Origin of the sequence: Nocardia camponoti (genome assembly GCF_014646135.1) — a bacterium.
Taxonomy (GTDB): domain Bacteria; phylum Actinomycetota; class Actinomycetes; order Mycobacteriales; family Mycobacteriaceae; genus Nocardia; species Nocardia camponoti.
On record NZ_BMMW01000001.1, the window covers coordinates 767913 to 882015 of the forward strand.

Sequence of the window (114103 nt, forward strand, 5' to 3'; positions counted from 1 at the left end):
GGCATCGGCGACGTGCACGAAGGCGACCTCTTCGCCGCCCTTCCACCGCACCTGCGCGGCCACATCGACCTGCTCCTCGCGAATACCCCGTACGTGCCAACCGCCCACCTCGCCGCCCTGCCGCCCGAAGCGCGCGATCACGAGCCACCCCACGCGCTCGACGGCGGCATCGACGGCCTCGCGATTTTTCGCAGGGTGATCGACGGCGCGGTCGACTGGCTCGCCCCCGGGGGCCGCGTGCTTGTCGAAATGAGCGCCGACCAGGGTGAACTCGCGGCCGACGTGATTACCCGCGCAGGCATGCGCGCACGCATCGAGCGTTCGGCCGAGTACTACGCGACCGTCGTCGTCGGAACCCGTTGACCGACAACACAAATCCCCGCCGCCGACACCTACGCGCCGACGACGGGAATCTGGGTCAACCGAACTACTTACGCCCGGTGAAGTGGTCCATCGAGTGGTACACCCCAACCGCGTTGAGGTAGAAGTCGCGTACCTTGATCGGCAGCAAACCGGTGAGTGCCCGGTTCATCCGCGACGTCCACGGCAGCACGACAAGCGCGCCACCCTTCTTCATCTCGTCCCACGACGTGTCGACCACTTCGTTCTGGTCGAGCATCGGGGTGAACAGGATCCCCTTGGCCCCTTCGAACATGCCGGTGTTGATGTAGGTGGGGCAGACCGTCGTGACCTTCACGTGGTCGTGACCGGCCTGTTCCAACTCGATACGCACCGAATCCGACCAACCGAGCGCGCCCCACTTCGACGCCGCGTACACGGCCATGCGCGGGTTGGCGACGAGGCCGGCCGACGACGCGATGTTGAGCACGCGCGCCTCACCAGCACCGGCGACCATGCCAGGCAGGAATTCGAGCGTCACATACATCGGCGCGAGGGTGTTGATCGCCATCGTCTTGTCGATGTCGGTGCGGTTCTCGGTTTCCCAGAAGTAGGTGTTGCCGCGCACGATGCCCGCGTTGTTCACGAGGATGTCGATGCCACCGATCTCCTTGCGCACCTGCTCGGCGGCTTCGCGGATGCTGTCGGGCGACGACACATCGACGATGTGGGTGTGCACCTTGCCGCCTTCGGCGGTGAGCTGCGCCGCGGTGTCACGCAACGCCAATTCGTTGATGTCCCACAGCACAACAGCGTCGGCGCCCTCGCGCACAGCGTGCTCGGCGAACAACCGGCCGAGGCCCATGGCCGCGCCGGTGACGAGCACTCGTTTGCCCGCGACAGTTTCCAACTTCATACGTCGATCCCCTGCTCTGGTTTTTCGCTACGCGCTCGGTTACTTCTGGCGCAGCGTCTTCATGACGCCGAAGACCAGCGTCATCGTCTTGGCCCACGTCTGCTCGGACATGCCGGGCAGCGGCGCGAGTGGCAGCACACGCTGAGTCGCCACCGTCTGGGTGTCGACGTACTTGAGCAGGCCCTCGGGACCGTGGCGACGGCCCTGACCGGAGATGCCGAGCCCGCCCGACGGCGCGTCGATGCTGCCCCACGCGGCCGAGAAACCCTCGTTGACGTTGACCGAACCGGCGTTGATGCGGGCGGCGACGGCGCGACCACGCTCGGTGTCGCGGCTCCACACACTGGCGTTGAGACCGTAGGCGGTGTCGTTGGCGGCTTCGATCGCGTCTTCATCGGAGTCGACCTTGTACACCGAAACGACGGGGCCGAAGGTCTCTTCGCGGTAGAGCGTCATGCCAGGGGCCACGTCGACGAGGACGGTCGGCTCGTAGAAGTACGGGCCAAGATCGGGACGCGCACGGCCGCCAGCGAGCACCTTCGCGCCCTTGGCGACGGCGTCGTCGACGTGGGCGCGCACAGTGTCGAGCTGACGCTGGAAGGTGAGCGAACCCATGTCGCGGCTGTAGTCGAGCTCGCCGCCGAGCGACATGTTCTTGACGTTGCCAACGAATTCGGCGACGAACTGGTCGTAGACCTTGGCGTCGACGTAGATGCGTTCCATCGACTCACACAGCTGGCCTGCCGACGAGAAGCACGCGCGCACAGCGAGTTTCGCGGCTTTGGACACGTCAGCGTCGTCGAGGACGAGCAGCGGATTCTTGCCGCCAAGCTCAAGCGAGTAGCCAATGAGACGCTCGCCAGCCTGCTGGGCGATCGTGCGGCCGGTGGCCGACGAACCGGTGTAGTCGACGTAGTCGGCGCGGGCGATCACGTCGCCACCGATCTCGCGACCACGACCAAGGACGGCCTGCCACACACCACGCGGGAGGCCAGCGCGCTCAGCGGCGTCGAGTGCCCACAGCGTGGTGAGCGCGGTCTGGTTGTCGGGACGCGCGATGACGGCGTTGCCCGCGATCAGGGCGGGAAGCGCGTCGGAGACGGCGAGCGCGAGCGGGTAGTTCCACGGCGAGATCACCGCGACGACGCCCTTGGGCCGGTTGTGCACCTCGACCGACGTGAGCACCGGCAGCACGCCGCGAGGCTTGCGGTCGGCGAGCAGCTTCGGCGCGACGGTTGCGTAGTAGCGGGCGTTCAACGCGACGTCGGCGATTTCGTCGAAGGCGTGCGGGCGCGACTTGCCGGTTTCGGTCTGGATGATGTCTAGGATCGCGTCCTGCTCGGCAAGCACGATGTCGTGGAAGCGGCGCACGATCTCAACGCGCTGCTTGACCGGCACCTTGGCCCAGTCGCGCTGCGCGTGGCGCGCGACCTTGAACGCGCGCTCGATGTCTTCGATCGACGACTGCGGCAGGTCACCGATCTTGTGACCGGTGGCGGGCGCGAGGACCGGAACCGAGGGCGCGCCACCGGCGACGGCGCGTTCGAACAGCGGCCGAACCAGCGCGGTCGGCAGGGCGGTGGGTTCGGCGGTCAGCTCGGGGGCTGTCGTCATTGTCGGCCCTTCCTAAAAGAGAGGATGGCATGGCTTTCAGCTATTTGCTGAACACTAGTGTTAGATTAATAGCTGAGTCCGGTCCTGTGTCAAGCTTTCCGCCCAAAAGCGGCAACGGTGAGGAAAGGTGTGGCAGCAGTGGTGTCAGGGGAAACCGCCGCGGTGCGTCGTGGACGTCCTCCGCAAACCGTTGAACAGGCCGAAGAAGTGCGCCAGCGCATCATCGACGCGACGGCCGCTGTTTTCGCCCGTTCCGGGTCACGTGGGCTGTCGGTGGCGTCGATCATCGAGCAGGCAGGCTTGGCGCGGCCCACCTTTTATCGCTACTTCCCGAACGCGACCGAGCCGCTGAACGTGGTACTCGACGCATCGAACGATGGCCTGGTCAGCGCTATCGCGACGGCGCTGAGCGGGTCGGACGAGCCGGTGCAGTTGGGCATTCGGCTGATCGACGCCTACATGGACTGGGCGCGCGGGCACGGCACGATGCTGCGGCCGCTGTTCGCCGAGCTGCACGACCCTGGCTCGCCGGTGTCGGCCTATCGCGAGCGAGCCCTCGACGACATCCGCGCGCTTGTCCGCAAAGCGTTCGCCGAATTAGGCAGGCGAGCGCCGTCCCCCCTTGACATGGACGCCGCGTTGCACGTGTGCGAGTACCTGGTTTATCGCCTCGCGATTGGCACCGAACCCGCGACCCAGCCCGACGCCGCGTTGACCGCGGAAGCGCGCCTGGTGATGATTCGCGTCCTGTTGGTCACGCTCGGCACCCGCGACGACCTCGCGTATGCGATGGAACTGCCCGGGCTGATCGCCGAATAAGGCAGTGGTGGAGATCCACACAGAATCTCCACAACTGCCGCCCGAGCTCTCCACAGTCGCTGGTTAGGGTCAACGCATGGAACCCAGCCCCAACCGCCGCATCCTGGTCGTTGATGACGACGTGACGATCGCCGCGTCGGTTGCCGCGCGGTTGGCGGCGTCGGGCTTCACCGTCGAGACCGCACACGATGGACCGTCGGCAGTCGCCGCGGTCCTGGCCGACGCCCCCGACCTCGTCGTGCTCGACGTGATGCTGCCCGGTTTCGATGGGCTTGAGGTGTGTCGGCGGATTCAGGCTGATCGGCCGATTCCGGTGTTGATGCTCACCGCGCGCACTGACGAAACCGATCAGTTGGTCGGGCTCGGGGTCGGTGCTGACGACTATCTGACGAAGCCGTTTTCGATGCGGGTGCTTGCGGCGCGGGTGCAGGCGTTGTTGCGGCGGGTTGAGCGGTCGAGCGAGCAGGACGCGCCCGGGATTGTGGTTGGCGATTTGCGGATCGACCTCACCGAACGTCGGGTGTGGCGGGGTAACGCTGAAGCGCGCCTGACGCCGCTTGAGTTCGATTTGCTGGTGCGGCTTGCCCGTCGGCCGCGTGCGGTGTTGGCGCGGGAACGGTTGCTTTCCGATATTTGGGAGTGGTCGGATGCGGCGGGATCGCGGGCGGTGGACAGTCACGTGAAAGCGTTGCGGCGCAAGCTCGGTGCCGATCTGATCAGGACTGTGCACGGGGTCGGTTACGCGTTGGACGCGCGCTCATGAGGTGGCTTCCCCGTCCGCTTGACCCGGTGAGTTCGATCAAGGTGAAACTCGCACTGCTGATGGTGTTTTCGGGCGCGGTCGCGTTTGGGTACTTCTGGTTGCGGATCGGCTGGCTGCCGCTGTTCACCACGCTCACCGCGATGCTGATCGCACTCGTGCTGTCGCAGGTGCTCGCACATGGGATTACGAGCCCGCTGCGGGAAATGACGGCGGCCGCGCGTCGAATGACCCACGGCGACTACAGCTTTCAGGTGCGTGCCACCTCGCGCGACGAGGTTGGTCAGCTCGCTGTCGCGTTCAATCAGATGGCAGCCGACCTCGCCTTCGCCGATCGTGCTCGCCGAGAGTTGATCGCGAACGTGTCGCATGAGTTGCGCACGCCGGTCACCGCGCTGCATGCCGTGCTGGAGAACCTTGTTGATGGGGTGTCGCAGCCGGACCCGGCCACCCTTCGTACCGCGCTTGCCCAGACCGAGCGGCTTGGGCTGCTTGTCTCGGAATTACTTGACCTGTCCAGCATTGAGGCTGGTGCGCGCCCGCTCGACCGGGAGCTGGTGCCGGTCGCGCCGTTGTTCGCCGAGGTGATTGCCGAAGCGGAAGTGATGACGGCCGCGCTGGGACGTGGGGTGCGGTTCACGACGTCGGTGGAGCCCGCTGACGCGGTGGTTCCCGCCGACCGCGCCCGCCTGCATCAGGTGCTGTTCAACCTGCTCGATAACGCGGCGCGTCACGGGCCGAGCGGCGGTGAGGTGCGGGTGTCGGCGTGCGCGGAGGCCGACCACATCGTGCTGGAGATCGCCGACGACGGCCCTGGCATCCCCGAAGCCGAACGCGCGAAAGTGTTCGACCGCTTCACCCAGGGTGGCCGCGCGGGCGACGGCGGGACCGGCCTCGGCCTGGCCATCGCCCGGTGGGTGGTTGAACTGCACGGCGGAACGATCGCCGTCGCCGCTCCCGGCTCCCGCATCCGCGTCACGTTGCCTAGCCCCGCTTAGCTCCCATACCCAACCAACCTGTAACCGCTCGCCAAGGTGGCCGAGTGAGGATCACGCATACCTACATGAGGGGAAGAACATGCCTGAGCAGACTCCCGAGAGTCGGGACGAGTCACCAACGGTCGACGAAAACGTCGTGCCTGCCGCTGCTGGCGACGACTCTTCGTCGGCCGGTTCCGCAACGAATTCCGGGGAAGCGCAGTCTGATTCGCCTACTGCGGCCAGCGTTGGAGCGCCCTCTGCGGCGGCTGATAGTCCCGCCGGGGCGCAAGCTGATTCGACTGGCGAGGCGCGGACCGAAGCGGCGCCACAGGGCGCGGCGCCTAGTCAGGTCGCCACGCTCGTTAAGGCGATGGAGGCGCGCTCAACTCCGTCGCCGGTGAGCCCGTGGGTGCCGAGTTGGCGGTTGCCGGAGGGCGGCGACGCGGACGCGGCGACGTCTGCGGGGGTGGGGCCGATGCCGCCGATCCCAAGAGGGCCGCGCCCGATCCCGACTTTGCCTGTCGCACAACCTGCTTGGCGGCGTGTAGCGCGCCCGGCTGGGGTGCTGCCCGCAGCGCTCGCGGTCGGCGCGATCGGCGCGACCGTCGTTCCGCTCGACCGCCCCGGTATCGGCTGGTTGATCGCGGGAGGTGCGGCCCTGACGGGGCTGACGATTGTCGACCGCCGCGCACGCAAGTCGCAATTGGCAAGCAGCGCAACGACTTCCGATGTGCGCGAAGATAACGAGCTTTCGGCGACCGCCGATGCGTCCGCTGTCGCGGAGGCAGTGTCGGACAACCCCAACCCCGCAGCCACCGACTCAGCGTCGGACAGCCAGGCCGACCCGGCACCGTCGCCCGTCGCTCATTCCGATGACGCGGTAGCAACCGCGAAGCGCGCGTGGTGGGCCGGGTCTCGGGTCTGGTGGACGCTTGCGGCGCTCGTGTTGCTCGGCGTCGGAACGGTTCGGGCTGCCGGGTGGCTGTTCGCGCTCTGTGTTCTCGCCGCCGGTGTCGCCGGGTCGCTCGCGGTGCTCGGGCGGCCCACTGCGCGCGGGATCGCGCATGACCTCTTCGCCGTTCCGCTCGCCACTTTCTCCGCAGCGCCGTGGGCCGTCGCCGGGGTGCGGGATCGGCAAGTGTCGGAAAGTTCCGCCGCCCGCAAGTACGGGGTGTCGCTCGCGGCCACCGTGCTCGTGCTGCTGATCTTCGTTCCGCTGCTCGGCGGTGCCGACGCCACGTTCGCGAAGATGCTCACTAACCTTGTGCCGAAGGTTGATTCGGCGCTGGTGTGGCAGTGGGTCATCCTCTTCGCTGTTCTCGTCACCACCACGCTCGGCGCGCTGTTTCTCCTCGCCGGGCCGCCCGCTGCCGCGCGTGCTGGCGTGAAGCCAAGCCGGGTGTGGGCGCGCAGCGAGTGGGTGCTTCCGGTCGGCGCGCTCACCGTGCTGTTCGCGGTGTTCCTCGCCGCGCAAGCCGTCGCGCTCTTCGGCGGCGATGACTACGTCCAGGAAACCGCCGGGCTCACCTACGCCGAGTACGCGCGAAGTGGGTTCTGGCAACTGTCGGCCGTCAGCGTCCTGACTCTCGCGGTGATCTTGAGTGTGCTGCGCTGGGCGTCGCGCGAAAGCGTCGCCGATCGGCTCTGGTTGCGGGTGCTGCTCTGCGTCGCGAGCGCGCTTTCGCTGGTGATCGTGTGCTCGGCGCTTGGTCGCATGTGGACCTACCAGCAGGCGTACGGGTTCACCGTGCTGCGGCTGCTTGTCGCCACCTGCGAGCTATGGATCGGGTTGCTTTACCTGCTCACGATCGCGGCCGTGCTTCGACTGCGGTGGAGTTGGCTGCCGCGCGCTGCCGTTGGCACCGCGATGGTGACGCTGATCGGTCTCGCGATTCTGAACCCGGAATACGTTATCGCCCAACGCAATATTGACCGCTGGGCCGACCAGGGCCCGACCGTCGTACCTACCGAGTCCTACGACGCGCGCACCGGTCGCTCGCATCAGGCGCTCGACATCGACTACCTGCGCCGCCTTTCGACCGACATTCTCCCGGCCCTCGATCGACTCCCGGAAGAGAAGCGCCGCGAGATCGCCGACGCGGTCCGCGCCGACCTGAACGACGACACGTGGCGCTCGTGGAACTGGTCGCGCTCGCGCTAGTTTTCCGGCATCGCCCGCGACAACCCGCTCGCGCGCAACACGCGCCGACCAATGGCCGCGCGAATGGATTCTTCGCCTCCGATCACCCGCACGTGCGAGCGCGCGCGGGTGATCGCCGTGTAGAGCAATTCCCTGGTGAGCAAAGTCGATTCGGGGTCGGGCAGGACCACCGACACCGTGTCGTACTGACTGCCCTGGCTTCGGTGGATCGTCATCGCGAAAACTGTGACCACGGAAGGGAATTGGGTCGGGTGCACCAAATACGGTTCACTGCCCCGCTGCACCGCCGCCCGTAAACTCCCGTCCGGTTGGCGCACGATCACGCCGGTGTCGCCGTTGTAGATCCGCGCCTCATGATCATTGGCCGTCACCAGCAGCGGTTGGCCCGGATACCACACGCCCGCACCGGTTTCCGGCCCCGCGCCTGCCGCAGCGGCCCACTCCCCCGCGAGCCGATCCCACTGCGCGACACCAAAGGGGCCCTGGCGATGCGCGCACAGCAATCGGTGCGACTCCAGTGCGGTCAACGCGCCAACGGCGTCGCCCGCGACCGCCGCTTCGGTGACCGCACGCGCGGCGGCAACGACATCGGCACGCACCGCCGCCACTTCATCGGCCCCGCACAACGACACCTCGTCGCCGCCCGCGCGCAGGATCTCAACGGCCGCATCGGCGTCACCGGCCCTGACCGCGACGGCCAAATCCGCGATGCGACCACCAAAGCGACGACCGCGCGTCAGTCGCACGATGCCCCCACTCAACCGATGTTGCTCCAGCGCGGTCAATCCCTGATCGGGTTCGTCGAGCAACGCGCTGAGCGCGGGATTGGGTGTGGTGCTCACCGGCCCGGCGACGAGGTCGGCGAGCACCGCTCCCGCGTCGACCGACGCCAACTGATCGGGGTCGCCCACGAGCACGAGCCGCGTATCGGGCCGCAGCGCGGCGAAAAGGTGACTCATCATCGTCAGCGAAACCATCGACGTTTCATCGACAACAACCACGTCATAGGGCAGCCGGTTGTGCTCGTGATGCTTGAACCGCGTGCCGCGCCCGCGCTGCCACCCAAGCAGACGATGCAACGTCGACGCGGTCAGCTCGGGCAAGCCAACCTCGGCCGCCTGCTCGCGCACCGCTTCCTGTAGTCGCGCGGCGGCTTTGCCGGTGGGCGCGGCCAACGCGATCCGCAACGGGGGCAGTTTCGGGGTCGCCTTGGCGCGGTGGGCGGTGAGTAGGGCGAGGATGCGCGCGATTGTGTGGGTTTTGCCGGTGCCGGGACCGCCCGCGACGACGGTGGTCCAGTGGGTCGCGGCGAGCGCGGCGGCGACGCGTTGCCGATCGGGGCCGTCGCCGAGCGGGGTGGCGAAGAGGCGGTCGAGTTCGGCGCGGGCGATGTCAACGTTCACGAGCGGATGGGTGGTCGCCCGCTCAGTGAGCACCCGGCGCAACACCTGTTCTTGCTGGAAATAGCGATCCAGATACAGCAGCGGACCGCCGGAGGCATCGGCCTCGACCAGCCGGAGCGGGCGCAACGGACCGGCTTGTCCGCCGGTAATGAGCGGACTCTTCCGCAGCGCGACGAGCACCTGGTCGAGGTCAGGCCACGGCAGCATCGCCGGGTCGATACCCGTTGCGGTGTCCCGGTTTTCGTCGACGTCGACGCCGATCTCGCGCATCCGTGCCAGTTCGAGGCACACCGAGCCGGACCGGATCGCGCGCACGGCGAGCGCGGTCGCGAACAGCACGTCGTCGTTGGTTTCGCGGCCGAGTCGACCGAGCCGGACCGCGACGTGCACGTCGGCAGCCGACAGCACCCCGGCTTCGTTGAATTCCCGCAGCCGTCCGGTGCCGCGCTGCGCCACTTGAATCGACGTCATCGCGACTCCCCCGCAAGCAAATCCGACAGTGCGACAACAAGTTCCGCTGATGGCTGCCAGTCGAACGACCCCACCCCGGCCGGTGTCGATGGCCCGACCATGCCACGGACGAACAGGTAGCGCGCGCCGCCGAGGTGTTTCGCCGGGTCATAGCCGGGCAGCCGCCACCGCAAATACCGGTGCAGCGCAACCGAATACAGCAATGCCTGCAACGGGTAGTGCGAGCGAATCATCTCGGCGATGAGGTGTTCGCGCCGATAGTGGTCGACGGTGAGGTCGCCCGCGCCGAGGCGATTCGTTTTGTAGTCGACAATCAGAAAGCGTTGTCCACCAACGGCATCGGGCACGCGCAGCACCGCGTCGATGCTGCCGGTGAGGAATCCGCGCAGCGCGGTATCGGGCAGCGCCGCCACGTGCGCGGGGTAGGTAACGAGGTCGTCGTCGGCGGGCAGATGCTCGCGCAGCAGTGTCGCGATCGCGTGCACTCCGGCGCTTGGCCCAGGCGTTTCGCCGCCGCCGAGAGGGAGTTCGAATTCGAGTTCGTTGAGTCGGTCGCGGGTCGGGATGGCGGCGAGTGACCCGAAATCCGTTGGGGTGCGCAGAACTTCGGTGAGCGCGTGCGCGAGAACGTCGATGTCGAGGTCGGCCATCGTGTGCGCGACCGCGTCCACGCACCGCGCACGCACTTCGGCGCCCAGATCATCGACTGAGGTGTCGACGGTTTCCAGCACGCTATGCACGAGGGTGCCGAATTCCGCGCCGTACGGGAGCGCGTTCATCAGCGACGGCGCGGCCTCTGTAGTCACGGGCGCGGGCGGCGTGAGGGGCACTTCGGTCGGTTCGTCGTCGGGGCCGGGTCCTTCTTCGGGTTCACTGTCGACAACGCCGACGGTGTCGTGCGCGCTCGCGGTGAGTGCCGAATACGACGTGCGTCGCCACTGATGATCGATGGGACGATCGAAAATGGCGGCGGCGAGGTCGCCGGTTGTCGGCTCGGTCCGCAGCCTGCGCGGCGCGACAGCTACTTCGCCACCCAACTCAACGGGCTTCACCGAAACCACGTCGGCCACCGGCGCCGCCCAGTCGGTGAGTGCGCGCAGCAGCGCGGTGTCGCTCGGCACATCAGCGGTGCGCGCGACCGCGCCTTCGCCAGGTCGACGGCCCAGCAGGAGTCGATGCAGTGGTGCGGTGCGGGTGCTCGCCGACGGCGCCCACCACGCGACAACCTGGCACATCGCCCGGGTGAGCGCGACGTAAAGCAGTCGCAGTTCCTCGCCCGCTTCCTCGGCTTCGCTGCGCGCTTTGCGTTCGGCGTACCCGGGCGCTTCTTTGCCGCCGATGTCGAGCACGCGGGTGCCGTTGTCGTCGTGGAAGAGCAGTGTCGCCGGGTAGGGGTTTTTCGCGCTGTCCCACGCGAAAGGCAGGTAGACGAGCGGGAATTCGAGTCCTTTGCTCGCGTGGACGGTCGCGATTTGCACGGCTTCGGCGTCGCGATCGAGTCGACGTGACCGGCTCGCGACGCTGCCCGTTTCGGGTTTACGCACCCGGTCGGCGAGCCAGCGGGTGAGCGCGGTGAGGCCCATGCTTTCGGTGTGCGCGGCCTCGTCGAGTAGTTGGGCGACGTGGCGCAGGTCGGTGAGGTCGCGTTCGCCGTTGTCGCGGGCAAGTAAACGCGGCGCGAGGTCGGTCGCGGTGGCGAGGTCGTCGAACATGGACGCGAAGCCCGCGCGGGCGAAAAGGCGTGCGGCGTCACGTAATCGGGTGGAGATGCGGCCGACGAGGTCCGCGCCGCCCGCGTCGAGGTCGGCGAGGGTGTAGCCAAGCAGGGGGGTGGTCGCGGCGAGTCGCACGCGGTCGCCCCGGTGCGGCTGCTCCAACGCACGCAGCACCCAGAGCCAGTCCGTGGCCGACGCGGTGCTGAAAACGCTTGTGCCACCGGCTAATACGGAGGCGACACCAACCTGATCGAGGGCGGCGCGCACGATGTCGAGTTGCGTGCGGGTGCGGACGAGGACGGCGATGTCGCCGGGGCTGACGGGCCGACCGACGCGGCCGTCACCCAGGTCGGTCAGTGGCTGGCCTGCCGCGCGGCGCGGGTCGACTTCGATGAGCGTGCCCGATTCGAGCAGGGTGACGAGGTCGGCGGCCAGGTCGGCGGCCACGGCCGCGCGCTGCACTCCGACGGTCGGGTATTTCTTGCCGCGCGCCGCACCCTGATTGGGCAGCACGCGCAGGCGCAGTGGCGTGATCACCTCGGCGGGACCGCGCAGTCGCGATTCGCCGCGCGTGGCGGTGATCGGGTACACCGCGATGTCGGGGTGGCCGAGTTCCGCACCGCCGTAGACGTGGTCGAGCGCGCGCAGCAGCCCGGCGTCGCTGCGCCAGTTGCGGGTCAGTTCGCGGCGGGTGCCTGCCACGCGGACCGCATCGAGGTAGCTGAGGACTTCCGCGCCCCGGAACGCGTAAATGGCTTGTTTCGGGTCGCCGACCAGCACGAGCGTCGCCGCGTCGCGGAATGCGAGGCGCAGGATGTCCCATTGTAGGGGGTCGGTGTCTTGGAATTCGTCGACGAGCGCGACCTGGTAGCGCGCCTGAATGCGGGCACGGGCGCGAGCGCCGTGAACGGGATCGGCGAGGACCGCGTGCAGGAGGACGAGCAGGTCGTCGAAGTCGCGCAGGCCGTCGCGGCGTTTGCGGCGTTCGGTTTCGGCGCGCACGGCCGTCGCGAAACTGACGCGTTCCCCGATCGCGCCGTCGGTGCGGGGCGCGAGTTCGGCGTGGGGGTCACCGACGGCGGCGAGCGCGATGGCGTGGGCGTCGCGCAAGCTGACGGGCGGCCGTTCGCCGACCCCGAGCCGCGCGTAGCGGGCGAGGTAGAGGTCGTCGACAACGGTGGCGACGACGTCATCGACGGATTCGACAAGTCGCGCACGCGGGTCATGTTCACCGGCGATGCCGAGTTCGTCGAGCATCCGTTGGCAGAAGGAGTGCGTGGTGGCGATGGTGCCCGCGTCGAATTCGGCGAGGGCGGTAAGCAGGCGGTGGCGACGCAGGCGGACTGTGGCTGGGTCGGCGTCGGCGAGGAGCGCGACCACCTCGTCGGCGTTGTCGCGCGCTTGCTCCGGCGACGCCAAAGCTGTTGCGACAGAAACGAATCGGTCGCGGGTACGCTCGCGCAGCTCTAGGGTCGCCGCGCGACTGAAGGTGACGAGCAGCAGTTGCGAGAGGGGAATCCCGGCTTCGGCGACGTAGCGCACGGCGAGCCCGACGATGGCATGGGTTTTCCCGGTCCCCGCACTGGCTTCGAGCACGGTGGTGCCGGTGGGCAGCGGCCCTGCGGCGTCGAACGCGAATGTGGTTGTAGCGGAAAGAGTCCCGGTCATCGTCGCCCCCGCTTCACTTGACCCGCGATCATGGGCGCGGTCGAGAAACGACGCCCGACCATCGTTCCCACCGCGGCAGCCGCAGTCGGCTCCACCAGACTGCGCTGCACCAAGTTCCAGCCAGTCGACGCGCAAACACGGCCGATGCTGCTCGTTGGCGCCAACCCACTCATCCCTGTCCCCGATCCGCTTGTTCGCCCGCGCGCTCGGCCGCTAGCGGGGCGGCCCAAAGGCGGCGGGCGATGGCGCCGAAGTGCGTCGTTTCGGGGGCGCCCGGTGGGGGCGGGGCGGCGGCGAGGGTGGCGAAGCGGGGGGTGCGGCCCCAGATGAAGCGGAGGTAGCGGTCGGTGTGGTCGCCGAACTTGTCGGGGCCGTTGGCACCGCCGTCGAAGGCATGTTCAGCGGCAATGAGGGCGTCGGCGACGCTGTCGTTGCGGAAGCGGCGGTCCGCGTAGTCGGCCGTCGCGGTCGCGGCGACGGGCAACGGCGCGCACAGACCCTCGTCACGCAGGCGGACGAGGTCGCGCAAAAGCTCACGCGCACTGGGCGGCTCGGGGGCGACGAGCACGCTGCGTTTCACCGGGCGCGACCGGAAACCACCCCGCCCAGTGCTGACCGCTCGCCACGAACGGTCCTCTGTCGCCGCGAGGGCGAGCAGCGAAACCCACGCTGCCAGTCGATGTTTCGGGGCGAGACGCGAATACGTCGCACGGACAAGGGTTTCCCCACGCACCTCGGGCACCGTCCCCACCAGCGTGCGGCCGTTGCCGAGGTCAACGGCGACGTCCACCGCGCGTGGCGTGCCCTCGTAGTCGGGCTGCGCTGCCCGCGTCAGCAATTCGACATTCTCTTCGATCTCATCGAGCACCTTCGCACCAAACCCAAACGGCGGCAACGTCCCTCGACGCCATTCGGCCGCACGCAACGTCGCGGGATCGGTGCCGGTAAGCCGAGCACTCAACATCCGTTCGCCCAGCGCCCATTTGGCGAGACCATCGAGTTCGATAGGCAGTTGGTCGGCGATCTCGTCGGCTTCTTCGGGAATCCGCAGACCGAGGCGCTGCCAGAGGAACGCGCGCACGGGGTGTTCAACGAAGGCGATGAGATCAGTAAGCGCGACCTCCCCACTCAACACGGGCGGTAGCGGCTCAACCAAAAGTGGTTTAGCTCTTAATGATTCAGCGGCCGCGGCACGTGCACCGGCCAGCGCGCCGAGGTCGAAGCTGCGCGGGCGCGCCGGTTCGAAGTTGCGGCGATCGAAGGGCTGCAAGGGATGTCGGATCGCAACGGCACCCATCGCCTCCGCCCCCACATGCGCGGCGAGCGTCTCCCGCAGCTCCGCGACCGGAACGGCAGGCGGTCGACGCGTGCCGGTGACCGGGTCCGCGCCCGTATGCAGCACGATCAGCCGCTCAGTGGTCGCCATGATCGCGTCAAGCAGCAGCTGCCGGTCTTCGCTGCGGGCGTCGCGCTCACCGAGCTGCGGGTCGCGCGCGAGCAGGTCATCGCCGTCGACGCTGCCGGGGCGCGGGAAAACGTCGTCGTCGAGTCCGAGCAGCACCGTCACGCGATGCGGAACCGAACGCATCGGGACGAGCCCGCAGACGGTGATATCGCCGGTGCGGAAGTTCGCGCGACCGGGTGCGGCGGCAAGGCCACTGGTCAGCAACGCGGCCACGTCGGCGAGCCGCAACGGTGTTTCGCCCGCGCGTTCGGTGGCCGCGACCAGGTCGCGCCGCGCCTGGGCGAGCACCCACGATTGGCTGGGCGGAACGTCGGTGAGCAGGTCGACCGCACGCAACAGGACGGTGGTCCATTCGGTCGCTGGACGCGGACCGCGCAGGTCACGCAGGCAGACCGCGAGCCGATCGACGAACTCGGCGAAACGGCCAGCGAGGTCGACGTCGTTGGAGTCGACATCATCGAGCGGCAGGACCAAGTCGAGCCAGTCGTCAGCCGACTCGTCAGCGGTCACGCCGAGCAGGATGCGGTCGACCGCGCCGTTGAGCGTGTTTTGCGGGAAGTCGGCGAGCCCGAACGCTTCGCGTTGACGTTGACCGATCCCCCACCGCGCGCCGGTTTCGGCGGCCCATTCGCGGAGGCGTTCGATGTCGTCGTCATCGAATCCGCAACGGCGACGGACGGTTTCGCTCGCGACAAGGTCGAGCACCTGGGTGACGGTGACGCGACCGTCGGCGAGGTCGAGCAGTTCGATGATCACCGCGAGCACCGGGTTCGTCACCGCGCGCCCCCGATCAGCGAGCCGCACGCGCAACTCGTGCGCGGGGTGCGTGCCCGGCTCGGGCGCTTCGCCCGCCGCCCGTCGCCCGAAGGCGGCGCGGATGAGCGGCGCGTACGCCTCGACGTCGGGGCACATTATGACGACATCGCGCGGTTCGATGGTGTCGTCGGCGGCGAACGCGGCGAGCAGGACGTCACGCAGCACTTCGACCTGGCGTGGGCTGCCGTGGCAGGAATGGATTTCGACGCTGCCGTCGGCTTCGGCGGGATAGTCGGCAGGGTCGCCATCGTCGCGGATCGCGCGTTGGAGGGTGTGTAGGAGCGAGTCGGTCGAGGCTGGGCTAGACGGCAGGTACTGGTCGCTGTCGATCAGCGGCGAGATGCGCTGCTGAAGTTCACGGACATCGCGCGCGAGGCCGGCGAGGAGCGGATGCGTGACGAGATCGGTGGTGCGGTCGGCGCTGCGATGCGGTGAATCACTCTGTCCCCCAGACACTTTCGCCCACATCGCCGCGCTCGGGTGCGCCAAAAACAGGTGCACGTCGCGGTGTTCGGCTAGGGCGGCGATGACCGCTTCCTGGTCGGCGGTGAGGCGCGTGAGGCCGAAGATCACCACGCGGTCCGGCAAATCGACCAGCGACCGGTCGGCGCGCAGCCGCGCGCAGGTGTCAACGAGTCGTTCGGCTGGGCTCGGTGTCCCTATCGCCTCGCGCACCGCACGCCACAGCGGCGGCTGCCATGCCAAGTCGGGTGGGATCGGCGCGCCAACACCGTCGGTGTCACTGCCTGCTGACCAGTCGCGCAACACCTGCGGCCGCTGCGCGGAGTAGGAATCGAACAGCGCGGCAAGGTGCGCGGCTGTGGCATACCGGCGACCGCGCCGCACGTCGTCGGCGGGCACGCCAAGGTGACGCGCGAGCACGGCCGCCCACGGCTCGTCGGCGGTTTCATCGAGCACGCGCAACACCGTCCACACGAGCGCGTCGGCCGCCCATGCGTCGTCAGCGTCGGGCCGAGTTACTTGCGCGACCAGCGCGGCAGGCGACGGGAACGCGATATTCGCGGCGATGCCGTCGACGCCAGCACCGGCCCCGAGCGACCCAGACAACCGCTGCGCCAACCACCGCTCGATGCCTTTCGCCCCGACAGCAACCACGTCCGGTGTGAACGGATCGGCGGGAGTGTCGGCGAGCAATGTCGCCAAATGCGCCGCTAACGCGTCAGCGCGCTCGGCGCGGTGCAGATACAGCGGCATCCGTTACTTATACGCCCAGCGACCGGCCCGCAATCATTCGGCCCCAAAGTGAAATACACCACACTGCAACTAAGTCGCGACGCGCCTGCAATAAACCGGCCTCACCTCGTGCGATGGTGAAACGCATGGCGCAGGTGATTCCTCTTGTTCCGCGCGGCGGGTTCATCGTTCGCCGCGCGGGTAGCCGCTGGGATCTGGTGAACTCACGTCGCTACGGCCCAGCCACAGTGTTGCACTCATGGCCCGCGGATAAACACACCGAGGCCTTCGAACACTGTCATCGCCTCAACGGCTGCACGATCGCCACCCCGCACGCCGCGCATCACTAAAACCCAAATCGCCTGGACCGCAAGTCCGGAAAAGTATCGATTTGCCTACGAGTAGTGCGAATTGGGCGTCGGTGTGCGAACGTGTTCCCTCGTGCGTGCCCGTTCTCCGTTTGCTGTCCGAGCTAGTTCCCGTGCTACCAGTACCGCTGTCGCCTTGGCTGCCGCTGTCCTTGTGATCAGCCCGGCCGTTCCTGGCGCGGTGGGCTCGGCGAACGCCGCGCCGCCCGCACTCACCCAGGCGTGCCTGCCCGGCTTTGACTGCGACATGAGTTCGCGCATCGCGCGAGTGGACAGCTACCTCGCCGGCCGTCCTGGCGTCGTCGGTTACGTGTTGCGCGACCGGGTGACCGGCGGCGTTTACGCCAATGCCCATGCCGAAGACCAGATATGGACCGCGTCGACGATCAAGCTCGCCATCGCCGCCGACCTGCTGAACCGCGCCCGTGTTGGCGCGATCGTGCTGAGCCCCGATGACCGCTTCAACATGGAAGCGATGCTCGCGACGTCGAACGACCACGCCGCTGACGTGCTGTGGAACAAATACATCGGCTTCGATCGCATGGCCTACAACAACGCGTTTCGCATGTACGGGATGGTCAGCCTGATCCCGCAGCCAACCGCGACCGCGCTGTTCCCCGACTGGTCGTTCCAGAAGTGCACCGCCGCCGACCTCGATCGGTTGATGAACACCATCCTCGACACCATGCACCCCGACGACCTCGCGTATCTGCTTGGCCGGATGCGCTCGGTCGACTCGAATCAGCACTGGGGTGTGTGGGGCGCGGGCGCGCGGGTGCAGCCTGGGCTCAAGAACGGCTGGTCGGCCGAAGCCGATGGCTGGGTCGTGAATTCGGTCGGCGTCGCCGGGCAAGGCGAGCGCTACACCCTGGCGATTATGAGCGCGCTCGGCAACCAAGGTGGCTACACCGATGGCGCCGAGACCGACACCAAGATCGCGGAATTGTTGCTTGCCGGTCGCTAATCGGCGCGTTCCCGTATTGTCGAATCTGTCGTCGTTGTCCACCGGTGCGGGGCTAGCCCGTCGGTACTTTCGAGGAGTCAGACGATGAGCATTGAGCCTGTCGAGAACAAGCGTCACCGGGTAGTGATCATCGGTTCTGGCTTCGGTGGCCTGTTCGGCACCCGCCATCTGCGTCACGCCGACGTGGACATCACCTTGATCTCGAAGACCTCAACCCACCTGTTCCAGCCGCTTCTATATCAGGTGGCGACCGGCATTCTGTCTACCGGCGAGATCGCCCCGGCCACCCGGCTGATCCTGCGCAAGCAGAAGAACGCTGAGGTGCTGCTCGGCGATGTTGTCGATGTCGATTTGGCGTCGCGCACGGTCACGTCCACGTTGCTCAACCGCGACACCGTCACCGAGTTCGACAGTCTGATCGTGGCGACGGGCGCGCAGCAGTCTTATTTCGGCAACGACCATTTCGCGACGTTCGCGCCCGGCATGAAAACCATCGATGACGCGCTGGAATTGCGCGCGCGCATCCTCGGTTCGTTCGAGCAGGCCGAGTTGGCGGTCACCAAGGAAGAACGCGACCGGCTGATGACGTTCGTTGTCGTCGGCGCTGGCCCGACCGGTGTCGAATTGGTCGGTCAAATCGCCGAACTCGCCGACCGCACGCTCGACGGCGCGTTCCGCAACATCGACCCCCGCGACGCCCGCGTGATCCTGGTCGAAGGTGCCGATCAGGTGCTCGCGCCGATGGGCCCCAAGCTCGGTGCCGCCGCCGCGAAACGCCTGGAAAAGATGGGCGTCGAGATTCAGGTGAACACGCTGGTCACCGATGTCGACGCGTTTGGCGTTGTCGTCAAAGACAAGGACGGCAGCACGCGCCGCATTGAGTCGGTCTGCAAGGTGTGGTCGGCGGGCGTGCAGGCCAGCCCACTCGGCAAAATGATCGCCGAACGCTCTGATGGCACCCAGGTGGACCGCGCTGGTCGCGTGATCGTGCAGCCCGACCTCACGGTGAAGGGCTACCCGAACGTTTTCGTGGTCGGTGACCTGATGGCCGTGCCGGGCGTGCCAGGTCAGGCCCAAGGTGCCATCCAGGGTGCCACCTATGCGGCCAAGGCCATCAAGGCTGGGCTCAAAGGGCAGACACCGGAAGAACGCAAGCCGTTCAAGTACTTCAACAAAGGCTCGATGGCCACGATTTCGCGTTTCGACGCGGTGTGCCAGGTTGGCAAGTTCGAGTTCAGCGGGTTCTTCGCGTGGCTCGCGTGGCTTGGGCTGCACCTGTACTACCTGATTGGCTACCGCAATCGTCTGGTCACGATGATCGGCTGGTTCGTTTCGTTCCTTGGTCGCGATCGCGGTCAGATGGCGGCAACCGAGCAGTGGATCTTCGCGCGACTTGCCGTTGAGCAAGTCAATTCCGATCAAGCCGATGCCGACGAACTCGCCGCCGCGCTCGGTGCGCCGCCGCCGCCCGCCAAGCTGTACAAGGACGGCAGGCTCACGGGCACCGACAATCGGGACATCGTCTAGCACCCTTGCACGTGGAAAAGGCCGGGTCCTGCGGTTTTTAGGGGTCCGGCCTTTGTCGTAGCGCGATTGTGTCCATCCACGCACGTCGCTGGTCCGAATGTGGAACGACAGGTTTGTGTGTTCCCGAATTCCCAGCGACGAAAGGTGACCTATGGCGAGCGGAAAACACCGGGCGGTGAGCGCGCAACGGCAGAAAGTCGGCTCGGTGGTCGTTGCGGGCGCGGTGCCGTTGGTGCTTGCGTTGATCGGCACTGGCACGGCGTCGGCCGACCCCGGTCAGCAGCCGACGGTCAGCCAACCCGAGACGCCGGAAATCGACATGTCCGCGCCCGCTGGCCCAGTCATTCCCGCGAATACGCGCAGTTCGCTCGCGTGGTCGCGGTCGGGGCCCGAGTCGCGTTATCTGTCGCCGGTTGGGCCGTTGCACGCGCCGACCGCTGCCGCGCCGGTCGCGCCGATCCTGCCGCCGCCCGGCCAGTTCCGGTTCGGCGATCAGCAGGTTCCGGTGCCCGAGTGGGTGCCGGTCGACACGTCGATTCAGATCAACGACGTCTCCGCGCAGACCGAGGCGCAACTCGCGACCTTCCTGGATTCCGTAGGGCTGGAACGTAGTCGGTCCGATTTGGTCGCCGCGTCGACAATCGGTTCAGCCGCGCGCGGTGCGGCCGTCGGGTCGACGTTGGCGATGCCGGTGGCGATGATGTCGAGCACAATCGGCGCGGTCGCCGGGTTGGTCGCGGGCGTGCCGCTGCTGCCGATCGGCTTGGTCGCCGGACCGATCCTGGGCGGGATGGTCGGGTATATGGCGGTGTCGGTGCCCGCGAGCATCATTGGCGCGGGGATTGGCGCTGCGGTCGGTGCGGCAGGCGGAATGATCGCGCCGTCGCACGGAGTGAGCCCGGAAGGTGTCGCGCCGGTTGCGGCCGACGTCGCGCCCGCGCTGGCCTGATTGCCGCCCGGAGTTCGAAGGTGGGGCCTGCTCGGATGGCAGGCCCCACCTTGGTGTTCAGGCGCGGTCAGTTCGCCAGTGCGACGGTGTCGGTTTCGGTGCCGAGAAGCAAGCGGGTGCCCGTCCACGTCGTCAGGGATCCGCCCGCCGCCAGGGGGTAGCGGCCCGCGTGTAAACCCGTTGTCGCCGTTGGTCTTTCGTCCGGGTAGCGCAGTTCGCTGTCGACCGCGCGAGGCGACGTGAGTGCGTCGTCGGTGACCGCCGACGCACCCAATTCCAGTCGGTGCCGCAGCAGCGGGACGTCGCCGATGTCGGCGTGCAGGTCGCCGCGCCACCAGCCGACTTCCTCGTCCGCTCGGCCGATTTGCACGCGTTCGCGCAACCGCAGCCGTGAATCTGACGCCACCGCCACCGTCGTTGTCGCGTAGTGCTCGGCACCGCCCGCGATGATCGTCGGCTCGGGATCGAAGTCAAGCTCGGCACCTTCGCCGACCTCAAAGTGCCAGTGCGCCACCGACTTTGGCGTCTCGCGACTCGGCAGCGCGATTGTCGCGGCGACCGAGCGCACGGTCAAGCGCGCGCCCGCACCGACGATGATGCGAATGTCGAGTTCGTCCCCGCCCAACGGCGTCGCCGCCGTGCCGATGAGGTGGACGGTGTCGCGCCCGGTCAGGCGCGCGGCGAGGCCGCCGACCGCGTGGATACGCGGCAGCCGGCCCGCCTCAGCGACGATGTGTAGCTCAGTGCGCACCGAGGCTGGCCGTGTCCTGCTCAGCGGCGATCCGCAACTGTTCGCGCACCCAAGTAAGCACCGGGGTGGCGGCCGGGTCGGCGGTCAGGGAGACGAGCGCGGTCGGTCGACCCTCGCGCACGCGGTTCGCGTCGCCTTCCATCACGCCGAGATCGGCCCCGACGAGCGGCGCGAGGTCGGTCTTGTTGACGACGAGCAGGTCGGAGAAGGTGACGCCCGGGCCGCCCTTGCGCGGCACCTTGTCGCCGCCAGCGACGTCAACGACGAAGATCTGCACGTCGATGAGCCCGGACGAGAAGGTCGCGGTGAGGTTGTCGCCGCCGGATTCGACGAGGATCAGGTCGAGCGGCGGGTTGGCCGCGACGAGGTCGTCGATGGCGTCAAGGTTGGCCGTGATGTCGTCGCGGATGGCGGTGTGCGGGCACCCGCCGGTCTGGACAGCGGTGATGCGCTCATCGGGCAGCACCGCGTTGCGCCGCAGGAAGTCGGCATCTTCGGTGGTGTAAATGTCGTTGGTGAGCACCGCGAGGGACAGTTCGTCACGCAGCTGACGGCACAGCGCCGCGACCAGCGCGGTCTTGCCGGACCCGACCGGGCCACCGATGCCGATGCGCAGCGCTTCGCCGGGCACCCGGTGCCGCTTGGGACGATCGTGGCTGTGGTCGTGCGGTTCGCCGTCGATCAGATGGGGTGGCATGGAGTTTCTCCGTTCCTGGATGGTGTCATGACGCGAACAGGGGCATGTCGCGCACCTGGTGGCGTTCGGCGAGGACATCTTGCAAAGGGTCTGAGAGGGCGACGAGGCCCTGGGCCGCGGTCGCGGCGGTGGCGTCGCAGAGTGGCGCGATGGCGATCGTGCCCGCGGCGATGACGGCGGGGTCGAGCGCGAGCAGGCGCTGGGCAGCGGTCGCGGCACCGGTCAGCGTCGTGTAGACGACGACGCCAGCGAGTTCGTCGGGGGTGGTTTCGCAGGCACGGCCGACCATGCCAAACACGGTCGACAGATGCGGCTTGGGCCCGACGACGGTCCAATCCTGGTGCGGCCAAAGCTGTTTCGCGAGGCGGAGCAATCCTCGCCCTTGCGCGCGCGATGCGGCGCGGGCAGCGGGCGACGGGGTGCGGGCATCGGCTTCCAGCTCAGCACGGTCGGGCGCGAGGTCGCCCGCGCACACCGCCGCCGCGAGCGACGCGGTAACCAGCCCCGTCGTCGCGACGCGCCTACGCAAGTACCGCTCGACACTGTCGGCGTCACGCAGCAACCCCGAGGCCACCGCCTCTTCGACCCCACCGGAATGCACGTGGCCTCCGATGGGCAGCCGAGAGTCGGCGAGGGCGAGCAGGGTCGCTAACCCCGTGGGCTGATCACGCATCCTGCGATCCTAGGCAACCCCATGTTGCAGGCGAATGACACGGTTAGCGCGGACGGCAATCACGCCATGCGGTAATCGCCATCGCGATCAGCAGCAGCGCACCAGCGACGATCGCGACGTGCATACCGTCGACGAACGCTTCGCGTGCCGCGTCGATGAGCGCCGAATTGCCGTCGGCGTGGGCGATGGTCTCGCCGATCGTGTCGCCGAAGTCGCCGCTTGACCGGAAGACCAGCGCCGCGAGCGAACCAAGCAGTGCGAGACCAAGGGCGTTGCCGAGTTCGAAACTGGTCTCGGAAATGCCGACCGCCGACCCCGCGCGCTCGGGCGGCACCGCCGACACCGCGACGTCCGACACCAGCGTGAACGAGATGCCATACCCAACGCCCGCGATCACCGAACCGGCCACATACCAGCCGATGCCCGCGTCGACCCCGACACCAAGCAGCATCAGATTGCCCACCGCAGACAGTGCCAACGCGAGGGTGAAGGTGGCGCGAATGCCAAGCGCGCGCCCGATCCGCGCTCCTTCCATCGAAAAACCGAACACCGCGACGGCCATCGGGATGCCCAGCAACGCCGCCTGCAACGGGTCACGTCCGGTGACTGATTGCAGATACACGCTGGTCAGGTAGCTCATCGCGGCGAGCGACGCCATGCCGGCGGTGCTCGCGCCGATCGCGACCCGGAACAACGGGCGGGTAAAGAGCTTCAGATCGAGCAGCGGATCGGCGAGGTGACGCTGTCGCCGGATGAACACGACGAGCAGCGCGAGGCCGAACAGCGCGATCAGCAGCGACCACACGTCGAAGCCTTCAGCGGCGATGTGTTTGATGCCGTAAACCAGCGGCAAAATACCGCCGATCGACAGGACGACGCTTGGCCAGTCGAGGCGGCCAAGTTCGGTTGAGCGGTGTTCGGGCAGCAGGATCGGGCCGAAGATCAGCAGGATCGCCAGCACCGGGATGTTGATCAAAAAGACTGAGCCCCACCAGAAGTGGTGCAGGAGCAGGCCGCCGATGATCGGGCCGACGGCCGAGCCGCCTGCGAAGAACGCGGTCCAGATGCCGATCGCGCGAGCGCGTTGACGCGCGTCGGGGAACAGGGTCGAGATCAGAGCGAGGCTCGACGGCAGCAGCGTCGCGCCGCCGATGCCCATCAGCGCGCGGGCGGCGATGAGGACGCCGGAGCTGGGTGCGAACGCGGCGAGGATCGAGGCGAGGCCGAAGATGGTCGCGCCGATGAGCAGGATGTTGCGCCGGCCGATGCGGTCGCCGAGGTTGCCCATCGTGATGAGCAGACCAGCCAGCATGAATCCGTATATGTCGAGGATCCACAGCTGTTGGGCCGCTGTGGGATCGAGATCAACGGTCAGCGTCGGCATGGCAAGGAACAACACCGAGATGTCCATCGACACCAACAGCACCGGGAGCAAAAGCACCGCGAGGCCAAGCCATGCGCGACGCCCACCGGCGTGCGCGTCCGCGACCGCCGGTTCCAGCTTGGTCATTCCTTACGCCCTTTCCTGTTTGCGTACGGCGTACGCGGGGAATGGGTACAGTGTACGCATACGCCCGGGCATACAGGAAGTGAGTCATAGGATGACCGAGCCGCGCCTTAGCAAATCCGCCATCGTGGACACCGCCATCGACATTGCCGACGCGAATGGGCTCGACGCGCTGTCGATGCGTCGCATTGCGGACCGGCTTGGCGTCGGCACGATGTCGCTGTACCGGCACGTCGCGAATAAGGACGACCTGATCGCCGCGATGACCGACGAAATCGCGGGCCGCTACCCCTACCCCGACCCCACCGGCCTCACCTGGCGCGACCGGGTTCGCATCGCTGCCGAAGTGGATTGGCTGCTCTACCAACAACATCCGTGGGTGCTGCTCACGTTCGCGATCCCCCGCTACAGCTTTGGCCCGCGTGGGCTCACCTCGCTCGCTTGGCTGGTTGAGGGGCTGCGCGAGTTGAATGTGTCGGCGCGGGAGGCGACGACGATGGCGTTCAGCGTGTGGAACTACATTTCCGGTGCGTCGCTGCCGGTGGTGAGTGGGGCGTTGTTGGCGGATAACAGCACGTCGGCGGCTGATGACCGCAATGGGTTGCGCGACATCTTGGACGGTCACCCGACGTTTCCGGTGCCCGCCGGACTGGCGGAGTTGGAGGGTGCGGGCGTGAGCGAGTTGACGTCGGAGGATCTTCTTTTCCTGGGCTTGACCGCGCTGTGTGACGGATTCGCGGTGCGCCACGGTGCAAGCACTTGACCTAAAGCGTGCTTGAGGTTGTTAAGTGGGGGCATGCACGCGATTCGACTTCATAGCTTTGGTCAAGCGGAGAACCTGCGTTATGAGCAGGTGCCCGATCCCGAGCCTGGTCCCGGTCAGGTGCGAATCAGGGTGGAGGCCAACGGCGTTCACCTCGTTGACACCGCGCTGCGACGAGGCGAAGCCGGGCCATTCCCCCTTCCCGAATTACCGACCGTGCCGGGACGTGAGGTGGCCGGGATCGTCGATCGAGTCGGCGAGGGAGTTGATGAGGCGCTGGTCGGCCAGCCGGTTGTCGCGCACCTGGGAAACGCGCCGGGTGGGTATGCCGAACTTACCGTTGTTGATGCGGCACAGGCACTTTCGCGGCCCGGGCTGTCGGCCGCTGATGCGGTGGCGCTCGCCGGAACCGGGCGCACGATGCTCGGTATCGCGCAGTTCGCTGATCTTGGTCCGGGCAGTGTCGCGGCGGTGACGTCGGCTGCGGGCGGAATCGGGACGTTGCTGGTTCAGTACGCGAAGTCGTTGGGCGCCACCGTGATTGGGATTGCTGGTGGGGCTAACAAGGCGGCGCTCGTCGCGGCCAATGGGGCCGACCTCGCGGTCGATTACACGGAACCGGAGTGGGTTGAGAAGGTGCGCGCGCACCTGGCGGGGCGGCCTGCGACCGTCGTCTTCGACGGGGTTGGCGGTGCGGTGGGAACGGCGGCGGTGGGGTTGCTCGCGCCGGGTGGTCAGCATCTGATCTATGGGTGGTCGGCCGGATCGGCTACCGAGGTCGACCCGGGTGCGGGAATCGCGTCGGAAACCGTTTTGGGGCCGAAGATGGTGGAGAAAGCGGGCGGTGACCTGCGAATATTAGCGCGCCGGGCACTTGCCCTTGGTATCGAAGGTGTGCTGCGCCCGGCCATCACCGCGTTCCCCTTGAGCGCGGCTGCGGCGGCGCATGTGGCGTTGGAGTCGGGTGCCACGACCGGGAAGGTGGTGCTCGTGCCGTAGAACCTGGCGTGTCGCATGGCATTTTCGTGCACGTTCAAGGGGGATCCGCTCAATTCGGCTGCTCGCCTGTGGACGTGCACGAAAATGCCACCCTTTTCGGCGCGACACGCCCAGTGGACATGGCGCGTGCCACGGATTGACGGCGCGCCCAGTGTTCGGCATGCCAGGAACGCCCACTGTCGACGGTCAACGCGCCAAGTTTCCGGCAAGTCAGGGCCTCCGTACGCCGGGTTCACCGCGCCAAACTTACGGCGGGTCAGAACATCCGTACTCCGCACCCACCACGCGCCAGACTTCCGGCGGGTCAGGACGCGGGCCGCGTGTCTAACGTGCGGCAGACTGGGGGGATGACTGAATCCGCCGATCGTCGTCTTTCCGCGCGGGCCCTGTCCGAAGGGGATCCGACCGGGTGGTTTGAGCCGCTGTATGCCGAGGCTGCCCTGTCGTCGGACCCGCTCAGCGCGGTGCCGTGGCACCGCGACATACCCAATCCGCTGCTCGTTGAGTGGGTCGAAACGCACCCGCCTACTCCCGGGACGCGGGCTATCGTTGTCGGCAGCGGATATGGTACCGACGCCGAATACATTGCGGCCCAAGGGATTCCGACAGTCGCGTTCGACATCTCCCCCAGCGCCATCACCGCGACGCGCGAACGGTTTCCATCGTCACGTGTCGAATATCGGGCTGCGGATTTGCTTGCGCTGCCGCCAGATTGGGCCGGAGCGTTCGATCTCGTGATCGAGTCACTCACCATCCAATCGCTACCGCCGGAGATCCGCGCCGAAGCGATCGCGGGCGTTCGTTCTCTCGTCGCGCCCGGCGGAACGCTGCTGGTGATCGCCAATGTCGCGCAAGGCGTGCCGCCAAGTCCGCCGTGGCCGTTGAGCCGCGCCGACATCGACGCCATCGCGTCCCCTGAACTGGAACTCATCGCGGTGGAGGCGTTCGCCCAGCCGGGACACTTTCTCGGTGCGCGCTGGGTCGCTGAATATCGACGCGTGAGCTAACGCCCGCACGCGCGGTGGGATCCGCCCGGCCGAGCGCCGCCGACGACCACCGCGCACCGCCACGCATCGCCACACAACGCAACGCCACGCATCGCCCGCTTGACCGCGAACACGTCTGCTCGCCACGCGCACGCCTAACATGGGCGTGACCTGGAACGATTTGCACAGGAGGCACCAATGAGTTTCGCTCTGTCCGCCATTCTGGAATCGAGTTTCGACGATGCGGTCGCCGCCACCCGACATGCCCTGGCCGACCAAGGTTTCGCGATCGTCTCCGAAATTGACATGCGTGCCACCCTCAGCGACAAACTCGGCCAGGACATCGGCGAGTACCTGATCCTCGGCGCATGCGAACCCGACCTCGCCTTCCGCGCGATCAGCACCGACCCCCGCGTCGGCCTGCTCTTGCCCTGCAACGTGGCAGTGCGGCGCGACACAACGAATCCGGCCCGCGTTGTCGTCGAAGCGGTGAACCCCGACGTCATGATCAAGGCAACCAACGACTCCATGATGTCGGGCATCGCAGGAGAAGCAACCCGCAAACTCGACGCCGCAATCAACGCCCTCACCGCCCCATAGCTGCCGATCCCCCACCGCACGTAGCCGCCGAGCCACGCGCGACAACGTGTCCCGCGCGTTCGTCCGCTGGTGCGGGCACGAGCAGCCTGCAGCAAGACGCCATCCGACCAGACGAACGCGGCGCCGCCCCCAATTCCGGCACGAGCACGCAAGCTCGACGCGCTCGACGCCGCGATCACCAAATCCGGCAAACCCACGCGATCAAGCCCGCGCGCCCGACGCACTCACCGCACCACGATCGCCGACCCACCCCGCGACGACGCGCACCTTCGCGCGGCGGGGCAAGACTGCCACGGCAACCCCGCCGCACTAGCCGCCTCCGCCAGTCCTGCACAAGCTGGCAGCCGGAATCGACGCGCTCGACGCATGCTGGCGCGCTCCGGGCCGAGACCACCACGGCGGCCCAGCCGGACCAGCCACCCTCGCCAATTCCCGCGCAAGCGCGCAACCAGGATCGTCCTATCCACGTGCGAGAATGGTCCCTGATCCAAGGCTCGTGCCAGTACTCGCGACTACAGCGGAGGCGCACATGCAGGCAGTGGTGATTGATCAATTTGGGGAGCCGGGCAAGGTGCTGCACGCCGCCACCGTGCCGACACCCGATCCCGGGGCCGGCGAGGTCCGCGTCGCGATGACGTACTCGCCCATTCACAACCACGATTTGGCGATCGTTCGCGGCATCTACGGTTACCGTCCCCCGCTGCCCGCGATCCCCGGCACCGAGGCTGTCGGTGTCATCGAAGCGGTCGGCGAAGGCGTGAGTGGGCTTGAGCTCGGGACGCGCGTCGCCGTCGCGGGGGCGCGTTCCTCCTGGGCCGACTACTTCATCGCGCCTGCCGCTGGCGTAGTCCCGGTCCCGCAGGAAGTGCCCGACGAAACGGCGGCGCAGCTCTTCGCGATGCCACTCAGCGCACTGATTTTGCTCGATGACCTGCATGTTCTGCCCGGCCAATGGGTCGCGATCAATGCCGCCAACGGTGCCGTCGGGCGCCTATTTAACCTCTTCGCCCAGCAACGCGGCGTGCGCGTGGTGAGTTTGGTGCGCGGCGCCGCGTCGGTCGCCGCACTCACCGAACAGGGCTACGGCCCGGTCATCGACACCACCATCGACGGCTGGGGCAACACCGTCGTCGAAGCCACCGCAGGCGAACCGATTGTGCGTGCCATCGACCAGGTGAGCGGTGTCGCCTCAACCGACCTGATGGCATTGCTCGCACCACGCGGTGAACTGATTTCCTTCGGTGCGCTTTCGGGCGAACCGATGATCATCCCATCGGGCCCGGTGATCTTCAAAGAGACTGTGGTGCGCGGATTTTGGGGCCAGCAACGCAACGCCGAACTCACCCCGCAAGACCGTATTCGACTGATGTCGGAGCTGGTCGCTTTCGCGTCGTCGGGGGTGCTGCGCATGGATGCGCAAGCGATCTTCGACCTCGCGCAAGCAGCCGAGGCGGCCGTGCTCACCGAGACGCCAGGGCGTACCGGAAAGGTAATGCTTCGCGGCGGAGTGCACTGAATTACCCACTCGCACAACGCTGGTCGTCGATCAGGGCCGGTCGACCGACGACCAGCGCGGGTAGCGTCGAAACATGCTTGAGTCCATCGATAGCGACTTCTTCGCCGACCCCCACTCCTATTACCGCCGCTGGCGGGCCACCGGGGCAGGCGCGCATCCGGTGCGTTTCCCGGATGGAGTCGTGCGGTGGATCGTCACTGATTACGCCAATGGCCGTGCGACGCTCGCGAATCCCCTTCTGCGCAAATCATTTTCGGGTGCATTGGCCGTAATCAAAACCAAGCGTGACGAAACGGCGGCGTCCGACCCGCGCGCCGTCGCCCTGCTGAGCCACATGCTCGCCACCGACCCACCCGAGCACACGCGCCTTCGCAAGCTCGTCACCAAGGCATTCACCACGCGCGCCGTCGCTGGCCTGCGCCCGCACATCGTCGACATCGCGACATCGCTGCTCGACGACATCGGCGACGCCGAACGAGTCGACCTCATCAAAGCTTTCGCCGAACCCCTGCCGATCACGGTGATCTGCGAACTACTCGGAGTGCCGTTCGAAGACCGCGCGAAGTTCCAGGCGTGGACGTCGTCGATTCTCAGCGTGGTCGGTCGCGACGAGGATGCCCGCCGCACTTCCGTCCTCGAAATGGCCTTGTACTTACGGAACGACCTACTGTCGGAACTCACCCGTGTCACTGACGACGGCGATCGATTGTCCGAGCAAGAACTCGTCGCGATGGCGTTCCTACTGCTTGTCGCCGGGCATGAGACGACGGTGAACCTGATCGGCAACGGTGTCACCGCGCTGCTGCGCGCTCCCGGCCAGTGGGACGCGCTGCGCGCCGACCTCGACCGGGTGCCCGCCGCGGTGGAGTCGCTGCTGCGTTTCGACGGCCCGGTGAACCTGTCGACCATCCGCTACACCGAAGAGCCGGTGACCATCGGCAACACCGAAATCCCCGCTGGCGAACTGGTTTTCGTCGCACTGCCGTCAGCGAACCACGACGACGCCCACTTCACCAACCCCGACGAACTCGACCTCGACGCGCCAACAACCGGCCATCTCGCCTTCGGCCACGGCATCCACTTCTGCGTTGGCGCACCGCTGGCTCGGCTCGAAGCGCAGATCGCGTTCACCGCGTTGCTTGAGCGGTACCCGAACCTGCGCATCGACCCAGACGCCGCCGAATTGTCTTATCAGCCAAGCACTTTGATTCGCGGCTTGACGTCGTTACCGGTGCTGTTGCGGTAGTTAGACGACCACCGCGTAGGCGAAACCGTCCCAGCCTTTCGACCCGACGGTTTGGATCACCGTCGCATCCAAAGTTGGTTCGGCAGCGAGCAATTCGACAAGATCGCGCCCAGCTTGGGCGTTAGGGTCGGCCGACTGCTCGTCGGCGACCGCACCGCCGCGCACGACATTGTCGACGATGATCACCGAGCCCGGATGGGTGAGCCGCAACGCCCACTGCACGTAATTGGTGTTGTTGACCTTGTCGGCGTCAATGAAAACAAGGTCGAAGGGGTCGCCGAGGTCTTCGGCGACCTCCGGCAGGGTGTCGAGGGCGGCGCCAACCCGAATATCGACGCGGTCGCCAACACCAGCGCGATCGAGATTTTCGCGGGCGACGGCGGCGTGGCGCGGTTCGAACTCCAAGGTCACGACCGTGCCGCCGTCGCCAACCGCCCGCGCCAACCACTCGGTGCTGTACCCGCCGAGCGTGCCAATTTCGAGCACGCGACGTGCACCAATGCTGCGCGCCAACAGGTTGAGCAACTTGCCCTGCGGCGGCGACACGTCGATCGGCGGCAATCCGGCTTCGGCATTGGCGACGAGCGCGGGCGCGGCGTCAGCGCCGATCAGGCTGTCGACGAGGTAGCGGTCAACGTCAGCGGCGGTGGGAGTAGTCATGGGAGCAAGTCTGCCCGAACGACCAGTGAATTTCGCGCGTGATCACTGTCGGTAAGTCGCGAGGAAGCGACCAATCCGCTCGATGATCGCCTCCAGTTCATCGGCATGCGGCAAGGTGACGATGCGGAAGTGGTCGGGGCGCGGCCAGTTGAAGCCGGTGCCCTGCACGATGTGCATCTTCTCCTGCCGGAGCAAATCGAGGACGAACTTTTCATCGTCGTGAATCGGGTACATGTCGAGGTCGATGCGCGGGAACGCGTACAGCGCGCCCTTCGGTTTCACGCAGGAAACGCCGGGAATCGCGTTGAGCGCTTCCCACGCACGGTCGCGTTGCTCGCGCAGTCGGCCGCCGGGCAGGGTGAGGTCGTAGATGCTCTGGTAGCCGCCGAGCGCGGCCTGAATGGCTTGCTGCGCAGGAACATTCGCGCACAGCCGCAGCCCGGCCAACATGGTGAGACCTTCGAGATAGCTCGCGGCATGCTTCACCGGACCCGACACAACGAGCCAGCCCGAACGCAAACCGGACGCGCGATAGTTCTTCGACAGACCGGAGAAGGTCAGGCACAGCAGATCGGGAGCCAACGACGCGACGGCGGTGTGTTCAAGGTCGTCGTAGTAGATCTTGTCGTAAATCTCGTCGGCGAAAACAACGAGATTGTGCCTGCGGGCGATCTCGAGGATGTCGCGCAACACATCGGGCGGGTACACCGCGCCGGTGGGGTTGTTCGGGTTGATCAGCACGATCGCGCGGGTGCGGTCGGAGATTTTGGCGGTGATGTCGGCGAGGTCGGGGTACCAGTCGGCACCTTCGTCGCACACGTAGTGGACCGGTTTGCCGCCGTTGAGCGCGGTCGCGGCCGTCCACAGCGGGAAGTCGGGCGCGGGAACGAGCACTTCGTCGCCGTTTTCGAGCAGGGCGGTCATCGCCATCATGATCAGCTCAGAGACCCCGTTGCCGAGGAAAACCTCTTCGACGGTCACGTCGTTCACGCCGAGCGTTTGGTAGTACTGCACCACCGCGCGCCGAGCGGGCAGCAGGCCCTTGGATGAGGTGTACCCCGTGGAGGTCGGGAGCGATCTGACCATGTCCTGCAACAACTCTGGCGGCGCTTCGAAGCCGAACGTCAGCGGATTGCCGGTGTTGAGTTTGACGATGTGATGCCCTTCGGCCTCCAGCCGCGCGGCTTCTTCAGCGACCGGTCCTCGGATCTCATACGACACACCTGACAGCTTGGACGACTGCTTGAACTGCATGGTTATCCCTCCGAAGTCTCGTTGCCGACCACACTACTTGGTTTTTCCAAGATCTCACTTGGTTTTTCCAAGCATAGGGCTAAGCTGGGGTTGTGCCACGCCGAAGCTATGACCACTACTGCGGGGTCAGTCGCGCACTCGACCTCGTCGGGGACCGATGGACGCTGCTCGTTGTTCGCGAATTATGTGCTGGCCCACGGCGATACAGCGACCTGTTCGCCGACCTGCCTGGGATCAGCACCGACATGCTCGCCACTCGCCTCAAAGACCTTGAGCGCGAAGGGCTTATCGTGCACCACCGCAATGGGATGCGGTCGAGCTACGAGTTGACCGAAGACGGGCTGGGGTTGCGTCCGGTGCTTGACGCGCTTTCGGTGTGGGGCATGCCGCGCCTTGGTGAGCGCAACCCGACCGACGCGGTGCGGGCGCACTGGCTCGCACTCCCCCTCGGGCACGCGGTTGCCGAGGCGATTCCCGCCGGGACCGTCACCGTCCACATCGGCGAAACGGTATTGCATTACGTGATCAGCGCCGACGGCGTGACGCACCACGATGGGGCCGCCGCTTCGCCTGATCACGAAGTGCGACTGGACCTGGCTGAGGCCACCGCGATCGCGACTGGCAGCAGTAGGTTGCAGATCTAAACCCGTTGCCCGCCAACCGAAGTCGGCGGGCCATCCGGCTTAGAACAGGAAGTACCGCTGGGCCATGGGCAATTCGGTTGCCGGTTGTTCGTCCCACACCTCGCCGTCGACGCGCACGGTGAACGTGTCGGGGTCGACTTCGATGTGCGGCATGGCGTCGTTGCGCGGCATATCGGCCTTGGTGACGCGGCGAACATTCTTGACCGGCACCAACTTTCGCCGAATATCGAGACGATCGGCAAGCCCTGATTCGATGGCCTGTTCGGCCACGAAGTGGACCGACGTCGCCGCAGCGGCAGGGGCTGCCGCACCGAACATCGGGCGCGGCAACACCGGCTGCGGCGTGGGAATGGAGGCGTTCGCGTCGCCCATCGCCGCCCACGCGATCATGCCGCCCTTGAGCACCGCGTGCGGGCGGACGCCGAAGAAGGCGGGCTCCCACAGGACAAGGTCGGCCAGCTTGCCGACCTCAACCGAGCCAATCTCATCGTCAAGACCGTGTGCGACGGCCGGGCAGATGGTGTATTTCGCGATGTAGCGCTGGACGCGCGCGTTGTCGGCTTTACCGTCGCCCGGCAGCGCGCCGCGGCGGCGCTTCATGACGTGCGCGGTCTGCCAGGTGCGCATCACAACTTCGCCGATGCGGCCCATCGCCTGGGAATCCGAACCGATCATCGAGATCGCGCCAAGATCGTGCAAGAGGTCTTCGGCGGCGATAGTCGAGGGGCGGATGCGGGATTCGGCGAAGGCGAGGTCTTCGGGGATCGACGGGCTCAGGTGGTGGCAGACCATGAGCATGTCGAGGTGTTCGTCGAGAGTGTTGACCGTGTGCGGGCGGGTCGGGTTGGTGGAACTCGGCAACACGTTGAGATGCGAAGCGACAGTGATGATGTCGGGTGCGTGCCCGCCGCCCGCGCCTTCGGTGTGGTACGCGTGGATGCCGCGACCGGCGATGGCGGCGAGGGTGTCTTCAACGAAGCCGGCCTCGTTGAGGGTGTCGGAATGCAGCGCCACCTGCACGCCAGCGCGGTCGGCGACGGTGAGGCACGCGTCGATCGCGGCGGGGGTGGAGCCCCAGTCTTCGTGCAGCTTGAAACCGGAAGCGCCAGCACGCAATTGCTCCCACATCGACTCTTCGCTGACCGTGTTGCCCTTGCCGAGCAGCACGATGTTCATCGGCCAGTGGTCGAGCGATTCGAGCATGCGCGCCAGGTGCCACGAACCCGGCGTGACGGTGGTTGCCTTCGACCCTTCGGCCGGGCCGGTGCCGCCGCCGATGAGGGTAGTAATGCCGCCGCCGAGCGCTTCGTCGAGGAGCTGGGGGCAGATGAAGTGGACGTGACAGTCGATCGCGCCCGCGGTCAGGATGCGGCCGTTGCCCGCGATGATTTCGGTGGACGGGCCGACGACCAGGTCGGGGTGAATGCCCGACATCGTGTCGGGGTTGCCCGCTTTGCCGATCGCGCTGATGCGGCCGTCGCGGATGCCGACGTCGGCCTTGATGATGCCCCAGTGGTCGATGATGATCACGCCGGTGATGACGGTGTCGGGGGCGCCGTCGGCGCGGGTGGCGCGCGACTGGCCCATCGACTCACGCAGCACTTTGCCGCCACCGAACACCGCTTCCTCGCCAGCGAGACCCGGTCCGCCACTGCGGTCTTCGGTGATTTCGATGAGCAGGTCGGTGTCGGCGAGGCGAATGCGGTCACCCGTGGTTGGGCCGAACAGTTCGGCGTAGCGGGCGCGGCTCAGTTCGGTCATCAGTTCTCTTCCTGCGCGTCGAGACGGCCCGGAGGGGTGGTGCTAATGCCATACACTTCACGGCTGCCGCCGATCGGGACGAGCGAAACCTGTTGGGCGATACCAGGTTCGAAGCGCACGGCGGTGCCAGCGGGGATGTCGAGGCGCAGGCCGTGGGCGGCGGCGCGGTCGAAACTCAATGCCGCGTTGGCTTGCGGGAAGTGGACGTGGCTGCCCACCTGAACGGGCCGGTCGCCGGTGTTGACCACCTCAAGCGACGTGCGCGGGGCGCCGGGGTTTAGCTCGATTGTGCCCTCAGCGCACAGGTATTCACCAGGAATCATGGCTTGCCCTATCCGATGGGGTGGTGGACGGTGACGAGCTTGGTGCCGTCGGGGAAGGTGGCTTCGACCTGCACGTCGTGAATCATTTCCGGGATGCCGTCCATGACGTCGTCGCGGGTGAGGACCTCGCGCCCCGACGACATCAGCTCGGCAACCGTGCGCCCGTCACGCGCGCCTTCAAGCACATGGTCGGTGATGAGCGCGATGGCTTCGGGATGATTGAGCTTGAGCCCCCGCGCCTGCCTGCGGCGGGCCAGCTCGGCCGCGTAACTCAGCAGCAGCCGTTCTTGCTCGTGCGGGGACAGGCGCATCAGGTCTCCTCGTTGGTCGGTAGTTGCGACATTCTGGCACGCGATACCGACAGGTGTGGTTCGTCATCGGTAGCTGACCTGGCCAGACGGGTGAGATGTTAACGAGACGGTAACGCGGGCCGGGCTAACCGCAGACGATGTCCGGTGGGGGCAGCACGAGATCAACAAGGTAACGCGTGACCGCGTAGTCGATGCAGACGTTGCCATCGAAGACGACCGTGTGCTGCCAGCCACTGAAAGTCAGCAGGCGCGCGTTCAGCTGCTTCGCGAGGGCGATGCCTTCGGCGTGCGGAGTTGCCGGGTCGCCGGTGGTGGAAACAACGACGGTGGGTGGGAGGTGCTTGATGTCGACCGGATGCGCTCGCAAAGTGGCTGGTACTGGCCAGAAGGCGCAGACGTCGCGTGGCGCTTGCCCGGTCGCTCTGCCGTCGTCGAGGAACGGAGCAGCGCGGCGGTAGGCGGCGTCGACGCGAGCTCGACTCGCCCGGTCGGCGGCGGCGCGGTTGTCGACACAGGAAATAGCCGAGCCCGCATCGCCGTGACCCGGGTAGGTGCCGTCGGGGCGGCGTTCCCACTGCCAGTCCGCCAGCTTGAGCAGGAGATCGCCTCGCCCGTCCCGGAGTTCGCGCAACGCGTCAGTGAGCAGTTCCCAGTTCGCATCGCGGTAAAGCGCGCCGATGATAGCCTGCTCGGCGTCGTAATAGCTCAGTCCGCGGTGGTCGAGCGTGGGTGCCGACGCGGCGAGCAGCGGCGAAAGAAGGTGGCGCAGCACATCATTGGCTCGCGCCTCGTCGTCGCCAAGCGGACAGTCGACTGCCAGCCGCGTACACGCCACGGCGAAAGCGTCGAACGTGGACTGGAAACTGGCGATTTGCGCGACCATTCTTTCGTCGGCGGGCAGCGACGGGTCGACTGCCCCATCAAGCACAAGCGCGCGCACGCGGTCGGGGAAACGTTCGGCGTACATCGTCGCAGTGAAGGTGCCGTAGGAGTAGCCGACCGCCGTGAGCTTTTCTTCGTCGAGAACCGCGCGAACGATGTCGAGATCCTGGACGCCCTCACGAGTACCGATGTGAGCCAACAGGTCTGGGGTGTTCTCGGCGAGACAGGCGTCGACGTAGTCGCGGGCGTCAGCCTCCGCATGGGCTATTCCCGTCGGGGTGTTGGGAATCGGTAATTCCGCGCGCATCTCGTCGATTTCCGCATGGCTCACGCAACGCACGGCGGGCCGGGACGCGCCGATGCCGCGAGGGTCGATGCCGATGCGGTCGAACCGCTGCGCGACCTCGGTGTCGCGCGCCTGATCGGCGAGCCACAAGCCTGAGTAGCCGGGGCCGCCCTGCAGGAAAACCAACGCGCCCTTGCGCTTCCCGCTCGCTGGGATGCGGGAGATCGCTATCTCGATCGTCTGCCCGCTAGGTCGCGCGTAGTCGAGTGGTACGCGCACCCACGCGCAGCGGGCGCGTTCATCAGCTAGTTCGACATAGGCCGCGCACGACTGCCACGTGAGTTGTTGGTGATAGAACCGCGCGAGCGCCGGATTCGGCGGGGTATGTCTCGCGGTGTGCGCGACGGACCCGACCGACGTCACCGCGAGAACAAGCCCGATCGCGACCACCACGCCCGCCCGCAACCCTCGCAACACCCAAATCCCCCAAATCGCCTGAAACGCTTGGCGGGATCTTGCCAGAGGATTGCCGACGTTGCCGACTGAGGCGTTTCGAGGCTGCGCTGTCCGGGGGGTTAACGAGATGTTAACGAGACTTGGGGGGCGCAGAATGGGGGGCGCATTACGGCCGAGTTTGTCGACATCAACCAGGTGATGACGCATGATCCGAAAGGTAATCAGAGACGTAGTTGTGGCCGCCGCGGCGGCGGTGCTCGTTGGTGGGGCGGTGGGGTGCTCGACATCAACGACCGATGACGATCCGGCGCCCACGTCGAGCACTTCGCGGACTACCAGTGCGGTGACGACCGTGCCCGATCAGGGCGGGGATGTGAAACAACAGGTGCCCGCCCCGACGGTTCCGCCGGTCCGACCGCCGTCGACGGTCCTCTCCGAACCGGCCGTGCCGTCGGTTCCGCCCGTGCTGCCACCGCCCTCGTCGGAGCCGCCGCTGCCACCGCCGCCCCTGCGGACGACCGCAGCGAGGCCAGCGCCCGAATTAGCGCCGGACTCGTTGCCCGAGTCGGAGCCCGAGGCCCCGCCCAGCGCAGGCGATCCGTTCGAGTGCGGCGAGGACAGCTACCGCAATAGCGACGGCGTGTGCGTGACCCGGCCGCAGTCGCAACCCGCGCCCGAGCCGGGCGACACCTTCGAATGCAATGACGGCACCTACTCCGAGAGCAAGCACGAAAGTGGTGCCTGCTCAAGCCACGGTGGGGTCAAGCGGCCGGTTTAACGAATCAGGCGGTCAGGTTCTGGAGACGAACCTGGCCGCGCGCGATCGTGCGACCTTCCGCGTCGGTGACAACGACGACCCACAGTTGCTGGCTGCGGCCACGGTGAATCGGGGTGGCCTCGGCGGTGAGGATGCCGTTGCTGACCGCGCGCAGGAAGTCGGTGTTGTTGTTGACGCCAACGACCTGACCACGGTCGCCGAACCACACGCCACCGCCAACGCTGGCGAGGGTTTCGATGACGGTGCAGTACACGCCGCCGTTTTGGATGCCAGCGGGCTGGTAGAGCTTGGGCGTGACCTCCCATTCGGCGCGCACGAGGTCGGGGCCGACCTCGGTGAAACGCAAACCGATGAGGTCGGTGAAGGTGCCTTCGGCCGCCTTGTTCATGAACTCGGCGTCGACGTTGGCCAGAGACAGTGGCTTTTCGCTCATGGTGTCTGTTCTACACCGCCACCGAACGGGACTGGACTAGAGCGGCGGGCTCGCTGATGAGCGAACCCGCCGCGGCACCGACAAGGGGGTCAACCGCAGCCCTCGGGACCACCGGCTCGCCTGTACGCCGCCGTTAGAATAGGTCAGGCTTACCTAAGTCGTCAACCGTTTCCGTACTGTCTCACTAGTCTCATAATTAGTCGCGTAATGACAGGTTGAGATAGCGATAGACCGTCGCGCGGGAAATCCCCAGTTCGGCGGCGATTTCGTCCGCACCGCACCCGGCGGCACTCATCGCATGCGCTTGCGAAATCGCCTCGGCGTCAAGCGTTTTCGGCCGTCCACGCCCACGCGACCCGGGGGCGGTCGCTGGCGGATACAACGCGGCCAACCCCGACAGGACGGCCGCACGCAACCGGGCAACGTCCTCGTCCGCGTACAACACGACGGGATCGGACAGCGCGCCAAGCGCCTGCGCTGCCCGCACCCGCTCAGGCAAGGTCGGGCGCGGCCCCGCTACCAGCCGATTCGCCGCCATCATCGTGTTTCTGAACCGGTCGAAGATCGAGCCGGGCGCGGCGAGCGCGAGATCGTTGACGTTCAGGCGCAGCAGATAGCGATGCGCGATGAAGACGTCGAGCAGCCCTTCAAGTACCCGCGTGCGAGCGACGACGGGGTCGGCAGCGGCCGCTTCGGCCGCGTCGTCAATGGTCGCCGCCATCGCTTCGAGCAGCGGCTCGGCCAGGCCAGCAAGAATGTCGTACTTGCTCGGAAAGTGGTAGAGCACACCAGCTTTCGAGATACCGAGCTGTTCGGCGATAGCGCGCACGCTGGTGCGGTGGTACCCGTGCGCACCGAACAGCTCCATCGCGACGACGAGGATGCGCTCACGAGTTGGCCTGTCACTCACGCTGCCAGTTTAGCCCTTGACTGACCAACGGTCAGGGCTCTAGCGTTGAAACTGACCATCGGTCAGCTCTAGAGGAGTTCTCATGCCGCGCAGTCAGCCCACTCGTGTTCTTATTTCCGGCGCGAGCATCGCCGGACCAACCCTCGCCTACTGGCTCGCTCGCGCGGGTTTCGCGCCAACCATCGTCGAGCAGCATCCCGAACCGCGCCCCGGTGGCAACGGCGTCGACCTGCGCGGCGGCGCGCTCGACGTCATCGAGTCGATGGGCCTCCTGCCGACCCTGCGTGGCCTCGCCACCGACATCGCCGAGCTCGCCTTCGTCGATGCGCGGGGGCGGCGAGTTGGCGGCATTCCGATCGGCGCGCTGTCAGATCCTGGTGACCTTGAGGTCATGCGCGGCGACCTCGCCGCCGTACTGCACCGCGCCACTGCCGACGACGTCGAATACCGCTTCGGCGAAACGATCACCGCGCTACCGACCGCTTCCGGAACGACACCCACGGAAAGCCCGGTCAGCGTTACCTTCTCCTCAGGCGAGCAACGCGAATTCGACCTCGTCATCGGCGCGGACGGCCTACATTCGAATGTCCGTCGGCTCGCGTTCGGTCCAGCATCGGTCGGCGCGCATCCACTCGGCTTCGCCTTCGCCACCGCGACCGTGCCCAGCGACATCGGCGCCAATCGCACCGTCACCCTGTACAACACCCCCGGTCACGCCGCCGGAATTTCACGCTCGGGCAACCACCCGTACGGCACCGCGTTCTTCGCCTTCCGCACCGCGCGCGACCAGGAAATCCCCCGCGACGCCGACGCCCAACGCGCCCTGTTGCGCGGCGAATTTCGCGACGGCGGCTGGGAAACGCGCGCCCTGCTCGACGCCGCGACCGCCGACCCCACCTTCTACCTCGACGCCATCACCCAAATGCGGTTGCGCAGCTGGGCAGTTGGACGGGTTGGACTCGTCGGCGACGCCGCCTACTGCGCCACGTTGCTGTCCGGCGCGGGCGCGACCCTCGCGATCGAAGGCGCGCATCGTCTCGCCGCCGAACTCGCGGTCGGCGACAGTTACCCGACCGCGTTCGCCCGCTACGAAACTGCGATGCGACCGACGGTCCGTGCCCGACAACGCTCGGTCACAACGGCTGGTGCGCTGCTGATTCCGGGCAGCGACACCGCGATCTGGTTGCGCAACCGGCTCACCCGCGTGATGGCACTCGGACCGATCGCCGCGCGGGTGTTTCGCCCTGGCTCGCCGGGAGCCGCGTAGGCAACCTCGCCCAATCCCGTGTCCCCCGCACCCTTTTCGCGACCCGGACGAAACGGCGGGAAACCCATCATCCATGATCAACGGTGACCTCTATGTTTCGAGGCTTGTGTCGATGTTGTCAAAGCGTGCGATCCGGGCCCGAAACCCGCCGTGCGCGCAGCGAGAGAGGCAAGATTTCGTGAGTAGTCGTTCCATTCCCCGCTTGGCCATTCGGGCGGCGTTGTGCCTGGTCGCGTTCGGGTCGGTGATCGCCGGTCCCGCGCATGCCGAACCACTGTGGCCGGGCGGGCCTGATGTGCCCGGTGTTCCCGCGATCGTGCCCCCGGCACCCGCGCCCGCACCTCCCCCTGCCGTCGCGCCGTGCAGTGAGAAAGCCCGTGCGTGCCTTCAGTTGTCGACCAACAACGCGTGGTTGATGGACAACGGCAAGACCACCTTCGGACCGTCGCCGATGTCGCACGGACGGCCCGGTTACGAGACGCCGCCAGGGGTGTTCCGGGTGGCGTTCAAGAAGCCGTTCCACTGGTCGACGCTGCATAACGCGCCGATGGAATACGCGGTGTTCTTCAACGGCGATATCGCCTACCACATCGGGCCGACCGAAGAACAATCGCACGGGTGCATTCGACTGACCCCCGAGGGCGCGAAAGCGCATTTCGACTGGTTGGAGCCGGGCGACATCGTTGAGGTCGTCGAATAACCGCACCACAATTCACACCGGGAGGCGAGCAGGTGGCCTCCCGGTTTTCTTTTTGCCTAAACGAATCTTTCCATCAGGAAAGAACAAAAAGAACAAATCAGGTTGAGTGAAACAACCGCTTGCCAGACTTCTGACCCGTCGCTGATAAGCGGCAAAACGTGCAAGCGCCACAAGGAGAAACACGTGGGTTCACTGGACGACCTGGTCCTGATTTTCGCCATGAACATCGGCTCGCTGATGGGATTCGACGGCTTGGGCGAGACCTTCATGGGCTCGATTCAGGGCAAATAATCCGCACTTCGGCGGATTCTTCCATCACCAAGGAGCTAAAAAATGGGTTCGGTTTACGAAATCCTCGACATCACCCTGGGCAGCGCCAACACCGTTGGCAACACCATCGTCAACGCGCTGACCACGATGAGTGGTGGCCCTTACGGCCTGTTCTAACCACGTCCTCCCGCACGACATCTCGAAACTAGGAGTTACCCCATGGGTTCCGCAGCTGATCTGCTCATCGCCACCCTCCTCGGAATGCAGTCGGCAGGCGAAGCCGACCGTCTCGGCGGCATTTTCCTGGGCTCGCTGACCGGCGTTTTCCCCCAGTAGGGGATTCGCCAATCACTGAAAACACCACCATCACAAGGAGTTTCACCACATGGGATCACTTGGCGAATTGCTGATCACCGGCTCGTCCAACCTCAGCAACCTCGGTATGCCGTTTGTGCATGGCCTGATCACCCTCAGCGGTGGCACGCCCACCCCGCTGTAAGAAGAGTGCTCAGAGAGTAAGTGTGGTTGAGGAGGCGACCGCCGACACGGTCGCCTCCTTCCCGTTTTCGCCCGTCATCGAGAAGAAGTCAGCAGGCTCGCAACTGATGAAGAACGAAATGCTGCGTGGCGTCATGGCCGCCGCGTGCGCCCTCGCCATCGCCACCACGCCGGTGCTTGTCGATGTCGCGCCCGCCGCCGCGGCGACTGAGGCAACGGTGGTGAGTCGCACCGACACCGGGCAGAGCACCGAGCTTCGCATCTACTCCCCGTCGATGGACCGTGAGATCGCTCTGCGGGTGATGCGCCCCGCCGACACGTCGACACCAGCGCCAACGCTGTATCTGCTCAACGGCGCGGGCGGTGGCGAGGACAAGGCGAACTGGGACGCCCAGACCGACGCCGCGACCTTCTTCGCCGATAAGCACGTCAACGTCGTGATGCCGATGGAAGGCGCGTTCAGCTACTACACCGACTGGCACGCACCCGACGCGATGCTGGCGAAGAACCTCAAGAACAACGGTCGCAATATGTGGGCGACCTTCCTGACCAAAGAGCTCCCCCCGGTGATCGACGCCGCCCTCAACACCACTGGCGTGAACTCGATCGCGGGCATTTCGATGGCAGGCACCTCGGTGCTCGACCTCGCCATTCAGGCCCCTGACCTTTACCGCAGCGTCGCCGCCTACAGCGGATGCGCGATGACGTCGGATCCCGTTGGCCGCATGTTCGTCTCGACCGTCGTGCGCATGGGCGGCGGCAACGTCGACAACATGTGGGGCAAAGCGGGCGACGCCGCGTGGGCCGAGCACGACCCGTACGTGCAAGCCGCCCGACTGCCCAACATTCCGATCTACATCGCAACCGGTTCCGGCCTGCCCGGCCAGTACGACTCGCTCTCGAACCCCCGCGTGCACATCAGCGGCAAAGACGCGCAGACAATGCTCAACAGCCAAATGCTCGTCGGCGGCACCATCGAAGCGGCGGCCGCCTACTGCACGGTCATGATGCAACAGCGCACCAATTCCCTTGGGCGAACCAACATTACGTACAACATCAAGCCGACCGGCTCGCACTCATGGGGCTACTGGCAGGACGACCTGCATCAGTCGTGGCCGATGATGGCGACCGCGCTCGGCATCAGCTGACGCTTATCGAGTTGGTCCAGTGCGCCGCACCGGCAGCCCGCGATCTTCAAAAGCGGTGAGCAACAACTGACCTCGGCGCGCGCCCGCGACCGCGTCGCTGCCGCCGAGCGCGGGCGCGTACGTGGCAGCACCGATCACCGACTCGCCAACAAGCGCCCAGAAGCGACGCGGCGGCAACCCCGATGCGCGAGTTAGCACCTGCTGCAACGGGATTAGCGCTGAGGCGCAGCGTTGCGCGAGCCACACCGCCATCGCGGCCTCGCACGGCAGGGTCGCGACACCTTCCTCGCCGACGCACGGGTCGCCGTCGACAACGCGAATCATGGTGTCGGACACGCCAGCCCAGTCGATGCCGCCGTCGTTGTCGTGGTGAATCCACATGTTGTCGCGGCCCGGATCCCACGCACGGGCCGAGAGCACATAGAGCGCGGTGACGCGACCGACGATCGCGTGCGCGAGCGCGGTGGCGACGACCTCGGCGGCCATGTCGCGACTGGCCATCTCGCTGGCGTGGCGACGGAACATCAGTTCGACGCGACCCTCGTGGAGCCCCGCGTTGATTTGCCACCATCGGCGTTTGGATTGGTCGGCCATCGCGGCGACCGCGTACACCCGCACATGCTCGGGTTGCAGCGCACGCACCTGGGCACACGCGGTGTCGAACGCCGCAGGGGCGGTGGTGGAAACGATGGTGACCGGCTCGGACATCGAACCTCCTCGAACGCTCGGTTCCCGCGACGATGCTGTCACGGAACATAGGTTAGGCTTACCAGACTTTATTAACGCGTGTCTGGTTCGAGTCAGGAGTGCTTGTTCGCCGTGATAGTCCCTGGCGCCATCAGACGTCGTCGTCTGACTGGGCTGCTCCTGCTCTGCGTACTGCTCGCCGTCGCGGCGATAGCGGGTATCGCCATCGGCACCCGTTCGCTGTCGCCAGTGACGGTGACCGACGCGCTCACCCACGCCCTCGGCTGTGCGGGCGGGCCATTCACCTGCCCCGCCACCTCAGTGGCCGAGGAAATCGTGCGTGAGCTGCGTCTGCCTCGCACCGCGCTCGCCATCGCCGCCGGGGCGGCACTTGGCATCGCGGGCGCGCTCATCCAGGGGTATACCCGTAATCCGCTCGCTGATGCCGGTTTGTTGGGACTCAATGCGGGAGCGGGGTTTCTCGCGGCGTTGAGCATCTTTTTGTTCGGCTTCACCGCGCCTTCGCAGTACATCTGGTTCGCCTTCGCGGGCGCGGCGATCGCGGGCGTCGTCGTGTTCGGCGCCGCCTCAGCCGGTGGCGGCAAAGCGGGACCGTTGAGCCTCGTCCTCGCCGGTGCCGCGGTGACGGCGTTTTTACAGGCGATGACGAACGCGGTGATCACCATCGACAACTCCGCGCTCGACACCTACCGCTTCTGGGTGGTCGGCACGGTCGCCGGTCGCGAGGCGAACGTGTTCTGGCAGGTCATAACGTTTCTGCTGGTCGGCGCGGTGATGGCACTGGCCGCCGCGCCCGGGCTGAACTTGCTTGGACTCGGCGACGACGTCGCGCGCGGGCTTGGGGTGAACGTCGAACGGGCGCGCGCGTTTGGGTTGGTCACGGTGGTGCTGTTGAGCGGGGCGGCGACGGCGGCGGTTGGGCCGATCGCGTTCCTCGGGCTGGTTGTTCCGCACCTCGCGCGCACGATCACCGGACCCGATTACCGCTGGTTGCTGCCGTATTCGGCGGTGATGGGCGCGCTGTTGTTGCTTGTCGCTGACATTGCGGGACGCGTTGTCGCGCGACCGGGCGAGTTGCAAGTTGGCGTGATGCTGGCCGCGATCGGCGCACCGTTCTTCCTCGCGCTTGTCCGTCGCAAGAGGGTGGTTGCGATATGAGCACCGAAGCCGACCGCCCCGGCCTTGCTAAGCCGACGCCGCTGGACGCGAAACTGGGCGGCGCCGACCTCATCGGCAGCATGACACCCTCGCCAGCGACTGGTGTGCGCGCCGACGCGGCAACAGCGGTGCGGGCCGTTCGACCCGCGCTGCGCCTTGGCCCGCTGTCACTGGTTTTCCGCCCCGGCCTCACGCTCGCGGTCCTCGCGCTCGCGATCGGCGTCGTCGCCCTGTTCTGCCTCGACATCGCCGTCGGCGAAACGCACGTTCCACTGTCGCGCGTGATCGACGTGCTGACCGGTGGCGGCACCCGATCGCAGCGGTTCATCATCATGGAATCCCGACTCCCCCGCGCGCTGACGGCCACGATTGTCGGTGCGGCACTTGGCCTTTCGGGTGCGCTGATGCAGTCGATCCTGCACAACCGCCTCGCCGGACCCGACGTCCTTGGCATCACCACCGGCGCGAGCGTGGGCGCGGTCGCGGTGCTCGTCGGCGCGGGTGGCGCGACCACCGGGCTGCTCGTCAGCGTCGGCACACCGCTTGCCGCATTGGCGGGCGGATTGCTCACGGCGGTAGCGATTTACGCGCTCGCGTGGGGTCGCGCCGAACGAGGTGCGAGCGGAATTCGCTTGGTACTCATCGGCATTGGCGTTAACGCACTGCTGATGTCGGTGATCAGTTGGCTGCTCACGCGGGCGAGCCTCACCGACGCCACCCGCGCGCAGCAATGGCTCAATGGGTCGCTCAACGCGGCCGATGCAGGCAGGCTCATTCCCGCTGCGGTCGCGCTGACGGTGGTCGCGGTGGTCGCGCTGGGGTCGAGTCGCACGCTCGCCGCATTGCAGCTTGGGCAGGAGTCAACGCGGGTGCTCGGCGTCTCGATCCAGTCTCAGCAGGCATTGCTGATCGGCGCGTCGGTCGTCGCGGCCTCGGTCGCGACAGCGGCGGTCGGACCGGTCGGGTTCGTAGCGCTCGCCGCACCACAGATCGCCCGCATGGCGTTCCGCACGCCGGGCGAACCGCTGATCGCGTCGGCGCTGGTCGGGGCCGCGCTCGTGACCGGCGCTGACGTGGTCGCACGCGGTGTTTCGCCGGTTGACCTGCCCGTCGGCATCGTCACGGCGGCCTTCGGCGGCCCGTTCCTGCTTTACCTGCTCGTTCGCATGAATCGGAAGGCCACCCTCGCATGACAACGACCTCGCATCGCCTCGCCGCCGAGGACGTCAGCCTCGGTTACGGCGACCGCGTGATCGTCGACAACCTGAGCGTCACCATCGCGCCGGGCGTGGTCACGACCGTGATCGGGCCGAATGGCTGCGGTAAGTCGACGCTGCTGAAGTCTCTTGGCCGACTCCTTCGCCCGCGCGACGGCCAGGTCGTCCTCGATGGTAAAGCGATCTCGTCGCTGAAAACCAAAGACGTCGCCCGGGTCATCGGCATGCTGCCGCAAACGCCGATCGCCCCGGAGGGCCTGACCGTCGCCGACCTCGTCGCGCGCGGTCGGCACCCACATCAGTCCTGGTTGCGCCAGTGGTCGGCCGACGACGAAGCCGAGGTCGCCGCCGCGCTGGCCCAAACCGGCATCGCCGACCTCGCCGACCGCACCCTCGACGAACTGTCCGGCGGCCAACGCCAACGCGCGTGGATCTCGATGGCGCTGGCACAGGGCACCGACATTCTGTTGCTTGACGAGCCGACCACCTACCTCGACCTCGCGCATTCGCTTGAGGTGCTCGACCTTGTCGACCAACTCCACGCCGACTACGGCCGCACGGTCGTGATGGTCCTGCACGACCTCAACCTCGCGATCCGCTACAGCGACCAGCTGATCGTGATGGCGCAAGGCCGCATCGTCGCTCAGGGCAGCCCGACCGAGATCATCACCGCCGAACTGCTCGCCGAGGTTTTCGGTCTCGATGCCACTGTGCTCACCGATCCGGTCTCTGACCGGCCGATGATCATTCCGATCGGGCGGCGTCATGTGCGTGGTGCTGTCGGATATGAGCAATAACACACAGCAAATACCGAGTTACGACGACCCGTAGTACGCACGTCCGTCGTTGAGTCCGTAAAATCAGGGAATGGCAGGACTGGGCGAACTCGAAAAAGCGGTCATGGACCAGTTGTGGTCGGCCGACGAACCATTGACGGTGCGGCAAGTACATGAAGCGTTGGCCGCGCAACGCGAGCTCGCGTACACGACTGTGATGACCGTGCTCCAGCGCTTGGCGAAGAAGGATCTTGTCGTGCAACGCCGCGACGATCGCGCTCATCGTTACGCACCCGTGCACACCCGCGACGAACTGGTCGCCGGCCTGATGGTCGACGCGTTGCAGCAGGCCGACGAGGCTGGCTCGCGGGCCGCCGCGCTGGTCCACTTCGTCGAACAAGTGGGCAAAGACGAGGCCGATGCGTTGCGCGAGGCCCTCGCGAAGCTCGAATCCGACGAAAACAGGGGTTAGACTCCCTGGCGGCTCTCACAATGAGGTGAGCGCCATCCCCTAGATCTTCCAGATTCGGGGGTTCGGAAATGACGACGCAGTGAGAGTCGATGAACGCAACCGCGGCAGTATTCGCCGGGCTCGCCTTGCTTCTCGCAGGGCCGGTACCAGCGCTGCTTAGTCGCGCCAGGTGGGTCCATCGCACGCCACGCGCCGCGCTTGTGCTCTGGCAGGCCATCGCGCTCGCCGCTGTGCTGAGCGCCTTCGGCTCAGGTCTCGCGATCGCGTCGATGCTGCTTGTTCCCGGCCCCGACGGCCGACCGACCACCTCACCAACCAAGGAAATCGACGCACTCGGGTTGCCGCTGTGGGTGGTGTACGTGCTGGTTTTCGCGCTCACCCTCATGATCGGCGCGCGCCTGATTTTCTCGATCGTGCGCGTCGGTATTCACACGCGTCGCCGCAGGTCACGGCATCGCATGCTCGTCGATTTGCTTGACCAGTCCGGTCCTGTTCGCCGTGCCGCTGACATCCGCGTGCTCGCCGCGACCGAACCCATCGCCTACTGCCTGCCCGGATTGCGCCAGCGCGTTGTGCTGTCCGAAGGCACGCTCACCAACCTCGACGATGCCGAGATCACGGCCATCGTCAGCCATGAACGGTCGCATTTGCGCGCCCGCCACGACCTCGTTTTGGAAGCGTTCACCGCCGTCCACGAGGCATTTCCGCGCGTTGTCCGCAGCAAGGCCGCGCTTGGTTCGGTGAAGCTGCTCATCGAACTGCTCGCCGACGATTCCGCCGTCAAGGCGACCGGTCCGAAACCGCTCGCGCGTGCCCTTGTCGCGTGTGCGAAATCGACAGCGCCGCAGGGCGCGCTCGCCGCGGGCGGGCCAACCACGCTCATCCGCATTCAACGGTTGGCCGGCCCCACCGGCGACGTGCGCGTGGCCACTGCCGCCTATCTCGGCTCGGCCGCGATCCTCGTCGTTCCGACGCTCGCTGTTGCCGTTCCGTGGCTCGAAGAGCTCACTCGACTGTTCCGCTGAGCTGGCGGTTTACCCAACCGTGGCGTAACACGCCTATCGTGGGAGCCCGGTCCTTCCTGCTGGGCCGCGCCCCGTCCGCGCCAACGAGCGTCGTTCGGGTGATCGACTGCCGGATCCTCCCGGCGCGATTCGCAGCCCAACGAAAGGCACCCTTGTCCTCCTCAGATACCGAAACTGACACGACAACTATCGAAACGCCGACGTTCGCCGAGCTAGGCCTGCCGGTCGCGCTTGTACAGACCATGCGCAACCAGGGCATCACCGCGCCCTTCCCGATCCAGGCGGCCACCATCGGCGACGCGCTCGCTGGTCGCGACGTGCTGGGTCGCGGGCCGACCGGCTCGGGCAAGACCCTCGCGTTCGGGCTGCCGATGCTGACCCGCCTCACCGGCTCGTCGTCCAAGCCGGGCCGCCCGCGCGGTCTCGTCCTCGTTCCCACCCGTGAACTGGCGAGCCAGATCGAAAAGGCGCTCGACGAAGCCGCGCTTTCGCTCGGCCTTCGCGTGTACTCGGTGGTTGGCGGCGCGCCGATCAAGCGTCAGGCTGACCGGCTCGCGCGTGGCGTCGACCTGCTCATCGCCACCCCGGGCCGTCTCGACGACCTGATCAAGCAGGGTGCCGCGAGCCTGTCGGATGTCGCGATCACCGCCCTTGACGAGGCCGATCACATGGCTGACATGGGCTTCTTGCCGCAGGTCACCAAGCTGCTCGACCGCACGCCGAAAGAGGGCCAGCGCCTGCTGTTTTCGGCCACTCTCGACGGCGACGTCGACAAGCTCGTCAAGCGGTACCTGCATAACCCGGTCACGCATTCCACCGCGCCGCCCGCTGCCGCCGTTTCGACGATGTCGCATCACCTGCTTTACGTGCGTGACAAGTTCGTCAAGCGCGATGTCGCCACCGAAATCGCGGCCCGCGACGGTCTGACCATCATGTTCGTGCGCACCAAGCACGGCGCTGACCGCCTTGCCAAGCAGTTGCGTGGCGCTGGTGTGGCCGCCGGTTCGCTGCATGGCGGCAAGGCGCAGAACAACCGCACCCGCACGCTCGCGGCGTTCGCTGACGGTTCGGTTCCGGTGCTTGTCACCACCGACGTTGCCGCGCGCGGTATTCACATCGACGGTGTCTCGCTGGTCGTGCACTTCGATCCCCCGGCCGAACACAAGGCGTATCTGCACCGCGCTGGTCGTACGGCCCGTGCTGGTGAGGAAGGCGTCGTCGTCACGCTGGTCACTGGCGAAGAGCGCAAGGACGTCAACGCGATGACCCGCAAGGCGGGCATCTCGGTCGACGGTGTCGAGGTGCGACCGGGCGACCGCAAGCTCATCGACATCACCGGCGCGCGCAGGCCGAGTGGCGTGCCGCTCGCGACCCCGGGCGCTCCAGCCCAGGAACAGCCCGCCAAGACCCGCACGGCCGGTGGCGGTCGACCGCGTCGCGGCAAGACCGCCGCTGAGGCCGCGTCGAGCGCGCGTGGCGCGAGCGGCGGTGCCCGTCGGGATCGTCCGGCGACCGGTGAGCGTCGCGATCGGCCGACGGGCGAGTCGCGTGGGCGCAAACCCGCAGGAGCGGGACACGCCCGTACGGGCGACACGCCGATGAATTCGCGGCGTCGCACCGCGCGTCCCGCGGGCGCGTCGGGTGGCCGCAACCGCTCGGCTAACTGAAAGTCCGTGTGGCCGAACCCGATTGGGTTCGGCCACACGTTTCTCACCTGCCCCATGGGACACGCGAATTCCCCGCGCCGGGCCGGATTACTCGACTCGCGCCTCACCCCGCTATCATTGGCCCAGTGCGATTTCTTCCCGGAGCCCAGCCGGCCTACGACCTGACTTACGACGACCTGTTCCTCGTCCCTAACCGGACCGAGGTAGCGTCCCGGTTCGATGTCGACCTGGCCAGCGTCGATGGGTCCGGCACCACCATTCCTCTCGTTGTCGCGAACATGACCGCTGTCGCTGGTCGTCGCATGGCCGAGACCGTCGCCCGTCGTGGTGGCCTCGTGGTGCTGCCGCAGGACCTGCCCCTCTCGGCCGCCGCTGACACCATCGCGTTCGTCAAGAGCCGGTCGCTCACCGCAGACACCCCGGTCACGCTCGATCCCGACCGCTCGGTCTCCGACGCGATGGCCCTCATGCACAAGCGCGCGCACGGCGCTGTCGTCGTTGTTGAAGGCGGCAAGCCCGTCGGCGTTGTCACCGAGGCCGCTTGCGCCGACGTCGACCGGTTCGCGCGCCTGCGCGAGGTCGCGATCACCGATTTCGTCACCGCGCCGGTCGAAACGTCGCCGCGTGACATCTTCGAACTCCTCGCCGAAGCACGCACTGACCTGGCCGGCCTCACCAACGCCGACGGCACCCTCGCAGGCGTGATGACCCGTACCGGCGCGATCCGCGCTGGCATCTACACCCCGGCCACCGACGCTAACGGTCAGCTGCGCATCGCCGCCGCCGTCGGCATCAACGGCGACGTCGCTGGCAAGGCGAAGGCCCTCGTCGACGCCGGTGCCGACATGCTCGTCATCGACACCGCGCACGGTCACCAGACCAAGATGCTCGAATCGCTGCGCGCGATCGCCGACCTCGGCCTCGGTGTTCCGCTTGCCGCGGGCAACGTTGTTTCCGCCGAAGGCACCCGCGACCTCGCCGAAGCGGGCGCGACCATCATCAAGGTCGGTGTCGGCCCCGGCGCGATGTGCACCACCCGCATGATGACCGGTGTCGGTCGCCCGCAGTTCTCCGCCGTTGCCGAATGTGCCGCTGCCGCAAAGGAATTGGGCGTGCACGTGTGGGCCGACGGCGGCGTCCGCCACCCGCGCGACGTGGCTCTCGCCCTCGCCGCTGGCGCGTCGAACGTGATGATCGGTTCCTGGTTCGCTGGCACCTACGAGTCGCCCGGCGACCTGCGCGTCGACCGTGACGGCAACGCGTACAAGGAAAGCTTCGGCATGGCGTCCAAGCGCGCCGTCGCCGCGCGCACCGCCGCCGACAGCGGTTTCGACCGTGCCCGCAAGGCGCTGTTCGAAGAGGGCATCTCCAGCTCGCGGATGCGTCTCGACCCCGAGCGTCCCGGCGTCGAGGATCTCATCGACCACATCACCTCGGGTGTCCGCAGCTCCTGCACCTACGCCGGTGCGCGTTCGCTGCCCGAGTTCCACGAGAAGGCTGTGCTCGGTGTGCAGTCGGCTGCCGGTTTCGCGGAAGGTCGCCCGCTGCCCAGCGGTTGGTGATCTTGCGAGGGTGGGGCGTGGACGCGCGAGCGCACGCCCCACTATCCTGATACGACATCGTCGTTCTTCGAAAGGACCCAGTTGTCACCCGCGTCTCAGGGCGCCACAAAGGAGGGCTCCTCTACGGAGCCGGGTGACAAACCCGGCGTCCTCCTTTTCTCGGCGTCGTCTCGCCTGCACGATCTAGTCCGGTCACCGGAGGGGCGGTGCCGACGATGACTGTTGTCATCACGGTGTTGAGCCTGCTCGGCTTCGCCGCACTCACCCTCGGTACCGCGTTGTTCGTCGCCGCCGAGTTCTCCCTCACCGCGCTGGAGCGCAGCACTGTCGACGCGGCAGCGCGCGAAGGCGACGCCCGCTCGCGGCTCGTCAAAAAAGCGCATTCCACGCTGTCATTTCAGCTTTCCGGTGCCCAGTTGGGCATCACGATCACCACACTGATCACCGGTTTTATCGCCGAACCGGTGCTTGCGAAGCTCATCGACCCGCTGCTGAGTGCGATCGGCCTGTCCGAGAGTGCGTCGCATGGCGTCGCGCTGGTCACCGCGCTCATCGTCGCGACATCGCTGTCGATGATTTACGGCGAACTCGTGCCGAAGAACATCGCGATCGCCGAGCCGATGAAGGTCGCGCGACTCACCGCGGGCCCAATGATCGCGTTTTCCGCATTCTTCAAATGGCTGATCAAATTTCTCAATGGGACCGCGAACTGGCTGGTCCGCAGGATGGGCATCGAGCCCGCCGAGGAATTGCGGTCGGCGCGTTCACCCGAAGAGCTCGGTTCGCTCGTGCGGACGTCGGCGCAGCGCGGGTCGCTTGATCAGCGCACCGCGTTGGTTGTCGACCGGTCGCTGGAATTCGGCGACCGCACCGCCGAGGATTTCATGACCCCACGCGTGAAGGTCGAATCCCTCGATCGCGACGACACCATCGCCGACCTCATCGCCGCCGCCGCGCGCACCGGCTATTCGCGGTTCCCGGTCATCGACGGCGACCTCGACAACGCGCTCGGTGTTGTGCACGTCAAGCAGGCGTTCACCCACCCGGCGAGCATGCGCAAGCAGATTCCGCTGAGTCAGTTGGCGAAGGCGGTGCCGATCGTGCCAGCGAGCCTCGACGGCGATGAGGTGCTGGAACGTGTTCGCGCCGATGGGATGCAGGTCGCGTTCGTCGTTGACGAGTATGGCGGCACGGCAGGCATGGTCTCGATGGAAGACCTCATCGAGGAAATCCTCGGCGACGTGCGCGATGAGCACGACGAGGAAGAACGCGAGGTCAGGCGCGTTTCGGACGGCTGGGACTGCTCCGGTCTGCTGCGCATCGACGAAGTGGCGCGCGCGACCGGCTACGACGCGCCCGAAGGCGAATACGAAACGCTCGGCGGGTTAGTGATGAACAAGCTCGGCCACATCCCGCATTCCGGCGACGAGGTGATCCTGCCCGACTCGCGTGGTTGGGAAGGCGACGGCGGCTGGTTGGCCAAGGTCGAGCGGATGGACGGTCGACGCATCGATCGGGTGCGGCTGATGCCCATCGACGAGGCGAAGGTGCAAGCATGGGAGCACGCGCATGGGTGACCTCTTCGGGCTCGTGCTCACGTTCCTCCTGCTCGCGGGCAACGCGTTTTTCGTCGCTGCCGAATTCGCGCTGATCTCCGCGCGTCGCGACCGCTTGGAAGCCCTTGCCGCACAAGGGAAAAAGAAGGCGAACGTGGTGATCGCCGCCGGTGAGAACCTGTCGATGATGCTCGCCGCCGCCCAGTTGGGCATCACCATTTGTTCGATTTTGCTCGGCCGCGTTGGTGAACCGGCGGTGGCGCATCTGCTCGAAGCGCCGTTCGACCTGGTTGGGCTGCCCGATCAACTGCTGCACCCGGTCGCGTTTACGCTCGCGTTGACCATCGTGGTGATTCTGCACATTCTGCTTGGCGAAATGGTGCCGAAAAACATCGCGCTCGCTGGGCCGGAACGCTCGGCGTTGCTGTTAGTGCCGATCCATTTGATGTGGTTGCGGATCGCGCGACCGCTCATCGCGCTGTACAACTTCGCCGCGAACATGACACTGCGGATGCTGCACATCGAGCCAAAAGATGAGCTCGACGCGACCGTGTCTTCGGTGGAATTGGCCGAGATGATTGGTGAGTCGCGGGAGGAAGGTCTGCTCGACGAGCAGGAACATCGTCGCCTCACCCAGGCCCTTGATACCTCCGACCGCATCGTCGGCGACGTCATGGTGCCGCTGGCGAAAGCGCGGTCGGTGCCGTTGCGCGGCAACGGGACCACCCTCGGCGACGTCGAGAAGGCCGTCGCCGAGACCGGCTATTCGCGCTACCCCGTGCGCGCCGCCGACGGCTCGTTGGTCGGCTACCTGCACATCAAGGACGTCCTGGACAAGGTCGCCGATGACGCGGCGGGTCCGGACACCGTGATCCCCCGCACCGACATCCGCCCGCTGCCGACGGTCACCGCGACGACGCCGCTGTATGAGGCATTGGCCCGGTTACGTCGGACGAACAGCCACCTTGGTCGCGTTGTTGACGCGCGCGGCAACACCGTTGGGGTGGTGGCGTTGGAGGATCTCGTCGAGGAATTCGTTGGGACCGTGCGGGATACGACGCACCGCGACCCCGAATAAGGCTGATGGCCCGATGAATCCTCATCGGGCCGTTGGGTTTTCGATTATTTGACGGCGTTGGCGAGTTGGTCGGCGTAGGGGACGGTGAACTTGCCGACCACCGGCAACGCCGCGCGGACGCCGCCGTTGCTGTTGGCGTGCACCATCGCGAGCACCCAGATGACGAGGGCGAAAACGCCGAGCGCCAGACTGGCGAGGCTCGCGATGAAGGCGAGCGGGCCGAGGACGGCGGCGGCGATGCTGAGCGCGATGTTCGCGACGGTCACCGCTCCGAAGAAGATGATCGACTGTGCCGCATGGAATTTCACGTCGGGGTCGTGTTTACCGATGAAGAGGAACACGGTGCCGGTGAGCCAGCCGAAGGCATACGACAGGATGGCGCTGGTCTTTTTGTCGAGCGAAGTTGTCATGCGGTAAGTAGACGGTGCCGTTGCGCGCCTACCGATCCCAACTTTGCCGCGCACACTAGGTTGCTGGTATGCAGCCAGGTGAGCAACTGTTCTTGTATGTGGTCGGTTTCAACATCTACGCGCTGGGCCTCATTTACCTGCGCGGGTGGTTGTATCAGGTGCCGGTGTATCGGCCGATGGTGCTCAACTTTTTCCTGTCTGTACTGCCGTTAGGCATTTTGCTTGTCACGCTTGTCGTTGCCGGGCTCGCTGACGAACTCGCGGGGCGTTGGGCCGGGATCGCGGTGGCTGCGGTTGGTTTGCTGGCGTGGTTACTCGCGCTGCCCAACGCCAGTTATCTGATCACCGAACTGAACCTGAACCATCGGCGCGAAGACGACTCAGTGCCGCTCTGGTACGACATCATCGCGGTGCTGTCGTTCGCCATGTCCGGGGTGGTGAACACCGTCTTCAACGTGCTGCTCGTGCAAATCGGTTTCGTTGTCGCGTTTTTCGGCGACGACGACGATCGAGCGATGGAAGGTGCCCCTGCTGCCGCGTTGGCGATCCTCATCATCGCCGCGGTGTCGGTCGGGATTTACCTTGGTCGTTATCTGCGGCTCAACAGTTGGGACGTGCGATCGCCGCGCCGGATGTGGACCAAGGTGGCAACCCACTTCGACTCGTGGTCGGCGGTTGGCAGCTTCGCGTTGTTTACGGCGATGTACACGATCTTTTTGGGGCTGATGTATGGGCTGATCGTCGGCCCACTTGTCGCGTCGATCACGTTGCCGCGGTAGGAAGCTGGGCCGCTCGATTGGTTCGAATTCCCTTGACGCGCAATCCAGTTCCGGGTGAGCGGTGTAGGTGGCCTACTTAACCCTGGCGTGGCTGACCGCATTCGCTATCGCTTGCGTCGTATCGTGACGCGGTGACCGACTCCCCGACCGTGCTACCCACCACCCGCTGGCCGGTGATCACCATTGGCGGCGTCCTCGTTGCGACGGCGACGTATCTGCTCGCGGTGCGCACCGGCGCAGGCCAAGCCATTGAGAACGCGGCGTTGCGCGGCGCGGACCAGGTGCCTGAGCGCGACGTGAGTCAGGCGTCGGGGGCGCTGGATCAGATCACGGTGTATTCGCTCGCGCTCGCAGTGCTTGCCGTCGCGGTGATCGCGGTGCTGCGGAGGCGTTTCGACTTGCTGGTCGCGGCTGTTGGGGTGATCGTCGCCGGTCAGGTGGTGGTGCAGACGTTGAAGCGGTACGTGCTGCCTCGACCCGAATTGGTCGAGCTGACTGGGCAATACGCGCAGAACAGTCTGCCGAGCGGGCACACGACGATCGCGATGACGGTACTTTTCGCGACGATCATCGTCGTCCCGTATCGCTGGCGTGGGCTGGCGTTGGTTGTCACGCTGGCGTGGGCAGTCGGGATTGGGCAGTACACACTGACCGCGAAATGGCACCGACTCAGCGACACCATCGCCGCCGACGCGATCTCGCTGGCACTCGCATGCCTCGCGTCGTGGTGGTTGGTCGCGCGCGGCGGCGTGCGGCGCTACACCGGTCGCCCGAAGGTGATCGCGGTAATCGTGACCGTCCTCGCGACGTTGTCCGCCGTGGCAAGCCTCGCCACCGGTGCCGTGTTGTGGGGTGCGCCGCTAGGCGAGGAAGGAATCGCGGGCGCCACCACCGACGACGAATGGAACATTTACCTTGGCGCGACGGCATTCGCATCAGCAGGCTCGGTAATCGCGTCCTTGATTTTCCTCGCGGCATGGCACCGATGGGAAACCACACCGGCTGCCGCGGGCTAAACACGCCGAGGCGAATTAGGTACGTGGGCCAAAGAATTCGGCGCGGGCCGCGTCGACGCGCGCTTGCGCTTGCCCAGCGCTTTGAAAGCTGACCGCCGCAGAGCCGCCGCCCGCGATTCCGAGGGCGAGTAGTCCACCGATCACCGACAACAAGTTCGGTTCAGGGAGCAGGCTCGATTTGCTGGTCGGCGCTACGGCATCAGCGGGAGTGGCGACAGCAGGCGGTGCGGGAGGCGAGCCGCCCGCGTCGGGCGATGCCGCTCCCGCACCCGCGCCCCCTCCGCCACCGGGCGAGCCGCCACCGGAAGCGGAGGATCCTGGCGACGGGCTTGTGTCCCCTGGCGCCTGGTCGCTCGGCGGGACGGCTGGCTCGGCGGGCGATGCCACGTCGGGCACAGCCGGGGGGCTCGGTGCATCGGGCGCGGGCGCGGGCGCATCGGCGGTGGGAACTGGCGGTGGCTCATTCGGGCCAGGATTGGGGTTCGGGTTACTACCCCCGTTACCACCCCCATTGCCCTGGTTCCCATTGCCATGCCCAGGGTTGGGATTGCCCTGGTTGCCATTCCCGCTGCCAGGATTGGCATTCCCGTTATTGCTGCCCTGATTTCCCCCGCCATTGCCTTGATTACCGTTGCCGCTGCCAGGATTGGAATTGCCGTTGGAATTGCCGTTGGAATTCCCGCCGCTGTCTTTCGGGTTGCCATGACCGCCATGACTGCCGCCGCTGCCGTGCCCGCCGGGCTCGGCGATGACGCGCGTGCCGTCGCCACCGAGTTCGATGCTGAGCGTTGGGAGTGGGGTTGGGGTAGGTATAGGGAGTTGCTCCGCCGGCTCAGCGGAGCCGGACCCTCCGTAGCCGAGCAGGCCGCAAGCGCTGACCATTCCAGCGATAATGACTGTCCGCCTGATCCGACCGGCCGTCACGCGCCCATCACCCCATACTCGATAGCCGAACTCGCGTTAATGCGGTCGAATCCGCCGCTTGTTGTGTACCAGGGATCCGACAGACACATTCTGCAACGTGGTCACAACAATTGCAGCGAACGGATCGAATTGCCCATAACCACTCGGTCGATCGCGCTCACCGCGCTCGCGGGGTCGTCGGCCGCGCCCATCGTCAGCAGCAGCGGAACGAAATGTTCAGCGGTCGGGTGCGCCACCGCGGCACCTGGCCCTTTCGCTCGGTAGTCGGCCAGCGTGTCGACGTCGCCTCGCGACAGCGCGTCGACGGCCCACTCGTCGAAAGCCCGGTTGTGCGTGACCAATTCGGGTTGCCGGAACACCGCGAAACTGTGGGTCATGAAACCCGAGCCGATCACCAGGATGCCCTCGTCGCGCAACGCGCGTAGTCGAGCGCCAAGCGTCAGCAGGGCCGTCGGATCGAGGGTTGGCATCGAGAGCTGCACGACCGGCACGTCCGCGGCCGGGTACATCGCCATGAGCGGGATGAACGCGCCATGGTCGAGCCCGCGATCATTGAACTGGTGTACCTCGGTTTGGCCGGGTAGGCCGGTCAATCGCCGCGCGAGGTCGGTTGCGTCGGGGGTCGCGTAGGGCAGTGTGCCTGGCGGATCTACCCGTGCCGTGCGACGTCGTCGCAGAGGATCGCGGGCCACGTCGCCAGGTCCGCTGGCGTACTCGCTACCGACAGTGTGGCTGTGGGCAGCAGGTCGACTAGCGCCTCGGCGGTCGAAACCGGGTGCCCCGGGTCGTCGGTCCACGCCAAGATCGTCGTCGGCACGTCGAGTTTGGCGATCGACTCGGGCGCGGGCAGGTCGCTCAGCGCGGCCCCACGCAGCAGCGACGGCAGCAGTTCCGCAGCGACATCGGGGACGGTTTCGGGCGTGCCGACGGTCGCCGGCGGGCGCTCGGTGCGCAGGTCGGCGCGCAGGAAAGCCTCGATGCCCTGCTCCTCGATCAGGCGTGCGTTGTCGCGATAAGTGTGCGCTTTCGCCGCCCTCGTTTCCCACGCCGTCGCGGGGACGAGCAGGGTGAGACCGGCGAAGCGGTCCGGTTCGCGGACAGCGGCGTGCAGCAAGGTCCCCGTGCCCATCGATGGGCCGACGCCGTGGACCTGCTCGCCGGGAAACCACTGGTCAAGCAGTCGCAGCAGGTCGTCGGCGAGTACCGGCCACTGGTAGTCGGTATCGACGGCCCGACCGGTTGACCGTCCGTGGCCGCGCGCGTCATAGCGCAGTAGCCGGGTACCGCTGAGCCCTCGACCAAGGTCTAGATCCATCAGCCGATCACGGTGACGACTTGAGGTGAGTCCATGCAATTGCACGACGGGATGGCCGCCCTCATCACTCAATTCCACGTCAAGATCGGCGCCGGGGACACGAAAGGTCGACACAGGGGCTCCAAGATGCTTTGGTAAGTCGCTCGGGAAGGTGCATAGGATAACCGTTATGCGGCTGACAAACGTCGCGCATTTGCGCCTCCCGTTCGGCCGACTCCTTGGCTACGACGTTACCGTCGGCCCGCTCGGCCACGCCCTTCCCGTCTCCTTCGATCAGCACCGGCATGTGGGGTCGGGCGATCGCCCTGGATCGTGGATGGCGTTGTCGTTCCAGCTCACTGGGCCTGTTTCGATCGACGACCTCGCGACCGCGTGGCTCGCGGTGGTCGCCCGCCACGGCACGCTCCGCTCGGTTTTCCTGCCGGGCGAAGACGGTCCGGCACTGCACTCCGTCGATGTCACCGAAGGTGGCTGGGTCGAACACGAGATCGGCCCTGGTCAGGCCGTCAACGACGCGTTGCGCGACGTGCTCGACCACGCCTGCTCCCCCTACAACCGGCCGTCGCATCGGCTTTGCGTGCTCGAAACCGCCGCTGGCCCAACGGTTGTCATCGCGGCCGACCACGCGCACGTCGACATGTGGTCGATGCTGGTGATCGTGCGCGATCTACTCACCGCCCTCGACGCGGTCCGGCGAGGTAACGCGCCCACGCTGCCGCCCGCGCCGGCGTTCGCCGAGCACACTGAGGCGTTGCGCCAATTGCCCCAAGCGCCAACCGAAGTGCATGAGCAGTGGACGCGGGTGCTCGACAACAGCGGCGGCATGATGCCGCGTTTCCCGCTGCCGCTCGGCACCGCGCGATTGCAACGCGAGCGGGTCGAGGTCCGTGATGTACTCGATGTCGACGACAGCGCCGCGTTCTCCGCACAAGCCCGCGGCGACGGTGTATCGACGTTGGCCCTGGTTGTCGGCGCGATGACCGAGGTGACGGCCGAACTCGCTGGCACGGCGTTGCGCGCGGTGTTCCCGGTGCACAGCCGCTTTGACACCACCTGGCATGACTCGGTTGGCTGGTTCATCACCAACTCGGTCCTCGAATCCGGTGACGCCGACCCACGCGCGTGTGCTGACGCGGTGAAAGACGCGGTGCGACTTGGTTCTTGGCCGTTGGCCGACATCCTGCGGCCGTGGGGCGGGATGCCGGAGGCCCCTGGAATGTTCGCGATTTCCTGGCTCGACCTGCGTCGGCTACCGGTGCGGGTCGATTCGGCCGGGCTCGCAGCGCAGTATGTGGGCGCGACCATCCGCACCGACGGCGTGATGCTGTGGTTCATCCTCGACGAGACCGGCCTGCACCTGCGCTGCCGCTACCCCGACACCCCGGAAGCACGCAAGCATGTCGGCGCCTGGCTCGACACCCTCATCGCCCGGTTGCGCGCCAAAGCACGCGCGTCGATCGGCGCGCGACTCCGTGTCGGCGAGCGGATGTTCACCGTCCAACGCGCCGAACGCGCCGACGTGCCCGACCTGGTCGCGCTGCTCGCCGACGACGAGATCAGCCGCACCCGTGAAGTAGCCGACCTCGCGCGTTATGAGGAGGCGTTCGACGCGATCACTCGCGACCAAGTGCACTACCTCGCCGTTGTCCGCGACGAGGCGAACGTCATCGTCGGCACAATGCAGTTGACGATCATCCCCGGCCTCTCGCGCGGCGGCACCACCCGCTTGCAAATCGAGGGCGTCCGTGTTGCCGCCGCCCACCGCGGCCTCGGCATCGGCACCGCCATGCTCGAGTGGGCCCACATCCACGGCCGCAACCGAGGCGCGACGTTGGCCCAGATCACCACCGACCGCCTGCGCGAACGCGCCCACACCTTCTACGCCCGCCTCGGCTACGCCAACGACCACATCGGACTTAAACGCGCGTTGTGATGTGGTCGGCGGCACGGCGTCCGCACCGGGTGGACAACCGCCCCGCTTAGGGCAACATCGTTCGGTTGCCGACCTTCCCCGCGATGGCCGCACACAGCGCGGGGAGTTCCGCCGCGGGGATTTGGGGTGCGTCGGCGGAATCGGCGTTGTGCCACGGCACATCTCGTGCAATTTCGGACGTTCGAGTGAAGATGCGCAGATCACGCACCCGAGCATGTGGGCGACGCTACCGCGACTTTCGGGCTGACGCAGAGTACGGCAACTATCGCGGTGTGCCTCGGTTTTCCGTTATGCCATTGAGCGCCAACAGCTTTCGGCTGCCTGCTGGCATGCATCCGATGTCAGGTGTTACGCACGAGCTACGACGTCGGGCGTGGGCGCGAACGCCATCGGCGTGTTGAGTGGCATTTTCGTGCACGTGCCGACGGCGAAGGCTGAATTTCGCCCGTGGGCGCGCGAAAGTGCACGAAAATGCTCTCTAGAACGGCGAAATTGGTAGCGACACGCCCGCCGCGCGTGAACTCACCGCACGAGTGGCTCGCCGATCGCCGACAGGAAGGCGTTCGTGACCCGCTGGATGGCGGGTACGGTCAGCTCGGCTGGCCCGCACACCCGTTCCAGCGCGATGCTCGGTCGAATATCGATCTTCTGGCGCGCGTGGCCCGCGAGCCACTTGCGGAGATTGGCGGCCTCAGCGGCGCTGACGAAGCCTTCGTCAACAAGCCACCGTTCGAACGCCGGATTAGCGACCTCGTCTCGGTCTTTGCGCCCGGCGGCAGCGAGGGAACCCATCCAGTAGTTCGCATACTCGTTCGCGCTGAGTTGCATCGTCGGATACCAACGCCGCAGCGGTGGGCAATTGTGGTAGGCCAGATGCAGATTGGCCGTTACCCGCCAGCCATCATCAGCCAGCGCGAGCAACCCCGCAACGGCCTTGGGTCGCGAATAGAAGTGCGTGTACTGCGGTTTCAGCTCGCCAACCCACGACCGCAGAACAGCAGTGTGGCCCTTCCGGACAATGTTCATGCGCTGCGTCGCAACAACCCCGTTGGGAAAAAAGACCGTCACACCGTCACTGCCTACCTTCCCACCGACCGCACGCTCCAGGATGTCGAGCAGGACAGCCTCATCGGGTATCAGCATCTGAGCATCTTAGGCGCGAGCGAGAGGTCAGCACCCCGGTTCGGGCGACGCTACAGCGACTTTGGCGACGGTGCGGAGTCCTACCAGAAGCTCGGCTGGAGCCCTGGTGGAGAGCCGGAGCGTTGTGCTGCAACAGCTTTGGTTTGCCTGCGGCAGGATAATCAAGGCGGCGGATCTTCGAGTCGGCCATGAAATCCCAGATAGGTGACTATATGACGATGACAGACACGACCGCATGGTCTGCTGGAGACGCGGTCGAATACTTCGCTGCGGCTGAGGAGTATTTGGCCGAGCCCACCTGGCCGTACACGGTGGAACGTCCGTCTGGTCTATGGCGTCGGCGAGGCCCGAAGTGGCAGTACCTGTCGTTGATCGATTGGAACTGGCACGAATCCTCCATCAAGGACTACACGTCGCCGCCAATCGCGAACCTCCACCCCATTACTGGTGCGCGGGCAGCCGAACTCGAAGCGGACAAGGATGGGTGCGATATTGGTCGTATTATTCTCACTACGACGATTGGGCCGAAGGGGCGCCTCCGACCTCTGTCATTCGAAGGCGACGAAGTCCTGAGTGGGTTCGTGATGAACTCTTCGATCGCAACAGTCAATGGGTTCCAATGGCTCGCGTTGTCGAGTACCTCGATCCGCGTGGTTCGGAGCGGATTCATCTCGTCGAAATCCAAGCAGATGAAGCGGAAAGTGTACTGCGAGTAATCCGAGGTGTAAGCGGTGCGACCGTGCTCTGACCAGTGCAAGCCGATAAGACTAGGCTGACATGGATCGGCGCGAACTTGGCCGCTGCGAGGTTCGAAACGCTGTTGGCATTATTCAATCCACAAGGAGACCCCGTGTCCCACCTCGATTTAGATGGCGCGGCGGCTCTCGTCCTGGCTGCTGCCAGGTTCGACTGGAAGTGGCGGGTCTATGACCTGCCGAAGTTCTGCAGAGCGGCAGGTTGGGAACTCGTTGATCTTTGGCCGGAGGGCGCGACGATGCAATCTAATCTAAACGTGGAACATCGGTCTGCACTGGCGTATTTCGAGGGTACTCCGAGAACGCTAATGCATATAAATTTGTCGATCGCTGAACGGGGACAACTGAAATCTCCCAAAATTCTCTCTGGCTTCGTTTCTGAATTGACTTCAATCCTTGAGCCTGAATTGGGGGCGCCGACGAAAGCTCGGGCAAGACCATCTAAATTCGCCTCATGGGAGTTGCACGGGGTGATATTGACGGTCAGATCCATGCACGGAATTGTCAATTTGACGACTGGGAATCCTGAGGATGACCTTCGATCGACCCTATAGTTGCCGTATCTGAGCGTTCCGCGACGTCCGCCACCAACGCATCGTCGCTGTTCTCGCCTCGTTTGACGGTCTCCGCTTCCAGCCACCGCAACCGAGGCAGGGATAATAGATGCGTGACTGTGCCGCCCTCTTCCGAACATGCGCTCAACCTGCGGGTTCTTCCGCAAGGTGAGTGGCGGGAGATCGCGCGGGCGCATCAAGAAAGAGTGGATCCGCTCATAGGGCCCTATCTCGAACGCAAAGCGCGCGGGGCGGCGCATCCGGTCGTGGACTTCTTGTTCACCTACTAGGGTTTGGGCGCCCCTGGGTCCGCAGTCGGAATTCTGGTTGCCGACCAACCAGCGCCACGCGGTTCGAAGCCCTCATACCGCGGTTGGCAGGTCAATTTTGCAGGTCACCGAACGCGCCGTTGATACCGTCTTCGGCCGTCGTGCGGCGCCATTCGCGGGGTGTGACGCCGTACGTCACGCGGAACCGTCGGGTGAAGTGCGAGGCGTCGCGGAATCCCCAGCGCAGCGCGATCATCGCGATGGAGAGGTGGCGGAGCCCAGGACTGGCGAGGTCGTCGCGGATGCGGTCGAGACGTTGGCCAATGATCCACTGGGCGAGGCTGTAGTCGGCGGCGGCACAGATCTTGTACAGGTGACGCACAGAGATGTTGAGGGCGCGGGCGATGCGCGCGGCATCGAGTTCGGGGTCGGCGAGATTGCGTCGCACATAGCTGCGGATCTCGGCGAGCATGATCTCCGAGGGGATCACCGCGCCGTCGTGTTTGTCGGGTTCGCTCGTCGAGAGCAATAGCCCGCGGATCAGGTCGATACTGGCGGAGCCGGACAGTCGCGCGGTGGGATCGGCACTGAGATCGTCTGCGCACCGGGTCATTTCGGTGATATGCCCGGCGACGAGTCGGTAGTAGGGGCTGCGATGCAGGTGCGGCGCGGCGCGACGAATGCGTTCGACCGGGAGATCGAGCTGATCGAGGGGCACATGCAGGCAGGTCGACCCGCCGTCGCCGTCCCAACGAAAGTCGTACGGGGCGTTGAGGTCCATCAGATGGAGGTCGCCGACGGCGACTTCGCGCTGGAGACCATCCTGTTCGTAGCGGGCCGAACCCTTGCGATGCACCGCGAGAGCCAGCATGGGCGAGGGGTTCGTCCGGATCTGTTTCGCCGTCCGGATCAGCTGAATACCGGAGATGTCGGCACGAAAGATGTTGGCATCCCCGAACTCCCATACATCGAACCGAGCGTGCGCGGGAACGCCTGGATTCTCGTGCACCACATGGCAGGGCGTGGATGCTTCCTGCATGGCAGCGGTGATCGCCGCGGCACGTTCCGCCGGTACCAAAGCACCGGTCTCGAACACTGTGGCCATAACACGCCTCCCCCAGTCAAACTCACAGCCTGATCGCGACTGATCCGTGCGGCACCATCAGCCCAGAAATCGTGCACGCTCAGCCCAGTTTGCCTGGAAACGGCGCCCTACGCTCGGCAATATGACTGGGCATATGCCCGAGCAGGAGGGGTTCCGTGTTCAAGCCCATGGGACGAGCCGATGAGCTCGACCACCTCAACGGATTCATCGCCGCCGCACGCAACGGTCTCGGACACGCGGTAGTGCTGCGCGGCGAGCCGGGAATCGGCAAGTCGGTACTGATCGAGTCTTTGATCAAGTCAGCGCACGGGTTCCGAATCCTGCGCTCGGACGGCTACGAGACCGAAGCCAACCTGCCCTATTCGGGCGTGCAGCGGTTGGTCGGATCCATCGAAGTCGACAGCGCGCAGTTGCCCGACCTGGAGCGGGAGGCGCTACGGGTCGCGCTGGGAGTGTCGGCGGGCGCGGTGCCGGATCGCTTCCTGGTCGGGCGAGCGGTGCTCAGCTTGCTCGCGATCGTCGGTTGCGGCGGACCCGTGCTGTGCGCGATCGATGACGCACAGTGGTTGGATCGGGAATCGTTGGACGCGTTGGGTTTTGTCGCGCGACGACTGCGTGCCGACGCGGCAGTGGTGGTGTTCGCGGCACGTCCCGACGACGACATCGATGTCCGACTCGCGGGAGTGCCGACGCTTCAGATCAACGAATTGGCCCGTATCGATGCCATCGCATTGCTGACCCACTCATTCGACGGGGTGCTTGAGCCGCGGGTCGCCGCCGATATCGTCGACGAGGTCGGCGGAAACCCGCTGGTCTTGACCGATCTCGCGCGCGATCTCACTATCCGCGAACTCACGGACTCGTCCTTCGTCCCCCGCCCGCTCCGCGCAAGCCAACGACTCGAAGAGTTCTATCGGCGCAAGCTGGATCTGCTGCCCGATTCCTGCCAGGACTGGATCCTGGTGGCAGCCGCGGAATCGACCGGAGATCTGAAGCTGGTGGATCGCGCGGCCGCACTCCTCGATATCGACGAAAGCGCGGGTGAAACGGCCGACGACGCCGGACTGGTCGTCATCGATGGGGCAGTGCGATTTCGGCACCCGCTGGTGCGCGCGGCCGTTTACCGTGCCGCGACGGCTGCCGCGCGTCGTCGCGTCCACGGTGCCCTGGCTCAGGCCGCCGAGGCATCCGGGTCGGCCGATGTCGGGGCGTGGCACGCCGCAGCGGCGACTGCGCGCCCCCACGAGGGTATCGCGCAACGCCTGGTCGATGCGGCAGAGCGTGCCGGGCGGCGTGGTGGCCTGATCGCCAGGGCGAGTCTGCTGGCGCGGGCGGCTGAGTTGAGCGAGGATCCCGTGCTGCGCGACGATCGCCTGCTCACCGCCGCCGAGTCGGCCTCCGAGGCCGGGGCCGGGCGATTCGCCGTGGACCTGACCGATCGGATCCCCGACCCGCAAGCGCTCGAGCCGGTCGCCGCCGGACGGCGATTGTTCGTGCGGGCATCGCTTGCCGCCTTTCTCGGCGATCCCGAGGCGATTCGACTCGCACCAGATCAACTGACCGCGGCGGCGGACCTGTTCCACGGCCGGGACACACGCCGCGAGCACCTCGCGCTGCTGCGCGCTTTCGATGTGGCCCACAGCGCCGAACGCGCGGTGACCGCTGACACCATGCGCGGTCTCGGTCTTCGGATGCGGGCCGCCGCGGCCGAGGCAGAACCGATCACCCGCGCAGTCCTCATCGGTGTCGCGGCACTGCTCCTCGATACCTATGCCGAAGCGGTCGCTCCGATGCGGAAGGCGGCCCACGTCCTGAGTGAACTAGACGATCGTCGAGCGCTGGAGTTCAGCATCGCAGGGGTGATCTTCACCAGCGCCTTATGGGACGAGCGGGCACGCAACAACTGGCTCGATCGTGGGGAGCGGATCGCCACCCAGTCGGGCGCCCTCCGGGAGTTGGATTACTTGCTCTGGATGCGGTCGCTGACCGAACTCGATCGCGGCGATGTCACCGCCGCCGGGCGGGCGGTCGCACGCGTCCGAGAGCTGCGCCAAGCGATGGGCTATCCGGCCGAACATGTCGTCAACGGCTCATACCTCGCATGGACGGGAGCGCCGGCAGCGGTGGTCACCCAGATCGCCGAGTCGACCCTGGCCGCGGGTTTCGGCGGTGTCCACACCGCGACGATCAACGCCCTGGCGATCCGCAACCTCGCCGAGGGGCACTACCACAACGCCTACGCGCTGCTGACGCCGTTCGAAGCCGATCGATTCCTGCAGGTCTCGCCGCACCAACTCCCCGAGTACATCGAAGCGGCCGCCCGAGCGGGCCACACCGCCGACGCCGAACGAGTCACTGTCGAATTCGCGAGGTTCGCCGACGACATCGGGTCGCCATGGGCGCAGGGTGTTGCCCTGCGGTGCTCAGCGCTGATCGCGCCGACCGAGGACGCCGAGGAACTCTATCTGGCCGCTATTGCCGCGTTGACCGAGACCGACACCCCGATCGACCTCTATCGTACCCATCTCCTCTACGGCGAATGGCTGCGTAGACAACGTCGCCGCACCGACGCCAAGGTCCAATTACGCACCGCAGCAGAGGGATTGACACGATTCGGCGCAGTCGCCTTCGCTGAGCGGGCAGCACGCGAGCTGGATGCCTTCGGCGAGCGGGCACAGGTCGACGGCACTGCCAGGTCGGTCGAGTTGACCGCCCAGGAGTCCGAGGTGGCAGCGCTGGCAGCAACAGGCCACACCAACGCCGAGATCGCCGCCACCATGTTCCTCAGTGCCAACACCGTCGATTACCACTTGCGCAAAGTCTTCCGCAAACTCGGTATTTCCTCGCGCCGCCAACTGCGCGAGCACCTGCCGCCGACCGCGAACTGACCTCAGGACTACGTGCGACACGTGATTCGCGCGGAGTCCGTTGTGGCCCATCGTGAACACAGTGCTCAGCACCCACTCGCGAGGAGGCCGCAATGCCCACGATCACCGCCGATGACGGAATTCAGATCTTCTACAAGGACTGGGGTCCGATCGACGGACGTGCGGTCCTGCTCAGCCATGGCTGGCCGCTGAACGCCGACGCCTGGGAGAGCCAGGCGTTGTACCTGGCCGAGCACGGCTGTCGCGTCATCGCTCATGATCGACGCGGACACGGCCGTTCCACTCAGCCCTGGAACGGCAACGACATGGATACCTACGCCGACGATCTCGCGACGCTGCTCGACACCCTCGACCTGACCGATGTGACCGTGGTCGGGCACTCGACCGGCGGCGGTGAGGTGGTGCGCTACATCGCCCGCCACGGATCCTCGCGGGTCGCGAAACTTGTTCTCGTCTCGGCTGTTCCGCCGTTCATGCTGCGCACCGACGACAATCCCGAGGGGCTGCCGATCGAGGTCTTCGACGCGATCCGCGCCGGCGAACGCGCGTCTCGCTCACAGCTGTATCGCGACCTCGCCGATGGGCCGTTCTTCGGGCACAACCGGCGCGGCGACATCCCCCAGGGGATGCGCGACGCGTTCTGGTTGCAGGGCCTCGCCGCAGGCCATCGCGGCGCCTACGAATGTATCGCCGCCTTCTCCGCCACGGACTTCCGTGGCGACCTCGCCGAGATCACCGTGCCGACACTGGTCATCCACGGTGACGACGACCAGATCGTCCCCATCGACGTGGGTGGTCTGCGCTCGGCGAAACTCGTCGCCGGTGCCGACCTCAAGGTCTACGAAGGCGCCGGTCACGCGCTCCCCGACACCGAGAAGCAGCGACTGTCCAAGGACCTGCTCGACTTCATCGAATCGTGAACACCGGAACGGAGAACACCGCAATGAGCCAACCAAAACACACCCACAAGCCGCCGATCGTGCTCATCCACGGACTCTGGATGACTCCGTCGAGCTGGGACACCTGGGCGCGGCGCTACCGCGACCTCGGACACCAGGTGATTGTTCCGGGCTGGCCCGGCATCGGTGATCGCCCCCCTGCCGACATCCGCGAGGATCCGCGCTCGCTCGAAGGCGTCGGCATCGTCGAGATCGTCGACTTCTACGCCGATCTCATCGCCTCGCTGCCCGAACAGCCCATCATCATGGGCCACTCGTTCGGCGGGATCTTCACCCAGATGCTGCTCGATCGAGGCCTCGGCATCGCCGGGGTCGGAGTGGCGCCCGGCCAACCGGCCGGTGTTCTCGCCCTGCCGTTCTCGACCTTGCGCACGGGTCTTCCGGTGTTGTCCAACCCGTTCCGCTTCGGCAAAGCCAGCCCGATCTCCAAGCGCCACTTCCACTACACGTTCGGCAACGACCTCAGCCGCGCCGACTCCGACCTGGAATGGGCCGCCAGCGCGGTGAATTCGTCCAATCGGGTGTTCTTCGAGGGCGTGCTGTCGTTGCCGAAGAAGGAGTCGGGCATCACCGCGGTCGACTTCCGCAAGGCAGACCGGGCACCGCTGCTGCTCATCTCCGGTGGCATCGACCACGTCGCCCCACCCGCCATCCAGAAGGCCGCCCTGCGCAAGTACGCCAAGGGCACCGCACTGGTGGAGCGGATCGAGTTCCCCGGTCGCACGCACCGACTGGTGAGCCAGGACGGGTGGGAGGAAATCGCCGACTACGCCCTGGACTGGGCGCTGCGCCACGCCGCGACCCGATTCCCGCAGGCGACGTAGCGCTCACCATGACTGGCGTCAGAATCACCCACATCGGCGGGCCGACCACGCTCATCGAGATCGACGGGTGGACCATCCTCACCGATCCGACCTTCGACGAGCCGGGGGCGCGCTACGACTTCGCCCTTGGCACCTACTCGGTGAAGACGATCGGCCCGGCGATACGGGTGGACGACCTACCCGCGATCGACGTCGTGCTCCTCTCCCACGACCACCACGCCGACAACCTCGACCACGTCGGACGCGCACTGCTGCGCACCGTGCCGAGGGTCATCACCACCATGAGCGGCAGCCGCCGGCTCGGCCTCGCCCACGCCGAACCGATGGTGCCTTGGCAGGAGACCGTACTGGCCTCGCCGGCCCGCCAACCACTGCGGGTGATCGCCACCCCCAGTCGCCACGGGCCGCCGTTCAGCCGGCTGCTCGTGGGTGAAAACCTCGGCTTCGCGATCCAACGGCCATCGGAATCCGGTGTGGCGGTATGGATGTCGGGCGACTCGGTTTACTTCAAAGGCCTCGAGCAAGTCGCGCGCCGCCTCGACGTCGATATCGCGCTGCTGCATCTCGGCGCCGTCCGGTTCGGGCTCACCGGGCCGGTGAAGTACACGATGGACGCCCGCGACGCCGCCCGATTCATCAGGCTCCTCGAACCGCGCATCGCCGTGCCGGTGCACTACGACGGTTGGACCCACTTCAGCGAGAGCCACGACCGTGCTCGCGTGCGGTTGCTCGAGGAGTCCGAAGGCGTGCATCACCGGGTGCGGTGGCTGCCGCTCGGAAAGCCCGTCGAATTTCCCCCGCCCACAGCACCACTCGCGCCCTGAGCGCTCCCGAAAAGGTGATCGATCATGTCTACTGATGTCCCGAATCAACGCCGGCGTCGGCTGCTGAGCGTGCTGGCCGCGACCGTTGTCGCTGTCAGCCCAGTCGTCCCGGCGCTGGCCACCGCCGATCCCGGCGAACCCACCCTGGTACTGGTCCACGGCGCATTCGCCGACGCCACCAGCTGGGACGGAGTCGCCGCCGAGCTACGCGGACGTGGTTATCCTGTTGTCGCAGTGAACAATCCGCTGCGTGGCCCCCGCAATGACGCGGCCGCCCTGCGGGGTGTTCTCGACAGCATCGATGGACCCGTTGTGCTCGTCGGGCACTCCTACGGCGGTGCCGTCATCACCAACACCCACAACCCCAAGGTCAAAGCCAACGTCTACATCGCGGCCTTCGCACCGGCGCAAGGCGAATTCGTGCAAGGACTGCTCGACCCGATCCGCTTCCCCGGCAGCCAACTCCTGCCACCCGCACTGCAGGTCCGGGTCGTGGACGATGCCACCGGAATCGCTGGTCACAACGTGGACGGCTACATCGACGCGCCGTACTTCCACAATATCTTCGCCCAGGACGTCAGCACCGAAACCGCCGCCGACATGTACGCACACCAGCTCTCGGCCGCACTGAACGCCAACCTGGAGCCCTCCGGCCCACCGTCCTGGGCGACAACTCCCAGCTGGTACCTGATCTCCGCCGAGGACCGCGTCATTCCCCCCGCCGCACAACGATTCATGGCCGGGCGGGCAGCGTCGAACACGACGAAGGAGATCAATTCCTCCCACGCCTCACTGGTATCCCAGCCGGTTACCGTCGCCGACACCATCGTCGAGGCCGCGAACTCGGTTCGATAGCCACGCAAACCGGTTGCGGAGGATCTGGGCGTATTCGTTCGGACACACGTTTCGTCTATCGCCCGGAATCGAGTGGGTGGTCGCCTGAGCTGCGGGCCGGGTACACCCACTGGCCTCCGCCGTCGGGGTGCAGTGTCAGATATGCGCGTCTCTCGCGGGCGCTGCGGTGGTTGCGCTCCATGAGCCGCCGATGCGCGTCGACGTAGCCGGCGAAGATGGCTGCGATCTGCGTGTCCTCGTGGGGCTTCCCGTCACTCCACCGCATCACCGGACCGTCGAACCCGCCGATCGCCCGCACGTAGTCGAACGTGTAGCCCTGGTGAGTCAGAACAATGGCCGCGTCCGGGGGCAAGGTCCATGAGCCACGGACATCGTCGACGATCTCGCGAGCATCCTCGCGGAACCGGTCGAAGCCGCGGATGCCTGCGCGCTCGCTGCCTCGGAACAAATCTCCACACGCCTCACCCATGTCCAGCAGATACTGGCGAAACACCGCGGGGAACTGGCTGCCAACCCGTGCCTCGACAGCTTCGAGTTCCTCGACGTGACAGCCGCAGAAGGTGATGAGCCGGGCGCGATGGTCGTCGGTCAACGCTTGTGGCGTGTCGACGAAGACGTACTCCGGATTGTCGGCAAGGGCGACCAGTCGCGACTTCCATTCAGCGACAATCGCTTCAGCGGTCACCTGTGAACTCATAGCCTCGATCGTGACACAAGCAACTGTTGCTGGAGGAACAGTCACCGCGATCACGAGGCCGTCGGTTGTCACCTCAACCTGAACTGACTCACTGCGAGGATCTGAGCCCACCGACACGAGATCGCATCACCCTGGCGAGTACTGGGTCACGGCCGACGAGCCACGCTTGTGCCGGCCAACCTTGGAAGACTCCCTTCGCCGAACTCACGGCCTGCTTTGAGCCAAGCCCACAGCCCCATGAGCTCGGCCGCTTTTCGCCTCGTGCTCGGTGGTGGGAAAGCTCAGTGAGTGTCATCGACCGAGCTCGGTTCCTCCCGCAAATTCCCCCTTCACGGAGACTCACGCCCAGGCGTGAACCTGGTCCTGGTCTGCCGTCAGTTCCGGTTCAGGCCGTGTCTTCGCGTATCGAGGGCAACCTTGAAGTGGCTCTCCGCCGCGTCGATTTCGCGGGTAGGTATCGCGGGATCGAAGACCCGCAGGACCGAAAAGAGGAAGCCGTCTGGATCGAGTCCGCGTAACTCGACATTGCCACCGTGACCGTTGGCCGCGTACGCACTCCACCGCTGCCGAATGCTTTCCGTGCCATCAGCTTTGCCGACGTATTGACGACCGTCCCGAGAGTCGGTGATTAGGTAGATGCCAATCACCGATGAGAGTGCGGTGCGCCACGAGGCGTATCGCTGCTCCCGCATAACTGCCTGCAGCTGCGCGTAATTCAGGACGAGCCGGTCAAAGCCCGGGAAGGGCACGGGTTGCGCATCCGCGATCTCGGTGACCGGATAGCCTGCGGCCGTGGGCCCGTTGAGCCTCCAGGTGCGTGGCGACCTCCAGCCGATGACGAGCCGGTTCCTGAGATCCGCCATGTGGTTCGAGACGACCAGGTCGAAGGTCCGCAGTGCACCGTCGTTCGGAACCTCGCCGCGGTTTTCCACGACTGACCACAGACGCGCACGGTCGCCGCCTTCGCGGATGAACACGACCCAGATACGCGGCGGGGTGACAGGGAAGATTCGGGGACTCGTCGACTGCTGCCTCGTGTACGCCAGGATCTCTTCATCCGATGAGTCTGCGTGGATGCCCTGTAAGCCGGTGTCCTCGTGCTCCTTGACGTACGCGTGCCGGATCACCTGTGCGTCCGCGGGGTCGATGCCAGCGCTATCCAGGATCGATCCGAGAGTCAGCGTCATTCAAGTGCACCGAACTCATCAAGGGAACCATTGGTTAAGTAGGTCGCGGGGGCCAACGCGACACCTGACACTGCGGCCAGCGGGATGCGACGAGGCTCCAAGTTCTTGCCGAACGTTAGCCGACCCGCTCTGGTTTCGCGGTCGACGACAAGCACATCGCCATCAACCATGATGTTGCCGGTGTAGCCTTCGTACATCATCGGAGGACCTCTTATCTGCGACTCCGCACTCAAACCAGGAATTAACCGTACCGAGTTTGCGTCATCATCGACACCCCTGAATCGCCTGTAGCCAATGCGGGACAATAGATGCGTGACTGTGCCGCCCTCTTCCGAACATGCGCTCAACCTGCGGGTTCTTCCGCAAGGTGAGTGGCGGGAGATCGCGCGGGCGCATCAAGACAGGGTTGATCCGCTCGTTGGGCCCTATCTCGAACGCAAAGCGCGCGGGGCCGCGCATCCGGTCGTGGACTTCTTGTTCACCTACTACGGGCACAAACCCGCGCAGCTTAAGCGGTGGCACCCCGGGTTTGGGGTTGCGCTCGAAGGGGCGGACGAATATGCGCGGCTGCGCGGGTACCACCAAACTGGCGACCTCGTCACTGCCGATCCCGCCTACCTCGCCAAACGGGCCGACACCATCGCGTTCGTTAGCGGGCTGCTCAAAGCGACCGCTGCCCGTCCCGCGCAGCTCTCCTGCTTCGGTCTCCATGAATGGGCGATGGTCTACAAAACCGATGAAGTTCGTCATCAGCAGGTGCCGTTAAGGCTCGGTAGTGCGGGAACCGATGCGGTTGTTGAGTCGATGCAGTTGCGCTGCACCCACTTTGACGCGTTCCGCTTCTTCACCCCGGACGCTGTCCCGCATAATGCGGAGCTGCTCACGCGCGAAGACCAGGTGCGTCGCGAACAGCCGGGGTGCCTGCACGCCAACATGGACCTCTACAAGTGGGCGTTCAAACTCACCCCGCTTGTCGACTCCGAACTCCTGCTCGACGCCTTCGAATTAGCTTGTGCGGCACGCGAACTCGACATGCGCGCGAGTCCGTACGACCTACGCGACTACGACTACGCACCGATACAGATCGAAACCCCAAGCGGCAGAGCCGAATACGTGCGGCGTCAGGCCGAGATCGCCGAGCGTGCGGGGGCCGTGCGCACCCGTCTCGCGGAGGCGTGCGCCACCCTCACGAGCACGATCACCTAAGGCAGCGCGACGCCCCTACCAGCAACTACTTCCCGGTATCCCCAACACCCGGCGCACCCGCCTCCGGCGCCATCGGCCCTCCCGGAATCTCCGGCAGCGCCTCCGTCACCAATTCAAAGTCGCCAGGGTGCTCCGCGTTGCCCTTGTCGACCGCCGACTCAACCAGCTCAATCCCCCGGTCAAGGCGCAAAATCAGCGGGTCTTCGCGCAAGTCCTTATACAGCGACACGCACATCCCACCCATCACCACCAAGAACGGCAGCGACACCACTGTCGTCAACGCCTGCAACCCGTTCAGCGCCCCGCCGAGGTCGCTCGGGTCCGCGATCACCAGCATGATCGCCGCGACCGCGCCGGTAGCAGCGCCCCAGAAAATCACGACCGGGCGCGTCGGTTCGATGCTCCCGCGCTCCGACAGTGTCCCCATCACAATCGACGCCGCGTCAGCGCCGGAGACGAAGAAGATCGCGACCAAAATCATCACGACCACGGTCGTAATCGTGGTGAGCGGATATTTGTCAAGCAAATGGAAGAGCGCGAAATCGGAATTGACGGAACCATCGGGCTCGGTCAGGTTGTGGTGTTCGCTCTGTTCGAAGATCGCTGACCCACCGAAAATCGCGAACCACAGCAGGCTCACCGCGCTTGGCACCAACAGCACCCCGGTGACAAATTGGCGAATCGTGCGACCACGACTAATGCGGGCGATGAACATGCCGACGAACGGGGTCCATGAAATCCACCACGCCCAGTAGAAAATCGTCCACTTCGACAACCATGCCTGCATCGCCGGGTCGCCCGCGCCCGTGCGCGACGCCATCGTCGGCAGGTATTCGAGATAGTCACCCAGCGACGTCGGGATAATGTTCAGCACAAACAAAGTCGGCCCGGCGAGGAAGACGAACGCCGCGATCGCGAGCGCGAGCACCATATTGATATTCGACAGCCACTGCACACCGCGCTCAATCCCCGACACCGCCGAGATCACGAAGGCGACGGTGAGCCCGGCAATAATCGCGACGAGCCCGATTTTGCCGATCGCGTCGATCCAGCCGTTGAATTCCATCCCAGCGCCAATTTGCAACGCGCCAAGCCCAAGTGAGGCGGCCGATCCGAACAGCGTCGCGAAAATCGCCATCATGTCGATCGCGCGACCGGCCCAGCCGTGGGTGTGTTTGCCGAGGAGGGGCCGAAAGACCGACGAGATCAATTGCGAACGGCCTTTACGGAACGTCCCGTACGCGATCGCCAACCCGGCGACGGCGTAAATCGCCCACGGGTGCAAGGTCCAGTGGAAAAGGGTTGTCGCCATGGCCAATTCGGCTGCCTGCGGCGAGCCCGGCGCGAACGTGTGCGGTGGCGGCGCGACGAAATGCGAAAGCGGCTCTGCCACACCCCAAAACATGAGGCCGATGCCCATGCCCGCGCTGAACATCATCGCGATCCACGACACCGTGCGGAATTCGGGCTTCTCGTCGTCGTCACCGAGCGGAATGCGGCCGTACCGGCTGATCGCGAGCCAGATCACGAAAACGACGAAGGAACTCGACGCGAGCACGAACAGCCAACCGGTGTTGGTGATGACCCAACGCTGGGCGGTGCTCGCGGTGGACGCGAGGCTGTCCTGATCGAAAACGCCCCAGAGCACGAAAGCTAAGGTGCCAAGCGCGCTCACCCAGAAAATGGGGCGATCTAAGCGAGGCGGTCGCTTTCGCGAATTTCCGGCAACCCCGTCGGTGACAGCGTTGGACATGGATTCCGGTCCTCTCCGATCGCCAAGCACAGCAGTTCACCGCAGCGCGGAAACACTCCGCAATCACGCAACCGTAACGCGACAGGTGACCAGAAAGTGGGCAGCGACTCACCGCCTAACCGTGATATTCGGCCGCACCGAGCGACGTCGCGGCAGGTGAGCACAACGTGATGCTGGCGCAACTGGTCGGAAAATCGCAGGCAATCGCGGGTCCGCAGCATTGGCGGAGTGACGGACGCGATGGTGACAACGGAATGCGGGTTGACCCGTGCGCGTGCGCGAATCGCGGCTGGACTCAAGCCGCTACCGGTGATGGCGCGCCCGGTCGCCGACGCGATCGGGGCCACGCTTGCCGCGCCCGTCGTCACGACAACGCCCTTTCCCCGCGTCGACACCGCCGCGATGGACGGGTATGCCGTCGCCGGACCTGGCCCGTCGTGGCGGTTGCGTCCGCACGTACGGATCGCTGGCCCGCACAGCGCTCTCGCGTTGACCCAGGGCGAAGCGGTGCGTATCGCGACGGGCGCGGCAACGCCAATTGGCACGACATCGACCCTTCGCGACGAGTACGTCCAGGTCAGCGCGGTCGACGGCGAGCTGGTACTCAAGCGTGACCCCGACGCACCGTCGCGCGACGACACCCGTCGCCAGGGCGAAAACTGGTGGGCGGGAACAACTTTGGCGACGACAGGCGCTCGCGTCTGCGCGGCGTTGGCGTCGGCGGCGTTGAGCGCGGAAGTCGAAACGGTCGAGGTGCGCGGTCCGATTCGTGCTGACGTGGTGATGACGGGCGACGAGATTCGCGCGGTTGGGCCGCTCAGTGCGGGGGAAACGCGCGATGCGCTTGGCCCAGTCCTGCCGGAATTCCTGCGCTGCTGCGATATCGAGTCGACGGGACTGTGGCACGTCACCGATCGCCCCGACCTGCTGCATGCGTGGCTGGGGCTCACCTCGCGCGCGGACCTTGTTGTCCTCGTTGGCGCGACGGGCGGCGGCGCGGCCGACCACCTCCGCCGCGTGCTCGCCGAAATCGGCGCGGACATCGTGCTCGACCGACTCGCGATTCGCCCGGGCGGCTCCACCCTGATCGCGCGGCTCCCCGACGGCCGCATCCTGCTCGGACTGCCTGGTAATCCGTTCGCCGCCGTGGCCGCGCTGGTGGCGCTCGCGCCCGCCATCGTCACCGCGCTCACCGGCCGCACGACGAATCCGTCCCACTGGGGCCGCCTTTCCGACGCGGGCGTGATGGCCGGTGACGCGACCCGCCTCGTCCCAGTCGGCCAACAGCCCGGCGGCGTGTGGCGCAGCACCGGCCCCGCGCACACCCCGCACCTCGCCGGGCTGATCGGCAGTCAAGCGCTCGCCGTGCTCCCGCCCGGCACCGGCCGAGGCAGCCTCGTCGAACTGCTGCCGTTGCCTCACTGATCCGCAAGGAGGACCGCGTGCGTTTTCGCATCGACAGTGCCGACCACGACCTGACCATCCGGTTCGAACCCGCAGGTCAATCACACATTATCGCGCCCGGTGACCATGTGCTCATCGCGTGGGAACCGTGGTCGGAGCTGACAACGGCCGACTTCGACGAAGCGCTCGCCACCGGTTACGTGCGGCACTCCCCCGACGAAATCGCGCTCTGTGCACCGGTCGGCCACTTCCAGCGCGTGTGGTTGTCGTCGGGAGCGGAATTCGACCCAGGGTGCTAGCCGCCAGCGGTCGCGAAGCTCAGTCAGGCACGGGATAAGTCTCGACCGGCAGCCAGATCCGCGATCTCGATGAACGCGCCCGGGACTGCAAGATCCGAGCCCGCAGCGACCGTGAACTCGGGCGGCTAGCTAGACGTGCCGACCGTGCGAAACCCTCCCTCAGCCCGGGATCGCCGCGACCGCTTCAATCTCGACCAATGCGCCCGGGACCGCGAGACCCGCGACCTTGGCGACGGTGATGGCCGGCGGGTTCGGGCGCTGACCCCACACGCGCTGGAACGCGGCGAAGCCAGCGCGGACGTCTTGGCCGTCGACGACCAGGATGGTCCATTTGACGACGTTCTCGATCGTCGCGCCCGCTGCGGCCAGGCAGGCTTGCAGGTTGGTCAGTGCCTGCTCGGCCTGGGCGGCCAGGGTGTCACCTAACTGTCCGGTGCTATCGAAGCCGTTCTGCCCGCCGATGTAGAGGGTGTCCATTCCCGCTGGCACACGCACCGCCTGCGTGAAAGCGGGGTTGCTGAGCATGGATTCGGGATTGAGGTAGGTCGCGATTGCCATGCCATCACTGTAACCAGTTAAACTGGTGTCATGCAAGCACGAGCGAAACTTTCCCCCGAACTACGCAGACGCTTCCAAAGCGGAAGGAGCGCACTGGATTTCGTGCATACCGGCGGTGAGGGCGAACTCGCGGCCTGGGAAATCGTGCATAACGCGGACGACATCCGCCGCTGGCTTTCGGTCGTGCTTGAGCTAGCCGAGCCCGCCGACCTCACCGCGACCGCAGCCGACCTGCCCGCCCTGCGCAAGCTCCGCGCCGCGATCACGCACGCCGCCTACGGCCTCGCTGCTGGCGACCCCGTGCGCCCTGCCGACATCGCGGTCATCAACGCCGCAGCCGCCGAACCGCCGCTCATACCAGCGCTCTCCCCCGACGGCGCGCTCACGTTCGTCGCCCCGACCGCACGCGCCGCCCTGTCCACCCTGGCCCGCGACGCCATCGACCTCTTCAGCGGCCCCTTGGCCAACCGAATCCGGGTCTGCGCCGCGGACAACTGCGGGCTGCTTTTCGTCGACGCGTCCCGTCCGGGCCGACGTCGCTGGTGCTCGATGGAACGTTGCGGCAACCTTGCGAAGGTACGCAAGTACCGCGACAGTTAGTGACGTTCCCGCGGCGTGATCGGCGGCGGCACCGGCAACTCGGTGCTGGGGCGCGCCCGCACCGCGTCGAACTGGTCGACCGACGTGCGCGCGGTCGCTTCGGCTGCCCGCACCGCCTGCTCGATCTTCGGATCTGATGCCGTCGTGAACCAGTCGGCGACATCGGAATCGTCTTCGATCTTCACCGGCGGTGTGTCTTCGACAGTCGGTTCGTACCGGAACACTCCGTCGGCACCCTTGGTGGCGAAATTCTGGGCGAACCCTTCGAGCGCTTTGCCGAAATCGCTTGGCACAAGCCACACTTTGTTCGCGTCGCCCTTGGCGACCTCGGGCAGTGTCTGCAGGTACTGGTAGGCGAGCAGTTCGGGCGTTGGCTTGCCGTTTTTGATCGCGGCGAAGGTCTTCTCGATGGCTTTCGCCTCGCCCTGCGCCTGCAAATACGCGGCGGCGCGTTCACCTTGCGCGCGCAGAATGCGACTTTGCCGCTCACCTTCGGCCGCCAAAATCGCCGACTGCTTGCCGCCCTCCGCGGCGAGAATCTGTGCCTGCTTGGCACCTTCGGCGGTTTTGATCTGCGACTCGCGCGTGCCTTCGGCGGTGAGGATCATCGCGCGCTTCTCGCGGTCGGCCTTCATCTGCTTTTCCATCGATTCCTGGATCGACGGCGGCGGGTCAATCGACTTGAGTTCAACGCGGGCGACGCGCAAACCCCAACGGCCCGTTGCCTCGTCGAGGACACCGCGCAACTGGTTGTTGATCTGATCGCGCGAGGTGAGCGTCTCTTCCAGGGTCATGCCACCGACGACGTTGCGTAGCGTGGTGACGGTGAGCTGCTCGACCGCCGCGATGTAGTTGCTGATCTCATACACCGCTGCCTGCGGGCTCGTGACCTGGAAATACACCACCGAGTCGATCTGCAGCGTGAGGTTGTCTTGGGTGATCACCGGCTGCGGTGGGAACGAAACAACGCGCTCGCGCAGGTCGACTTTGGCGCGCACGCGGTCGGCGAACGGAACGAGGAATGTGAGCTGACCGGAAACCGTGCGCTGATAGCGACCAAGGCGTTCGATGACCGCCGCCTCGGCCTGCGGAACAAGCGCGACCGCGCGCAGTGCGACCAACGCGATCACCACGATGAACACGGCAACAGCGATAAGGACAAGCATTAGGGGCCCTTCCAGACAACGGCGGTAGCGCCGTCGATCTTCATGACATACACGGTGACGCCTTCGTCGTAAACGTCGACGGGATCAAGCGGTCGCGCGGTCCATACCTCGCCGCCGAGCTTGACCTGACCGGATTGCGCGGTGACCTTGTCGAGCACCAACGCCGACTTGCCAGGCAGCGCATCGGCATTCGTCGCGAACGGCGGCGGCGTCGAATATTTGCGCCGTAGCATCGGGCGCACGCCGAGGAAAAGCAGCCCCGTCGATAACGCGAATACCAACGCCTGTCCCCACACCGGCAGGTCGAACGCGCCGGTGACGCCCGCGGTGCCGAGTGCGGCCCCACCGAGCATGAGCAGCGTGAGGTCGCCGGTGAGCATTTCCGCTGCCGCGAGCAGTAACCCCGCGACGAGCCAGATGAGTGCGGCCACAAACTCCACCCTAGACGCCACGCCGGAATCGCGGGGCCCCAAGCGTTTTCACGACGCTAAGCTCGCCCGGGTGAGAAGCGAGAACTATGGCGACATCTATTCTGGCCATCGCCGCAAAGCCAAAGTCGCGATCCCCGTCGTTGCCGCTGAGCGCGATCTCGTTGTCGAAGACGCCGCGACCGGATTCTGCGGCGCGGTTGTCGGCTTCGAACGCACTTACGACGGCGAGTTCGTCCGCCTCGATGACGGGCGCGGTCGGGTTCGACTGTTCGCGATGCGCGAAGCGGCGTTCCTCATCGACGGCAAGCCGGTCACGTTGACCAAGCCGACGGCCGCACCGAAAGCCGCGACGAAGTCCGCGTCGGGCTCGACGAGGGTCGAAGGACTGCGTGCTCGCGTCGCTCGGGGTAGTCGGATTTGGGTCGAAGGTGTGCATGACGCCGCGCTTGTCGAGCGGGTGTGGGGCCATGACCTGCGCGTTGAGGGTGTTGTCGTTGAGCAACTCGACGGGCTCGACCACCTCAGCCCGCGTCTCGCCGAATTCGGGCCCGGCAAGGGCGCACGGGTTGGCGTGCTGGTCGACCACCTCGTGACCGGGTCAAAAGAAACCCAGCTCACCACCGGACTCGGCCCGCATGTGCTCGTGACCGGCCACCCCTTCATCGACGTTTGGCAGGCCGTCCGGCCGTCAGCGGTCGGTATCGACGCGTGGCCCACGGTTCCGCGCGGCGAAGACTGGAAAACCGGCATCTGCGCGCGACTGGGCTGGGGCACGCCTCAGGACGGCTGGCGACGCGTCTACAACGCGGTCACCTCGTTCCGCGACTTGGAAGCTCCGCTCATCGGCGCGGTCGAACGGCTGATCGACTTCGTCACCGAAGTCGACTAGTCAACTCCCCAGACCCGCACGCCGAACACCCTTTATGCTCGATAGTTATGTGCTCCCCCAGCGCAACGCTCACCGTGTGGGCCGGCTCATGGCTGGCTGGCGCGAGCGCGCCCGACGACGTTCTAGCCGCGCTAGCCGCGTGGTCCCCGCTGCACACCATCGCCGCGGGCGACCCGACAACGGGTGCGCGCGACGACCTGCCGTGGACCGCGCACGGACACACCGCGGGCACGGGTGCCATGCCGTTGTTGAAGGTCATCCGCGAGGCGCTCGCTGAGCCGGGCGCGCAGCTGCGCCTCGTACTACCCGCGCCCGGCGACGTGCGCGGCCTGCCAATCGGCACCGCCTTCGCCGCCGACGCGATGGAAGCGGGCGAAGGGCTGCTCATCGGGGTGCCCGGCCGCGAAGGCACCGGCCTGATCCCGCAATGGGACGACCACGACACCTTGCAATGGACCGTCTACAGCGTCGTCATTCCCCCGCCCATCGGCGACGATATGACCCTCGGCGAAGCCGAATACACGATGCGCGAAGCTGTTCGCGACGCCGCTGACGCCCTCATGCAGCTCCACACCACTGGCATCGGCCCCGGCGACGCCGACCCGCGCGAGCAGATCGAAAACCAACTGGCCGCGTATTCACGGCACGCCTATCCCGACGCAATTCCCTTGCGCGCCAAGCGAATACTCGATACCGCCGACCACGTTGCGGCCATTCTCACCGTCGCCGAGCACGAGCCAGCGTCGTCGCCCACGTCGGCGAGCGCGGCTAGCGCCCACGAGTCGCTGTTGCGTCCACTGTGGAACACCATTCGCGCGGCACGCCTCGCCGCCGTTCATGCGGCGGCCGGTCAACGCTAGAACGCGTTCAGCACCGTTTCGAGCTTCGAGACGTTAAGCACCGACAACGTCGCCGCCCGCACTTCCGGGCACTGTTCGCTAGTGCGTTCGTCGACTATGCCTCGGTTGTAGGCGATAGCGGCGTTGGCGGTGAGGTCGAGCGTGGTCCACAGTCGAACCGCACCGAGGAACGCCACCCGCGCGACCGATGGGCCAATGGCCTTCCACGTGCCTTTTTGCCCGGCGAAAATGCCGCATACCTCGTTGACGGACGCCGTCGAGATCACTGGTTCGGTCGGGGCTGGCGGTTCGGTTTCGAAGCCCTTTTTCGCGCACCCGGCAAGTCCGCTCATCAGCACGACAGCCGTCAAGCTCATCGCTGCCGCTTGCCGACGGCTTTTGTCCCATCGCAGCGGAGTCGAACGCATCGGAAGTCCTCCGATCTGACGAGCCCTGACGAGCGCACCTGTCGGGAAAGCCTACTGAACGAAACCCGACAAACCGCCAATCTTTATGCGGTTGTGCTCAGCCCCGTGCGGTTTTAGCGCGTGGGACGTTGCGGGAGCGCGCAGCAGCCGGGGGCGCAGAGCGCGCCGTCGACGGTGCAGCCGTAGCGGGGCACGGCGCCCAGCGCGGCAGCCGGAGCGTCGGTGAGATGCTCGGCGATGAGGTCGACGACCATCCGCGCGAAGCGGGGGTCGGTGCCCGGGGTCGCGGTGCGAACGAACGCCATGCCAAGTTCGGCGGCGCGGGTCGCCGCTTCGTTGTCGAGGTCCCAGATCACTTCGAGGTGATCGGCGACAAATCCGATCGGGCAGACGATCACGGCGTCAATTCCCTTGCCGTGCAACACATCTAGATGGTCGACGATGTCGGGCTCAAGCCACGGGATCTGCGGCGGACCCGACCGTGACTGCCACACCACGTCAAAGTCAGCGAAACCTGCTGCGGCAGCGGCCAATCGGGCTGCCTCGTTGACCTGCCTGCTGTAAAGGCGACCCCCATCGGCGGGCGGTCCCGCTGATCGGTCGGCGGATTCCGGAATCGAATGCGCGGTGAAAACCAGCCGCGCGCCTTCGCGTTTGTCAGCCGGAAGTTGTTGCGCCGCAGCGGTTATCGCATCCGCGAACGCGGCGATGAAAAGCGGGTGGTCGAAGTACTGTCGCAGCTTCGTCAGCGTCGGCGCACCTTCGCCTACTGCCGCGCGAGCACGCGCGATGTCCTCGTCGTACTGTCGGCATCCCGAGTACCCGCCCCACGCCGATGTCGGGAAAACCAGCGCGGAGTCGATGCCGTCGGCGGTCATCCGCGCGACGGTGTCTTCGACCATTGGATGCCAGTTCCGGTTGCCGAAATACACCGGCAGGTCCCGCCCCGACGCGGCAAGCTCGGCTTCGATCGCGGTGATCAGCTCGCGGTTGAGCGCGTTGATCGGCGAAACCCCACCAAAATGCAGGTAATGCTGGGCGACCTCAGCCAGCCGTTCCGGCGGTACACCTCGGCCCCGAGTGACGTTTTCCAGGAACGGAAGCACGTCATCGGGGCCTTCGGGGCCGCCAAACGACAGCAGCAGCAGCGCTTGCGGCATTAGTTCGCGACGAAGTCCTCGGGGAACCACATGTTGTGGCTGGCCCCACCGTCGACGTAGATGATCGAGCCGGTGGTGGCGGGCAGCCAGTCCGACAGCAGCGCGACGATCGACTTGCCGACAGCGCGAGCGTCGTTGCCGTCCCAGCCGATCGGCGAAGCGCCATCCCAGTAGTTGTCGAGCGCCTTGAGCTGCTTGGCGTCGTCGGTCGCGGTGCCAGCGATGGCCTTGGCCGCGAGGGTCTTGATCGGGCCGGCGGCGATGAGGTTCGAGCGAACTCGCTTGGCAGCGCCCACTTCTCGCGCAACGTAGCGGTTCACCGATTCAAGCGCGGCCTTGGAAACGCCCATCCAGTTGTAGTACGGCATCGCGACGCGCGGATCGAAATCCATGCCGACGAGCGAGCCGCCCTCGTTCATCACCGGCAGCACCGCGCGCGCGAGCGACGCGTAGCTCCACGCCGAAATCTCGAACGACTTCGCGACGTCGGGGCCGGGGCCTTCGAGGAACGGAAGGGCTTCGGGGCCCATCAGCGTGCGCGGCGCGAACGCGATCGAGTGCAGCGCGCCGTCGATGCCCTCGGGGGCAAGCTCGCGCAGCTTCTCGGTGAGCGCGGCCAGATCCTCTTCGTTGGTGACGTCGAGGCCGATCGCGGGCGGCACCTCCTGCGGCAGGCGCTTGGCGATGCGGTCAATGAGCCGCAAGCGCTCCGGGATACCGGTGATGATCACGCGCGCGCCCTGTTCCTGGGCAATCGCCGCCGCGTGGAACGCGATCGACGAATCGGTGATGATGCCGGTGATCAGGATGGTCTTGCCTTCGAGCAGTCCGCCCATGAGTTTTCGGTTCTCCCTGAGATCAAGTTTGTGGTGCCGCCACTGTGTCGGTGGCGGCGGCCCAGCCGTTAGCGCTGCGCTAGCGGATCAGTGGCCCATGCCCATGCCGCCGTCGACGGGGATGACCGCGCCGGTGACGTAACGGGAGTCTTCGGAAGCCAGGAAGCTGATGACCGCGGCGACATCCTCAGCCTGGCCGAGACGGCCGAGCGGAATGAACTTCTTCGCCGTTTCCTTGAGGTCTTCGGGCAGCTCAGCGGTCATATCGGTTTCAATGAAACCGGGCGCGACGACGTTGGCGGTGATGCTGCGGCTACCCAGTTCGCGGGTGATCGAGCGGGCCATACCGATGACGCCGGCCTTGGACGACGCGTAGTTGATCTGGCCGGGACCGCCGCCGAGACCGACGACCGAACCGAGGAAGATCATGCGACCCCAACGGGCGCGCAGCATCGCGCGGTTGGCGCGCTTCGCGACGCGGAACGCGCCGGTGAGGTTGGCGTCGATGACACGCTCGAACTGCTCTTCGGTCATGCGCATGAGCAGCGTGTCGTCGGTGATGCCCGCGTTCGCGACAAGCACCTCGACCGGGCCCTGATGCTCTTCGACCTCGGTGAACGCCCGATCGACCGAATCCGAGTCGGTGACATCGCACTTCACGGCGAACAGACCTTCGGGCGCACCCGAACCACGATGGGTGACAGCGACCTTGTGGCCGTCGGCAAGCAGGCGCTGCGCGACCGCGAGACCGATACCGCGATTACCGCCGGTGACCAGGACCGACCGGGATGTGACGTTCGACATACGGGACAACCTATCTGGTGACGATGATGCGTTGGGCGTCAGGGTCTACCGCTTGGGCGGACTCACAACGCGACGCTAGCTAGGGCAGGCGTTGACGATAGAGCAAGCTGATGGTGACGCCACCGGCGATCAGGAGGATGCCAAGCAGCAGCCACGGCCTACTCGCGTCGCCGCGGGTGGTTTCATAGCCGATTTGCTCTTCGAGGGTGTCATAGACGGCACGCAGCTCGGCGAGCGAGGACGCGGTGTAGAACTCGCCGCCGGACAGGTCGGCGATCTTGCGCAACGACGTGTTGTCGACGGGCACCTTGACCCGCTGCGACCCCTTGCCGTCGGCGTCGGGGATTTCGACGGTGCCCCATTCGGTGCCGAAGGAAATCGTTGAGACCGGGATGTTCTTGTTTTTCGCGAGCGCGGCGGCGGTGAAGCCGTGGCGCGGGTTCGATGTGTCTTTGTCGTCGGGGACGGTCTGTTTACCGTCCGACATCAGCACGATGCGGGCAGGCGGCGGGGTTTCGCCACCGCCGAGCACGGCACCGAGATTGTCGATCGACTGCATCGCGGTAAGGATGCCCTCGCCGGTCGCGGTGCGTTCGGCGAGCTTGATGTTGTCGATGGCGTGCTTGACCGCTTCACGGTTGGTTGTTGGTGACACCATCACCGACGCGGTGCCCGCGAACGTGACGAAACCCAGGTTGATGCCCGGGGTCAGCCCGTCGACGAATTCCTTGCCCGCGCGTTGCGCGACTTCCAGCCGCGACGGTTCGACGTCGGTCGCCTCCATCGACAGCGACACGTCCATGACGAGCACGACCGTCGCGCGGTTGCGTGGAATCTTTTGCACCGCGGTCGGTCCCGCGATGGCGACAGTCAGCGCGACAAGCCCGACGAGGATCAACGCGATCGGCGCGTGGCGCATGATGCTCGCCCGCGTCGGCGCGACCTTCTCAAGCACGGCCATATTGCCGAAGCTGAGCATGCGCTTATGCCGGGCGCGCTGCACCAGGATGTAGCCGCCGAGCAGCGCCAACACAACGAGCAGGAAGGCGAGCCAGGGGCCGTGCGCGAAATGGGAGATCGAAATACTCACTGACGAACTGCCCGCCCACTCGGGGCGCCGAGGCCGTGGCGCCTGGTTGATACGAATCGGACCACGTCAGCGATCCAATCTCGGTCCGTCGACAACGTCATCACCGGTGCGCCGCAGCCACGCAGGGCTTGCGCCACTTGCGCGCGTTGGGCTTGCGCGGCGGCGGCGAAGTCGGCGCGCAGGGTGGGGGTGACGCTGAACTCGCGGGTGCGGCCCGTTTCTGGATCGTGCAGCACCACGTCGCCGCCACCGGGCAGCGCGAGGTCGAGCGGATCGAGGATTTCGACGGCGAGCAGGTCGTGACGCGCGGAGATCGCGCGCAGCGACCGCTGCCAGTCGACATCGCCGAGGAAGTCCGAAATGACAACGGCGAGACCACGTTTGCGTTGCGGACGCCGCAGCGATTCGATGCCCGCCTTGAGGTCGCCACGCACACCGTCACGGGCGTGCGGGGTGGTCGCGATGGTGCGCAACAGGCTCTGCGCGTGCATCCGACCAGCGCGCGCGGGAATGCGAACGAGGTCTTGGCCGGTCGCGACGACGGCACCAATGCGGTTGCCGCCACCGGACGTGAGATGCGTGATGGCCGCCGCTGCAGCAATCGCCAAGTCGCGCTTGTGAATTCGGCCAGTGCCGAAATCCAAGCTCGACGACAAGTCGACGACGAGCCACGTTTCCAGCTCGCGGTCGGCGATCATCTGCCGGACGTGCGGATGCGTGGTGCGCGCCGTGACCGACCAATCCATTTGCCGCACATCGTCGCCCGGCTGATACAACCGCGCCTCACCCGGTTCCGACCCCGGTCCCGGGATCAGCCCCTGATGATCGCCGTGCAGCACGCCGTCGAGGCGGCGACGCACGGTGAGTTCGAGCGTCTTGAGCGCGGCGGTGAGCTTCGGATCAGTGAGCTCGCCAGCCTGAAACGACGGCGGACCACTCGACGAAATCGACCGCCGGGCAACGGGTTCGGGCGAACTCACTGGGTCGCGACGTTGCCGACGGGCTGGGCCTGGCCGTTCGCCGAATGGGGAACGGGCTGCGGAACAGCGGGCGGCTGCGGAACGGGATGCTGCGGCTGACCTTGCTGAACCGCCTGCGGGGCGACCTGCGGGAGGCCAACGGTTTGCAGGACGCGCTTGATGACGTCTTCGGGCGAAACCTCGTCGGCGAGTGCGTCATAGGACAGCACGAGACGGTGCCGCAGCACGTCGGGGATCACCTCGACGACATCTTGCGGGACAACGTAATCGCGCCCACGAATCAGCGCGACCGAACGGGCAGCGGCGATGATGCCCAGGCTCGCGCGCGGCGACGCACCGTAGGAAATCCAGCTCGCCACATCCGGCATGCCGAATTCGAGCGGAGTGCGGGTGGCCGAGATGACGCGAACGACGTAGTCGACGAGCGCGTGATGCACGAAGACGTTCGCGGCGACCTTCTGCAGTCGAATGATGTCTTTCGGCGTGAGCACCTGGTTCGGCTCGGGCGCGCTGACGCCCATCCGGTAGATGATCTCGCGTTCTTCCTCGATCGACGGGTAGTCGACGACCACCTTGAACAGGAAGCGGTCGCGCTGCGCCTCGGGCAGCGGGTAAACGCCTTCGCTCTCGATCGGGTTCTGGGTCGCCATGACCAGGAACGGATCGGGCATCGGGTAGGTCTTGCCGCCGATCGACAGCTTGCGTTCAGCCATCACCTCAAGCAGCGCCGACTGCACCTTCGCGGGTGCGCGGTTGATCTCGTCGGCGAGGACGAAGTTCGCGACAACCGGGCCAAGCTCGGTGTCGAATTCCTCGCGGCCCTGCCGGTAAATACGGGTACCGATGAGGTCGGTCGGCACGAGGTCGGGCGTGAACTGCACGCGCGAGAACGAACCACCGACGACCTTCGCGAACGTCTCAACCGCAAGCGTCTTCGCGACACCGGGAACGCCTTCGAGCAACACGTGACCACGGGCGAGCACGCCGATGAGCAGGCGCTCAACGAGACGATCCTGTCCGACGATTACCCGTTTGACCTCGTAAATCGCCTTCTCGAGAGTCGCGACGTCACGCTCAAGGGTGTTCGGCGCACCTGTACCAGCATCTTTCGCCAGCTTCGGCCCGCTCACACCTTCCGTCGAAGTCACCAACATCCCCGCTTTCGCTTTGGTCCTGTGCGTGCCGTGCCAACTATTCCAGGTAATCGCCAAACGTGCCGCAACCGGCCACTACTAGAGCCGAATTCGCTGACATCGCTTTGCTCGTTTTCGGCGGGCTAGACGCTCGCTACCAGTGTCAATACCGGGATTTCGCGTGCTGCGGGGCTAGCCTGGTCCCTCCGCGACCTGAGGGGGAATTTCGGGCGCGGCTTTTTCAGGTGCACGTTCGGTGCTGTCGGCGAAAGTGGTGGGTGATGTCGGTGTCGGATTCCGCGGCGCGTCCGGAAATTCAGCTCGCGAGTGGGGTGGTGCGCGGGGTCCGGCAACGCGGAATCGCGTCTTTTGTCGGGATTCCTTATGCGGTAGCGCCGCGGTTTGGGGAGCCGGAAGGGGTTTTGGTGGTGGGCGGGGTCGGCGGGGTGCGCGGAGGTTCGCCGGGTGATCGCACGGCGGGCGACTCGGGTGCGGGTGCGGGGACTATCGGCCCTACGACCGGGCTGCGTGGGGATTCTGCTAGGGGTGGCGGCGGCGAACGGAGCGGGGCGGACCGGGCGACCGAGGAGGTGCTCACCGTTGACGTGTTCACGCCCGCTGGCGTCGATGGGTTGCATGCGCGGTGGCCGGTCCTCGTGTGGTTGCTTGGCGACTCGGCGGGGGCATGGCCGCGATCGTGGTTTGACGGGTCGAGTTTCGCGCGGTCGGGGGTGGTGACCGTCGTCGTGTCGTCACGTGGCGGATTCGCTGGGTTCGGGATGATCGATGGATTTCCGCTCAATCGCGGGTTGCTCGATCAGCTCGCGGCGTTGCGCTGGGTGCGCGACAACATCGCCGCGTTCGGCGGCGATCCCGACCGGGTCACCGTCGCTGGGCAGGGTGTGGGCGGCGGATGTGTGGTCGCGCTGCTGGCGACGCCTGCCGCGCGCGGGCTGTTTGGGGCGGCGATCGCGCAGTCGGCCGAAATTAGTCGAATGAGCGTGGATCAAGCGGCCGCGACGACGCACGCGTTGGGCGCGATGCTCGGCGTTCGCGAGCCGAGCGGCTGGCTTGACGTTGACGACGCCGCGATCGCCGCGCACGTGCCCGCGCTCACTGAGCGTGCGCTGTGCTCGGCGCTACCGACGTCGGCGGACGCGCTGCTTGACCGCGTTGTTGACCCGTTTGCCGACCTGCTTGGTCGCCCGTTCGCGCCGGTTGTCGACGGAACGGCTTTTCTGTCAGCCGAAGAGGGCGCTGATACTCCGCTGCTAATCGGGTGCACGGCGAATGAGCGCGTGTTCGAGCGCGCCACCGATTGTGCGCCAGAGTCGGCGATGGCGGCGTTGCGCGCGCATGGGGTGGGCCGGACGTGCATCACCCAATTCCTCGGTGTTGGCCCGGTTTTGGGGGCGCGTCGGCTGACGAGTCAGCTGCATGCGACCGCTGTTTTCCGTAGACCTGCCGTACAGGTGGTGAATGCCCGCCGGGCTGCGGGTCGTGGCGATGCGACCTGGATGTATGACTACCGCAACCGCTCCCCCGTCGACAATGCCGCCGCCCACGGCGCGGAAGTCCCTTATGTGTGGAATGCGTTATCGAATGTGGCCGCGCGGTTAGGCGAGCACCCGCCCGTCGAATTGGCGGCACGAATGCACCGAGATTGGGTCCGTTTTTGCACCGATTTCCGCTGCGATTGGCCAACTGGCACGGGCGCGATGATTTATAACCGCACAAGCACTTTCGATAACACCGCTTACCGATTGGAATGGGAATTGGCCGAATTCGGCGCGACAGTGCGCGCCGCGGCAGCGCGTCCGAAGTTGGCAGCGAAACCGCGCGAGGTCCGCTTCGGTTGGGCGGCGGTCCGCGCGGAACGCGAGGCAGCGGCGGGCGTTTTACGTCAGCGCTGACCCCGGGCGCTCCGTTCACGCGAGGGCTAGCGGTTCCCTTCGCCGCGCACTTGCCCTGATCACGGGCCGATTTTTCGCTGACGGCGGGTGCGGTACTCGGTCCTCGCCGCGTTGGCTTGCGGTGCGCTGCTTGTCGGTGGTGCGACAGCGAACGCCGCGCCTCGGCCCGATCCGTGGGTGCAGGGGCAGATCGACGCGCAGACCGAGAATGTGCCCGGCTTCTTGCGCTCGATCGAACTCGCGGGCGTTGACCGGGGTGGGATTTCCGATGCGGACCTCGCCATTAAGGGGCGCACAGTTTGCTATCAGATTTACGCCGGAAAGGGCGACGTGAGCGGTGCCGCCCTGCCCAATACGCGGCGCGACGATTATCACTCACTGGAGGTAGTCGCGGGCGCGAGCATTAAATACTTATGCCCGCCCGCAGCGGCATTCGCGGGGTCGCTGGCCGACAAGGCGCCATAACTTAGCCCTGCGTTGGCCCGGCAAACCGCACGGTCCCGCACGGCGCCTCAATCGAAAATTGCGGTTGACCGTCGGCGGTGTGCGTGAGCCGGGTGGTCTTCAAGCGGTGCTGTTCAGCGATCGTGTGTGCCGTTGATGGGGTGATCAGCTCTTGTGCGGCGTTGAACAGCCCCGCACCGCCGCCTCCCCCGCCCGTCTTGCGCCAGTGAACCCAGCCGCGTTTCTCGGCCCACACCCCCGCACGGTCGACCATTACGAAAAACCCAACCACGGCGGCCATTCCGATAACAAAGCCCATCAGTCATGCGTACCGCCCACGCGCGGCGACCGCAACGAATACCCTTGCCTGCAGGCCTCCAGATGTGTAGATACAATCTACGTAGATCCAATCTACCCAGCGCGAGGAGATCGCGATGACATCGTTCGTTGGACGTGGAACCGAGCTCGCGGTCTTGCGGAAGCGGCTGGATCGTGCGGCGGCATCCGGCAGCGGCGCGGCGTTGGCTATCCGCGGACGGCGCCAGGTCGGCAAATCGCGGCTCGTCCAAGAGTTCTGCGATCGCGCGGATGTGCCGTATGTCTATTTCACCGCGAATAAAGGCGCGTCTCCGGTCGAATCCATCGCGATGTTTCTCGCTGACTTGCGGGACTCCTCCTTGGCGCGAAATCCCGCGTCCATCCCCGATCACGCCGCGAACTGGGTCGATGCGTTCCGCATCCTTGCTGGCCAACTTCCACAGCAACCGAGCATCGTTGTCCTAGACGAGGTGCCGTGGCTGTCGGAACAAGACAGCATGTTCGACGGTGCGCTGCAAAACGCCTGGGATCGCCTACTTTCGCAGTCACCGACGTTGTTGCTTTTGCTCGGCAGCGATATTCACATGATGGAGCGGATGACGGCCTACGACCGCCCGTTTTTCGGGCGTGCGGACAACCTCGCCCTTGGCCCGCTGAATCCCGCCGAAGTTGGTGCCGCCCTTGACCTTTCGCCTGCGGATGCGATCGATGCCCACCTGATCAGTGGGGGGCTGCCCGGCGTCTTGCGTGGTTGGCCATCGGCGATGCCACCCATGGAGTTTGTCAAACGCGAATGCGCGGACCCCGCGGCAGCGATTTTCAGCATTCCCGAGTCGTCACTTCTCGCTGAGTTTCCGTCACCCGACCATTCACGACGCGTTTTGGAGGCTATCGGCGGCGGCGATCGCACTCACGCCACCATCGCGGCCGCGGCAGGCAGCCGTGAAGGGGACGTTCCCTCGGGCACACTCTCACCAGTCTTGCGGCGACTCACCGAGGACAAACGCATTCTCGCGTTGGACACGCCCCTGTCTACTGTCGCGGGCAAACCCGGTTTGTACCGGGTAAGCGATTCGAGTTTGCGCCTGTATCTCGCGGTTGGCCGATCAGCGCAGGATCTCGTGAGCCGCGGCCGTTCAGACATGGCCCTGCGCCTATTTCAACGCCGTTGGTCCACCTGGCGCGGTCGGGCCGTCGAACCGCTTATCCGCGAGTCCGTCGAGCTTGCCGCACTGGGCGGCGAACTGCCGTGGCCTGATGTCGAAGCCGTTGGCGCATGGTGGAATCGACGATTCGACCCCGAAGTCGACCTCGTTGGCGCGGACCGCTCTCCTGTCGCGAAGAACGTCTTTTTTACCGGCTCCATTAAGTGGTTAGACACCCCGTTCGACGCGCACGACGCCGCAGCCGCGACCCGTGGCGGCGCGGAGGTCCCCGGCGCGGACTCGGCAGGATTGATGGTGGTTAGCCGATCGGGAATTTCCCGTGACGTAGATCTGGGTTCCAACGCGGTGGTCTGGACGGCAGACGAGGTCGTCGACTCTTGGCGATAGCGCAGTCGCACCCGAATCCTTCTACTCGGATGTGGCGACCAATTCCGTTCCATCCCAAGTAAATCTGACCTTCACCGTCGAGACCGGGCGACCACAGCCAAGCCGGTGGTGCAGGACGTGCCACAACGGGGAAAGTTCCGGCGAAAGCGCGCTCACATCCACCTTCGACATGCGGCAACCTTAGCCCTGACGACCCGGAAGTCACTGGTCGATGGGCGACAATTCCGGCCCCCCCCCGCGTCGGAGTGGCAGTGGATAATTCCGTCGCGCTGTCGGTCCAATATCTTGTGCGTGCGGATTGGCGATATACGACTGGTATAACCGATGACCAGACGCTATTGTTACGACCTCAATCAAGGGGTGATCCGCTTGCGCGGGTCGATTCTATGGAGGGGTGCGGTGGGGGAAATCTTGCGGGCCGACGCGGAGGCGTTGCGCACGATGGCGGGCGCGGTGCGGGGCGAAGCGGGCAAAATCGGGAAGCCAAGTCCGGCCGAAGCCATCAGTGCGGTGGCGGCGGGCATGCCCAATTCCGTGATTGGGGCGGCGGCCGCGGGGGCGGGTGAGCCGATCATGAGCTCGTTTCTCCGAATGGCGGCGCAGCTGAATTCGCTTGCGGACGCGGCGACGTCGAGTGCGACCAGCTACGAAGACATGGACGCCGCGTTCAAAGCTCAGCTTGAGCGCTACCTGCATCCGGGGGCATAGATGGCTGCGACGATGAGTCAGATCCGCAGTTGGTCGCCCGCCGCCGCAGCCACCGCGAGCACCGGCGTGGTTGCGGTGAACAATGAATTTCGGACGGCGATGAGCCAAGCCAGCCGGGCCGTCGACACCGCATTGGCTGGCTGGCAGGGCGACGCCGCCACCGCGACCGACCTGCGCCGACTCGAATACGAGCTGTCGGCGAACCATATTTCCGCCGCCGTCATCGACGCGGCCGACGCGCTGGCTGATGCCGCGACACTCACCACGGTGTGCACCACTATCTTGGCGATCGAAACCGAGGCCAAAGCCAAAGGCTGCGCGGTGAACGACGACGGCACCGTGACAGCCGCGGTCTCCAACACCGGAGACCTGGTGTTAGACACCGTCTTTCAGGCCAGCCTCGACAATGAGGCCGCCGGATTCCAAGCGCGCATTCAGCCACTGTTGGTCACTGCGGGAACGACCGATGAGAAGGCTGGGGCGAAGCTTTCGGCGGCCATCGCGTCGCTGGTTGGCCTCGCCCAAAATCCGCAGGGCACGCCAGCGAGTTCCAAGGTCACCGACGTCATCAACGGCAACGCCTTCCTGCCCGATGATCCGAAGGGAATGTACGAATTCTGGGAATCCCTTTCCCCATCGGATAAGGATTTACTGTTCGCCTACGACCCCAATGTCGGCAATCGCGACGGTATCCCGGCCGTCGAGAAAGACCACTACAACCGACTCAACCTGGTGAACCTGCAAACGAGCGCTCAGTCGACCTTGGACAACCTCAACGGCCAACACCCCGACTGGGCGGCAGGCCAGAATCCGCCCGTGAAAGCTTCTGCCGCAGCGGAATACGAGTTGTGGAATGAGGCGCGGACCAAGCAGCAGAACCTGCTGAATGGGTACAAGGCGGTCGATACCCAAATCAACCAGACAACGCCGCCGCGCTATTTGTTGAGCGTTGACGATGCGGGACATGGCGCGATTGCCTTGAATAACCCCGATGCGGCGAAAAACGTGGCGACGTATGTACCGGGAACGTTCGCGAGGTTGGAGGAGATTGGGGACGGGGTAGAGCGGTCACAGGCGATGCTCAATTCTGCCGAGAACGCTGGTGGGCGGGGAAATACCTCGGTCATCGCGTGGTACGGCTACGACGCACCACAATCGCTGTTTCCCCAAGCCGCGCAGGAAAGTTTCGCCGACAACGGTGCCCCCACACTTGACCGTTTTCAGGATGGACTGCGCGCCACTCACGACGGCCCCGCGTCCAACAACACAGTGGTCGGACACAGCTACGGCAGCACGGTCATCGGGCATGCCGCGAGTCACGGGAACTCGCTGGCGGTGGACAACGTGGTGTTCGTCGGGAGCCCCGGCGTCGACGTCGACCGCGCGACCGACCTGCACCTCGACGGCGTGCCTACCGATCAGAACAAGGGCCGTATCTTCGCGACGGCAGCCAGCGCGGATCCCGTTCCGCAAATCGGAGGCATCGCGCATGGTATGCCACCGTCAGAAAAATACTTTGGTGCGACAGTTTTTGAGTCGAGCAGCGGATCTGTTGCCGATTTGCCGATTATCCGCGATTTCCCGCAGGGGTCTGACGCGCACGGCAGCTATTGGGATCCAAACAATCCTGGCCTCAGGTCACAAGGTCGAATTATCGCAGGAGCGCAGTCGTGAGACCCGTCCGATCGACGCGTTGGTTCATTACTGTCATGGCGCTGACGTGCCTTATGACCGCATGTGAGAGGGGACGATCGATGGCAGAACTGACGACCTTTCAAACAGCTCAGACCCGGTCGGTGGAATATCTCACCGAAATCTTGCGGCTGATGCCGCCTGGAACCTATCTGTCGACGCGGTATCCCGGAGCCCCGACAGACAGCGGATTTGTCGCGACGACGCTGACGTGCGATGACAACGCCAGCGATTCATCCGGACCGAAGAATCTCGGGACGACGTATTGGGTGGTTGGGGTCGAGCGAGCAGAGGCCAATCGAGTGGTGAACGCTGTGGGCGACAGTTGGGAAAAGGGTGGTCTTCGGCGCGTCGATCGCCGCCCGGAGGGCGCGTTCCTCGACATTTACGCGACGACACCCGACGACTACCGCCTTGTCGTTGGGCATAACGCCCAAAACGAAGTCTCTGTGTCCGTTTCCTCGCCTTGCTTCCCACGCCCTTCCGCCGACGAGAAACCCCACCTCCCCGATCGCATTGATCACCCCTAGGACAGCACATGTCTGACTCTATTGAGGGTCGGTTCGAGCACGTCGCGCAAAGGGCACGCGTGGCTACCGACCAGATCGCGCAAGTGCGCGGCGAAGCCTATGTCGCCGGGGTGCGGATTGAGGTTGATGCGAATGGCAGGATCATCGCCCTTGAATCGAGCGATCCCGCCATCACGCAAGCGGTGCGCTTCGCGCATACTCAGGCGCTCGCTGCCGCGCAAGAACAAGTTGCCGATATACGGCGCGCACTGGCCGACGACCCGGTGATGGCTTCGGCCATGCGCAAACTCATTGAGCCAACACCTGTCACCGAGACTCCCGCGCCGCTAAAGGAGTCAACTTGGCCGCCCCCGCTTGAGAGTTGGTCGCACCCGGGTGCGGACGTGCCGAATCCTGCTGCGCACCACCACAATTCGACTCCGTCACGCCCGACGTACCAGCGCGACCAGGTAGTCGGCCCAACTGATATCGACGATGACGACGACCCGTACTACCGCCGCACTTCCTGGCTGAGGTAGCGCAGCCAGATCCTGGACGGACGATCAGTAGGCTATGAGGGAGACATTGCCCGAGAAGGATTCTCCCTAATCGCCTAGTGATCACCCGTCCAGAACGGTGAGCACGCTCTGGTGGCGGCGTTTCGCGAGAAGGGTTCGCCATCACAGCGTGGTGAGCGGTTGTCCAGGAGTTATTGGCAGGTGAAGGGTTTAGTGGGCAGCGACGATGCGGTATCGTTACCGCGCGGATCGTTGCTTGGGGAGCACAACTCACACGGGGGACATCATGCGCAAGCGTTTGACTGAACTTTGCCTGGCTGGGGCCGCGATTGCGCTGCTCGCGACCGGCTGCGGGGAAACCGGCCAGGCCGAGCCAACTGCGGCGGTTGGGGCGCTAACAACGAGCACCTCCACTGGCGCGAACGTAGCGATGTGGGATCCCTGCACGGCGCCAGCATCCGCGCTATCAGCGGCTGGATTAAACCCTGCTGTCGAAGACCGCGATGTTGCCGGCATCGCGTTTCCCGACTGGCGGGTTTGCACTTGGGTCGATAATTCCGGTACCGCCTATCGGCTGAGCTTGGCGTCGACTCCCATCACCCTTGAGCAGGCGCGCAGCCGAACGGACTACACCGATTATGTCGACCTGTCCGTAGGCGGCCTGCCGTCGTTACGCATGCAGCCACTCGCGAAAAGCAGCTCGCGACAGACCACTTGCATTATCGCCACGCAGACCGCCAACGGCGTCGTCGAGTTCATCCTCGGGCTCACGCAAGCTTCCAAAGCCACTCTCAACGCATGCACCGAAGTGCAGCGTCTCGCCGATTCCCTCATCCGTTCCGTGCCAGGAGCCTGACTGACATGATCGCGAACATCGACGCGTCCGAATGGAAGAACCTCCAGGTGCGAGCTGATGCGGGCGAGCTCGCTCTGTCTCCTGACGTTGGCAATGAATTGTCGCGCGCGTGCGACGACCACATCAAGCACCTTGAAATCTGCCTGCAGCGGATCGCAGTGATCGAGAACATCACCGGCTTCGGCGGCTTCCCCTCAGGCGCCGTCCTCGAATCCAAGTTCTCCCTCACCGCGAGCGGCGGCGAGCGCTCCCTCGAAGACACGATCAACGCGCACATCGAAGCCGCAACCACGGCCAAAGCCGTTGTCACCAAAGCGATCCAGAACTACCAAACCCTCGACGAATACTCCGCCGTTCGCATCGCCGCCGCAGGGGCCAGCAAATGACCTACGCCGAATACCAAGCGAAAATCATTGCCGCCCAAGAACAGTGGAACGCTGAGCGCAGCGGGATCTATACCGCGCAACAGGTCGGCCAGTTCTCTTCGCTCTTCGCCGGCGATACCCAACCACCAAAGATCGCCACCCCCGACGTGTTCGACAGCCTCAGCCTTGAGGAAATGCAGCAGGCCGTCCAGGCGATGAAACCCGCCACCGTCGATGCCGCCGCGCAAGTGTGGAAACAGCTCAGTACTGATCTTTCGACCAGCGTCACCGGGTTCAATGACGCGTTTAAGAAGTCGGTTGTCGCCGACAAGGGGTGGGTCGGCGCCGCCGCGACCGCGGCGGTCACTGCGGTGAATAACTATGCGACGCAATCGGCTCCGCTTTCGGCGGCGGCGCTCGCCGTCAGCCTCAAGCTCGCTGAAATGCGCACGGGCCTTGAGCAGACCCAAGCTCTCATGCCTGGGCTCACGACCCGGCCGGAACTCAAAGGCAAGTCACTTCCGGCCGACGGAGTAATGAAGACAAGCGACTACACGCGCGAGGAAGCGGAAGCCGAAGCGCGCCGGGTTCTTCGCACGGTGTACTCCCAGGTCGCAGGCCAAACCGATACCGGCGTCCCCTACATGCCGACCGCACCGAAACTCCTTGGCGCAGACGGTGATTCGAGCGGCCCGGGCGGTGGAGGCAATCCCGGCAATCCGGCAGGCGCCAACCCGAACAACACCGCCAAACCGAATACCAGCACGCCGGGCAACACCAATCCGGCAGAGACAACCAACGAAACACCAACCCCCGGCGACAGACCCAACCCCGCAGGCACCGACACGACAACACCCCAAACCACCGACTCGACGAAGCCAACCTCAACGACACCGTCGACCACGCCCACTACCAACCCGAGCAGCCCAACGAACCCGAACACTCCAGGTAGTACACCGCTGAGCACCACCCCGGGCAGCCGCTCAACAGGCGGTTCCGGGTCGCCCGGCGGCGCGAACACACCCAGGCAACAAACGCCAGGTCGCTCGATCCCTGGCGGCGCGGGACAAACCGCACGCCCAGCCGCCGCAGCGCTGGGCGCGACGAGCGGTGCCGCTGGCCGAAATGGCATGCCCGGCATGGGCGCTCCCGGTATGGGCCGCGGCGGCGGTTCCGACGACGAGTCGCGACGCGGCATTCCCGACTACCTCATCACCCAGGAAAACGGCGACCTGCTCACCGGACTTAACGACGTCCGCGCGGTTCCGCCCGTCATTGGCGGCGACTAATGCATCGTGTCCGGTTCACCGCGCTCGAATTCGACATCCTCTGGGCGGCTTACGGCACCGACCGACTCCCCTACCCGCTCCAATACCGCCCGCTCATCGACGAATGGGACGCGCTCAAACGCGAACGCGAACGAGCCGTCGAGACACTGCTCGCCAACTACGAGCCCCTCGTCGAACGCGCGCTCGTCGCCCTGCGTGCCCCCGACGCCCGCGTGGAGATCAAAGGCTTTGCCGACGTTGATGATTCGACGGTGATCCGTTTTCATGGCGCGATCCGTGACAACGTGGGCACGACGCTGCGTCAACTACCGGGCCCGGCGAGCGACATCGGCGGCGACGTGGTGATCGGCTTCGGACGCGCGGAGGAGGTGGCGAGCGAGGCGGTGAACGCGCTACCGGCGTGTCGGCCAGGTACGTTGCCGCCCATCGAGATTCGGCGTGACCGCCTCAATCGTGGCAGCGACGACGCCGAATACCACCTCGGAATGTCGTATGCGACAGAGCATCTCACCCGCGTCGTCGACCGTCCTCGCTCCAGCTTCGGTGAGGTCGCCGCCTACGCGGGCGGCGCGATCGACTCCCGCCCGACCCCATCGATCCGCACCTTCTGGTGGATGGACTACCCAGACGGCCGCTATTACGTCCGCACCGGCGACCCCATCATCGCCGAACCCCTCGACGCTGCTCGTATGACAACCGGCATCGCCCAGATGCTCAACCGCGCCCAACGTGTCCACACCGAATCCCGCACCGACTTCCCCACCAACGCCGACCCCTGGCGCGCGAGTCGATAGGCCACCGCGCTAGCCATTCCCCCTCATCGCGGCTGACCTGCGCGTTCTGTCCAGGGCCAAGGCGGCATCAGCCGTAGCGGGGCTCGCTCAGGAGCGAATCCCGTTCCCGTGCGGGGATTTCCGTTAGTTGATAATCCGCACCGCGTAAGGCATCAACCCATCCTCGCGCACGGGCGAAATCTTGACCACGTCACCCGACTCCGGCGCTTCGATCATCTGCCCGTCGCCCAGGTACAACGCAACGTGCGCGCTGCCGCCCGGCCCCCAGAACAGCATGTCCCCGCGCTGGCGCTCGTTCACGTCCACCCGCGTGCCCGCGTTGTACTGGTAGCCGCTGTAGTGCGGCAGCGAAACGCCAATGCCAGCGAACGCGAACAGCATCAGCCCCGAGCAGTCGAAGCCGATCTTGCTGAAATCGCCATGCGCATCGGCCATTCCGCCATCACGAATACCCAGCGTCGGGCCTCGTTCGTCGCCGCCACCCCACGCGTAAACCACGCCCAACTGCGACATCGCCCGGTCGACAACGGTCTCAATCGCGGCGGGACCGTTGATCCGTGGCGGCGCGGGCAGCGTGCGACGCGGCGTCGACGGCCCGCCCGCCTCCAACTCGGTGTGCGGACGCTGTCCCTGGTTGAGTTGGGCGGCGCGTTCGCGAGCTTCCCGGTCGGCAAGCGCGCGCTGCGCGGCCGCGTTCGCGGCGGCAAGCAGCGAAGCGGCCGCGGATTCGGTTTGCTCATTCCATTCGAGGAAAACTTCCCGCTGTGTTTGCAGCCCAACAACTTTCGCGCGCGCGACCGTGAGCGCCTGCTGTGCGTTCGTACGTTCGCGTTGCAGATTCGCCCGCGACGCGGCCTGGGCGTCGACCTCGGCCTTCGCCGCGGTCAGGGCCGCCGACGCGGCGTTCTTCTGCTGTTCGGCAGCCACGGCCGCCCCGTCGGCGACCGTCTTCGCTTGGCGCGCGGCCGAATTTTGATTTGCCTGTTCAATCTGGGTGCGGCGCAACTCGTCCAACGCTTGGCGCTGCGTTTTCGACACCATCGCGAGCACCTGCGCACGGTCAAGCGCGACATCGGGGCTCGACGAAGCGAGGTAGGTGACCACCGAACTCGACGACGGTCGCACATACGCCTGCGTAGCGACCTGGTCGAAATCGTGCCGGGCCTGTCCCACTTTCGCACCGGCAACGTCGAGCTGAGTTTTGGTGTCGGCGACGGCAGCAGCCGCGGCGTCGGCAGCATCGCGCGCGACCTGCAAGTCGACTAACGCACGGTTGACGGCTTCTCGCTTGAGCGCGAGCGCGTCGTCGAGTGCCCGCAACTGTTGATCGGCGGCGGCGACGCGATTGATGAGCGTGCTCACCTCGTTGACCTGGGCGGTGAGATCGGCGTTGGCCCTGCCGATTTCAGCGTCGGAGGGATTGGGTGGTGGTGTGAGCGGCTGCGCAGCAGCGGGTCCGGCGAGCAACACGCCCGCCGCCAGCAAACCAGCCGTTATCCGTAGTCGACCTAGTTGACCTCGCCTGTGAGCCCCGAGCACCGGTACCTCCGAGTGAGTCGACTCGAATTCAGCAACGGGCGCATCAGCCGATCCATCGACCACTCACGTCGACTAATGCCCCTACCACCACTGCTTTCTCACGCACAACCTCAGCAACCGTACGTCACATAGTTCCCAAAGGAAACATTCGCCACGGCATGCCGCACTGGCAATTTCATCGATTGCCAACGGTTAGCTTGATCAACGACAGGGCTGTGCCACTCGGGGCCAACCAGAATCGGGAGTTACCTAGTCGGCGGCGGGGCCGAACAACGCCATGTCCTCTTCGGGACTGCGTCGCGCCTTCACCAACGCCAGCCCCGCGATGACAAGGATCGTCAGGACGAGCAGCACGCCGGTGATCGCGCCCCACGAAAGCCCTTCGGGCTGAGCAAGTCGACCAACGAACGCTTGCGCCGCTTCCTCGGGATGATTGCCGCGATACTTAGCGACGTCTTCGGCCCACTCCAACTTCACCCGGCTGACGTTGTCGCTCGAGGTTCCGATGAAATCGTCCGACAGCACGACCACGGTGCCGCCGGTGCGCTGCTGCGTCGCCGTCGCCAGGTCGCGCAACGCCGATTCGTGCCCCGGATTGCCTTCAACAACGACAATCTCGAGCTTGATCCCAGCCTCGCGCGCATCGGCGGCGATGGTGGCAAGCTTCGCCTGATCCTTACCCTTGGGCGCGGCGACATGGTTGTCGGCGAGATCCGAGGCGATCGAGCCCAGCACGACGTTCGGCGGTAACTCAGCCGCCATCGGCGCGAAGGTGTGCAAGACGGTCATCTTCCATCCGGTCTGTCGAGCCGCGTTCGCCTAGTATCGCGACGGGGCGTCCAGCAGGGCAGGGGTGGGTCGAGAACGCACCTTACACTCATGCGCCCCCTGCCATTCTCATAGGACAAGCGTACTGTTAAGGTGCCACCGCGAGGAATCCGGCACTACACCGCCGGATTAACCTCCGAAGACGCGAGTCGCCGGCACAGCCCCGCCGGCGGCACACCCTCACCAATGAGTGGAGCTGACGTGACGAAGAGTATCGATTCCTTCGGCGCCAAAGGCACGCTTGAGGTCGGAAGCAACTCCTACGAGATCTTCCGTCTCTCGGCTGTCCCTGGCACCGAAAAGCTGCCGTACGCACTGAAGGTGCTTGCGGAGAACCTGCTGCGCACCGAAGACGGCGCCAACATCACCGCCGATCACATCCGCGAAATCGCGAACTGGGATCCCTCGGCGCAGCCGAGCGTTGAGATCCAGTTCACCCCCGCGCGCGTGATCATGCAGGACTTCACCGGCGTGCCCTGCATCGTCGACCTCGCCACCATGCGTGAGGCCGTTACCACCCTCGGTGGCGATCCGAGCAAGGTCAACCCGCTCTCGCCCGCCGACATGGTCATCGACCACTCGGTCATCCTCGACGTCTTCGGCCGCGCCGACGCCCTCGAGCGCAACGTTGAGCTTGAGTACGAGCGCAACGGCGAGCGTTACCAGTTCCTGCGTTGGGGCCAGGGCGCGTTCGACGACTTCAAGGTCGTCCCCCCGGGCATGGGCATCGTCCACCAGGTCAACATCGAGTACCTCGCGCCGACCGTCATGGTCCGCAACGGTCAGGCCTACCCCGACACCTGTGTGGGCACCGACTCGCACACCACCATGGTCAACGGCCTTGGCGTGCTCGGCTGGGGCGTTGGTGGCATCGAGGCCGAGGCCGCGATGCTCGGCCAGCCGGTCTCCATGCTGATCCCGCGCGTTGTCGGCTTCAAGCTCACCGGTGAGATCAAGCCGGGCGTCACCGCCACCGACGTGGTGCTGACCGTCACCGACATGCTGCGCAAGCACGGCGTTGTCGGCAAGTTCGTCGAGTTCTACGGCGCTGGCGTGTCCGAGGTTCCGCTCGCGAACCGCGCGACCCTGGGCAACATGAGCCCCGAATTCGGTTCCACCGCGGCGATCTTCCCGATCGACGAGGAGACCATCAACTACCTGCGCCTGACCGGCCGCACCGACGAGCAGCTCGCGCTCGTCGAGGCGTACGCCAAGGAACAGGGCATGTGGCACGACGCCGACAAAGAGCCCGCGTACTCGGAGTACCTCGAGCTCGACCTCGGCACCGTCGTGCCGTCGATCGCTGGCCCGAAGCGCCCGCAGGACCGCATCCTGCTGTCGGACTCGAAGAACGCGTTCCGTTCCGACATCGTCAACTACGTCGGCGAAGGTGAACTCACCGCGCTCGACGAGGCTGGCGAAGAGTCGTTCCCCGCTTCGGATTCGGTCGCCGTTTCCGCTGACGCCGCCGACGACACCTACACCCCGGCCCACTCGGCCGCCAAGGGTGCCAACGGTCGTCCGTCGAAGCCGGTCGAGGTTCGTTCCGAGGAGCGCGGTGACTTCGTGCTCGACCACGGCGCTGTCGTCGTCGCGGGCATCACCTCCTGCACCAACACCTCCAACCCGTCGGTCATGCTGGGCGCCGCCCTGCTCGCCCGCAACGCGGTGGAGCGTGGCCTGTCGACCAAGCCGTGGGTGAAGACCAACATGGCGCCGGGTTCGCAGGTCGTCTCGGATTACTACGAGAAGGCTGGCCTGTGGCCGTACCTCGAGAAGCTCGGCTTCTACGTGGGTGGCTACGGCTGCACCACCTGCATCGGTAACACCGGCCCGCTGCCCGAGGAGATCTCGGCCGCGATCAACGACAACGACCTTTCGGTCACCGCCGTGCTGTCGGGTAACCGCAACTTCGAGGGTCGCATCTCCCCCGACGTGAAGATGAACTACCTGGCTTCGCCGCCGCTGGTCATCGCGTACGCACTCGCGGGCACGATGGACTTCGACTTCGAGACCGACGCGCTTGGTGTTGACACCGAGGGCAACGAGGTCTTCCTGAAGGACATCTGGCCGTCCGCGCAGGAGATCGACGACACCATCAAGGCGTCGATCAGCCAGGACATGTTCCGCAACTCCTACGCCACCGTCTTCGATGGCGATGCGCGCTGGCAGGGTCTGGCGACCCCCGAGGGCGACACCTTCGAGTGGGACGACAACTCGACCTACGTTCGCAAGGCGCCGTACTTCGACGGCATGTCGATGGACCCGAGCCCGGTCACCGACATCAAGGGCGCTCGCGTGCTCGCGCTGCTCGGCGACTCGGTCACCACCGACCACATCTCGCCCGCTGGCCCGATCAAGCCCGGCACCCCGGCTGCGCAGTACCTCGACGCCCACGGTGTTGAGCGCAAGGATTACAACTCGCTCGGTTCGCGTCGTGGCAACCACGAGGTCATGATCCGTGGCACCTTCGCCAACATCCGACTGCGCAACCAGCTCCTCGACGACGTTTCGGGTGGTTACACCCGTGACTTCACCATCGAGGGTGGCCCGCAGGCGTTCATCTACGACGCCTCGCAGAACTACCAGGCCGCTGGTATCCCGCTTGTCGTGCTCGGTGGCAAGGAATACGGTTCGGGTTCCTCGCGTGACTGGGCTGCCAAGGGCACCAGCCTGCTTGGCGTCAAGGCCGTCATCACCGAGTCGTTCGAGCGTATCCACCGCTCCAACCTCATCGGTATGGGCGTTGTGCCGCTGCAGTTCCCGGCGGGCGAGTCGGCTGCTTCGCTCGGCCTGACCGGCACCGAGACCTTCGACATCGAGGGCATCACCGAACTCAACAACGGTGTGACCCCGAAGACGGTCAAGGTCACCGCCACCGCCGAAGACGGCAAGGTCACCACGTTCGACGCGGTTGTCCGCATCGACACCCCCGGTGAGGCCGACTACTACCGCAACGGCGGCATCCTCCAGTACGTGCTGCGCAACATGATCCGCGGCTAATTCCTGGACCGTGGGGCGTAAGTTGTTGTCCCACAAGGGTTTTCGGACCCGTTGAATAATGCGAATGCCCCCGTCTCGGTTCGCCGGGGCGGGGGCACCCCGTATATGGCGCTAGTTGGAGGAGCAATGCCCAAGGTCAGCGACGACCACCTCGCCGCCCGCCGCAGCCAGATCCTCGATGGCGCCCGCGCGTGTTTCGCCGAGTACGGCTACGACGGCGCGACAGTTCGACGACTTGAGGAAGCGATCGGCCTGTCTCGTGGCGCGATCTTCCACCATTTCCGCGACAAGGACGCCCTGTTTTTCGCGCTCGCCAAAGATGACGCTGAGCGCATGGCTGAGGTCGCGGCTAACCAGGGCATCGTGCAGGTGATGCGCGATATGCTCGCTCGCCCTGAGGAATTCAACTGGCTTGGCACGCGCCTTGAGATCGCGCGCCGAGTACGCACCGACCCCGACTTCCGCGCCGGTTGGACCCAACGCTCAGCGGAACTGACCGCGGCGACCTTGGCGCGTTTGGAACGCCGCAAGGCCGCAGGCCGCTTGCGCGACGACGTCCCCACCGACGTGCTGCTCGGCTATTTGGACTTAGTTCTCGACGGCTTGATCGCCCGCTTGGCCTCAGGCCAGACGGACGCGAACTTATCGGCGGTCCTCGACTTGGTAGAGGCATCGGTCCGCCGCAAGGACTAGCACTCAGACCTCTCCCAATCGCGTAAAAGCTTGCGCGACAGGGTGTCTAGTGTCGCGACTTCTTCCGCCGTCAACGGCGACAGCATTGCTGTCTCGTTCCGGGTGTGGGCGGCCACTACCTCGTCGACCAGTGCTCGCCCCTCGTCGGTCAGTGCCACGCGGACTGCTCGGCGGTCCACTCGGTCTGCCGTTCGGGCTACCAGGCCAGCGGCCTCCAAGCGGTCTAGGCGGCCGGTCATTCCTGCTCGAGACGACATCAGTGTGTCGGCGAGGACGGATGGGGTCAGTTCGAATGGCGCGCCCGAACGGCGCAGGGCGGCAAGGACATCGAACTCACCCGCACGCAGGCCGTGCGCGTTGAAGACCGCTTCGATTCGGGCCGTGGCAACTGTCAGCAGACGGCCGAGGCGGCCGAAGACGGCCATTGCCGTCAGGTCGAGGTCGGGGCGCTCGGTTCGCCACTGGTCAGCGATCGCGTCGACAGCATCCGGTTCATCCATAGACAGGATTCTATTCGCTGAGATATAGTTCGGTGACGAATTATCAACGAGCGAACGGAATGCTCCCATGCCTGTCTTCAACGACATCGCCCTGTGCCTGCCCGAAGATGCCGAAGTGCTCGGCAATGAGTCCATGCGGGTGCGGCTCCTCACCGATTCCAGCGCCAGCGGCGGCGCGGTCAGCACCGTGGAAGTCACCATGGCCCAGGGTGTCGATGGCGCGGCACCCCACTTCCACACCCTGTCTGACGAGCTGTTTTACGTCGCCGACGGCGAGTTGCAAGTGCTGGCTGGCGACCATATCCGCACCATCGGGGCGGGCGGCTCGCTCGTTGTGCCCAAACTGATGCCGCATGCCTTCGGCGCAATCCCCGACAGCGGCGCCCGCATCCTTATCGCACTCATGCCGGGCGTCGAGCGCTTCGACTACTTCCGCCTGCTCGATCGACTGGGCCGAGGCGAGGCCACCGGTGACGAATTGGTCGCAGCCCAAGACGAATTCGACAACCACTTCGTCGACGCACCGCACTGGTGGGCCGAGCGCGCGGCAGGCCGGCGCTGACCCAACCGTGGTTATGTCACTGGGCGCAGCACTGTGGCCGAGATTGCACACGCGGTGGGAACAGCGGTGCGTTGACCTGGTGTTATAGGGGTTATGACCTTTACTGTGCCTATCCTTGTCCGCGGCTACGAGCTTGATACTCAGGGGCACCTGAATCATGCCGTTTACCACCAGTACGGCGAGCATGCTCGGTGGGAATTGTTGCGGGCCGCTGGGATCGCCCAGGACAAGTTCATCGCCTCGGGCGTTGGCGCCGTTGTCCTCGAATCCACGATTAAGTACCGCAACGAGCTCATTGGTGGCGACGAAGTGTCGGTCTCGTGCGACTTCGAATGGACCGGCGGCAAGGTTTTCCGCTTCCACCATGAGATCAAAAAGCTCGACGGCACCCTCGCCGCGGAGATCGTCGTTGTCGCTGGCGCGATGGACCTCACCGCGCGCAAGCTCATCGCCAATCCCGACGAGCACTTCCGCAACCTCGCCGAACGCCCCGAACTGCTCGGCCTGTAACCACGCGCGCCCGTTTGCTGGTCGATTGCCATCGATGCGCATCGACCAGCGGGCCGGTGGCGGCAAATTCTGCCCCCGCTGACCGAGCACGCGCCGCTCCGCACTCCCCTCTCCATGCCGCGAATCTCGCGAAGCCGCAATCACGATCGTGCATACCAGCTATGATCCGAAGCACCTTCGGGGGTTCTGGCAAATCACTAGCAGTCGAGATGATCGGAGTGAGAGCACATGACCGACGCTATCCACCGTTCCGCGAGCAGTGCGCCCAGTTACCGTGGCGCGGCGTTGAGCGGTCTTCTGGTGGCCGAGTCCGCCCGCGACATTTCACTCGAAGTCGACGGTGGCACTTGGACTTTCGACCGCGCCGATGTGTTGCGGGTAATCCCTGAACGCCACCAGCGGCCGGATTCGCGTGCGGTGCAAGCGGTTCGGGTCGACATCCGTCCCGGCGCTACCGCCGACTTCACTCAGCGCAGGCGCGTGGACTTGGTCGACCGCCCCATCACGCTGGCCGCCGAACCGTCCGAAGCGGTCGGCGACGATCAGCTCACCACGGCAACCCGCCGCTGGGCCGCACGCAAGGGCATCGCCGAGCGGCGCGGCAACGGCGCGACCTTCACTTTCGCGCAAACCAAATCGCATAACGGCAGCGACGACGGCATCAACTGCGACAGTCTCGACTAGCGAGATGGCACTGTCCACCGACACCGTGCTCGTCGTCACCGAAAGCGACGACCTGCACGGCGACGCGCTCGCCGCCACCCTGCGCGAACAGCATCGCCTCGACCCCATTCGCCTCGATCTGCGCGACTTCCCTTGTCAGACAGGCAGTTTCCGCCTTGACAAGGGCGGAACTAACCGCGCCCTCGCCCACGTGCACGGTCTCGACGACGTGCGCGCGGTGTGGTGGCGGCGCGCGCATCCGTGCGCGGTGCCGCATGGGGTGCGCGCGGCCGACGACGAGTTTCGCCAAGCCGAATGCGACGGTTTCCTCCAGGGCATGCTGTGGTCGATTCCGGCGTATTGGGTGAACGATCCGGCGGCCGAACGCACGGCGGCACGCAAGATCGTGCAGCTCGAAACCGCGCAGCGCGCCGGGTTCGTTGTCCCCGAAACGCTGATCACCAACGACCCCGACGAGGCACGCAGTTTCGTCGAATCCCGTTCCGGCCCAGTCGTTTACAAACGAACGGGCACGGGGCGTGGCGAGTTTTCCGAGACACGCATCATCGCCGACGCCGACCTCGGGCGCCTGATGTCGATTCGGTCGACGCCAACCACGTTCCAGGACTACATCGCCGCCGCGTGCGACCTGCGCGTGGTGTGGGTCGACGGCATCGAATGGACGGTGCGCATCGATTCCCAAGCGGGCGTAGGCCGCGTCGATTCGCGCCTCGACACCTCAGTGGACTTCACGCCGTACCGCCTACCAGCGTCGGTGAGCAAGTCGCTGTCCACGCTGATGGGCGCGCTCGGGTTGAGCTTCGGTGTGGTCGACCTGCGCCTCGGCGCCGATGGCGAGTACTACTTCCTTGAGGTCAACCCGCAGGGACAGTTTGCCTACTTGGAAATCAAGACAGGTCTGCCCCTGTTCGCGAGCCTGGCGAATCTGTTGGTGCGCGGCGACGGCGCGGTGCCGGGCTGGTAGAGCCCGGTTTAGTCGGCCGTGCTCTTGCGCCGGTTGGCCCCGCCGCGTCCACGCAACTCCACATGCGACTCAACGAGCACATTGTGGATGAATCCGTAGGAACGTCCCGTTGCGCGCGCGAGTGACCGAATGCTCGCGCCCGCCTCGTATTGCTTCTTCAGCTGGTTCTGCAACCGGTCGCGGGACTTGCCCGTGACGCGGGTGCCCTTACCCAGCGTGGTCTTGGTACCCGTTTTAACACCCTTGGCCGAACGTGCGGCCGATGTGCCTGCCCTGTCGCTCATGGCTTCCTCCGAGTCGCTCAGGAATCGCCCGAGCACTCACTCCAGGCTAAACACTCCGCGCTCAGTGATCAACGAAACGAGTGAGGAAACTCACCTGTCCTCTGCGCGTCCGCTCGCGACACGCCCAGCGAGGCAGGTGAGTTAAGCCAAATCGATGAGCTCGGCGTACTCGGCCGACCAGTGATCCTCGGTGCCGTCGGGCAGCAAAATCACGCGCTCGGGGTTGAGAGCTTCGGCAGCGCCCGGGTCGTGGGTGACGAGCACAACCGCGCCCGCGTAGGTGCGCAGCGCGTCGAGCACCTGTTCACGCGAAACCGGGTCGAGGTTGTTAGTCGGCTCGTCGAGCAGCAACACGTTCGCCGACGACGAGACAAGTCCGGCGAGAGCGAGACGGGTTTTCTCACCACCGGAGAGTGTGCCAGCGGGCTGGTCGAGCTGCGGGCCGGTGAACATGAACGCGCCGAGCAGACTGCGCAACTCCTGTTCGCCCGCATCCGGCGACGCGTGGCGAATGTTCTCCCACACCGACGCGTTGTCGTCGAGGGTGTCGTGCTCCTGGGCGAAGTAGCCAACCTTGAGCCCGCGACCCTGTTCCACACCGCCGGATGTTGGCTGCTCAACACCAGCGAGCAGCTTCAACATCGTGGTCTTACCTGCACCGTTGAGCCCAAGGACGACAACGCGACTGCCCTTGTCGACGGCGAAGCTCACGCCGGTGAAGATCTCAAGCGAGCCGTACAGCTTGGTCAGGTTCGACACCATGAGCGGCGTCTTGCTGCACGCGGCCGGTTCCGGGAAACGAATCCGGGCGACCTTGTCGGCAACGCGCACGTCGTCGAGCTCGGAGATCAATCGCTCTGCGCGACGGACCATTTGGTGCGCGGCGGCAGCCTTGGTTGCCTTCGCGCCGAGCTTGGCGGCTTGCTGACGCAGTGCGCTGGCCTTCTTCTCCGCGTTCGCGCGTTCCCGCACGCGGCGCTGCTCATCGGTGGCGCGGGCGTCGAGGTACTTCTTCCAACCCATGTTGTACACGTCGGGCTCACCGCGCACGGCGTCGAGGAACCACACTTTGTTCACGACGGCTTCGAGCAGTTCGACATCGTGGCTGATCACGATCAGGCCGCCGTCGTGGTTCTGCAAGAACCCGCGCAGCCAGGTGATGGAGTCGGCGTCGAGGTGGTTGGTCGGCTCGTCGAGCAGCAGGATGCGGTCGGAACGCCCACCCGAACCGTCGGACGCCGAGAACAGGATGCGCGCGAGTTCGATGCGTCGACGCTGACCACCGGAGAGCGTGCGTAGCTGCTGGTCGAGGACGCGGTCAGGCAGCCCGAGGCTGTTGCAGATGCGCGCGGCCTCACTTTCGGCGACGTACCCGCCGAGCGAGGAGAACTGATCTTCGAGGCGACCGTACTTGCGAATGGCCTTCTCGCGGGCGGCGTCGTCGACGGCTTCGGCCATTTGCACCTGGGCTTTTTCCAGGTCGTGCATCAGGGTGTCGAGACCACGGGCCGACAGCACGCGGTCGCGCGCGATGACGTCGAGGTCGCCCTCTTTGGGGTCCTGCGGCAGGTAACCGATGTCGGTCGAGCGGGTGATCTTGCCCGCGTACGGCTCACCTTCGCCAGCGAGGATGCGCAGCGTGGTTGTCTTGCCCGCGCCGTTGCGTCCGACCAGGCCGATCCGGTCGCCACTCTGCACGCGCAGCGCGGGGCCGGGGGCCGAGAGCAGGGTGCGGACACCGGCCCGGACCTCCAGGTCGGTCGCCGTGATCACGTGAGTACTCCTCATGGTTGCTGCCGGGCACCGAAGGGGGCGCGCGCCGGTAGGCGGAAAGATCGCAAGAACTTCCAATTTTACCGCTTAGGAACCCGCTGACCGAACTCGGTATCGGGCGGTGTGAGCCCGATTACTCTCGTTGCCATGAGCACTGATTTATCGAGCCTGTCCGGCCGCACCGCCCTCGTGACCGGGGCTAGTCGCGGTATTGGACTGGCGACGGCGGCCGAACTGCTCGCGCGCGGCGCGAACGTGGTGATCACCGCACGGAAACCCGAGCCACTCGAAGCCGCCGCCGAGCAATTGCGCGCGCTTGGCCACAAGGGTCAGGTGAGTGCCGTTGCTGGCAACGCGGGCGACGACGCCGCGCGCGCTGAGGCGGTCGCGCGGGCGGTTACCGAGTTCGGCTCGCTCGACATTCTCATCAACAACACCGGCATCAACCCGGTGTTCGGCGCGCTGATGGACGCCGACCTGAACGCGGTGTCAAAGATTTTCGACGTGAATGTCGTTGCGGCCCTGGGGTATGTGCAGGAGGCGTACCGGGCGTGGATGGCTGAGCACGGCGGCGCGGTGGTGAATGTGGCGAGCGTGGCGGGGATTCGGTCGTCGGGCGTGATCTCGGCTTATGGGGCGTCGAAGGCGGCGCTGATTCGGCTCACCGAGGAATTGGCATGGCAGTTGGGGCCGAAGATTCGGGTGAACGCGGTCGCGCCGGGTGTGGTGAAGACGAAATTCGCTGACGCGCTGTATTCGGCCGACGAAGAGCGGGCGGCGAGCGGGTATCCGCTCAAGCGGCTTGGCGAGCCGGAGGATGTGGCGCGGTTGATCGCGTTCCTCGTTTCTGACGAGGCGGCGTGGATCACCGGTGATGTAGTGCGGGTTGATGGTGGGTTGTTGGCGACGGGCTCGCTGTAAAGAACACGGGCTGGGCGAGACCGAATCATGGTCTCGCCCAGCCCGTTTCGTTAGGACGAACTGCGCGTTGCCACCGAGTCCGTGTGCTCACCCGCGCCAGCGGACGCGCTCGCGAGCAACGCATCAGCCGCCGCGTGGTCATCGACAACAACGCGACCGGTCGTCATGCCAAGCGGGTCGCGCACCGGCACGTCGTGACGCTCATCGAGCCCCCAGCGGTCCTGGATACGACGCACGAATTCCGGCGTGTACCAACAGGTGTCACCGAGCAGCTTCATCGATGCGGGGAGCAGGAAGCCACGCACGAGCGTCGCGTCGACGAGCACCGCGAGCGGCAGGCCGATGCCGAACGCCTTCATGAAGGTGATGTCGGAGGCGAGGAAGCCGAGGAATACCACCGAGATCAAGATCGCCGCCGCGGTGACGATCCGACCGACGCGTTCCAGCCCGAGCGCGACCGCGACGTCGTTCTTGCCGGTCCGGTCGTATTCCTCGCGGATGCGGGCGAGCAGGAACACCTGGTAGTCCATCGCGAGACCGAAACCGGCGGCGAAGAGCATGACCGGCACGGTCGCGGCGAGTTCGCCGGTCGCGGTGAAACCGAGGAACCGCGACAGATGTCCGTCCTGGAAAATCCAGACCAGCGCACCGAAGGTCGCGGTGAGGCTGAGCGCGCTGAGGATGACCGCGAGAATCGGCAACACCACGCTGCCGGTGAGCAGCAACAGCACGACGAGCATCACCGCGATTACGAACGCGAGCGCGGGCAGGACGGCGTTTTCGATCGCGGCGACCGAGTCGACGTTGCCTGCCACGATGCCGCCGACCAGCATCGGCGTCGCCGTCGGGACGGCACGCACTTCCTTGACGAGGGTGACGAGCGAATCGGTGTCGGTGGCCTCGGGCACGACCGTGAGGTAAGCCGCGTTGGGTGCGCGGAACTGGGCATGGGCTGCGGTGGCGGTTTGCACGAGGCCGCCCTGGGCGTAGCTGCCGGTTGCGGTGTCGACGCGACGGACGTTGTCCAGATCGGCCAGACGACGGGCGATGGCGTCCAACCCAGTTGCACTGTAAGCACTTTCGGGGAGCACGGCGTAGAGCGCCTGCTGGTCGCTTGCCGCGAAGTCGCGATTCACGAGTTCGGTGACCTGGCGCGCGTTCATCGATTCCGGCAGCGAGCGCTCGTCGGGGAAGCCAAGGTGCACACCGAGGAACGGGGTGCCGAGCACGAGCAGCAGCGCGGTGACGGCGAGGCCGATCGGAATCGGTTTGGCCATGACCGCCGTCGCGAGGCGATGCCACGCGCCTTCGCCGGGCGCGGGTCGGGGTGCGCGCAGGAACCACCAACCGAGCTGGCCCTTGTCAATGCGCTTGTCCAGCAAGACAAGTGCGGCCGGTAGCACGGTCAGCGCGACGACGGCGGCGAGCACCGCGACGAGAATGCCCGCGTACCCCATCGAGCGGATGGCCAAGAGCGGGAAGAACAGCAGGCCCGACAGCGCGACCGCGACGGTAACCGCCGAGAACGCGACCGTGCGGCCAGCGGTGCGCATCGTGATCGCGACCGCGCGCGCAGTAGGTGCGCCGGAAGCGAGTTCGTCGCGGTAGCGGTTGACGATCAGCAGGCTGTAGTCGATCGCCAGGCCGAGCCCGAGCAGCGTCGCGACGTTGGTCGCCGACACCGAAAGCGGCGTGAACAGGGTGAGCAACCACAGCGCGCCCATCGTGGCGAGCACGGTGACGATGGCGGTGAGCAGCGGCAGACTGGCCGCGACGAGGCCACCGAAAACGAAAAGCAGCGCGATCAGCGTGAGCGGGAAGGCGACAAGTTCACCTTTGGCGATGTCGGTTTTGCTCTGCTCGACGGTCTCGTGCATGAGCATCGCGAAGCCGCCGACGCGTACGGTGAGCGGCCCGTGTTGGCCTGCGAATTCGTCGGCGATCGCGGAGGCGCGTGCATCGATCTCGCGTTCGGTGCCGACGATGCCAGCGACGATCAAGCCCTGTTTGCCGTCGACGCTGCGGAGTGCGGGCAGCGGCGTTGTCCAGTAGGAAACGACGTGGGTGACGCCGGTGCGTGCGGCGAGGTCGATGGTGATGCGTTTGGCCGCGTCAACGGTTTTCGCGTCGTCGACCGAGGATTCGGTGTCGACGTGGAAGACGACGTTCGGTGGGGCCTGGCCGAATTCGTCGCGCAGCACCTGGCTTGCCCGACTCGACGCGCTGCCCGGATCGGTGTATCCGCCGCCTTCCACCCGCTCGAACAGCGTGGCTCCCAGCGTGCCAAGCACCACCGCGAGCACCGCGAAAACCCCGAGCACCCAGCGACTGCGCCGCTTGGTGAATACGAACACCGGATATACCCCTTCGATAAGGCACGCGCGGGTTCGGGCGAACCGACGCGGGGTTGCGAGTGTGCGAACCCGAGTGCTCTTGTCCCGGCCGCGCATTCGCCCGGCGATGGTAACAACTCCGGGTGACACGCGCGCCGCATGGGAAAACTAGCGGTGACCGCGACTGATTCGCGCGGACGCGGTAGCCATCGTGGTGCGCAAAGACAGGGGAGCCGCGGCGAACAGCGCGCGCATCGCGGCTACGGTTCCGGCGAGGTCGTCGTAGCCGCTGAGGTAGGCGCGCTGGGTGTCAGGTGGCAGCGCGAAGAAGAGGTCGAAGAACGCGGGCACTTGGTCCGGGCGCAGGCGCAGGAGGGTGCGCAGGCCCGCGCGGCGTAGCGCGGTGACGGCGCGGGCGCGAGGCGACCAAAGGTTCACCCCGTCGAGGAAGGGGTCGGCGAGGGCGAGCGAGGTGGCGACGCTATAACCCGTTGCGGGATGGGTGAATCCGCCCGCCGCACCGAACGCGCCGCGACGGCCGCCATCGACGCGGAAGCGCACGCGTTCGACGGTGGATGCGGAATCGGCGTCGATTCCGCGTCCACGCAGCCGGTGTTCGAGCCGGGCGCGCAGAACCGAGGGGTCGAGTGCGGGCAGGCCGGCCAAGCACGTTTCTTCGAACAGCATGGTGTCGCGTGTGAGTGGGACGGCGTAAAGGAAGGACGGCGGCTCGTCGAGCGCACCGTTGTCGTCGCGCCAGTCCATGAAGACCGTTTCGTGGTCACCGCGTGGCAGCACGACTCCGTACGCCGTCTGTTCCGCGTGCCGAGGGGAACGTGGGAGGCCGCGCGCATCGACAACCTGGCCGGT

At 65.8% G+C, this 114103-nt stretch carries 111 protein-coding genes (2 of these 111 only partly in view); 64 read left to right on the plus strand and 47 right to left on the minus strand.

Going from position 1 to position 114103, the window contains the following annotated elements; translation table 11 throughout:
* Positions 1–363: the end of a putative protein N(5)-glutamine methyltransferase gene (locus IEX78_RS03485; protein ID WP_188827233.1), read on the plus strand. Its footprint begins 483 nt before the window's first position; the window shows 363 of its 846 coding nt (coding positions 484–846); its start codon lies beyond the left edge, outside the window; the stop codon is at positions 361–363.
* A gap of 64 nt (positions 364–427) precedes the next feature.
* Here IEX78_RS03485 and IEX78_RS03490 read toward each other — a convergent pair whose 3' ends face one another.
* On the minus strand, positions 428–1255 hold the full coding sequence (locus tag IEX78_RS03490) for an SDR family NAD(P)-dependent oxidoreductase (RefSeq protein ID WP_188827234.1): 828 nt from the start codon (positions 1253–1255) through the stop codon (positions 428–430).
* A 39-nt stretch (positions 1256–1294) separates the two neighbouring features.
* Entirely contained in the window at positions 1295–2869 is a 1575-nt protein-coding gene (locus IEX78_RS03495) for a succinic semialdehyde dehydrogenase (protein ID WP_188827235.1), read from the minus strand.
* 138 nt (positions 2870–3007) lie between these two features.
* Here IEX78_RS03495 and IEX78_RS03500 point away from each other — a divergent pair, with 138 nt between their 5' ends.
* From IEX78_RS03500 to IEX78_RS24070, 4 genes are all read left to right on the plus strand, one after another.
* A complete protein-coding gene (locus tag IEX78_RS03500) occupies positions 3008–3688 on the plus strand; it encodes a TetR/AcrR family transcriptional regulator (RefSeq protein WP_308426510.1) in 681 nt (226 codons plus the stop codon).
* 76 nt (positions 3689–3764) lie between these two features.
* Entirely contained in the window at positions 3765–4451 is a 687-nt protein-coding gene (locus tag IEX78_RS03505) for a response regulator (RefSeq protein ID WP_188827236.1), read from the plus strand.
* Complete coding sequence (locus IEX78_RS03510; RefSeq protein WP_188827237.1) at positions 4448–5446, plus strand: HAMP domain-containing sensor histidine kinase; 999 nt, start codon at positions 4448–4450, stop codon at positions 5444–5446. The genes IEX78_RS03505 and IEX78_RS03510 overlap by 4 nt, the downstream gene beginning before the upstream one ends.
* A gap of 79 nt (positions 5447–5525) precedes the next feature.
* Positions 5526–7589 (plus strand): DUF4153 domain-containing protein, encoded by a 2064-nt coding sequence (locus IEX78_RS24070; RefSeq protein WP_229683681.1) that lies wholly within the window; start codon positions 5526–5528, stop codon positions 7587–7589.
* On the opposite strand, the gene recD is transcribed toward IEX78_RS24070, so the two are convergent.
* The 3 genes from recD to recC all read right to left on the minus strand — a co-directional run bounded on the left by recD (position 7586) and on the right by recC (position 16342).
* Positions 7586–9463 (minus strand): exodeoxyribonuclease V subunit alpha, encoded by a 1878-nt coding sequence (gene recD, locus IEX78_RS03520; RefSeq protein ID WP_188827238.1) that lies wholly within the window; start codon positions 9461–9463, stop codon positions 7586–7588. The two genes, IEX78_RS24070 and recD, sit on opposite strands and share 4 nt — an antisense overlap.
* Positions 9460–12846: a UvrD-helicase domain-containing protein gene (locus IEX78_RS03525; protein ID WP_188827239.1), complete on the minus strand. Its 3387-nt coding sequence runs from the start codon at positions 12844–12846 to the stop codon at positions 9460–9462. Before IEX78_RS03525 ends, recD begins: the two co-directional genes overlap by 4 nt.
* Before the next feature lie 169 nt (positions 12847–13015).
* Positions 13016–16342, minus strand: a complete 3327-nt coding sequence (recC, locus tag IEX78_RS03530; protein ID WP_188827240.1) for an exodeoxyribonuclease V subunit gamma — start codon at positions 16340–16342, stop codon at positions 13016–13018.
* A gap of 125 nt (positions 16343–16467) precedes the next feature.
* On the opposite strand from recC, the gene IEX78_RS03535 reads away from it, so the two are divergent.
* The 4 genes from IEX78_RS03535 to IEX78_RS03550 all read left to right on the plus strand — a co-directional run bounded on the left by IEX78_RS03535 (position 16468) and on the right by IEX78_RS03550 (position 20129).
* Positions 16468–16671, plus strand: a complete 204-nt coding sequence (locus IEX78_RS03535; RefSeq protein ID WP_188827241.1) for a hypothetical protein — start codon at positions 16468–16470, stop codon at positions 16669–16671.
* 154 nt (positions 16672–16825) lie between these two features.
* On the plus strand, positions 16826–17653 hold the full coding sequence (locus IEX78_RS03540) for a serine hydrolase (RefSeq protein ID WP_188827242.1): 828 nt from the start codon (positions 16826–16828) through the stop codon (positions 17651–17653).
* 84 nt (positions 17654–17737) lie between these two features.
* Positions 17738–19180, plus strand: coding sequence for an NAD(P)/FAD-dependent oxidoreductase (locus IEX78_RS03545; RefSeq protein ID WP_188827243.1), 1443 nt, complete (start codon positions 17738–17740; stop codon positions 19178–19180).
* Positions 19181–19331: 151 nt separating this feature from the next.
* Positions 19332–20129: a hypothetical protein gene (locus IEX78_RS03550; RefSeq protein ID WP_188827244.1), complete on the plus strand. Its 798-nt coding sequence runs from the start codon at positions 19332–19334 to the stop codon at positions 20127–20129.
* Between the two features lie 67 nt (positions 20130–20196).
* Here the strand turns inward: IEX78_RS03550 and IEX78_RS03555 are convergent, their stop codons facing one another.
* The 4 genes from IEX78_RS03555 to IEX78_RS03570 are packed head-to-tail and all read right to left on the minus strand — an operon-like array spanning position 20197 to position 23760.
* Positions 20197–20880, minus strand: coding sequence for an urease accessory protein UreD (locus IEX78_RS03555; protein WP_188827245.1), 684 nt, complete (start codon positions 20878–20880; stop codon positions 20197–20199).
* On the minus strand, positions 20870–21577 hold the full coding sequence (gene ureG, locus IEX78_RS03560; RefSeq protein WP_188827246.1) for an urease accessory protein UreG: 708 nt from the start codon (positions 21575–21577) through the stop codon (positions 20870–20872). Before ureG ends, IEX78_RS03555 begins: the two co-directional genes overlap by 11 nt.
* 25 nt (positions 21578–21602) lie before the next feature.
* Entirely contained in the window at positions 21603–22250 is a 648-nt protein-coding gene (locus IEX78_RS03565; RefSeq protein WP_188827247.1) for an urease accessory protein UreF, read from the minus strand.
* 43 nt (positions 22251–22293) lie between these two features.
* On the minus strand, positions 22294–23760 hold the full coding sequence (locus IEX78_RS03570) for an MFS transporter (protein WP_188827248.1): 1467 nt from the start codon (positions 23758–23760) through the stop codon (positions 22294–22296).
* A gap of 91 nt (positions 23761–23851) precedes the next feature.
* Here IEX78_RS03570 and IEX78_RS03575 point away from each other — a divergent pair, with 91 nt between their 5' ends.
* From IEX78_RS03575 to IEX78_RS03600, 6 genes are all read left to right on the plus strand, one after another.
* Positions 23852–24520: a TetR/AcrR family transcriptional regulator gene (locus IEX78_RS03575; protein ID WP_188827249.1), complete on the plus strand. Its 669-nt coding sequence runs from the start codon at positions 23852–23854 to the stop codon at positions 24518–24520.
* Positions 24521–24553: 33 nt separating this feature from the next.
* Positions 24554–25519 (plus strand): zinc-binding dehydrogenase, encoded by a 966-nt coding sequence (locus tag IEX78_RS03580; RefSeq protein ID WP_188827250.1) that lies wholly within the window; start codon positions 24554–24556, stop codon positions 25517–25519.
* 347 nt (positions 25520–25866) lie between these two features.
* The gene (locus tag IEX78_RS03585) at positions 25867–26526 is read left to right on the plus strand and encodes a class I SAM-dependent methyltransferase (protein ID WP_188827251.1); all 660 of its coding nucleotides are present in this window, start codon (positions 25867–25869) and stop codon (positions 26524–26526) included.
* A 177-nt stretch (positions 26527–26703) separates the two neighbouring features.
* On the plus strand, positions 26704–27105 hold the full coding sequence (locus tag IEX78_RS03590) for a DUF302 domain-containing protein (protein ID WP_188827252.1): 402 nt from the start codon (positions 26704–26706) through the stop codon (positions 27103–27105).
* Positions 27106–27634: 529 nt separating this feature from the next.
* Positions 27635–28621, plus strand: a complete 987-nt coding sequence (locus tag IEX78_RS03595) for a zinc-binding dehydrogenase (protein WP_188827253.1) — start codon at positions 27635–27637, stop codon at positions 28619–28621.
* Between the two features lie 73 nt (positions 28622–28694).
* Positions 28695–29867, plus strand: a complete 1173-nt coding sequence (locus tag IEX78_RS03600) for a cytochrome P450 family protein (RefSeq protein WP_188827254.1) — start codon at positions 28695–28697, stop codon at positions 29865–29867.
* Here IEX78_RS03600 and IEX78_RS03605 read toward each other — a convergent pair whose 3' ends face one another.
* Both IEX78_RS03605 and IEX78_RS03610 read right to left on the minus strand, forming a co-directional pair.
* Positions 29868–30527, minus strand: coding sequence for an O-methyltransferase (locus tag IEX78_RS03605; RefSeq protein WP_188827255.1), 660 nt, complete (start codon positions 30525–30527; stop codon positions 29868–29870).
* Positions 30528–30569: 42 nt separating this feature from the next.
* On the minus strand, positions 30570–31781 hold the full coding sequence (locus IEX78_RS03610) for a pyridoxal phosphate-dependent aminotransferase (RefSeq protein ID WP_188827256.1): 1212 nt from the start codon (positions 31779–31781) through the stop codon (positions 30570–30572).
* A gap of 92 nt (positions 31782–31873) precedes the next feature.
* Between IEX78_RS03610 and IEX78_RS03615 the strand changes: the two genes are divergently transcribed.
* Positions 31874–32425 (plus strand): winged helix-turn-helix transcriptional regulator, encoded by a 552-nt coding sequence (locus IEX78_RS03615; protein WP_188827257.1) that lies wholly within the window; start codon positions 31874–31876, stop codon positions 32423–32425.
* A 39-nt stretch (positions 32426–32464) separates the two neighbouring features.
* Here IEX78_RS03615 and IEX78_RS03620 read toward each other — a convergent pair whose 3' ends face one another.
* From IEX78_RS03620 to IEX78_RS03635, 4 genes are all read right to left on the minus strand, one after another.
* The gene (locus tag IEX78_RS03620; RefSeq protein ID WP_188827258.1) at positions 32465–34186 is read right to left on the minus strand and encodes an urease subunit alpha; all 1722 of its coding nucleotides are present in this window, start codon (positions 34184–34186) and stop codon (positions 32465–32467) included.
* Positions 34186–34509 (minus strand): urease subunit beta, encoded by a 324-nt coding sequence (locus IEX78_RS03625; protein WP_188827259.1) that lies wholly within the window; start codon positions 34507–34509, stop codon positions 34186–34188. The genes IEX78_RS03620 and IEX78_RS03625 overlap by 1 nt, the downstream gene beginning before the upstream one ends.
* Before the next feature lie 8 nt (positions 34510–34517).
* Positions 34518–34820, minus strand: a complete 303-nt coding sequence (locus tag IEX78_RS03630; RefSeq protein ID WP_188827260.1) for an urease subunit gamma — start codon at positions 34818–34820, stop codon at positions 34518–34520.
* Between the two features lie 124 nt (positions 34821–34944).
* Positions 34945–36465, minus strand: a complete 1521-nt coding sequence (locus IEX78_RS03635) for an alpha/beta hydrolase (RefSeq protein ID WP_229683682.1) — start codon at positions 36463–36465, stop codon at positions 34945–34947.
* A gap of 184 nt (positions 36466–36649) precedes the next feature.
* On the opposite strand from IEX78_RS03635, the gene IEX78_RS03640 reads away from it, so the two are divergent.
* Positions 36650–37222, plus strand: a complete 573-nt coding sequence (locus IEX78_RS03640; RefSeq protein WP_188827262.1) for a DUF3761 domain-containing protein — start codon at positions 36650–36652, stop codon at positions 37220–37222.
* A gap of 4 nt (positions 37223–37226) precedes the next feature.
* Here the strand turns inward: IEX78_RS03640 and IEX78_RS03645 are convergent, their stop codons facing one another.
* Both IEX78_RS03645 and IEX78_RS03650 read right to left on the minus strand, forming a co-directional pair.
* On the minus strand, positions 37227–37655 hold the full coding sequence (locus tag IEX78_RS03645; RefSeq protein ID WP_188827263.1) for a PaaI family thioesterase: 429 nt from the start codon (positions 37653–37655) through the stop codon (positions 37227–37229).
* A 196-nt stretch (positions 37656–37851) separates the two neighbouring features.
* Positions 37852–38565 (minus strand): TetR family transcriptional regulator, encoded by a 714-nt coding sequence (locus IEX78_RS03650; protein ID WP_188827264.1) that lies wholly within the window; start codon positions 38563–38565, stop codon positions 37852–37854.
* An 82-nt stretch (positions 38566–38647) separates the two neighbouring features.
* On the opposite strand from IEX78_RS03650, the gene IEX78_RS03655 reads away from it, so the two are divergent.
* The 3 genes from IEX78_RS03655 (at position 38648) to IEX78_RS03665 (ending at position 42448) form a co-directional block, all read left to right on the plus strand.
* A complete protein-coding gene (locus IEX78_RS03655) occupies positions 38648–39832 on the plus strand; it encodes an FAD-dependent monooxygenase (protein WP_188827265.1) in 1185 nt (394 codons plus the stop codon).
* A gap of 178 nt (positions 39833–40010) precedes the next feature.
* Positions 40011–40532 carry a L,D-transpeptidase gene (locus IEX78_RS03660; protein ID WP_229683683.1) on the plus strand — a complete coding sequence of 174 codons (522 nt, stop codon included), beginning with the start codon at positions 40011–40013 and terminating at the stop codon, positions 40530–40532.
* 875 nt (positions 40533–41407) lie between these two features.
* The gene (locus IEX78_RS03665; RefSeq protein WP_373291534.1) at positions 41408–42448 is read left to right on the plus strand and encodes an alpha/beta hydrolase; all 1041 of its coding nucleotides are present in this window, start codon (positions 41408–41410) and stop codon (positions 42446–42448) included.
* A 3-nt stretch (positions 42449–42451) separates the two neighbouring features.
* On the opposite strand, the gene IEX78_RS03670 is transcribed toward IEX78_RS03665, so the two are convergent.
* Entirely contained in the window at positions 42452–43156 is a 705-nt protein-coding gene (locus IEX78_RS03670) for a hypothetical protein (protein ID WP_188827267.1), read from the minus strand.
* A gap of 111 nt (positions 43157–43267) precedes the next feature.
* Between IEX78_RS03670 and IEX78_RS03675 the strand changes: the two genes are divergently transcribed.
* The 9 genes from IEX78_RS03675 to IEX78_RS03715 all read left to right on the plus strand — a co-directional run bounded on the left by IEX78_RS03675 (position 43268) and on the right by IEX78_RS03715 (position 53667).
* Positions 43268–44314, plus strand: coding sequence for a FecCD family ABC transporter permease (locus tag IEX78_RS03675; RefSeq protein ID WP_188827268.1), 1047 nt, complete (start codon positions 43268–43270; stop codon positions 44312–44314).
* 80 nt (positions 44315–44394) lie between these two features.
* A complete protein-coding gene (locus IEX78_RS03680; RefSeq protein ID WP_188828213.1) occupies positions 44395–45507 on the plus strand; it encodes a FecCD family ABC transporter permease in 1113 nt (370 codons plus the stop codon).
* A complete protein-coding gene (locus IEX78_RS03685; RefSeq protein ID WP_188827269.1) occupies positions 45504–46328 on the plus strand; it encodes an ABC transporter ATP-binding protein in 825 nt (274 codons plus the stop codon). The genes IEX78_RS03680 and IEX78_RS03685 overlap by 4 nt, the downstream gene beginning before the upstream one ends.
* A 70-nt stretch (positions 46329–46398) precedes the next feature.
* Positions 46399–46779 (plus strand): BlaI/MecI/CopY family transcriptional regulator, encoded by a 381-nt coding sequence (locus IEX78_RS03690; RefSeq protein ID WP_188827270.1) that lies wholly within the window; start codon positions 46399–46401, stop codon positions 46777–46779.
* 89 nt (positions 46780–46868) lie between these two features.
* Positions 46869–47804 carry a M56 family metallopeptidase gene (locus tag IEX78_RS03695; protein ID WP_188827271.1) on the plus strand — a complete coding sequence of 312 codons (936 nt, stop codon included), beginning with the start codon at positions 46869–46871 and terminating at the stop codon, positions 47802–47804.
* Between the two features lie 242 nt (positions 47805–48046).
* Positions 48047–49471 carry a DEAD/DEAH box helicase gene (locus IEX78_RS03700; RefSeq protein WP_188828214.1) on the plus strand — a complete coding sequence of 475 codons (1425 nt, stop codon included), beginning with the start codon at positions 48047–48049 and terminating at the stop codon, positions 49469–49471.
* A 125-nt stretch (positions 49472–49596) separates the two neighbouring features.
* Positions 49597–51033, plus strand: a complete 1437-nt coding sequence (locus IEX78_RS03705; protein WP_188827273.1) for a GuaB1 family IMP dehydrogenase-related protein — start codon at positions 49597–49599, stop codon at positions 51031–51033.
* Between the two features lie 215 nt (positions 51034–51248).
* Entirely contained in the window at positions 51249–52610 is a 1362-nt protein-coding gene (locus tag IEX78_RS03710) for a hemolysin family protein (protein ID WP_188827274.1), read from the plus strand.
* Complete coding sequence (locus IEX78_RS03715; protein WP_188827276.1) at positions 52603–53667, plus strand: hemolysin family protein; 1065 nt, start codon at positions 52603–52605, stop codon at positions 53665–53667. The genes IEX78_RS03710 and IEX78_RS03715 overlap by 8 nt, the downstream gene beginning before the upstream one ends.
* A 44-nt stretch (positions 53668–53711) precedes the next feature.
* Here the strand turns inward: IEX78_RS03715 and IEX78_RS03720 are convergent, their stop codons facing one another.
* Positions 53712–54077 (minus strand): DUF4870 domain-containing protein, encoded by a 366-nt coding sequence (locus IEX78_RS03720; protein ID WP_188827278.1) that lies wholly within the window; start codon positions 54075–54077, stop codon positions 53712–53714.
* A 68-nt stretch (positions 54078–54145) separates the two neighbouring features.
* On the opposite strand from IEX78_RS03720, the gene IEX78_RS03725 reads away from it, so the two are divergent.
* Together IEX78_RS03725 and IEX78_RS03730 are read left to right on the plus strand one after the other, a co-directional pair.
* Complete coding sequence (locus IEX78_RS03725; RefSeq protein ID WP_188827280.1) at positions 54146–54856, plus strand: DUF1361 domain-containing protein; 711 nt, start codon at positions 54146–54148, stop codon at positions 54854–54856.
* A 131-nt stretch (positions 54857–54987) separates the two neighbouring features.
* Positions 54988–55872: a phosphatase PAP2 family protein gene (locus IEX78_RS03730; RefSeq protein WP_229683684.1), complete on the plus strand. Its 885-nt coding sequence runs from the start codon at positions 54988–54990 to the stop codon at positions 55870–55872.
* A 15-nt stretch (positions 55873–55887) separates the two neighbouring features.
* On the opposite strand, the gene IEX78_RS03735 is transcribed toward IEX78_RS03730, so the two are convergent.
* From IEX78_RS03735 to IEX78_RS03745, 3 genes are all read right to left on the minus strand, one after another.
* A complete protein-coding gene (locus tag IEX78_RS03735; protein WP_188827282.1) occupies positions 55888–56754 on the minus strand; it encodes a hypothetical protein in 867 nt (288 codons plus the stop codon).
* A 143-nt stretch (positions 56755–56897) separates the two neighbouring features.
* The gene (locus IEX78_RS03740; RefSeq protein ID WP_229683685.1) at positions 56898–57488 is read right to left on the minus strand and encodes a dioxygenase family protein; all 591 of its coding nucleotides are present in this window, start codon (positions 57486–57488) and stop codon (positions 56898–56900) included.
* Positions 57446–58225, minus strand: coding sequence for an alpha/beta fold hydrolase (locus IEX78_RS03745; protein ID WP_188827283.1), 780 nt, complete (start codon positions 58223–58225; stop codon positions 57446–57448). The genes IEX78_RS03740 and IEX78_RS03745 overlap by 43 nt, the downstream gene beginning before the upstream one ends.
* Positions 58226–58280: 55 nt before the next feature.
* Between IEX78_RS03745 and IEX78_RS03750 the strand changes: the two genes are divergently transcribed.
* On the plus strand, positions 58281–60044 hold the full coding sequence (locus IEX78_RS03750) for a GNAT family N-acetyltransferase (protein ID WP_188827285.1): 1764 nt from the start codon (positions 58281–58283) through the stop codon (positions 60042–60044).
* Between the two features lie 522 nt (positions 60045–60566).
* Here the strand turns inward: IEX78_RS03750 and IEX78_RS03755 are convergent.
* Positions 60567–61187 carry a hypothetical protein gene (locus IEX78_RS03755; RefSeq protein ID WP_188827287.1) on the minus strand — a complete coding sequence of 207 codons (621 nt, stop codon included), beginning with the start codon at positions 61185–61187 and terminating at the stop codon, positions 60567–60569.
* Positions 61188–61405: 218 nt separating this feature from the next.
* Here IEX78_RS03755 and IEX78_RS03760 point away from each other — a divergent pair, with 218 nt between their 5' ends.
* From IEX78_RS03760 to IEX78_RS03765, 3 genes are all read left to right on the plus strand, one after another.
* A complete protein-coding gene (locus tag IEX78_RS03760) occupies positions 61406–61903 on the plus strand; it encodes a hypothetical protein (protein ID WP_188827288.1) in 498 nt (165 codons plus the stop codon).
* Positions 61904–62037: 134 nt separating this feature from the next.
* Positions 62038–62496 (plus strand): DUF6301 family protein, encoded by a 459-nt coding sequence (locus IEX78_RS24700; RefSeq protein WP_373291514.1) that lies wholly within the window; start codon positions 62038–62040, stop codon positions 62494–62496.
* A gap of 113 nt (positions 62497–62609) precedes the next feature.
* Positions 62610–62786 carry a hypothetical protein gene (locus IEX78_RS03765; protein ID WP_188827290.1) on the plus strand — a complete coding sequence of 59 codons (177 nt, stop codon included), beginning with the start codon at positions 62610–62612 and terminating at the stop codon, positions 62784–62786.
* A 91-nt stretch (positions 62787–62877) separates the two neighbouring features.
* On the opposite strand, the gene IEX78_RS03770 is transcribed toward IEX78_RS03765, so the two are convergent.
* Positions 62878–63861, minus strand: coding sequence for a helix-turn-helix domain-containing protein (locus IEX78_RS03770; RefSeq protein WP_229683686.1), 984 nt, complete (start codon positions 63859–63861; stop codon positions 62878–62880).
* A gap of 164 nt (positions 63862–64025) precedes the next feature.
* On the opposite strand from IEX78_RS03770, the gene IEX78_RS03775 reads away from it, so the two are divergent.
* The 5 genes from IEX78_RS03775 to IEX78_RS03795 all read left to right on the plus strand — a co-directional run bounded on the left by IEX78_RS03775 (position 64026) and on the right by IEX78_RS03795 (position 70220).
* Positions 64026–66758, plus strand: coding sequence for a helix-turn-helix transcriptional regulator (locus tag IEX78_RS03775; RefSeq protein WP_188827294.1), 2733 nt, complete (start codon positions 64026–64028; stop codon positions 66756–66758).
* A gap of 92 nt (positions 66759–66850) precedes the next feature.
* Entirely contained in the window at positions 66851–67678 is an 828-nt protein-coding gene (locus IEX78_RS03780) for an alpha/beta fold hydrolase (RefSeq protein ID WP_188827297.1), read from the plus strand.
* A 23-nt stretch (positions 67679–67701) separates the two neighbouring features.
* Positions 67702–68541, plus strand: a complete 840-nt coding sequence (locus IEX78_RS03785) for an alpha/beta hydrolase (protein ID WP_188827298.1) — start codon at positions 67702–67704, stop codon at positions 68539–68541.
* Positions 68542–68549: 8 nt separating this feature from the next.
* Positions 68550–69365 carry an MBL fold metallo-hydrolase gene (locus IEX78_RS03790; protein ID WP_188827300.1) on the plus strand — a complete coding sequence of 272 codons (816 nt, stop codon included), beginning with the start codon at positions 68550–68552 and terminating at the stop codon, positions 69363–69365.
* Positions 69366–69389: 24 nt separating this feature from the next.
* Positions 69390–70220 carry an alpha/beta fold hydrolase gene (locus tag IEX78_RS03795; RefSeq protein ID WP_188827302.1) on the plus strand — a complete coding sequence of 277 codons (831 nt, stop codon included), beginning with the start codon at positions 69390–69392 and terminating at the stop codon, positions 70218–70220.
* 55 nt (positions 70221–70275) lie between these two features.
* Here IEX78_RS03795 and IEX78_RS03800 read toward each other — a convergent pair whose 3' ends face one another.
* From IEX78_RS03800 to IEX78_RS03810, 3 genes are all read right to left on the minus strand, one after another.
* On the minus strand, positions 70276–70917 hold the full coding sequence (locus IEX78_RS03800) for an SMI1/KNR4 family protein (RefSeq protein ID WP_188827304.1): 642 nt from the start codon (positions 70915–70917) through the stop codon (positions 70276–70278).
* Positions 70918–71291: 374 nt separating this feature from the next.
* Complete coding sequence (locus IEX78_RS03805) at positions 71292–72104, minus strand: GIY-YIG nuclease family protein (protein ID WP_188827305.1); 813 nt, start codon at positions 72102–72104, stop codon at positions 71292–71294.
* Positions 72101–72304, minus strand: a complete 204-nt coding sequence (locus IEX78_RS03810; protein WP_188827307.1) for a hypothetical protein — start codon at positions 72302–72304, stop codon at positions 72101–72103. The genes IEX78_RS03805 and IEX78_RS03810 overlap by 4 nt, the downstream gene beginning before the upstream one ends.
* 94 nt (positions 72305–72398) lie before the next feature.
* On the opposite strand from IEX78_RS03810, the gene IEX78_RS03815 reads away from it, so the two are divergent.
* The gene (locus tag IEX78_RS03815) at positions 72399–73310 is read left to right on the plus strand and encodes a 3-methyladenine DNA glycosylase (protein ID WP_229683687.1); all 912 of its coding nucleotides are present in this window, start codon (positions 72399–72401) and stop codon (positions 73308–73310) included.
* A gap of 25 nt (positions 73311–73335) precedes the next feature.
* On the opposite strand, the gene IEX78_RS03820 is transcribed toward IEX78_RS03815, so the two are convergent.
* Complete coding sequence (locus IEX78_RS03820) at positions 73336–75063, minus strand: BCCT family transporter (RefSeq protein ID WP_188827309.1); 1728 nt, start codon at positions 75061–75063, stop codon at positions 73336–73338.
* Positions 75064–75291: 228 nt separating this feature from the next.
* Between IEX78_RS03820 and IEX78_RS03825 the strand changes: the two genes are divergently transcribed.
* Both IEX78_RS03825 and IEX78_RS03830 read left to right on the plus strand, forming a co-directional pair.
* A complete protein-coding gene (locus IEX78_RS03825; RefSeq protein ID WP_229683688.1) occupies positions 75292–76488 on the plus strand; it encodes a molybdopterin-binding protein in 1197 nt (398 codons plus the stop codon).
* 17 nt (positions 76489–76505) lie between these two features.
* A complete protein-coding gene (locus IEX78_RS03830; protein WP_188827311.1) occupies positions 76506–76766 on the plus strand; it encodes a hypothetical protein in 261 nt (86 codons plus the stop codon).
* Between the two features lie 159 nt (positions 76767–76925).
* Here the strand turns inward: IEX78_RS03830 and IEX78_RS03835 are convergent, their stop codons facing one another.
* Positions 76926–77324 (minus strand): RidA family protein, encoded by a 399-nt coding sequence (locus IEX78_RS03835; protein WP_188827313.1) that lies wholly within the window; start codon positions 77322–77324, stop codon positions 76926–76928.
* A gap of 30 nt (positions 77325–77354) precedes the next feature.
* On the opposite strand from IEX78_RS03835, the gene IEX78_RS03840 reads away from it, so the two are divergent.
* Entirely contained in the window at positions 77355–77924 is a 570-nt protein-coding gene (locus tag IEX78_RS03840) for a CGNR zinc finger domain-containing protein (RefSeq protein WP_188827315.1), read from the plus strand.
* Here the strand turns inward: IEX78_RS03840 and IEX78_RS03845 are convergent.
* Positions 77921–79090 (minus strand): SPFH domain-containing protein, encoded by a 1170-nt coding sequence (locus IEX78_RS03845; protein WP_188827317.1) that lies wholly within the window; start codon positions 79088–79090, stop codon positions 77921–77923. The genes IEX78_RS03840 and IEX78_RS03845 overlap by 4 nt on opposite strands.
* Entirely contained in the window at positions 79090–79521 is a 432-nt protein-coding gene (locus IEX78_RS03850; protein WP_188827319.1) for an NfeD family protein, read from the minus strand. The genes IEX78_RS03845 and IEX78_RS03850 overlap by 1 nt, the downstream gene beginning before the upstream one ends.
* A gap of 70 nt (positions 79522–79591) precedes the next feature.
* Here IEX78_RS03850 and IEX78_RS03855 point away from each other — a divergent pair, with 70 nt between their 5' ends.
* Together IEX78_RS03855 and IEX78_RS03860 are read left to right on the plus strand one after the other, a co-directional pair.
* On the plus strand, positions 79592–80410 hold the full coding sequence (locus tag IEX78_RS03855) for a DUF3097 domain-containing protein (RefSeq protein ID WP_229683689.1): 819 nt from the start codon (positions 79592–79594) through the stop codon (positions 80408–80410).
* A 47-nt stretch (positions 80411–80457) separates the two neighbouring features.
* Positions 80458–81270 (plus strand): Rv1486c family protein, encoded by an 813-nt coding sequence (locus IEX78_RS03860; protein ID WP_188827323.1) that lies wholly within the window; start codon positions 80458–80460, stop codon positions 81268–81270.
* Here the strand turns inward: IEX78_RS03860 and IEX78_RS03865 are convergent.
* The 7 genes from IEX78_RS03865 to IEX78_RS03895 form a co-directional block, all read right to left on the minus strand.
* Positions 81267–81677, minus strand: a complete 411-nt coding sequence (locus IEX78_RS03865; RefSeq protein WP_188827325.1) for a hypothetical protein — start codon at positions 81675–81677, stop codon at positions 81267–81269. The genes IEX78_RS03860 and IEX78_RS03865 overlap by 4 nt on opposite strands.
* Positions 81678–81790: 113 nt before the next feature.
* Positions 81791–82837 (minus strand): ferrochelatase, encoded by a 1047-nt coding sequence (locus tag IEX78_RS03870; protein WP_188827327.1) that lies wholly within the window; start codon positions 82835–82837, stop codon positions 81791–81793.
* Positions 82837–83673 carry an NADH-dependent enoyl-ACP reductase InhA gene (gene inhA, locus IEX78_RS03875; protein WP_188827329.1) on the minus strand — a complete coding sequence of 279 codons (837 nt, stop codon included), beginning with the start codon at positions 83671–83673 and terminating at the stop codon, positions 82837–82839. Before inhA ends, IEX78_RS03870 begins: the two co-directional genes overlap by 1 nt.
* Before the next feature lie 87 nt (positions 83674–83760).
* On the minus strand, positions 83761–84477 hold the full coding sequence (fabG1, locus tag IEX78_RS03880; RefSeq protein WP_188827331.1) for a 3-oxoacyl-ACP reductase FabG1: 717 nt from the start codon (positions 84475–84477) through the stop codon (positions 83761–83763).
* A gap of 79 nt (positions 84478–84556) precedes the next feature.
* The gene (locus tag IEX78_RS03885; protein ID WP_188828218.1) at positions 84557–85561 is read right to left on the minus strand and encodes a VWA domain-containing protein; all 1005 of its coding nucleotides are present in this window, start codon (positions 85559–85561) and stop codon (positions 84557–84559) included.
* A gap of 2 nt (positions 85562–85563) precedes the next feature.
* Positions 85564–86547 carry a DUF58 domain-containing protein gene (locus IEX78_RS03890; protein WP_229683690.1) on the minus strand — a complete coding sequence of 328 codons (984 nt, stop codon included), beginning with the start codon at positions 86545–86547 and terminating at the stop codon, positions 85564–85566.
* Positions 86544–87701, minus strand: a complete 1158-nt coding sequence (locus IEX78_RS03895; RefSeq protein ID WP_188827333.1) for an AAA family ATPase — start codon at positions 87699–87701, stop codon at positions 86544–86546. Before IEX78_RS03895 ends, IEX78_RS03890 begins: the two co-directional genes overlap by 4 nt.
* A gap of 266 nt (positions 87702–87967) precedes the next feature.
* Here IEX78_RS03895 and IEX78_RS03900 point away from each other — a divergent pair, with 266 nt between their 5' ends.
* The gene (locus IEX78_RS03900; RefSeq protein WP_188827335.1) at positions 87968–89593 is read left to right on the plus strand and encodes a carboxylesterase family protein; all 1626 of its coding nucleotides are present in this window, start codon (positions 87968–87970) and stop codon (positions 89591–89593) included.
* Positions 89594–89680: 87 nt separating this feature from the next.
* Positions 89681–90058, plus strand: a complete 378-nt coding sequence (locus IEX78_RS03905) for a DUF732 domain-containing protein (RefSeq protein ID WP_188827337.1) — start codon at positions 89681–89683, stop codon at positions 90056–90058.
* Position 90059: 1 nt separating this feature from the next.
* Here IEX78_RS03905 and IEX78_RS03910 read toward each other — a convergent pair whose 3' ends face one another.
* Complete coding sequence (locus tag IEX78_RS03910; protein WP_188827338.1) at positions 90060–90356, minus strand: hypothetical protein; 297 nt, start codon at positions 90354–90356, stop codon at positions 90060–90062.
* A gap of 115 nt (positions 90357–90471) precedes the next feature.
* Here IEX78_RS03910 and IEX78_RS03915 point away from each other — a divergent pair, with 115 nt between their 5' ends.
* Positions 90472–91908 carry an AAA family ATPase gene (locus IEX78_RS03915; RefSeq protein ID WP_188827340.1) on the plus strand — a complete coding sequence of 479 codons (1437 nt, stop codon included), beginning with the start codon at positions 90472–90474 and terminating at the stop codon, positions 91906–91908.
* 21 nt (positions 91909–91929) lie between these two features.
* Here IEX78_RS03915 and IEX78_RS03920 read toward each other — a convergent pair whose 3' ends face one another.
* Positions 91930–92079, minus strand: coding sequence for a hypothetical protein (locus IEX78_RS03920; protein ID WP_188827341.1), 150 nt, complete (start codon positions 92077–92079; stop codon positions 91930–91932).
* A 228-nt stretch (positions 92080–92307) separates the two neighbouring features.
* Between IEX78_RS03920 and IEX78_RS03925 the strand changes: the two genes are divergently transcribed.
* From IEX78_RS03925 to IEX78_RS03960, 8 genes are all read left to right on the plus strand, one after another.
* A complete protein-coding gene (locus IEX78_RS03925; protein WP_188827343.1) occupies positions 92308–92616 on the plus strand; it encodes a hypothetical protein in 309 nt (102 codons plus the stop codon).
* Between the two features lie 12 nt (positions 92617–92628).
* Positions 92629–94290: an alpha/beta hydrolase gene (locus IEX78_RS03930; RefSeq protein WP_188827345.1), complete on the plus strand. Its 1662-nt coding sequence runs from the start codon at positions 92629–92631 to the stop codon at positions 94288–94290.
* 80 nt (positions 94291–94370) lie between these two features.
* Complete coding sequence (locus IEX78_RS03935; protein ID WP_188827347.1) at positions 94371–94838, plus strand: hypothetical protein; 468 nt, start codon at positions 94371–94373, stop codon at positions 94836–94838.
* 59 nt (positions 94839–94897) lie between these two features.
* Positions 94898–95356, plus strand: coding sequence for a hypothetical protein (locus IEX78_RS03940; protein ID WP_188827348.1), 459 nt, complete (start codon positions 94898–94900; stop codon positions 95354–95356).
* A gap of 265 nt (positions 95357–95621) precedes the next feature.
* Positions 95622–96191 carry a DUF3558 domain-containing protein gene (locus IEX78_RS03945; RefSeq protein WP_188827350.1) on the plus strand — a complete coding sequence of 190 codons (570 nt, stop codon included), beginning with the start codon at positions 95622–95624 and terminating at the stop codon, positions 96189–96191.
* 5 nt (positions 96192–96196) lie between these two features.
* A complete protein-coding gene (locus IEX78_RS03950; protein WP_188827352.1) occupies positions 96197–96577 on the plus strand; it encodes a hypothetical protein in 381 nt (126 codons plus the stop codon).
* A complete protein-coding gene (locus IEX78_RS03955; protein ID WP_188827354.1) occupies positions 96574–97845 on the plus strand; it encodes a hypothetical protein in 1272 nt (423 codons plus the stop codon). The genes IEX78_RS03950 and IEX78_RS03955 overlap by 4 nt, the downstream gene beginning before the upstream one ends.
* Complete coding sequence (locus tag IEX78_RS03960; RefSeq protein ID WP_188827356.1) at positions 97845–98639, plus strand: ESX secretion-associated protein EspG; 795 nt, start codon at positions 97845–97847, stop codon at positions 98637–98639. Before IEX78_RS03955 ends, IEX78_RS03960 begins: the two co-directional genes overlap by 1 nt.
* 123 nt (positions 98640–98762) lie before the next feature.
* Here IEX78_RS03960 and IEX78_RS03965 read toward each other — a convergent pair whose 3' ends face one another.
* Both IEX78_RS03965 and IEX78_RS03970 read right to left on the minus strand, forming a co-directional pair.
* The gene (locus IEX78_RS03965) at positions 98763–100178 is read right to left on the minus strand and encodes an NlpC/P60 family protein (protein WP_188827357.1); all 1416 of its coding nucleotides are present in this window, start codon (positions 100176–100178) and stop codon (positions 98763–98765) included.
* Between the two features lie 249 nt (positions 100179–100427).
* The gene (locus IEX78_RS03970; RefSeq protein ID WP_188827359.1) at positions 100428–100967 is read right to left on the minus strand and encodes an Rv1476 family membrane protein; all 540 of its coding nucleotides are present in this window, start codon (positions 100965–100967) and stop codon (positions 100428–100430) included.
* 240 nt (positions 100968–101207) lie between these two features.
* Here IEX78_RS03970 and acnA point away from each other — a divergent pair, with 240 nt between their 5' ends.
* Positions 101208–104009 carry an aconitate hydratase AcnA gene (gene acnA / locus IEX78_RS03975; RefSeq protein WP_229683691.1) on the plus strand — a complete coding sequence of 934 codons (2802 nt, stop codon included), beginning with the start codon at positions 101208–101210 and terminating at the stop codon, positions 104007–104009.
* 126 nt (positions 104010–104135) lie between these two features.
* A complete protein-coding gene (locus tag IEX78_RS03980; RefSeq protein WP_188827363.1) occupies positions 104136–104702 on the plus strand; it encodes a TetR/AcrR family transcriptional regulator in 567 nt (188 codons plus the stop codon).
* On the opposite strand, the gene IEX78_RS03985 is transcribed toward IEX78_RS03980, so the two are convergent.
* Positions 104699–105202 carry a MarR family winged helix-turn-helix transcriptional regulator gene (locus tag IEX78_RS03985; protein WP_188827364.1) on the minus strand — a complete coding sequence of 168 codons (504 nt, stop codon included), beginning with the start codon at positions 105200–105202 and terminating at the stop codon, positions 104699–104701. The two genes, IEX78_RS03980 and IEX78_RS03985, sit on opposite strands and share 4 nt — an antisense overlap.
* A gap of 67 nt (positions 105203–105269) precedes the next feature.
* On the opposite strand from IEX78_RS03985, the gene IEX78_RS03990 reads away from it, so the two are divergent.
* From IEX78_RS03990 to IEX78_RS04005, 4 genes are all read left to right on the plus strand, one after another.
* On the plus strand, positions 105270–105764 hold the full coding sequence (locus IEX78_RS03990) for a cupin domain-containing protein (RefSeq protein ID WP_188827366.1): 495 nt from the start codon (positions 105270–105272) through the stop codon (positions 105762–105764).
* A 105-nt stretch (positions 105765–105869) separates the two neighbouring features.
* Positions 105870–106274: an acyl-CoA thioesterase gene (locus IEX78_RS03995; protein WP_229683692.1), complete on the plus strand. Its 405-nt coding sequence runs from the start codon at positions 105870–105872 to the stop codon at positions 106272–106274.
* A 228-nt stretch (positions 106275–106502) separates the two neighbouring features.
* A complete protein-coding gene (locus IEX78_RS04000; RefSeq protein ID WP_188827370.1) occupies positions 106503–106958 on the plus strand; it encodes a hypothetical protein in 456 nt (151 codons plus the stop codon).
* A gap of 4 nt (positions 106959–106962) precedes the next feature.
* The gene (locus IEX78_RS04005) at positions 106963–107922 is read left to right on the plus strand and encodes an MvdC/MvdD family ATP grasp protein (RefSeq protein WP_188827372.1); all 960 of its coding nucleotides are present in this window, start codon (positions 106963–106965) and stop codon (positions 107920–107922) included.
* A gap of 8 nt (positions 107923–107930) precedes the next feature.
* Here IEX78_RS04005 and IEX78_RS04010 read toward each other — a convergent pair whose 3' ends face one another.
* Together IEX78_RS04010 and IEX78_RS04015 are read right to left on the minus strand one after the other, a co-directional pair.
* Positions 107931–108206: a helix-turn-helix domain-containing protein gene (locus IEX78_RS04010; RefSeq protein WP_229683693.1), complete on the minus strand. Its 276-nt coding sequence runs from the start codon at positions 108204–108206 to the stop codon at positions 107931–107933.
* 141 nt (positions 108207–108347) lie between these two features.
* On the minus strand, positions 108348–109979 hold the full coding sequence (locus tag IEX78_RS04015) for an ABC-F family ATP-binding cassette domain-containing protein (protein WP_188827374.1): 1632 nt from the start codon (positions 109977–109979) through the stop codon (positions 108348–108350).
* A 147-nt stretch (positions 109980–110126) separates the two neighbouring features.
* Here IEX78_RS04015 and IEX78_RS04020 point away from each other — a divergent pair, with 147 nt between their 5' ends.
* Complete coding sequence (locus tag IEX78_RS04020) at positions 110127–110900, plus strand: SDR family oxidoreductase (RefSeq protein WP_188827376.1); 774 nt, start codon at positions 110127–110129, stop codon at positions 110898–110900.
* Positions 110901–110950: 50 nt separating this feature from the next.
* Here the strand turns inward: IEX78_RS04020 and IEX78_RS04025 are convergent, their stop codons facing one another.
* Both IEX78_RS04025 and IEX78_RS04030 read right to left on the minus strand, forming a co-directional pair.
* A complete protein-coding gene (locus IEX78_RS04025; RefSeq protein WP_188827378.1) occupies positions 110951–113254 on the minus strand; it encodes an MMPL family transporter in 2304 nt (767 codons plus the stop codon).
* A 147-nt stretch (positions 113255–113401) separates the two neighbouring features.
* Positions 113402–114103: the 3' portion of a lycopene cyclase family protein gene (locus IEX78_RS04030; RefSeq protein WP_188827380.1), read on the minus strand. The gene runs 357 nt beyond the window's last position; 702 of the gene's 1059 nt are visible here — the last part of the coding sequence; its start codon lies beyond the right edge, outside the window; its stop codon occupies positions 113402–113404.

What these genes read in the sequence shown, in the direction of transcription:
- IEX78_RS03490 (WP_188827234.1), bottom strand. Translation starts at nt 1,255, where the DNA reads ATGAAGTTGGAAACTGTCGCGGGCAAACGAGTGCTCGTCACCGGCGCG.
- IEX78_RS03495 (WP_188827235.1), bottom strand. Translation starts at nt 2,869, where the DNA reads ATGACGACAGCCCCCGAGCTGACCGCCGAACCCACCGCCCTGCCGACC.
- IEX78_RS03505 (WP_188827236.1), top strand. Translation starts at nt 3,765, where the DNA reads ATGGAACCCAGCCCCAACCGCCGCATCCTGGTCGTTGATGACGACGTG.
- IEX78_RS03510 (WP_188827237.1), top strand. Translation starts at nt 4,448, where the DNA reads ATGAGGTGGCTTCCCCGTCCGCTTGACCCGGTGAGTTCGATCAAGGTG.
- IEX78_RS24070 (WP_229683681.1), top strand. Translation starts at nt 5,526, where the DNA reads ATGCCTGAGCAGACTCCCGAGAGTCGGGACGAGTCACCAACGGTCGAC.
- recD (WP_188827238.1), bottom strand. Translation starts at nt 9,463, where the DNA reads ATGACGTCGATTCAAGTGGCGCAGCGCGGCACCGGACGGCTGCGGGAA.
- IEX78_RS03525 (WP_188827239.1), bottom strand. Translation starts at nt 12,846, where the DNA reads ATGACCGGGACTCTTTCCGCTACAACCACATTCGCGTTCGACGCCGCA.
- recC (WP_188827240.1), bottom strand. Translation starts at nt 16,342, where the DNA reads ATGCCGCTGTATCTGCACCGCGCCGAGCGCGCTGACGCGTTAGCGGCG.
- IEX78_RS03535 (WP_188827241.1), top strand. Translation starts at nt 16,468, where the DNA reads ATGGCGCAGGTGATTCCTCTTGTTCCGCGCGGCGGGTTCATCGTTCGC.
- IEX78_RS03545 (WP_188827243.1), top strand. Translation starts at nt 17,738, where the DNA reads ATGAGCATTGAGCCTGTCGAGAACAAGCGTCACCGGGTAGTGATCATC.
- IEX78_RS03550 (WP_188827244.1), top strand. Translation starts at nt 19,332, where the DNA reads ATGGCGAGCGGAAAACACCGGGCGGTGAGCGCGCAACGGCAGAAAGTC.
- ureG (WP_188827246.1), bottom strand. Translation starts at nt 21,577, where the DNA reads ATGCCACCCCATCTGATCGACGGCGAACCGCACGACCACAGCCACGAT.
- IEX78_RS03565 (WP_188827247.1), bottom strand. Translation starts at nt 22,250, where the DNA reads ATGCGTGATCAGCCCACGGGGTTAGCGACCCTGCTCGCCCTCGCCGAC.
- IEX78_RS03570 (WP_188827248.1), bottom strand. Translation starts at nt 23,760, where the DNA reads ATGACCAAGCTGGAACCGGCGGTCGCGGACGCGCACGCCGGTGGGCGT.
- IEX78_RS03575 (WP_188827249.1), top strand. Translation starts at nt 23,852, where the DNA reads ATGACCGAGCCGCGCCTTAGCAAATCCGCCATCGTGGACACCGCCATC.
- IEX78_RS03580 (WP_188827250.1), top strand. Translation starts at nt 24,554, where the DNA reads ATGCACGCGATTCGACTTCATAGCTTTGGTCAAGCGGAGAACCTGCGT.
- IEX78_RS03585 (WP_188827251.1), top strand. Translation starts at nt 25,867, where the DNA reads ATGACTGAATCCGCCGATCGTCGTCTTTCCGCGCGGGCCCTGTCCGAA.
- IEX78_RS03590 (WP_188827252.1), top strand. Translation starts at nt 26,704, where the DNA reads ATGAGTTTCGCTCTGTCCGCCATTCTGGAATCGAGTTTCGACGATGCG.
- IEX78_RS03595 (WP_188827253.1), top strand. Translation starts at nt 27,635, where the DNA reads ATGCAGGCAGTGGTGATTGATCAATTTGGGGAGCCGGGCAAGGTGCTG.
- IEX78_RS03600 (WP_188827254.1), top strand. Translation starts at nt 28,695, where the DNA reads ATGCTTGAGTCCATCGATAGCGACTTCTTCGCCGACCCCCACTCCTAT.
- IEX78_RS03605 (WP_188827255.1), bottom strand. Translation starts at nt 30,527, where the DNA reads ATGACTACTCCCACCGCCGCTGACGTTGACCGCTACCTCGTCGACAGC.
- IEX78_RS03610 (WP_188827256.1), bottom strand. Translation starts at nt 31,781, where the DNA reads ATGCAGTTCAAGCAGTCGTCCAAGCTGTCAGGTGTGTCGTATGAGATC.
- IEX78_RS03620 (WP_188827258.1), bottom strand. Translation starts at nt 34,186, where the DNA reads ATGACCGAACTGAGCCGCGCCCGCTACGCCGAACTGTTCGGCCCAACC.
- IEX78_RS03625 (WP_188827259.1), bottom strand. Translation starts at nt 34,509, where the DNA reads ATGATTCCTGGTGAATACCTGTGCGCTGAGGGCACAATCGAGCTAAAC.
- IEX78_RS03630 (WP_188827260.1), bottom strand. Translation starts at nt 34,820, where the DNA reads ATGCGCCTGTCCCCGCACGAGCAAGAACGGCTGCTGCTGAGTTACGCG.
- IEX78_RS03640 (WP_188827262.1), top strand. Translation starts at nt 36,650, where the DNA reads ATGATCCGAAAGGTAATCAGAGACGTAGTTGTGGCCGCCGCGGCGGCG.
- IEX78_RS03645 (WP_188827263.1), bottom strand. Translation starts at nt 37,655, where the DNA reads ATGAGCGAAAAGCCACTGTCTCTGGCCAACGTCGACGCCGAGTTCATG.
- IEX78_RS03655 (WP_188827265.1), top strand. Translation starts at nt 38,648, where the DNA reads ATGCCGCGCAGTCAGCCCACTCGTGTTCTTATTTCCGGCGCGAGCATC.
- IEX78_RS03665 (WP_373291534.1), top strand. Translation starts at nt 41,408, where the DNA reads ATGAAGAACGAAATGCTGCGTGGCGTCATGGCCGCCGCGTGCGCCCTC.
- IEX78_RS03670 (WP_188827267.1), bottom strand. Translation starts at nt 43,156, where the DNA reads ATGTCCGAGCCGGTCACCATCGTTTCCACCACCGCCCCTGCGGCGTTC.
- IEX78_RS03680 (WP_188828213.1), top strand. Translation starts at nt 44,395, where the DNA reads ATGACACCCTCGCCAGCGACTGGTGTGCGCGCCGACGCGGCAACAGCG.
- IEX78_RS03685 (WP_188827269.1), top strand. Translation starts at nt 45,504, where the DNA reads ATGACAACGACCTCGCATCGCCTCGCCGCCGAGGACGTCAGCCTCGGT.
- IEX78_RS03690 (WP_188827270.1), top strand. Translation starts at nt 46,399, where the DNA reads ATGGCAGGACTGGGCGAACTCGAAAAAGCGGTCATGGACCAGTTGTGG.
- IEX78_RS03695 (WP_188827271.1), top strand. Translation starts at nt 46,869, where the DNA reads ATGAACGCAACCGCGGCAGTATTCGCCGGGCTCGCCTTGCTTCTCGCA.
- IEX78_RS03700 (WP_188828214.1), top strand. Translation starts at nt 48,047, where the DNA reads ATGCGCAACCAGGGCATCACCGCGCCCTTCCCGATCCAGGCGGCCACC.
- IEX78_RS03710 (WP_188827274.1), top strand. Translation starts at nt 51,249, where the DNA reads ATGACTGTTGTCATCACGGTGTTGAGCCTGCTCGGCTTCGCCGCACTC.
- IEX78_RS03715 (WP_188827276.1), top strand. Translation starts at nt 52,603, where the DNA reads ATGGGTGACCTCTTCGGGCTCGTGCTCACGTTCCTCCTGCTCGCGGGC.
- IEX78_RS03720 (WP_188827278.1), bottom strand. Translation starts at nt 54,077, where the DNA reads ATGACAACTTCGCTCGACAAAAAGACCAGCGCCATCCTGTCGTATGCC.
- IEX78_RS03725 (WP_188827280.1), top strand. Translation starts at nt 54,146, where the DNA reads ATGCAGCCAGGTGAGCAACTGTTCTTGTATGTGGTCGGTTTCAACATC.
- IEX78_RS03735 (WP_188827282.1), bottom strand. Translation starts at nt 56,754, where the DNA reads ATGGTCAGCGCTTGCGGCCTGCTCGGCTACGGAGGGTCCGGCTCCGCT.
- IEX78_RS03750 (WP_188827285.1), top strand. Translation starts at nt 58,281, where the DNA reads ATGCGGCTGACAAACGTCGCGCATTTGCGCCTCCCGTTCGGCCGACTC.
- IEX78_RS03755 (WP_188827287.1), bottom strand. Translation starts at nt 61,187, where the DNA reads ATGCTGATACCCGATGAGGCTGTCCTGCTCGACATCCTGGAGCGTGCG.
- IEX78_RS03760 (WP_188827288.1), top strand. Translation starts at nt 61,406, where the DNA reads ATGACAGACACGACCGCATGGTCTGCTGGAGACGCGGTCGAATACTTC.
- IEX78_RS03780 (WP_188827297.1), top strand. Translation starts at nt 66,851, where the DNA reads ATGCCCACGATCACCGCCGATGACGGAATTCAGATCTTCTACAAGGAC.
- IEX78_RS03785 (WP_188827298.1), top strand. Translation starts at nt 67,702, where the DNA reads ATGAGCCAACCAAAACACACCCACAAGCCGCCGATCGTGCTCATCCAC.
- IEX78_RS03790 (WP_188827300.1), top strand. Translation starts at nt 68,550, where the DNA reads ATGACTGGCGTCAGAATCACCCACATCGGCGGGCCGACCACGCTCATC.
- IEX78_RS03795 (WP_188827302.1), top strand. Translation starts at nt 69,390, where the DNA reads ATGTCTACTGATGTCCCGAATCAACGCCGGCGTCGGCTGCTGAGCGTG.
- IEX78_RS03800 (WP_188827304.1), bottom strand. Translation starts at nt 70,917, where the DNA reads ATGAGTTCACAGGTGACCGCTGAAGCGATTGTCGCTGAATGGAAGTCG.
- IEX78_RS03805 (WP_188827305.1), bottom strand. Translation starts at nt 72,104, where the DNA reads ATGACGCTGACTCTCGGATCGATCCTGGATAGCGCTGGCATCGACCCC.
- IEX78_RS03810 (WP_188827307.1), bottom strand. Translation starts at nt 72,304, where the DNA reads ATGATGTACGAAGGCTACACCGGCAACATCATGGTTGATGGCGATGTG.
- IEX78_RS03815 (WP_229683687.1), top strand. Translation starts at nt 72,399, where the DNA reads ATGCGGGACAATAGATGCGTGACTGTGCCGCCCTCTTCCGAACATGCG.
- IEX78_RS03820 (WP_188827309.1), bottom strand. Translation starts at nt 75,063, where the DNA reads ATGTCCAACGCTGTCACCGACGGGGTTGCCGGAAATTCGCGAAAGCGA.
- IEX78_RS03835 (WP_188827313.1), bottom strand. Translation starts at nt 77,324, where the DNA reads ATGGCAATCGCGACCTACCTCAATCCCGAATCCATGCTCAGCAACCCC.
- IEX78_RS03840 (WP_188827315.1), top strand. Translation starts at nt 77,355, where the DNA reads ATGCAAGCACGAGCGAAACTTTCCCCCGAACTACGCAGACGCTTCCAA.
- IEX78_RS03845 (WP_188827317.1), bottom strand. Translation starts at nt 79,090, where the DNA reads ATGCTTGTCCTTATCGCTGTTGCCGTGTTCATCGTGGTGATCGCGTTG.
- IEX78_RS03860 (WP_188827323.1), top strand. Translation starts at nt 80,458, where the DNA reads ATGTGCTCCCCCAGCGCAACGCTCACCGTGTGGGCCGGCTCATGGCTG.
- IEX78_RS03865 (WP_188827325.1), bottom strand. Translation starts at nt 81,677, where the DNA reads ATGCGTTCGACTCCGCTGCGATGGGACAAAAGCCGTCGGCAAGCGGCA.
- IEX78_RS03870 (WP_188827327.1), bottom strand. Translation starts at nt 82,837, where the DNA reads ATGCCGCAAGCGCTGCTGCTGCTGTCGTTTGGCGGCCCCGAAGGCCCC.
- inhA (WP_188827329.1), bottom strand. Translation starts at nt 83,673, where the DNA reads ATGGGCGGACTGCTCGAAGGCAAGACCATCCTGATCACCGGCATCATC.
- fabG1 (WP_188827331.1), bottom strand. Translation starts at nt 84,477, where the DNA reads ATGTCGAACGTCACATCCCGGTCGGTCCTGGTCACCGGCGGTAATCGC.
- IEX78_RS03895 (WP_188827333.1), bottom strand. Translation starts at nt 87,701, where the DNA reads ATGTTGGTGACTTCGACGGAAGGTGTGAGCGGGCCGAAGCTGGCGAAA.
- IEX78_RS03910 (WP_188827338.1), bottom strand. Translation starts at nt 90,356, where the DNA reads ATGGGCTTTGTTATCGGAATGGCCGCCGTGGTTGGGTTTTTCGTAATG.
- IEX78_RS03915 (WP_188827340.1), top strand. Translation starts at nt 90,472, where the DNA reads ATGACATCGTTCGTTGGACGTGGAACCGAGCTCGCGGTCTTGCGGAAG.
- IEX78_RS03920 (WP_188827341.1), bottom strand. Translation starts at nt 92,079, where the DNA reads ATGTCGAAGGTGGATGTGAGCGCGCTTTCGCCGGAACTTTCCCCGTTG.
- IEX78_RS03930 (WP_188827345.1), top strand. Translation starts at nt 92,629, where the DNA reads ATGAGTCAGATCCGCAGTTGGTCGCCCGCCGCCGCAGCCACCGCGAGC.
- IEX78_RS03935 (WP_188827347.1), top strand. Translation starts at nt 94,371, where the DNA reads ATGGCAGAACTGACGACCTTTCAAACAGCTCAGACCCGGTCGGTGGAA.
- IEX78_RS03945 (WP_188827350.1), top strand. Translation starts at nt 95,622, where the DNA reads ATGCGCAAGCGTTTGACTGAACTTTGCCTGGCTGGGGCCGCGATTGCG.
- IEX78_RS03950 (WP_188827352.1), top strand. Translation starts at nt 96,197, where the DNA reads ATGATCGCGAACATCGACGCGTCCGAATGGAAGAACCTCCAGGTGCGA.
- IEX78_RS03955 (WP_188827354.1), top strand. Translation starts at nt 96,574, where the DNA reads ATGACCTACGCCGAATACCAAGCGAAAATCATTGCCGCCCAAGAACAG.
- IEX78_RS03960 (WP_188827356.1), top strand. Translation starts at nt 97,845, where the DNA reads ATGCATCGTGTCCGGTTCACCGCGCTCGAATTCGACATCCTCTGGGCG.
- IEX78_RS03970 (WP_188827359.1), bottom strand. Translation starts at nt 100,967, where the DNA reads ATGACCGTCTTGCACACCTTCGCGCCGATGGCGGCTGAGTTACCGCCG.
- IEX78_RS03980 (WP_188827363.1), top strand. Translation starts at nt 104,136, where the DNA reads ATGCCCAAGGTCAGCGACGACCACCTCGCCGCCCGCCGCAGCCAGATC.
- IEX78_RS03985 (WP_188827364.1), bottom strand. Translation starts at nt 105,202, where the DNA reads ATGGATGAACCGGATGCTGTCGACGCGATCGCTGACCAGTGGCGAACC.
- IEX78_RS03990 (WP_188827366.1), top strand. Translation starts at nt 105,270, where the DNA reads ATGCCTGTCTTCAACGACATCGCCCTGTGCCTGCCCGAAGATGCCGAA.
- IEX78_RS04000 (WP_188827370.1), top strand. Translation starts at nt 106,503, where the DNA reads ATGACCGACGCTATCCACCGTTCCGCGAGCAGTGCGCCCAGTTACCGT.
- IEX78_RS04005 (WP_188827372.1), top strand. Translation starts at nt 106,963, where the DNA reads ATGGCACTGTCCACCGACACCGTGCTCGTCGTCACCGAAAGCGACGAC.
- IEX78_RS04010 (WP_229683693.1), bottom strand. Translation starts at nt 108,206, where the DNA reads ATGAGCGACAGGGCAGGCACATCGGCCGCACGTTCGGCCAAGGGTGTT.
- IEX78_RS04020 (WP_188827376.1), top strand. Translation starts at nt 110,127, where the DNA reads ATGAGCACTGATTTATCGAGCCTGTCCGGCCGCACCGCCCTCGTGACC.